Genomic DNA, 86,423 nt, shown 5'->3' on the forward strand with positions numbered 1-86,423 from the left:
GGTAGCTGGGGGAGGGTGGGCACACCCACGACGGCGGGTGCCCCTGCGTCGGGGGTGCCCGGGGGTAGCACGGCGAACCCCCGCCAGAGGGGGTGCCGCTGTGCCCACCCGTTCCGCCCCAGCGGAACGACTGCCCACAGCGGCGGCGGCGCGGCTGCCCACAGCGGCGGCGGCCAGCTGGCGACGGCCGACCGGGTGAGGCGGCGCGGCGGCGGCCCAGCCGGGGCGGCCGCCGGCGGGGCGCCGTCTCAGACCCGCATCGGCTGCGGCGACTCCCGTCGCAGCGGGTCAGGGCCGTCGTACTCGCGAATGATCTCGTACCGCGTGTTCCGCTCCACCGGGCGGAACCCGGCGTCGCGGATCAGGTCGAGCAGATCCTCACGGGTCAGCTTGTTCGGCGTGCCGTAGTTGTCCGCGTCATGCGTGATCTTGTACTCGACGACCGACCCGTCCATGTCGTCGGCGCCGTGCTGGAGCGCGAGCTGCGCGGTCTGGATGCCGTGCATGACCCAGAAGACCTTGACGTGCGGGACGTTGTCGAAGAGCAGGCGCGAGACCGCGAAGGTCTTCAGGGCCTCGGCGCCGGTCGCCATCGTCGTCCGCGCCTGAAGGCGGTTGCGGATCTTGCCGTCCTTCATGTCGACGAAGTCGTGCTGGTAGCGCAGCGGGATGAAGACCTGGAAGCCGCCGGTCTCGTCCTGCAGCTCACGCAGCCGCAGGACATGGTCGACCCGGTGGCGCGGCTCCTCGATGTGCCCGTACAACATCGTGGACGGGGTCTTCAGACCCTTCTCGTGCGCGAGCCGGTGGATGCGCGACCAGTCCTCCCAGTGGGTCCGGTGGTCCACGATGTGCTGCCGGACCTCCCAGTCGAAGATCTCCGCGCCACCGCCGGTCAGAGACTCCAGGCCCGCGTCGATCAGCTCGTCGAGGATCTCGGACGCCGACAGACCGCTGATCGTCTCGAAGTGGTGGATCTCCGTGGCCGTGAAGGCCTTCAGCGAGACGTTCGGCAGGGCGGCCTTCAGCTCCCGCAGCGAGCGCGGGTAGTAGCGCCACGGCAGGTTCGGGTGCAGGCCGTTGACGATGTGCAGTTCGGTGAGGTTCTCCGACTCCATCGCCTTGGCGAGCTTGACCGCCTCCTCGATGCGCATCGTGTACGCGTCCTTCTCGCCCGGCTTGCGCTGGAACGAGCAGTAGGCGCACGACGCGGTGCACACGTTCGTCATGTTGAGGTGGCGGTTGACGTTGAAGTGCACGACGTCGCCGTTCTTGCGGGTGCGCACCTCGTGGGCGAGACCGCCGAGCCAGGCCAGGTCGTCCGACTCGTACAGCGCGATGCCGTCCTCGCGGGTCAGGCGCTCACCGGCCCGGACCTTCTCCTCCAGCTCGCGCTTCTGCCCCACGTCCATCCGGGCGCCTCCCATTGCCTGTGCTGATCGAGCACTCAACCGTACTCCCCCGTCCTCCGGGCGGCGGCACCCCCATGGCCGCTTCGTGTCACACCTGTTCGGGCAGCTCCCCGACCCGGTTCTCCCACTTCGTGGAGAGCACGATCGTCGTACGCGTACGGGAGACGCCCTTGGTGCCGCTGAGCCGGCGGATGGTCTTCTCGAGGCCGTCCACGTCGGTGGCCCGGACCTTGAGCATGAACGAGTCGTCGCCGGCGATGAACCAGCAGTCCTCGATCTCGGGGAGGTCCTTCAGGCGCTGCGCCACGTCCTCGTGGTCGGCGGCATCGGAGAGCGAGATACCGATGAGGGCCGTCACGCCGAGGCCGAGGGATGCGGCGTCGACGGTCGCACGGTAGCCGGTGATGACGCCCGCGGCTTCGAGGCGGTTGATGCGGTCGGTGACGCTGGGGCCGGAGAGCCCGACGAGCCGTCCCAGCTCGGCGTAGGAAGCCCTGCCGTTCTCCCGCAGAGCTTGGATGAGCTGCCTATCCACGGCGTCCATAGGTCCGAAGCCTTTCATTATTCAGCAGTCCCGCAAGTTTATGTGCAAAATCCAAGGCGCGCAGGGAGGACAGCCCCTGAACCTTCTCTACATCTCCTTGAGATGTCGGTACGTGGCCCTGTCGACCAAAGGTGATCTTGCAGGAGGCGCCGGGGCCCCTCAAGGCACCGGACAGGAAACGACTGCCCGGCAGCAGGTCCCCGACCTGCCGGGACAGTCCAGAAGGCGCCCCCGCTAGGACCCCGTTTCCCGGGCACCTCCCCCGAGCTCGCCCTCCCAGCGGCGGTACAGCCGGTGCGGCACCCCCGCCGCGTCCAGCACCCGCCCGGCGACGAAGTCCACCAGGTCCTGGATGTGCGTCGCCCCGGCGTAGAACGCCGGCGAGGCGGGCAGCACGATCGCGCCCGCGTCGTCGAGCGTCACCAGATGGCGCAGCGTCTGACCGTTCAGCGGTGTCTCCCGCACCGCGACGACCAGCCTGCGCCCCTCCTTGAGCGTCACGCTCGCCGCGCGCTGCAGCAGGTCCTTCGACAGACCGAGCGCCACTCCGGCCACACACGCGGTGGAGGCGGGCACGATGATCATGCCCTTCGCTGGATACGACCCGGAGGACGGGCCGGCCGCGAGATCCCCGGCGGCCCAGTACCGCACATCGCCGAGGCCGCGCGGGACGGGATACGGCTTCCCGTCGGCCCCCCGCGCCAGCCATTCCCGCAGGTCGTCCTGCCAGTGCGCATCCCGGAACGCGATGCCGGTCTCGTCGAGGAGCGTCAGCCGCGACGCCCGCGACACCACGAGGTCCACGCTCTCGCCCGCCGCGAGCAGCGCACGAAGCACGGCTGCGGCGTACGGCGTGCCGGATGCGCCGGACACCCCGACGATCCAGGGCCGACGCTGCGCGCCCCCAGCGCTCTGCCCCTGTTCGTATCCTTGGCGTCCTTGGCGACCATCCTGACGGGAACTCACGCACCGAGCCTATCCGCGCCCGGAACGCCGGGACGGCGGTGGGGTGGGCCGGAACCGGGACGGCCCCGGAACCCCGACGGCAGTGCCGTGCGTTGTGCAGGGCAGAGGAGGGGGATGCCGATGTCGTACGGATACACACAGCCGGCCCGGGTGCCGGAGCCTTCCCGGCGCGTGCGCGCCAAAGCGGCCGGAGCCCTGATGCTGGGCTGGGTGGCGCTGCTGTGGCTGCTGGAGATCGTCGACACGGCGAGCGGCCACGCCCTGGACACCTTCGGCATCACCCCGCGGCACATCGGCGAGCTGCGCGACATCGTGCCCGCCGCGTTTCTGCACTTCGGCTTCGACCACCTCGCGGCCAACAGCGTGCCGCTGCTGGTGCTGGGCTTCCTCGCCGCACTGTCGGGCATAGGCCGCTTCGTCGGCGTCGCCGCCCTGATCATCGTGGCCAGCGGTCTGGGCGTCTGGCTGACGGCGCCGCCGTACTCGACGACCGCGGGCGCCTCGGGCGTCGTGTTCGGCCTCTTCGGCTATCTGCTGGTCCGGGGCTTCGTGGACCGCCGCATCCGCGACATCCTCATAGGCCTGCTGGTCGCCGCGGTCTACGGCTCGATCCTCTGGGGCGTACTGCCCACGGCGACGGGCGTGAGCTGGCAGGGCCACTTCTTCGGGCTGCTGGGCGGTGTGCTCGCGGCGTTCGTGTTCCGCCGCCCGCGTGCGGTGCAGCGCGCGGAGCCGCGCGGCGTCAACGGCCTCATACCGTGAGACCGCGTACCAGCAGGTCGAGCAGCGCGCACACGAACAGGGCGATCGCGATGAACCCGTTGACGCTGAAGAACGCCCGGTTCAGCCGGGACAGGTCGTGCGGGCGCACGATGGAGTGCTCGTAGAGGAAGGCACCCGCGACGATCAGCAGACCGAGCCAGAGGAACACGCCGCCGTCCGTGGCCAGGGCGTACCAGACGAACAGCGCCGTGGTGATCACATGGCAGGCACGCGCGCCCCATATGGCGGCCGGGATGCCGAAGCGGGCCGGGACGGACTTCACGCCGATCTCGCGGTCCGTCTCGACGTCCTGGCAGGCGTAGATCAGGTCGAAGCCGCCGATCCAGATGCCCACCGCGAGGCCGAGGATGACCGCCTCCCAGGACCACGCGCCGGTGACCGCGATCCAGGCGCCGACCGGGCCCATGGCCTGGGCGAGGCCGAGGATGGCCTGCGGGAAGTTGGTGAACCGCTTGCCGTACGGATAGACGACCATCGGGATCACGGCGATCGGCGCGAGCGCGAGGCACAGCGGGTTCAGCAGGGCGGCCGCGCCCAGGAAGACGACGAGCGCGATCAGTGCGCCCGTCCAAGCCGACCGCACCGACATCGCGCCGGTGACGAGTTCGCGGTGCGCCGTGCGCGGGTTACGGGCGTCGATCTCGCGGTCGATGATGCGGTTGGCGGCCATCGCGAAGGTGCGCAGGCCGACCATGGCGACGGTGACCAGGAGCAGCCGCCCCCAGTGGATGTTGCCGTCCAGCATGAACATCGCGGTGAGGGACGCGATGTACGCGTAGGGCAGCGCGAAGACCGAGTGCTCGATCATCACCAGGCGCAGGAACGCCTTGGTGCGCCCCGGCTGTGGGATCGCGGCGGACGCGCTGCTCACAGTCCGTACTCCTTCCACCGGCGGTCGACCTTCGCCGCCGTCTCCGGGTCGGACTCCACCATGTCCGGCCAGCCGCCGTCCCGTGTGTAGCCCTCCTCGGGCCATTTCTTCGTCGCGTCGATGCCCGCCTTGCCGCCCCAGAACTGCTGGTACGAGGCGTGGTCGAGGTGGTCGACCGGGCCTTCGACGACGGTGAGGTCGCGGGCGTAGTCGGTGTTGCCGAGCGCGCGCCACGCCACCTCGTGCAGGTCGTGGACGTCGCAGTCGGAGTCGACGACCACGATCAGCTTGGTCAGCGACATCATGTGCGCGCCCCAGATCGCGTGCATCACCTTCTGGGCGTGCTTGGGGTACTTCTTGTCGATCGCGACGATCGCGCAGTTGTGGAAGCCGCCCGCCTCGGGCAGGTGGTAGTCCACGATGTCCGGGATGATGATCTTCAGCAGGGGCAGGAAGAACCGCTCCGTGGCGCGGCCCAGCGGGCCGTCCTCCGTCGGCGGCCGGCCGACCACGATCGACTGGAGCAGCGGCCGCTTCCGCATCGTGATGCAGTCGATCGTCAGCGCGGGGAACGGCTCCTGCGGCGTGTAGAACCCGGTGTGGTCGCCGAAGGGCCCTTCCGGGAGCATCTCGCCCGGCTCCAGCCAGCCCTCCAGGACGACTTCGGCCTGCGCCGGGACCTGCAGCGGCACCGTCTTGCAGTCGACCATCTCGATCCGCTTGCCCTGGACGAAACCGGCGAACAGGTACTCGTCGATGTCGCCGGGCAGCGGCGCCGTGGCGGCATAGGTGACCGCGGGCGGGCAGCCGAACGCGATGGCGACCGGCAGGCGTTCACCGCGGCGGGCGGCCACCTGATAGTGGTTCCGGCTGTCCTTGTGGATCTGCCAGTGCATGCCGATGGTGCGCTTGTCGTGACGCTGCAGCCGGTAGAGCCCGAGGTTCCGGATGCCCGACTCGGGGTGCTTGGTGTGCGTCAGGCCCAGGTTGAAGAAGGAGCCGCCGTCCTTGGGCCAGGTGAAGAGAGCCGGAAGCTGGTTCAGGTCCACGTCGTCGCCGCGCAGGACGACCTCCTGGACCGGGGCGTCCTTGACCTTCTTCGGCGGTACGTGAGTCATGGCGCCGAGCTTCCCGAAGGCCTCGCGCACACCCACGAACCCGTGCGGCAGCTCCGGCTTGAGCAGCCCGCCGATCTTCTCCGAGATCTCCTGGTACGACTTCAGGCCGAGGGCCTTCAGCAACCGCCGGTCCGTACCGAAGACGTTCATCGCCAGCGGCATCGCCGAACCGCGCACGTTCTCGAAGAGGAGCGCGGGGCCGCCGGACTTCTGCACCCGGTCGACGATCTCCCCGACCTCCAGATACGGATCGACCTCGGCCTTGATGCGCTTGAGGTCGCCCTCGCGCTCCAGCGCCCGGAGCAGGGAGCGAAGATCGTCGTAAGCCATGCCGTCCAGTATCGGTCACGGGCTACCCTGGCCCCGTCACCGGGGCCGTGCTCCCCGCTGCCGCACTCACGTCCGACGTCTGCTGGGGGATCGCACGACCATGCTCAGGTATCTGCCCTTCCTGCTGGTACTGGCGTTGTGGATCTACGCCTTCATCGACTGCCTGAACACCCCTGAGGAAGAGGTGCGGCGCCTGCCCAAGGTGGTCTGGGTCATCATCATCCTGCTCTTCGGCGAGGTCCTGATCGGCCCCATCGCCTGGCTCGTCGCGGGCAAGCCCCGCAAGGCACCCGCGGGCGGCTCCACACCAACTGCTTCATCAACGGGCTACCGCAACCACCGCACCGAATGGGTCGCGCCGGACGACAACCCGGAGTTCCTCAAGTCCATCAAGGAAGAGAACAAGAAGGACGAGGCGCTCCTGAAGGACTGGGAGGCCGACCTGCGCCGCCGTGAGGAGGAGCTCAAGCGGCGCGAGCAGCAGAACGGGTCCGAGGACGAGTCGTGACATGGAGCTGCGGCTGCTCGTGACCTTCGAGAAGGTCGCCACGGTGCTGAGCTTCACGCAGGCCGCGGCGGAACTGAAGTACGCGCAGTCCAGCGTCACCGGCCAGATCCGGTCCCTGGAGTCCTCCCTCGGCACCGAGCTGTTCGACCGGCTGGGCAGCCGCATCCGGCTCACCGAGGCGGGCGAGCGGCTGCTGCCCTACGCCCGGCAGATGATCGAGCTGGCCGAGGAGGCGCGGGCGGCGGTCCTCGGTGCGGAGGAGCCCGCGGGGCCGCTGACCGTGGGGACGATGGAGTCGCTGACGTCGTACCGGCTGCCGCCCCTTCTCGAGTTGTTCCACCACCGCTATCCGGGTGTCCGCCTGTCGCTGCGCACGACGATCGGCGACGAGACGCGGCAGGCGCTGCGACAGGGCGCGTACGACGTGGGCTTTCTGATGGAGCGCGAGACCGAGCACGCGGGGCTGGAGACGGCGGTCCTCGCCGACGAGCCGCTGGCGCTGGTCGCGGCGCCCGGGCATCCGCTGGCGGCCTCGGCCGCGCTGTCCACGGCTGATCTGACGGACCAGGTCCTGCTGGCGACCGAACCGGGGTGCGCCTACCGGGATCTGTTCGAGCTGGACTTGGAGTCCGTCGCAGAGCATCCGGTCTCCTTCATGGAGTTCGGGACGATCGAGGCGACCAAGCGGGCGGCGGCGGCCGAGCTCGGCATCTCGCTGCTGCCCGAGGTGACCGTGGCCGGCGAGCTGGCCGACGGGGTGCTCGTACGGCTGCCGTGGGAGCCGCCGTTCACGCTTCGCACTCAACTGGCGTGGCGGGCCGGGAAGCGGCTGCCGGCGCACGCCCGGCTGTTCGTGGAGCAGGCCGTGCGGCTCGTGCGGGAGCAGCAGCGGGCTTCGCGAGGGTGACCTTCAGGCTGGCCAGCACGATCAGCGGTACGCCCAGCGCCTGGACGAGCCCGATGTGGTGCCCGTACACCGCCCAGTCCGCGACCATCGCGACCGCCGGGTAGCTGAAGGCGAGCACGGCGATCTTCGCGGTCGGCAGCTTCGCGTACGCCGAGTACATGAGGACGTACATCAGGCCCGTGTGGATGAGCCCGAGGCCGACGAGCCAGCCCCAGTCCGCGCCGGTCCCCTGCATCGCGCCGAAGTCGGCGAAGGGCAGCAGCAGGGGGATGCCGACGAGGACCTGGACGAGGGCGATCAGGTGCGGGCGTACACCGGTGATGCGCTTGGTGACGAGGGTGGAGAGTCCGTAGAGGAGCGCCGCGAGAAGGGCCTGGCCGACGCCGAGGAGATAGGTGCTGTCGCCGCCGGTCACGTCGCCCGGGCGGATGCCGGAGACCAGGACCAGACCGGCGAAGGCGAGGAGGATCCAGCCCGCTTTGGCCTTCGTCAGGCGCTCGCGGAAGAGCAGCGCGCCGAGCAGGACCACGTAGAACGGCTGTGTGTGGTAGACGACGGTCGCGACGGAGATCGACGTGTTCTCGTACGACTGGAAGAGGAACACCCAGTTGAAGACGATGAACAGCCCGCCCAGCGCCGCGAGGCCGAGGGTGCGGGGGGTGAAGCCGTGGCCGCGGAGCCAGCCGCGGACGAGGATGTAGCCGCCGAGGGCGAGTGCGCCGAACAGGACGCGGAAGAAGACGACGTTGAAGGGCGAGGCGCCGGACTCGACGACGAAGATGCCGAGGGTGCCCGACAGCACCATTGCGGCGGTCAGTTCGGCGGTTCCCTTGTTCTCTGGTGTCATGTCTGTGACGCTACGGACGGCCCGCCGGACCGGTCCACGCGCCAGTGGGGCGACCTGCCGATGGGGCCATCGGCCACGCCGATGGCGCTGCTGACAAGCGCGGCCGTAGTACAAGGTGTACGCCCGCGCGTGCCGAAATGCGGACAGTGCGCCTCTGGGCCGGGGCGCGAACGGCCCCCACACTTCGGTCATGACAACCGCGCCCACCAGTACGCCCGTGGATCTCGCCCCCGAGTACGGCGACAAGGTCATCGCCGTCGAGACGGCGGGTTCCGAGCCGATTCCGCTCGCTGAACGGCATGGCGCCCCGCGGGGGTTGCTGTGGACGTGGGCGTCGCCGAACATCGAGTTCGCGACCGTGTACATCGGCGTCATCTCGGTGCTCTTCTTCGGCCTGAACTTCTGGCAGGCGTCGGCGGCACTGCTGCTCGGAACGGCGCTCGGTGCGCTCACGCACGGGGTGCTGAGCCTGGACGGGCCCCGGTTCGGGGTTCCGCAGATGGCGATCGGCCGGTTCTCGTTCGGGTACAGGGGAAATGCCTTCCCGTCCGGCGTCAACGCCCTTGTCGCGGGCGTCGGATGGTTCGCGGTCAACAGCGTCAGCGCGGCCTTCGCGCTCAACACCCTGACGGGCCTGCGTCCGCTGCCGTCGCTGCTGCTCGTGGTGGTCGCCGAGATCGTGATCGGTTTCATCGGGCACAACTTCGTGCACGCTTTTGAGCGTTACGCACTGCCCGTGCTGGCGGTCATCTTCCTGCTGGCTGGTGTCTGGACGTTCCAGGAGGCCGACCTGGGCGCGCCCGGCGCGGGCGGCGGGATCGGCGGGTTCCTGCTGGCGTTCAGCGCGGCGTGGGGGTACGCGGCGGGCTGGAACCCGGGCGCGAGCGACTACTCGCGCTATCTGCCGCCGGCCGCGACCCGCTGGAAGGTGGCGCTGTACCCGGCGCTGGGCCTGTTCGTCTCCATCTCCGTCGTCGCCCTGATCGGCGCGGCGTCGGCGACGATCGCGGCGCCCGAGGGCGCCACGCCGACCGCTGCCTTCACCGGCCATCTCCCGTCGTGGCTCGCCAACCTGGTGCTGCTCGCCATCATCCTGGGCGCTGTCTCCGCGAACGCGCTCAACGTCTACTCCTCCGCCATGTCCGTGACCGCACTCGGCCTGCGGCTGCCCGCCTGGCTGGGCCGGAGCGCCATCGTGGTCCTCTGCGGCGTCGCCGGCACGGCGGCGGCCTGGGCGTCCCTGGCCGACGCGGGCCATGCCTACGAGGCGTTCCTGCTAGTCATCGCGTACTGGGTGGGCCCCTGGCTGGGCGTCGTGCTGGTGGAGCGGTGGCTGCAGTCCCGCACCGCCACGGACGAGCAACTGTCGGCCCGCCTCACCGACCGCACCTACACCAACTGGCCGGGTATCGCCTCGCTGTTCGCGGGCGTCATCGTCTCCGTCCCGCTCTTCTCGAACCAGGAGAAATACGTGGGGTGGGTGCCGGAGCAGTGGCCGTCCGTGGGAGACGTGACGTGTCTGGTGGGGTTCGCGGTGAGTGCGGGGTTGTACGCGGTGCTGCGGGGCCGGGCGGCGCGCTGAGGCCAGGCGCTGTAGGGGCTATACCTTCGTCCAGCGCTGCGACGCCTTCCCGGACTCGCACGACGGCGTGTGCACACCGGCGCCGCCGCCGGAGCCCACGTCGAGGCAGCCACCGTTGGACACGCTCCTGAGGGTGCTGCCTGAGCCCGTCCGCCAGAGCCGTGGGGAGGCCTGGTCGCAGTCGCCCACGAAGGTCGCCTGGCCCAGCATGTTCGCGCTCAGGCACTGACCGGTCTGCTGGTTGACGAGCTCGAATCCGCCGGCCGATGAGCTCTTGACGGTCCAGTAGGCGGTCGAGTCCGCGCAGTCCCCGGTACCCGCGGCGCCGTAGACCTGGGTGAGGCACTTGCCGGTGTCGCCGTTCTTGAAGCGGTAGGTGCCCGACGCAGGGTTCGTGACCGCACCCGTCGATGTGCCGCCGGACCCGTCGGAACTCCCCGAACCACTGCTTCCGCCCGAGCCGCCCGAACCGCCTGAACCTGTGCTTCCGTCCGAGCCGTCCTGGGCATCCCCGGCTGCTGCGGGGGATGCTCCTGCCCCCTTCCCCTTGTCCGGCGGCGAGGAGGAGGACTTCGCGGGCTTCGCCGTCTTCGAGGCACTCGCGCCGGTCGTGGACGGCATGGGGAGGGATGACGCCGAGACGGAGGCGGTCGGGGTGGACCCGGCACGGTCCCCCGACGAGAACGTGTACGGCAGGAGCTGGATGGCGAGGGTCGTGCCCGTCACCACGACGACGGGGATGACGGCGAACAGGATGCGGGTACGGAGACGCTCGCCTCGGTCGGGCCGGGGCGCCGGCTCGGCCTTGGCAGGCTTCCCGTCCCCGGGCTCGTCGGGCTTCGCGGCGACATCGCGTTCCGCGGCGGCATCGGGTTCGGCGGTGGCATCGGCCTCGCCCTCGGCTCCCGGTTCCTCCAGGGTGTCCGCCGGCTCCGGGATGCCCAATCGGTCCGCCGACGGCACCGTCGTGGCGAAGGCGGCGCGCTCGTCGAGCCGTTCCGTGACGGCCGGCGGCCACAGAGGCGGCGCGAACGGCCCGTGCCGCTCGGCGCGTTCGACGAGCTCGGCCGCAGTGGGGCGGCTTTCGGGGTCCTTGTCGAGGCAGGCCGCGACGACCTCGGCAAGTTCCGGATCGCGGGCGCGTACCGGCTCGAGGTCGGGCTCCTCGTGCACGATGCGGTACAGCACGCCGTTTCTGGACTCGTCCCCGAAGGGCGGCCGCCCGCTCGCCGCGTAGGCGACCAGCGAACCGAGGGCGAACACGTCCGTGGCACCGGTCAACGGCCGTGCGCCCGAGGCCTGTTCGGGCGACATGTAGGCGGGCGTTCCCACCATCATGCCGGTCAGGGTCAGCGTGGTCTGCTCGTCGGCACGGGCGATGCCGAAGTCGATGAGGGTGAGGCCGTCCAGGGTCAGCATGACGTTGGACGGCTTGAGGTCCCGGTGCACCATTTTCCGCGCGTGCACCGCCGCCAGCCCCGAGGCCGCCTCCCGCAGCAACAACCACAGCGAGTCGGCGGGCAGCGGCCCCCCGTGCACGTCGAGGGCCTCGCGCAGGGTGAGCCCGGGAACGTACGCGGTGGCGAACCACGGCGGCCGCGCCGTGCGGTCACTGGCCAGCAGCGGTGCGGTGGCCTCCACGGGCAGCCGGGAGAGATTGTCCAGCTCGTGCCCGAAGCGGCGCAGGAAGTCCGCGTCCTCACTGATGACGGAGGGCAGCACCTGCTTGACGGCGGCATACCGCCCTTCGTGGACGCCGAGGAACACCTGCCCCATGCCGCCCGAGCCCAGCCTGCCCACCAGCGGGATCGGACCGATCCGCCGCGGATCATCCGCCTCCAGCGGCCGGGCACCACTGCCGCTCAGGTCGAACCCGTCTTCCCCGCTCAACGTCTCCCCGTTCACGTCCGACCCGGCCCGCCCCCCGAAGTGGAAGCCCCTTCTAGAAAATCGCTCTAGAGGGTGTTCTACGCTGTCCGCCACGGGGACCATGAGGAAACCGACAAGGCACGACATGTAAGGACGGTTGCCGGATGAGCCCCAAGCAACAACGCGGCGAGGCCACCGTCGAACTGCTTCTGGACGCCGCACTGCGCGTGTACGCCGCCTCGGGCGAGCAGGGCCTCACCGTCAGCGCCGTCACCAAGGCCAGCGGCGTCAGCCTCGGCAGCCTCTATCACCACTTCGGCAGCCTAGACGGCCTGTTCGTCGCGCTCGCACAACGCTGGCTGACCCGGCTGCTGGGCGAACTGGCCACGGCCCTGCAGGGCGCCCGAACCGCCCGCTCGGGCATCCGCGCCCTCGTACGGGCGTACTTCGCCTTCATCCAGGAGCACCGGGACGCCGCCCTGCTCCTGCACTCCTCCAGGGCCGACCAGTACGGCATGACCCAGGGCAAGGAGCTCCGCGACTCCCAGGAGGCCAGGCTGTCGGCGTTCGCCCTCTGGGTCCAGCCCCGCATCGAGTCCGGCGAGCTGGCCCCGCTCCCTCTGCCCCTGATCGAGTCCCTGGTCCTGGGCCCTGTCGTCGGCGTCGCCCGCCGCTGGCTCTCCGGCATCGACGACGTCGACCTCGCCGAGGCCGCACGCATCCTCCCGGAGAGAATCTGGCGATCGCTGAGCCCGTGACGCACCCCGGACGGCTCGCGGTGCTGGTCGGTGGCCCCATATACGACAGGTCGCGCCTGCGCTCCCCCGCTGCCGCGTTCAGCCGAGGTCCGCGCGCAGCACCAGCTCCAGCAGCCCCGGAAAACGTGCGTCGAACTCTTCGCGGCGCAAGCGGTTGACGCGCTTCGGGCCCTCGTCGCGCTGTTCCACGAGGCCGGCGGCGCGCAGGACGCCGAAGTGGTGGCTGAGGGCGGCCTTGCCGACGGGTACGTCGAAGCTGCCGCAGGTTCGTGTCCATTCCGGGGAGCCCGCCAGCTCCCTTACCAGCTGGATCCGTACCGGGTCGGCGAGGGCGGCGAGGGCCGTCAGGATCGGGACCTCGTCGGGGTGGGAGTGGACGGGGGCGGGTCGGTGGCTGGTGCGTTCTTCTGCCATGGCCATGCCTGATTCTCTCCTCCCCCCTCCGCCTTCGGCCTCGGCGCAGTGCGCCGGTGCGCTTGTGGAGTGTTCGATGAAGACCATACACTCCCGAGTGTTCGCTTTCCGTTGAACACTTATCGAGGGGTGCTGTGCCATGCGCGCTGTCCGGATCCAGGAGTACGGCGTTCCCGAGGTCCTGCAGGTGGTGGAGGCGGAGGCGCCCGAGCCGGGGCCCGGGCAGGTGAGCATCGACGTGGCGTACGCGGGTGTGAACTTCGCCGACCTCAAGGCGCGTGCCGAGGGGTACCGGGTGGCGTCGCTTCCGTTTGTGCCCGGCCTGGAGGTGTCCGGGCGGATTCGCGCCCTGGGCGCGGATGTCACCGGCCTCGCGGTCGGCCAGGAAGTGGCCGCGCTGACGGACGGCGGCGCCTACGCGGACGTGGCCGTCGCCGAGGCCGCCACCGTCTTCGCCCTGCCGGACGGCGTGGACCTGCGTACGGGCGCCACCCTCCCCACCGTGCTGCCTACCGCGCACGCCCTGCTCCACGAGGTGGGCCGGCTGCGGGCGGGTGAGACCGTTCTCGTGCAGGGCGCGGCGGGCGGGATCGGCACCGTGGCCGGGCAGTTGGCGAAGGCGGCCGGTGCGGGGGCCGTGTACGGCGTGGTGTCGGGCGCTGCGAAGGCCGAGCACGCCCTCAAGTACGGGTACGACGGGGTGTTCGTCGGGGACGGATGGGCGGACCAGGTGCGATCCGCGACCGGTGGGCGCGGGGTCGACCTCGCGCTCGACCCCGTCGGCGGTGACACCTTCCGCCGGAGCCTGGAGGCGCTGGCGGTCTTCGGGCGCCTGGTGTCCTTCGGCAACGCGAGCTCGGCGGAGCCCTGGCGGGTGGGCCAGCCGGAGCTCTATCCCGGCGGGCGCTCGGTCGCCGGGTTCTCGATCCTCATGCTGGCCGGGAGCGCACCCGGCGTACTGCGCGAGATCGCGGAACGCGCCTTCGGCACGGTGGTCGACGGGACGGTCGACATCCCCGTCACCGCGGAGTTCCCCCTGGCCGAGGCCGCGGAGGCGCACCGCCTGATGGGCTCCCGCACCAGCACGGGGAAGCTGCTGCTCCGGGTGGCGGACGCCGTCGGCCGGTAGCCGGTACCAGGAGCCAATACGCGTAGGCCCTACGCCCGACGCCTAGGCCCTACGCCCGACGCGTAGGGCCTACCGCCCGACGCGCAGGCAGGACCTACGCCCGGACGGCGTCCGCCGGACGTTCCGTGGCGGGGTCTGTCGCGGCATGCGTGATGCGGATCTTCGACTGGGGGTGCCAGGTCTGCTCCCAGTCGTCCATGAAGCGGGCGACGAGCCCGTGCTTCTCGGCCAGCCGGATCAGCGTCTCCGTGCGGTAGTAGAAGTCCTCACGAAGCACCTGGTGTTCGCTGCCCTCGGTGCGGTCGAAGGTGAAGTCGAAGAAGCCGCCGGGGGCCAGCACCCGTCCGACGTTCGACAGGCACTCGTCGATGACCTCCAGCGGCGAGTGCGAGAACACGCTGTGCGCGTGCACGACCGTGAAGTACGCGTCGGGGAGGAAGTCCAGCTTCAGGTTGTCGACGGGCGTGAGGTGCGGCACCTTCTCCTGGAGGCCGTAGCGGACCAGCGTCTTCTTGGCCTCGATGAGGATGTCGGGCGAGATGTCGATGCCGTAGTAGTGGCCGGGGTCCAGGTACTGGATGAACCGCCAGCCGGCGCGCAGATTGCCGCAGCCGATCTCCAGCATCCGGTTCTCGGGCTTCAGCCCGTGCTGCTGGAGGTAGTCGAACTGCAGCTGCCCGATGGCCAGCCAGCGTTCGTGGGACGGCCGGCCGCCGACCGCCGCCTCGGGACTCCTCGCGGTGTCCGACGCCATCACGGCCCGGTAGTACGCGACGTGGCTTCCGCGGTACCGCAGCCGCAGCCAGCCGTCCCGGCCCGCCCGTCGCAGATACGGCAGCACGCGCTCCGGATGCTGCAGCGCGTAACGCGCCTTGTGTCCGAGTCGTGCACGATTCGTCCGCAGGCGCAAAGCGGATGTTTTCTGCATGACGGCCTCCGTGCCATTCGTGGGCTGCCCCTGCGCGGATGCTAGCGACGTACCCTGCGCCCGTCCCATTTCCGCGTCACCCGTTCGGCCGTGCCGCATCGCGCGGCACCGCTCGGTACCGGCTCGGCCTGCCGGTCAGCGCCATGGAGGACATGGAGAGGACGTGGGACGGACGTGGGCTCGGCCGTTCGGGAGAGTCGTTCGGCCGAGTGGCGCGTCGTCGTGGTGGACAGGGGCGGCCACGCGCAGCGTGGAGGGGGCACGACGGGAGCCCGGCCGGACCACCGGCACGACCGGCACCCTCCGCACTGTTCGAGCGAGGCCAGGCCATGCAGCAATCACGCTTGATCTCCGGCGCGTGGACCGGTGTCCGGGACGACGTCCGGGACGGGGCGCGAGGACGTGGGACACGAGGTCGTGGGGCGCGCCGATGGGTTCCGCGCGCCGGGGTGGCCGCGGGCGCGCTCCCCTGGCTCGCGTCCGTCGCCGCCGCCTTCACGCTCGCCCAGCTCCTCCTGGTGGTCCCCGGTCTCGGGCTCGGCTGGGACGAGACGGTGTACGTCAGCCAGGTCAGCCCCCAGGCCCCGGCGGCGTTCTTCAGCGCGCCCCGCGCCCGCGGCATCACCTTGATCGTCGCTCCCGTCGCCGCGCTGACCACCTCCACCGGTGCGCTCCGCGTGTACCTGGCCCTGCTGTCCGGCGCCGGGCTGTTCCTGGCGCTGTGGGTGTGGCGGCGGCTGCTGCCCGCACCCGTGCTCGCCGCCGCCGGGGCCCTGTTCGCGAGCCTGTGGGTCACGCTGTTCTACGGTCCGTCGGCGATGCCGAACCTCTGGGTCGCGTACGGAGCCCTCGCCGCGACCGGCTGCCTCCTGCGCACGGCACGGGACCCCGGCGACCGCCGCGCCCTGGCCGGCCTGGGCGCCGCCGTGGCGCTGGCCGCGCTGATGCGCCCGCTGGACGCCGTGTGGCTGGCCCTGCCGCTGGCCGGGGCCGCCCTGCTGGTGCGCAGGCACCGTATCCGTCCGCGGCGCCGGCTGCTGCTGCTCGTCGTGCTCGCCGCCGGCCTGGCGCTGGGCAGCGCGGAGTGGGTCGTCGAGGCGTACGTCCGCTACGGCGGCCTGTTCGCGCGGCTGCACCGCGCCAGCGAGATCCAGGGCAGCCTGGGCTGGTACTTCGCAATCGACGACCACGTGCGCGCGCTGAGCGGGCGCACCCTGTGCCGTCCCTGCGACGTGCCGTGGCGGCACCCTGCCACCGCCCTGTGGTTCTTCGCGCTGCCGCTGCTGGTCGCGGCCGGCGTCTGGGCGGCGGCCCGGAGCCGCCATCGCACCGCGGTCGTCCTGGCCACCGTGGTCGGGCTGGCGCTGGCCGCGCCCTATCTGTTCACCGTCGGCTATGCGGCCCCGCGCTTCCTGCTTCCGGCGTACGCGCTGCTGGCCCTGCCGGTGGCGTACGGCCTGGTACGCCTCTGCGTCGCGTGCGGCCTCGTCCGCGTGAGTCGTGTCCGGCGGGGGTGGCGCCCGGCTGCCCTGGTGCTCGTCGTGGTGGTCGTCGTCGGGCATCTGGCCGTCCAGTACCGCGTACTCGAGGGGGTGACGGGCCGCGTACGTGCCGACACCGTCGACTACGGGCGGGTCGCCGCCGCGCTGCGGGCGCAGGGGGTGCGGCCGCCCTGTGTGGTCACCGGGACGGAGGCGATTCGTGTCGCCTTCCGCACCGGGTGTGCGTCGCGTCAGCCGAGTGGGCATGACGCGAGCATCACGCGGGCCGAACTCGCAGCCATGGGCCTCCGGCGGCCTGTCGCGGTTCTCGTCGCCGGGGGCCGGCAGCCCCCGGCTTACGCCCGCGGGTGGCGTCCGCACCGGCTGCCGGAGCTTGGTCGGGTGACCGATTACCGGGCCTACTTGTCGCCTGCGGCGACTCCCTGACACTGGGGCGTTGCCCTAGACCCCGGGGCGCCCTTCGTCGTGGGTTGTGCCCACCCTCCCCCAGCTACCGCCGGGAGGTGCCCCCAGCCCTGCGGAACGCCTGCCCACAACGGGGATTGGATCACGCCACCGTCCGCAGTCGGCCTCCCGCAGCCGCCGCCGGGATCCCCCTCACCACCCGATGCGCGCACGTCGCCGCCAGAAGTTCGCCCAGCAGGTCCGGGTCGTCGACCTTCAGGCCGAGTAGGGACTCGATGCGTTCGAGGCGCTGGTAGAGGGACTGGCGGCCGATGTGCAGGAGGGCGGCCGTGCGGGTCGGGGAGCAGCCGTGGCGGAGGTGGACCTCCAGGGTGCGGACCAGGTCGCTGGGGTGGGCGGCCTCCCAGTCGAGGAGGGGGCCGAGGGTGTGCTGGACGAGGCGGGCGAGGCGGTCGCGGTTGGCGTCGACGCCGCCGCGGGTGAGCTCCCGTTCGAGGGCGAGCGCGCGGGACGACGTCACCAAGGGACCCTGCCCGTCGTCGGGTTCGGCGGCGGGCACGGTGAGGGCCAGCTCCAGTGCCGTACGGGCGGCCCGGAGCGTCTCGCTCCAGCGCAGCCATCCGGCGCCCGCCACCACGGCGTGCCCGACCGCGACGGTCACCCCGGGCTCGGCGGCCGCGTGGAACGCGTCCTGGACGGCCCGTACCGGATCCCGCGAGGTCCCCGGGCGCGCGCCCGGGGCACCGGCCGCCGCGGGCAACGAAAGCAGCGCCAGTACGTCGCCAGGGAACGCGGCGCGCAGCGCACCGGCCCCGCCGAGGGCGCGGGCCGCGCGGTCGACGGCGGCCAGGCCCACGTGCCCCGGCCCGTGCACGGAGACGCCGACGAGCCGGGCGCCGGGCGCGGGATGGAAGTCCGCGAGGGCCGCCCGCGCCTCGACCTCCGGCTGGTTGAGTGCCTGCCCGTCCGCGAGATCGGCGAGCAGGGCCGCCGTGTGGTCGGCACCCCAGGGGCGTACGGAACGGCCCGAGAGGCCCCGCGTGACGATCGCGCGGTTCGCGGCCTCCGTGATCCGTACGAACGGGACGACGCGCCGCAGCGCGAGCAGCGGCAGACCCACCGAGCGGGCCTCGTCGGCGACCTCGTCCGGCATCCGCGGCAGCGACCGGCCGATCTCCACGGCGAGGCCCGCGGCGCCGCGGGCGGCGAGCTCCCGGACGTAGCGGCGCCGGGTCGCCTCGTCGGCGTCGGTCAGTCCGAAGCCGTTGGTGAGCAGCAGCTCCCCGCCGTCGAGGAAGTTCGCGCCCTCGTACACCTCGCTGGAGTGCACCCAGCGCACCGGCCGGTCGAGCGCCTCCTCGCCCGCGATCAGCTGGGGTTCGGTGTCGCAGACGGCGTCGAGGGCGAGGATCTCGCGGAGGGTGAGCGCGGGCACGGGAACCTCCTGGGGCGGGCTCGCTGACAGTTCGTCCGGCTGCGGGCTGCCCGGAGAGTACTTTCCGCACGTTGCCCTGGTGTTTCGACCACAGGAGAGTGGAGGGCAAGAGGCATGGAGCTACGCGGAGGGTCCATGGACGATCAGCAGCAGGCCGCTCAGGAGCAGGCGCGGCAGTGGCTCGCGACGGCCGTCGCCGAAGCGCGGGCCGGGCTCGCGGAGGGCGGCATCCCCATCGGCGCGGCGCTGTACGGGCCCGACGGGCGGCTGCTGGGCCGCGGCCACAACCGCCGCGTGCAGGACGGCGACCCGTCGATGCACGCGGAGACGGCTGCGTTCCGCAACGCCGGGCGGCAGCGGAGCTACCGCGGCACGACGATGGTGACGACCCTGTCCCCCTGCTGGTACTGCAGCGGTCTAGTACGGCAGTTCGGGATCTCCCGGGTCGTCATCGGCGAGTCCGAGACCTTCCAGGGCGGCCACGACTGGCTGGCCGGGCACGGCGTCGAGATCGTGCAGCTCGACGACTCCGAGTGCATCGCCCTGATGCGCGACTTCATCAAGAACAACCCCGCTCTGTGGAACGAGGACATCGGCGATGACTGAGGCGACTACTGCGCAGTCCGTTGGGCAGCAGCCCCGTATCCCCACCATCGATCTGCGGCCCTGGCTCACCGGCGGGCCCGAGGCGCGCGCGGAGATCGCCCGCACCGTCGACGAGGCCCTGCAGACGGCAGGGTTCCTGCTGGTGACCGGGCACGGTGTGGACCCGTCGCTGCGGGAGCGGATCCGGGCGGCCGCCCGGGAGTTCTTCACGCTGCCGGCAACGGTCAAGGAGCCGTACGCGGCGAAGGTCGGCGGCCGCGGCTGGCTCGGCCCCGGCGCGGAGGCCAACGGCTACTCGGAGGGCACTCAGACCCCGCCGGACCTCAAGGAATCGCTGACCTTCGCGACGCACGAGCCCTTCGAGGACCCCGAGATCAACGCCGAGTGGTACGCACCCAACGTGTGGCCGGCGGAGGTGCCGGAACTCCAGGCGCTGTGCGAGGAGTACCTGGCGCGGATGGGCGAGCTGGAGAACCAGCTCCTCTCCCTGCTCGGCGAGGCCCTCGGCCTCGAAGCCGACTTCTTCACGCGGCACATGTCGCACCCGACGTACGGCTTCAACATCAACTGGTATCCGGGCACGGAGGTCGTCGGCGAGCCGGAGCCCGGCCAGTTCCGCATCGGCCCGCACACCGACTTCGGCACGGTCACGATCCTCGACCGGCAGGCGGGCAAGGGCGGCCTGCAGGTGTACACGGACGAGGGCGGCTGGGAGGACGCGCCGTACGACCCCGATGCCTTCACCATCAACATCGGCGACCTGATGGCCCGTTGGACCGGCGACCGCTGGCGCTCGGGCCGCCACCGCGTCCTGCCGCCGCCCGCGGACGCGCCCGCCGAGGAGCTGATGTCCCTCGTCTACTTCGGCGAGTGCACGCCGGGCACGCTGGTGGAGTCCGTTCCGGCGCCCGTCGGCCGGGTCGCGTACGAGCCCGTGGACTCGCACGTGTATCTGCGTGCGCAGCTGGACGCGATCACGGTCGCCTGACCGGCGCATCCGTGCGGCTACCTCCCGGCGTACACCTCCCGCAGCTCCCGCCACCGGTCCGGCGTCCAGGCCGACCAGTACACGGGCCGGCCGTCGAGGGCGTCGAGGAGGTACTCGAGGTGGTTGTGCCAGGCGGCCAGGCAGTCGAGGCGCAGGTCGTCGTCGCCCCGGAACTCGTTGGTGAAGCGGAGGGTTGTGCCGCCGGTGAGGGCCGGTGACAGGTGGAAACGGATACGGCCGTGGAACGACGCCAGCGTGTACTCGGCGATCCGTTCCACGTCCCAGGCGGTGACCCAGCCGGTGGCGACGGTCGCCTCGCCCTCGCCCGTGGTGAGCCAGCGCAGTGTGATCGCGCCGCCGAGCCGGGGTTCGAGCACATCGGCGGCGGCGAGCCACCCGCGCAGCCCGTCGGCTGTGGCGACCGCCGCCCAGACCTCCTCCACAGGCTGGGGAAGGTGCAGCAGGAAACGGAGCGTGTGGGTGTCGCCCACGGTCCGGCTGGTGCCGTGCTCGATCGACTCGCTCATGGCACCAGCCTGGCCCGCTTCCCCGCTCCATGCACCCCTAGGGCCGCTGACCTGCTTTGTTGACGACTTCCCGGTCCAGGACGGCCACGGAGCTGAGGAGATCGCCCGCCTGGAGGACGTCGCATTCGCGCTGGGGGCCGGCGAGCCTGACCGTGCTCAGGCCCGTGAACTGCAGGGTCTTCTCGTCGAAGAGCAGCTCGTGGCGGGTGGGGCCGTGCCCGCGGTCGCCCGGCCACGTCCCCTCCATGGCCACGGCGATCCCGGTGCGGCCCGCCGCGTCCCTGGCGTTCTCGTAGACGGTCAGTCCCGGGATACGCGCGACGGCATGGTAGAGCGCGGCCTCGACCTTCGGCGGCAGGAGCTGCGCGCTGAGCAGGCCTCCAGCCTTGGTGAAGGCGCCCTGGTCGGCGGAGCGCTTGCCGGACGGCTGCTCGCCGGACTGCAGTCCGTAGAGCCAGCGGTACATCGCTTCCGGGTCGGTGGGCAGCTGCTCCGCCTGCCGGTAGTAGTTGGGCGTCTTCTTGCCGGGCAGTTGCTTGGCGATCGGCCGCTCCACCACCCTGCCGCTGTCCCTGTGCTCCCGGGACAGGCCGATGTGCTGCCCGTCGACCGACTCCCAGGTCTCGCGTACGCCGTACGCGTATCCCTCGGAGGTCGTGAGACAGCCGTCGGGCAGCGGCTTGGCCGGGTCCATCTTCCAGTGGTAGTCGTCCCGCTTCGTGTAGACGAACTGGTCGTCCCTGATGTCCGTGGACAGCTGCTTCCCGGCCGCGCTCGCGATGCGCTCCAGCAGCCGGGCCGCGCTCTGCGTACTCGGCGTCTGCGTCATCGCCGTTCCCGGCCGCGGCGGCACCGCGGCGTCTCGTGTCACCGTGACGCCGACGACGACGGCGGCCGTCAGGGCCGCGGCCACCGCGGGCGCCACGACGGCCGGGCGGCGCCACGCTTTCCGTGCTCCGGCCGGCTCGGACCTGATCTCACGCATCAGCTGCTCCCTCAGGACGCGGTGACGGCCCGGCGGGAGGTCCCTGTCGCGGGAAGGCGGGATGGCGTTCACTGCTTCCCCTTCCTGGGCGTTCACTGGTTGCCCTCCTGGATGGGCCCGGCCACGGATGTGCGGCCGTCTCTCGTCTGTCCGCGCCCGGCGGCGAGTTCCGCCGCGAGCTTTGCGCGGGCGCGGGAGAGCCGGGACCGCACCGTGCCGACCGGGATGCCAAGCACCCGGGCCGCCGTCGCATAGTCGAGCTCGCCCCAGACGCACAGGGCGAGCACCTCGCGTTCCGGGCGGCGCAGCCGGTCGACCGCGGCGCGTACGGCCCGCAGATACGCGGCGTCGTCGAGCTGTTCGGCGACGCCGTCGGCGATGTCGCGCACGGGCTCGGGCCGCGGAAGCCGGGCCACGGCCGCCGTATGGCGCCGGGCGGCACGGCGCGTGTTGCGGGCCACGTTCGTGGCGATGCCGAGCAGCCACGGCCGCAGCGAACCTCCGTCCGCGTCGACCCGGCCGCGCAGCCGCCAGGCCTCCAGGAAGGTCAGCGACACGACGTCCTCGGCCGCCGACCAGTCCCCCGTCAGCCGGAAGGCGTGGTTGTAGACGGAGCGTGCGTACGCGTCGAACAGCTCACCGACGGCGTCCGCGTCGCCGTCCCTGATGCGGGCGCGCAGCTCGCGCCGGTCCCGCGGTTCCCCCTGATTCGTCTCCACGTCCCCCACCTGTCCGTACGACGAAGGCCGGTTCCCGTGACGGATGCCACAGGAACCGGCCCGGTCGTACGACGGTGTCAGACGCCCGCGTACGAGTGCTTGCCGGTGACGAAAATGTTCACGCCGTAGTAGTTGAACAGCCAGCAGCCGAAGGCGATCAGCGCCAGGTAGGCGGCCTTGCGGCCCTTCCAGCCGGCGGTGGCGCGTGCGTGCAGGTAGCAGGCGTACGCGACCCAGGTGATGAACGACCAGGTCTCCTTCGGGTCCCAGCCCCAGTAGCGGCCCCAGGCGTCGCCCGCCCAGATGGCGCCCGCGATGATCGTGAACGTCCACAGCGGGAAGACGGCGGCGTTGACGCGGTAGGAGAACTTGTCGAGCGTCGCGGCGGCCGGGAGGCGCTCCAGGACGGAGGTCGCGAAGCGGCCGGGCTGCCCGCCGTTCGCCAGCTTGTTCTCGTACGAGTCCCGGAACAGGTACAGCAGCGTGCCGACCGCACCCACGTAGAAGACCGCGCCGCAGAGGATCGCGGTGGAGACGTGGATCCACAGCCAGTACGAGTGCAGGGCCGGGACCAGCTGGTCGCTGGCGGTGTAGAGGACCGTGACGGCGAGGCCGAGGTCGAGCAGGACCGTGGTGACCAGCGGCAGGCCCATCCAGCGGGCGTTCTTCTTCAGGGCGAGCAGCGTGAGGTACACGCCGACGGCGACCGTGGAGAAGGTGATGTTGAACTCGTACATGTTGCCCCACGGCGCGCGCTGCACCGACAGGGCGCGGGTGAGCACACCGCCCGCCTCGACGAGGAACGCGAGCACCGTGAGGGACACGGCGATCCGGCCGTAGAGGTCGCCCTGCTCGTCGCCGCCGTGCGCACCGGGGCCGTCCGGCACGTCGCGGGTGCCGGACGCGGAGCGGGTGACGACCTTGGGGCGCTCGAGGACGGCGGTGCCGCCCTTGGACTGGACCGTGACCGCGGGCGCCTGCCGCGCTGCGGCTGCGCCCTTGTGGGTCAGCGCGGCGGCCGTGCGGCTGACCTTGCTGCGGCTGCCGAAGATCCACTCGGCGATGTACGCGAAGAACGCCAGGGTGTAGACGGCCATCGCGGAGTAGATCAGCACGTTGCTGATGCTCGCGAGGTGTTCGTTGGTGGCGGCGGCGAGTGTCACCTCAGCACTCCTTCGGGTGAATGTCCCGGCGACTTACGGTCGGGCGGTGAGGTCTGCGGGAAGCTTGCGGTCGTGTTACCGGGCTGGTTTCAACCCGGCTGGCGTTGATCGTGGAAGACCTGGCGGGCCGCTGGTCCGCCGGGCGGCGTGAGCCAGGAATCTCCCTGGAACCGCGAGGGAGAGGATTCAATTCTCAGCCCCTTCGGCAGCTGCGGCGTCGGAGTCGGACACACCGTCCGGCTCCGCCTCCGCGTCATCGGGCGCCCCCGGCGCATGGTCGTACAGGACCGCGGCGAGGTCGCCCAGTTCCTCGGGGACCTTCGCGGACTCGCTGCGGCCGAGGCCCGCCATCTCGACGACGGTCACTCCGTCGTCACCGGTGGTGGCGCGGACCCACACCCGGCGGCGCTGGATGAACAGCGAGGCGGCCAGGCCCGCGATCGCGGCGATGGCTCCGGCGAGCGCCCAGCCGTCGCCGGGCTGCTGCGAGATCTGGAAGCTGGCCCACTCCTTGACGTCCTTCTCGAAGGTGATCGAGCCGGCGCCGTTCGGCAGCGTCATGGTCTCGCCGGGCAGCAGCCGCTTCTTCAGCAGCTCACCGTTGGAGTCCTTGAACTCCTTCATCTTGGAGGTGTCCAGCTGGTACACGTTCTGCGGGATGCCCGAGTCGACGCCGAGGCTGCCGTGGTACGCGGACAGCGCGAGCACGGGGAAGTCCAGCGCCGGGAACTGCGAGAACATCTCGCCCTTGCCGGCGCCCGCGAAGGTCGGCACGAAGAAGGCGTTGAAGCCGAGCTGCTCCTTCTTGCCGTTCTTGTCGGTGTAGCCGTCGAGGACCTTGATGGCGCCAGTCGAGGTGATGTTCGCGTCGATCGGCAGCAGCGGCACGGCCTGCTGGAAGACGACCTTGCCGCGGCCGTCGCGGACGGTGACGACGGGCGCGTAGCCGTGGCCGATGAGGTAGACCTTCGAACCGTCTATCTCGAGGGGCTTGTTGACCTCGATCGAGGTCTTCTTCTCCCTGCCGTCGACGCCCTCGCTGTACGTGACCTCCGCGCGGAACGTGCGGGGGGTGCCCTTGTTCGGCCCGGTGCGCTCGTACGTCCCCACGAACCTGTCGAGCTGGAAGCTGAACGGCGCGAGGTCGTCGGTGCTGAAGAGGCTGCCGGACTTGAAGTCGTCGTACTGGGTCAGCGTGTTCGAGAAGCCGTCGCCCTCGAGGATCAGCTTGCCGCCCTCGGACTTGAACAACTGCCCGGTGGCGAAGGCGATCAGCATCACGATCAGGGCGATGTGGAAGACCAGGTTGCCGGCCTCGCGCAGATAGCCCTTCTCGGCGGCGACCGCGTCGCCCGCCGTGTGGGCGCGGAAGCGGCGCTTTTTGAGCAGGGCGAGCGCTGCCGCGCGGACCTGCTCGGGTTCGGCTTCCGTGCGCCAGGTCGTGTAGGCGGGCAGCCGGGTCAGGCGCCGGGGCGCGCCCGGCGGGCGGCCGCGCAGCTGGCCGACGAACTGCCAGGTGCGCGGCACGATGCAGCCGATGAGCGAGATGAACAGCAGGATGTAGATCGCGGAGAACCACACCGAGCTGTAGACGTGGAAGAGGCCGAGCTTGTCGTAGATCGGCCCGAGTGTGGTGTGCGCGTCCTTGAAGTCCTGGACCTTGAGCTCGTCGCTGCCCGTCTGCGGGATCAGCGAGCCCGGGATCGCGGCGAGGGACAGCAGGAAGAGCAGGATCAGCGCGACCCGCATGGAGGTCAGCTGCCGCCAGAACCAGCGGGCCCAGCCGACCGTCTCGCGGGCGGTCCAGGCGAGCCATCCGGCGAAACCGGGCGCGCGCGGCCCGCCGAACGAGCCGGGCACGGCGGTCTCGACGGGCGCGGTGGACAGCTGCGATCCGGCTTCGCGGAGGTCGCCGTCGTTCTGAACGGCGCCTTCGGCGGCGTCCTCGCGGGACGTTTCCTCGTGGGCCGTTTCCTCGTGGGCCGTTTCCTCGTGGGTCTGCACGTCAGCCCTCTGTGTCTGGCTGGTCTTGCTCATGGAATCAGATCCCCACCGTGAAGCCGTCGGACCAGACCTGCATCTCCTGCACGAGGCTGTCCCACGCGCCCGTGAGCAGGAGCAGGCCGGTCGCCACCATCATGCCGCCGCCGATCCGCATCACCCACGCGTAGTGGCGCTTGACCCAGCCGAAGGCCCCGAGTGCCTTGCGGAAGGCGACGGCGGCGAGCACGAACGGCACGCCGAGGCCGAGGCAGTACGCGATGGTCAGGACGGCCCCGCGGCCCGCGTTCGCCTGGTCGAGGGCGAGGGCGTTCACGGAGGCGAGCGTCGGGCCGATGCAGGGCGTCCAGCCGATCCCGAAGAGCGCGCCCAGGAAGGGCGCGCCCACGAGCCCGGTGGTCGGCTTGGTGTGAAACCGGAACTCGCGCTGGGTGAGCCAGGGCATCAGCCCCATGAAGAACACACCCATGAGGATCATGAGCACACCGAGCGCCTTGGACAGAACGTCCTTGTGCTCCTGGAGCGTCGAGCCGAAGTACCCGAAGAGGGCACCGCTGGAGACGAACACCGCGGTGAACCCGAGGACGAAGAGGCTCGCCCCCGCGACCATCCGGCCCCGCCGGGCCTCCGCCAGATCCGTACCGCTCACGCCGGTGACGTACGACAGATAGCCGGGCACCAGCGGCAGCACGCACGGGGAGAAGAAGGAGACGAGTCCGCCGAGTACGGCGAGCGGCAGTGCCAGCAGCAAGGCGCCGTTGAGGACCGTCTGGTTCGGTTCGGTGACGGCCGCGAGAGTCGTGCCGGCCGCGAGAGTCGTGACGCCCATCACTTCTCCGCGATCAGCGGATCGAGCATCTTGCGGAGCTTCTCCTCGCTGAGCGGCGACAGCGAGCGGGCCGCGATGTTCCCCTCCCGGTCGATGACGACCGTGGACGGAATGGCCTGCGGGTTGAGCGCGCCCTTGGGGAAGCGCAGCATCAGCTTGCCCGTCGGGTCGTACAGGCTCGGGTACGGCACGTCGTAGCTCTTCTCGAACTCCAGCGCAGGACCTGTGCTGGTGTCACGCGTGTTGATGCCGACGAACTGCACGCCCTGCGCCTCGGTGTCCTTGGCGACCTTGACGAAGCCGGGCGCCTCGGCGCGGCACGGCGGGCACCAGGAGCCCCAGACGTTGAGGACGACGACCTTGCCCTTGTAGTCGGCGACGTCGAGCTTCTTCCCTTCGAGGGTCTCGCCGTCGAGCTTGGGCGCGGGGGTGCGTTCGCCCTTCTCGACGGTGGCGATGCCGTCGGTGCCGGTGACGAAGTTGGTGTTGCCGGAGCCGCCCTGGGTGCCGCCCGACCCGCCGCACGCGGACAGGGTCAGCGCGGCGACCGCGACCCCGGCGGTCAGCAGGGCGGCGCGGCTGCGGTGACGGGTGCGGTTCGAGCGCGGGTGTGGGGCTCGGCTGGCGGCACTCATGTGAAAAGTTTCGCATGCCAGAATCGGGGATCTTCCGCACCCCCCTCGAGGGCGAAGAACCCCATTTCAGGCAGCGCTTCCGGCGCCCCGGCCCAGCTTCCCCAGCTTTTTCCAGCCACCGGCGGGCGCTTCCCCCACCTCCAGGCTCTGCAGCTCGGCGAGGATCGCCGGATCCTGGACGTCGAGCCAGTCCACGAACTGCCGGAAAGAGACGCACCGCACATCCTTCTGGCCCGCGATGCGCTTGAGCACCTCCTCTACGGCGTCCATGTAGATGCCGCCGTTCCACTCCTCGAAGTGGTTGCCGATGAAGAACGGTGCCCGATTTGTCTCGTATGCCCGGTGAAAGCCCGCGAGATAGGACTCGGTCGCCTGGGTGCGCCAGCCCGGGTAGTTGTAGGCGGGCGCCCTGGTCGAGTTCAGGGACTGGTTGGCGAGCATGTTGTAGTCCATCGACAGGACCTCGAAGGAGTGCCCCGGGAACGGCACGCCCTGCAGGGGCAGATCCCACACGCCCAGCCTCTTGCGCGGCCACTGCTGAAGGCCGCCGGGCGAGGACGCGTCGTAGCGCCAGCCGAGCTCGCGGGCGGCGGGCAGCAGGTTGTCCTGGCCGAGCAGGCACGGCGTGCGGCCGCCGATCAGCTCCTTGTCGTAGTCGAAGGGCAGCGGGGGCAGATCACTCCAGCCCGTGTTCGTACGCCACTCCTGGACGAAGGACTTGGCCTGGTCGATCTCGCTGCGCCACTGCCCGGGCGTCCAGTTGGCGACGCTGCCCGCCCCGTCGCAGAAGTGCCCGTTGAAGTGCGTGCCGATCTCGTGCCCGGCGAGCCAGGCCCGGCGGACGTTCTTCAGCGTCTCCTTGACGTGCTCGTCGGTGAGGTAGCCGATGGCGGAGGCGCCGACCGGATTGTTCGGCGGGCGGTAGAGCCGCTTCTTGGACTCGGGCAGCAGATACAGCCCGGACAGGAAGAAGGTCATGTGCACGCCGTGGTCCTCGGCGGCCTTCAGAAAGCGCGGGAACAGCCCGTTGCCGACCTCGCCCGCGCCGTCCCACGAGAAGACGACGAACTGCGGCGGCTTCTCACCGGGTTCGAGCGGCACCGGCTCGGCGGGCTGGTTCGGCTGCTTTCCGGTGTACGCGGTGGAGCCGTCGCCGATCAGGCGCACCGGGTTCTTCGGGCGCCCCGGCCTGCCGTCCCCGTGCCGGCCGCCGGGCGCTCCCGGAGCGCCCGCGCCACCGCCGCGGCCGCCTCCGATGCCGCCGTGGGCACCTTCGGCCCCGCAGGCCGCCAGCCCGAGGGAGGCGGCCGCACCGACTCCCAGCCCGATCAGTCCCCTTCGGGTGATATGCCGCATCCCATCCCCGTCCGTCGCACCGGATATCCATAAAAGATGGACATCCCGTTAGAGGTGGCAACGAACACGAAGGTTCCGCCCAATCACCTGCTTTCCGGGGCCTTATACGGCCGAGTGGCTCAAGACGGGGGTGCGAGGCCGCGCCCCATAAGGGGCGCGGGGAACTGCGCGACCAGCCCCCACCGACCCGCAGGTTAAAACCGCTCTCCCAGCGGAGCGCTAGGCTCCGAAGGCCTTGCCCTTCCCCTTCGCCGGCTTCGCACCGGCGAGCAGATGGGGCGGCACAAGGTCGCGGGCCGGCTCCGTGTAGCCGACGGAGACGATCTTGTCGTCCTTGAACGTGAAGCTCGTCAGCGACGCGAGCGTGCACTGCCGTTTGCGCGGGTCATGCCACAGCCGCCGCCGCTCCACGAAGCTGCGCACGATCCAGATCGGCAACTGATGGCTGACGCACACGGCTTCATGCCCGCGGGCCGCGTCGCGCGCCGCCTCCAGCGCGCTCATCATCCGCACGACCTGCTCGATGTACGGCTCGCCCCAGGACGGCTTGAACGGGTTGACCAGGTGCCTCCAGTTCTCCGGCCGGCGCAGCGCACCGTCGCCGACGCCGAAGCTCTTGCCCTGGAAGACGTTGTCCGCCTCGATGAGCCGACGGTCCGTCGCGATGTCCAGACCGTGCGCCTTCGCGATCGGGGTCGCGGTCTCCTGCGCCCGCTCCAACGGCGAGGAGACGACGTACGTGATGTCGCGCGCCGACAGGTGCTCGGCGACCCGCTCGGCCATCTGCCGCCCGAGCTCGGAGAGGTGGTAGCCGGGCAACCGCCCGTAGAGCAGCCCGTCCGGGTTGTGCACCTCGCCGTGGCGCATCAGGTGCACGACGGTGATGTCGTCGCGCCCCGCGGGAGACTTCGGGGTCCCGGCGGCCCCGAAGGTCTCGACCGGCTCGCTGTTCTCGGCGGTCCCGGCGGTCTCGCGGTCGTCAGGCAGGGCGCTCATGCGGTGGCCTCCGCGGCGGCACGGGCGGCGGCGGGCAGGGCGGCGGCGATGCGCTCGATCGCCCGCTCGTCGTGGGCGGTCGACACGAACCAGGCCTCGAACGCCGACGGCGGCAGATAGACGCCCTGGGCCAGCATCGAGTGGAAGAAGGCGTTGAAGCGGAACGCCTCCTGCGCCTTGGCGTCCTCGTAGGTGCGTACGTCTCCATCGGTGAAGAAGACGGAGAACATGTTCGACGCGTTCTGCAGGCGGTGGGCGACGCCCTCCTTGGTGAGCGCGTCGGTCACCAGACCGCGGATCTCACGCGACACGGCATCGAGCTTCTCGTACGCGGCATCGTCGAGGAGCCGCAGCTGGGCCAGGCCCGCGGCGGTCGCGACGGGGTTCCCGGAGAGCGTGCCCGCCTGGTAGACGGGCCCGGCCGGGGCGAGATGCGCCATGACGTCCGCGCGACCGCCGAACGCCGCCGCGGGGAAGCCGCCGCCCATGACCTTGCCGAAGGTCATGAGGTCGGGCCGCACGCCGTCGACGCCGTACCAGCCGGCCTTCGACGTACGGAAGCCGGTCATGACCTCGTCGGAGATGTACAGGGCACCGTTCTCCGCACAGGCCGCCTTCAGGCCCGCGTTGAAACCGGGCAGCGGCGGCACGACGCCCATGTTGCCGGGCGACGCCTCGGTGATCACACAGGCGATCTCACCGGGGTGCGCGGCGAAGGCCGCGTGCACCGCGTCCAGGTCGTTGTACGGCAGGACGATCGTGTCGCCGGCCTGGGCACCGGTGACGCCCGGGGTGTCGGGCAGCGCGAAGGTCGCGACTCCGGATCCGGCGGCGGCCAGCAGGGCATCGACGTGACCGTGGTAACACCCGGCGAACTTGATCACCTTGGCGCGTCCGGTGAATCCGCGCGCGAGACGGATCGCGGACATCGTGGCCTCGGTGCCGGACGAGACGAGCCGCACCTGCTCGACGGGCTCGACGCGCGCGACGATCTCCTCGGCCAGCGCGACCTCGCCCTCACCCGGCGTACCGAAGGACGTGCCGCGGGCGACGGCCTCCTGCACGGCGGCGATGACCTCGGGGTGCGAGTGCCCGAGGATCATCGGGCCCCACGAGCACACGAGATCGACGTACTCACGGCCGTCGGCATCCGTCAGGTACGGGCCCGTGCCGGACACCATGAACCGGGGCGTACCGCCCACGGCGCGGAACGCGCGTACGGGAGAGTTCACGCCGCCGGGCGTGACGCGGCCCGCACGGTCGAAGAGCCCCTGCGAGACGGGTGCCTCATAGGGGTACGGCGCGGTCGCCGCCGGGGACGACGCGCTGCCGGGGATGTTGTTCGCCTCTGCCATACCCCTCAGCGTACGGCCCGGCTCCAGACCGCCCGTGAGGGTCTCCCGCCTCCGCACGACGCGCGTCTGCTCTCTGTCGTACGGCGCCCGTCCCCTCACTCCGCACCGTTCCCGATCTCCTGGAGAAGGGGTACCGTGTCGCAACGCGTGCGGAACCGGCCCTCCCCACTGCTCTTCGCAACTGATCACTGCTCATCGCAACTGATCACTACTGATCCCCTTTTGCAGTGGTCATGACGGGAGGGCGCTGCCTACACTCCCCGCAGGATCCGCACTCAGGGAGAGTCACCGCCCTCAGCGACCGGCCGTCGGCACCCCCCGGGTGCCCGAAGCCGGCCCGTGGTACAGGACAGGTGTTTCACCGCACGTTTCGGCGAGCGGCCGTGGGGGAGGTCACTGTCACGATGATCGGGTTGCGCCGCGGGGGATGTGCGGCCTAGAAAAGCAGTCGGGTGGAGATATGCATCGCGGTGGCGGACTGGGCGAGGGCACCGGTGACCTCGGTCCTCGGCGTGCTGAAACCCCCCCTGCCGCAGGTCAGGGGAGGGGACGACACCGGCGGGATGCTCAGCGCCGCCCGGAGGCCGGGCCGGCGGAGACGGCCGGGGCCGCCGGGACACCCGGAATACAGGCATCCCGGGCAGGAGCTCGGGGCAAGACGGAGCGAGTGCCGGGGGGAAGCAGGAGTGGCCGGGTGGGGGTGACCTACAAGTACTTCGGCGCGCCGGACGGCGCGACGGCGGCCCGCGTGCCGATCTCGATGCGCCCCGAGGAACTCGGCGGCGACGAGCTCGGCATGGGCGGCATGTTCACCAAGATCAAGCCGGAGACGATGGCCGCGATGGTCCTCACCGGCATCGAGGGCATACCCCTGCACAAGGTCCCCCCGCTCGAACTGGTCGTCCTCCACCCGGACTACGCGGTCGTGAAGCTGCCGATGACGGTCGTCGACCCCCTGCGGGGCATCGGCGAGGAGGCGGTCGGCGCGGCGGCCTTCATCTGGTCGACGGTCCCAGACCGCGGCGGCCCACGGGACGCGTTCAACGTGTACCAACTGCTGCACGAGTGGCAGGACTTCAGCCATCGGCTGCATGAGGCGGGGCATCAGCCTTATTGCCTGGTGTGGCCCTGAGCTGGGTTTCTTGGGGAACGGGCGGGGCTTTCGGGTCCCGCCCTCGTCATGTGCCGGGAGGGGCCGTCAGGCGGCCAGGGCATTGAGGGCACATGGGTTTGGGTGAGGGCACTGTTGCGCCCTGGGCGGCCGGCGGCTCGCCGTCGTCCTTCGCCTCGGCTTCCGTGAAGGCGTCGTCGATCGCCTTGCGGGTGCGGGTCTCGCTGGACGGCAGCAGATGCGTGTATGTCCGCAGCGTGAAGCCGGGGTCCGAGTGGCCGAGGTACTCGGAGAGCGCCTTGATGCTCCCCGCGTCCAGGAGCACGGAGGCGTAGGCGTCGCCTTCCGCGTCAAGAGCGCCGAGGCCAGACTCGGCCGAGCCACCGACGCCGACGATCCTCGCGTGGCGACGAGTCAGGATGCGGGTGGAAGCCTGCGGGGCTTATGCGTTCGCTGGACCAATGAGCGGTCAAGGCCGGGGGGGACGTGGAGGCGTCCCACCCCGGCCTGGTGTCATCGGATGTACTTCGCCGGCTTGGTGGCGGCGTTGAGTAGGTACTCCAGGGGGCCGCGGCGGAAGAAGCGGGACCAGATCGCGGCGAACACGATCGCCCCGAGGACGAACATGAGCAGGGGCACCCATGACTGCTGGGTGCTGGTCCCGGCGGGCACGGACAGCACGGACTGTGCGACGAAGTGGCCGACGTAGGCGGTCAGGGACATGGTGCCCACGGCGATCACCGGTTTCGCCAGGCGGCGCAGCCGCGGCAGGCGGTCCATCAGCACCGTTGCGCCCACGATCACGAGGATCGCGACTCCGACGCTGCCGATGATGTCGAATGTGGTGCCGCTGTGCGGCCCGGCCGTCAGGAGCGACGACGCCGGCATATCGGGGAACGACCCGCCGTCGAGGGATGCCGACCCGCTGGCGGGGGGCATCGCCCCGGAGCCCCCGGACGACGGCCCGTCTTCCGCGAGGCTCCGCAACGCGCCCTTGCCGGCGAGCAGCAGGGACATGCCGTACGCGGTCACGGTGAGGGCGGCACCGAACGCGGCCAGGCGCCGCTGGACAGCGCCGGAGGACAGGTCGAGGCGGCCCAGCGCCATACCCGCGATCACGAACGACATCCACGTGAGCGCCGGGTAGAAGCCGGTGAGCAGCAGATCGAGCACTCCCACCTCGCTGAGGCGGCGGAGCGGGTCGTAGGCGTTGATGGTCTGCTGGACCGACGGAGTCAGCAGCGCGGTCAGGGCGAACGCCAGCTGCGGTGTGACGAGGGCGAACGCGGCCGCGGTGATCGCGAGCGTCCTGGCGCGCAACCGCACCAGGGGCAGGGCCAGCAGGAAGTAGACACCGTAGAAGCCGAGGATGATCACTCCCCCGTACTCCATCGCCATCACGGTGCCCAGCGCCAGCAGGACCACGGCGCGGATCGCGATCCGCGCCTTCGCCTGCCGGCCCGCCAGGCCGGTCTTCGGCTCCCGGCGGCCGGCGAGCAGCATCAGTGAGAACCCGGCGAGGGTGGCGAACAGGACCGATGAGTGACCGTCCGATATGTACCGGATCCAGCTGGCGACGCCGCTCGTGGCCGACAGCGGGGGGCCGATGTGCACGACGTACATGCCGAACACCGCCAGCGCGCGGGCCAGATCCACCCCGACGAGGCGTCCCATCGAGGGTCCGGGCGAGGCCGGCACGGCGGACTCGGGGGAGGTTCGGGGCTGCGGAGGCGAGTTCTCCTGCGGAGCTGACATCTCCTGCGGCGGCTGTGTCTGTGTCATGTGGAGAATCTCGCGTGGACGTCAGAGGGCGGGCCATCCGGCAGTCTTCGGTAACGCCCCGCCGGTCGGCGGGTACCGCCCTGCCGACCGGCGGAGTCTCGTCCCGACCGGTCCGGCGGGACCGGAGAGCGGTCTTCGTCAGCCACTCGGCGGGGGTGCACCCGACAGTTGCCGGATGGGCGTGGGGCACCGGGGCTTCGAGGCTTGAGGCATGACACACCAGAATTGATATGCGATCACGTCCTGGTATCCGGACCGCTGATGCGGTGCTCGGCACACTGCAGAAGAAAGGAACGTCGTGAACACCGCATCCGCCCCGGCGACGGATGAAGCTTCCCTGTCCGCCAGAGAGACGATCAAGGCACTGTTCGCCTATGTCCGCCCGCACCGGTGGGCCGTCGCCCTCGGCCTGCTGTGCGCCCTGGTCGGGGCCGCCGGGGGGCTGCTGCAGCCGCTGGCCACGAAGGCACTGGTGGACCGGCTCGCCTCCGGTGAGACCATCGCCGGGATCCTGATCGCGCTCACCGTCCTGGTGCTGCTGGGCACTGCGGTCGAGGCGTTCGGCGCGTACGTGCTGGAGCGGACGGCGGAGTCGGTGGTCCTGGCCGCGCGGCGCACCCTGGTGGGGCGGCTGTTGCGGCTGCGGATCGCGGAGTGGGAGCGGATCCCGCCGGGTGATCTGATGTCCCGGGTCACCTCGGACACGACGCTGCTGCGGGCGGTCAGCACCCAGGCGGTCGTCTCCGCGGCCACCGGCACGGTGGCCTTCGTGGCGGCGATCGTGATGATGGCGTACCTGGACGTCGTGCTGCTGGGTGTGACGCTCGGTGTGGTCGTGCTGGTCGGCGGGGCCGTCGCCCTGGTGATGCCGAAGATCGCCCGCGCCACCGAGCGGTCGCAGGAGGCGGTCGGGGAGATCTCCGTCGCGCTGGAGCGGTCTCTCGGAGCGTTCCGTACGGTCAAGGCGTCCGGCGCCGAGGGTCGGGAGACCGCCCGGGTGGAGGCGGCGGCACGGCGGGCGTGGCGGCACGGCGTGAAGAGCGCGAAGTGGGAGTCCGTGGCGGGCTCGGCCGACGAACTCGCCGTACAGCTGGCCTTCCTCGTCGTGCTCGCGGTCGGCGGGGCGCGCGTGGCGTCCGGGGAGATCCCCGTGTCCACCCTTATCGCCTTCCTGCTGTACCTCTTCTACCTGATCGAGCCGGTGTCCAGGCTGGTCGACGCCGTCTCCCAGTACCAGGAGGGGGCAGCCGCGATCTCCCGGATCGCGCACGTGGAACGCCTGTCGACGGAGCCGACCGACCGGCACAAGGGCGTCCTGCCCAGGCAGGGGACAGCGGTGCCGCGTCCGGCGTCGGTCCGCTTCGAGGACGTGTCATTCCGTTATCGTGCGGGCCTGCCGTACACCCATCAGCAGGTGAGTTTCGAGGTTCCGGGCACCGGGATGACCGCCTTCGTCGGTCCTTCCGGTGCGGGCAAGTCGACGGTGTTCGCGCTCATCGAGCGGTTCTACGAGGCCACCGGCGGCCGGGTCCTGGTCGACGGCAAGGACGTACAGGACTGGTCCCTGCCCGCGCTGCGGTCTGCCATCGGGTACGTGGAGCAGGACGCTCCGGTGCTGGCGGGCACGCTCCGGGAGAACCTGGTCTTCGCGGCGCCCGGCGCGACGGACGACGACATCCGCGACGTCCTGACCCGGACGAAGCTCGACACCCTCGTCGAGCGCCTGCCCCACGGCCTGGACACACCGGTCGGACACCGCGGCTCGAAGCTGTCGGGCGGCGAGCGGCAGCGCGTCGCCATCGCCCGCGCCCTGCTGCGCAAGCCCCGGCTGCTGCTCCTTGACGAGGCGACTTCGCAACTCGACGCCGTCAACGAGCTGGCGCTGCGGGACGTCATCGCGGACGTGGCCCGTGAGACCACCGTGCTCGTGGTGGCCCACCGCCTGTCGACGGTGACAGGCGCCGACCGGATCGTCGTGATGGACACCGGCCGGGTCCGGGCGGTGGGCAGCCATGAGGAACTGGTGGCCCAGGACCCGCTGTACGCGCGGCTGGCGGCCACCCAGCTCCTGACCCCCACGCGATGACCCACCACACGCCAGGTTGTCCGGTCGTCCACTGCAGACCCGGCCGGACAACCACACGCTTCGGCACCAGCGGAGACCAAGACGGCGAAATGTACAGGCACTGAGTCCGCCATCCGCTGCACAACGCGCGGTGTGGAGCCGGCTGACGCAAACCGACTGTGCTGTCCGGCGGCGTGTACGGCCTTTGGGTGTCGAGTCCAGGGCCATCCCGGCGTACGGGTGGGTGGCGCAACAGCCCTGGTCGGTCAGTCCGCACCGAGCGGGATCCGCAGCCGCACCCGGTAGCCGCCCTCGGCCGTCGGGCCCGACTCCAGGGTCCCGTGCAGGATGTCGGCCCGTTCCCGCAGGCCGATCAAGCCCTGCTGCGAACCGGGCAGGGACAGGGAGGGACGCGTGGGCGCGGCGTTGGTGACAGTCACTCCGACGTCGTCGCCGTCCTGCCACAGTTCGACGCAGGCCACGGCGCCGGGGGCGTGCTTGCGTACGTTGGTCAGCGCCTCCTGAACCGTGCGGTAGATGGCCCGTTGGGCGGGGGTGCCCACAGCGGCTGGAAGCTCGCCGGTCAGCTCCGCGTGAGTGCCGCTTGATTCCACTAGTTTGTGCAGGTCGGCCAGAGTGGGCTGAGGTGTCAATTCGGTGGCGCGGCCGCCGGAGGCGCGCAACAACGTGACCATGGTGCGCAGTTCGTCGAGCGTGGTGACGCTCAGCGAACGGATCGTGCGAGCGGCCTCTTTGGTGTTTGCGTCCCTGGTGGCGACCTGCAGGGCTCCGGCCCGTACGGCTATCAGGCTGACCTGGTGGGAGACCACGTCATGCATTTCGCGGGCCAGTTGGGCGCGTTCGCGGGCGAGGACGGCCTGGGCGTGCAGGGCCCGCTCGTGCTCCCTGGCCTCCTCGATCTCGTCCAGCCGCCGCGCCAGGTCCCGTTGTGCCTGGAGGAACTGACCGAAGAGGACCGGTGCGGCGGCGGTCGCCAGGCTGTAGACGAAGATGACCAGCGTCATGGTCCGGTCGGCCTCAGCCAGGGGCCACGGGGTACTGCCCGCGACGGCGGACAGGGCGACGCACACCGCGAGGAGACGGCGGTTGCGGGAGCGTTCGGCCAGCGTGAACAGCGCCACGAGTACAGCGAGGGCGACATCCTGCATCAGCGCGATAGGCAGGGTGAGCAGGAACACGCCGAGCGGGAACCGGCGCCGGAAAGCCAGCGCGATGCAGCCGACTGCGGCCAGCGCGACACCGAGGCGCGTGTGCTCCCACATGTTCAGCCATACGTCCACGGCCGCCACCGCCACCATAAGGACGTCGACGACCGGAGTGGGAACCCGCTTCCACGGAGCTGCGGCGCGGCTCATCGTCCGACCTGCGGCTGCGGGCGCTCGTCGAGCAGTCCGGCCCGCTGCGCCAGCAGCGCGGCCTGCACCCGGCTCGTCACCCGTAGCTTCGTGAGGATGGCACTCACGTGGTCCTTGACCGTGCCGGCGCTCAAGTGGATGCGCCCCCCGATGTCCGCGTTCGACAGGCCCTCCGCCACCAGGACGAGGACATCGCGCTCCCGGGCGGTGAGCAGCCGGACGCGGGCCGCCTCCCCGTCGACGGCCGCCCCGCTGCCGGGGTGATTGCGCAGCAGTGTCCGCGACGCCTTGGGGGACAGCACGACGCCGCCCGCAGCCAGGGTGCGCACCAGGTGGGCGAGCTGCTCCGGCTCGGTGTCCTTGAGGAGGAAACCGGCAGCGCCGGAGTGCAGCGCGGTCAGGATGTACTCATCGGCGTCGAACGTGGTCAGCATCGCCACCACCGGCGGATCCGGCATCGCACGCAGCTCGCGCAGGACGGCGAGCCCGTCGACGTCCGGCATCCGGATGTCCAGCAGGACCACGTCGGGCCACTCCCGGCGCACGGTCTCCACGGCACTGCCCCCGCTGGCGGTCGCGACGACCTCGACGTCCTCGGCCGCACCCAGAATGAGTTCGAAGCCCGAGCGGACCAGTGCCTCGTCGTCCACCACCACTACCCGTATCACGCGCGCTCCGCCTCAACTTCGTTCATGCCGTCCGGCCCATGCCGACTCGACCCTAAAGCCCCCCACAGACCCGGCAGCCAGTCAGACGGCAGCTCCAGCCACACGGCGGGGCAGCTCCCTCCGATCGGCGGGGACATCACAGCCTCCTGCCGGATACTCCCCGCAGGTCAACGTGCGTTTCAGGGAGAAACCCCAGGTCAGTGCCCCGTGACTCCCATTGGCTGCACGAGTGGCAGGACTTCAGCCATCGGCTGCATGAGGCGGGGCATCAGCCGTATTGCCTGGTTTGGCCCTGAGCTGGGGTGGGGTTTCTGGGGACTGGGCGGGACTTCGGGTCCCGCCCTCGACATTTCTATGTAGAGCTGTCTGGCAGCTCGGCGGCGAAGAGATCTGACGCTTCGGTCGCGTGCACCGCCCGCTCTGCCCAGATCAGGGGTTGATCGAGATCGGCGCAGGTACCCACCCGCTCACGGACTCCCGTCAGGCTCCTTCGCCATCGAACAGATCGGACGCGTCGGTCGCATGCACCGCACGCTCCGACCAGACCTTGAGCTGCTCCCTGTCGGAGCAGGAGCTCACCCGCTTGCGGACAGACTCTGGCACCGGGATGCCGCGCCACTCGAGGATTTGCAGAACCACCTCCGCGCGCTCCTCGACCCGCCCCTCGACCCGTCCTTCATCCCGCACCTTCTCGGCAACGGGGTGCCGGAAAAAGTAGTTCACTGGCGCCATCAGGTCCCTCCAGATCTTCCTGGCCTGGGGATCCACCAGGCCCGACTCGACGAGTTGCGCGAACAGCGCCGCGCTTTCGGGGTCAACGGTCTCCAGAGCCGCCGCAAGCGGTCCCAGTATCGCAGCGGCATGCGGCCCTTTCCCATGTGTAATGGCCGAGAACACCGCGAGCGAGACATCCTGCGCTGCCTGTTTCTCGTCCACGATCACTGGAACGTTGTCCGGGCCGAGGACCAGTGGCCGCACCGTGAGGGAGGACCAGCCCGGCAGGCCGAGCCGGATGGGCTGAGCGGCCCAACGAGCGGTGGAGCTGCTCTGGGACATCACGATCAACACCGGCTCACAGCGGTACTTCGCGTACAGGTAGGAGAGGTAGTAGGCCCAGCTCCCGCGCTTGGCCTCGTCCTTCTTGCCCTGCGCCTCCAACACCAGCAGGAAGTTCCCCTCGTCGGTGTCCACCCGCACCAGGCTGTCCACGCGGCGCTCGATCGGCTCGATCTCGGTCAGGTCCGTGTTGAGGACCGCAATGTCGCGCGGCTCCGGGAACGGAACGTGGAAGAGTCTTGGGAAGTTGCGGAGCAGCGCCGCGGTGTCCTTCTGAAAGCATCGATGCAGCGATTCGTGCGACGAGCTGACCATCGGCTCCCCTTTCAATCCGACATGATCAACGTTCTACGCCGCACCGAGGTCACACCACACGTACTTGCCCCCGTCGCCACCCGGGGCGAGCGGATGCCAGCCCCAGTCGTCGGCGCAGGCGCGGACGATTTCGAGGCCGCGCCCGGCCTCCGCGTCCGCGCTGTGCGCCGACTCCGGTGCGGGAGGCGGGGGTTTGGAGTCGGCATCCCAGGCGCCGACGCGGAGGACTCCGTCCCGCCAGTGCAGGCGGAGGGCCGCGGGGCCCTTCGTGTGCCGTACGGCGTTGGAGACCAGCTCCGTCGCCAGCAATTCCGCCACGTCGGTGAGCCGGATCAGCCCGTGGGCGGTGAGGATCAGGCGCAGCGTACGGCGGCAGACGGCGACGGCGCGGAGGTCGTGGGGGATGTAGAGCGTGTACTCCCAGGGTTCGTCTTCAGGCATGCGTGCCCTCCAGGTGAGTGGTTGGGAGAGTTGGAGAGGCGCGGCGGGGGCGGGCGGTGGCAATGCCGCAGCCGTCATGGCATGACGGTGTGGTGCGCTTCCGGGGAGTCCCGGCGTTCCGCAGCGTGTGCGATGCGTCACCGACGGTAGAACAAAAATTTTTCCTCGTGCAACCCGCTGGCGTAGTCTGACACCCGAACGAGGCATGGTGGCAGGCCAGTTGAGGCCAGGAGAGTTGCATGGCACCGAGGAGTCAGCCCACCGCACGACAGGTGCGACTGGGCACCGAACTGCGCAGGCTACGCGAGGCAGCCGGCCTCAAGGCCCGCGAAGTTGCGGGGCTGCTGAGCTCGACCTCGGCCCAGATAAGCCAGGTGGAAGCGGGCCTCGCAGGCGTGAGCGAGGAGCGTGTGCGGCGGCTCGCCGCACATTACGCCTGTGCCGACGAGGCGTTGGTCGAAGCCCTGGTCGCTATGGCCACGGACCGCGTACGTGGCTGGTGGGAGGAGTACCGGGGCGTCCTTCCACCGGTGTTCCTGGATGTCGCCGAGCTGGAGCACCACGCGTCGTTCCTGCGTGAGGTCGTCATCACACACGTGCCGGGACTGTTCCAAACCCCCGACTACGCCCGAGCCGTCTTCGGCTACATGGTGCCCGAGCTCCCGCCAAGCGAACTGGAGCCCCGAGTCGAGCACAGGTTGAGGCGGAGAGCCGCCATCGAAGGGGACGACGCCGCCGAGTACGAGGCGATCGTCCACGAGATCGCTCTGCGCATCCTCGTGGCAGATCGCAAGACCGCCCGAGCTCAACTTCTTGAGATCCTGCAGCAGATCGAGCGAGGCCACACCGTACGAGTCATCCCCATCGACGTACCCGGATTCGCCGGGGCCAGCAGCGCGATGATGTACGTGGGCGGACCGCTCCCCCGGCTTGACACCGTCCTTCGTGACTCTCCACACGGCACCGCGTTCCTCGACGCCGAGTCCCAACTAGACCGGTTTCGAAAGCTCTTCCGTAAGGTGGAGAAAGCAGCTCTCGACCCCGTGTCGTCACGAGACTTCATCCACCACGTCGCCAAGGAACTGTGAGGCACAAGGCATGAACCCCGCCCTCCACTGGCAGAAGTCCTCCTTCTCCGAGGGAGGCGACGGGAATACCTGCGTGGAACTCGCTGCCATCGAAGCCGAGTTGATCCACCTCCGCGAAAGCGACACCCCCGCCACCCGCCTCACCACAACCCCAACCCCCCTCACCCAGCTCATCCTGGGCATAAAGTCCGGCAGGCTCAGCTCGCCCCCGGCCTGATCACCGCAGTCGCTCACTGCGGGCCGTCGGCGAGAGCCGCGAGAACCTGTCTCAAGGCGCCACCTTCTGCGGCTGGGCGGGGGTCGCCGCGGCCGTAGGTGTGCGGTCGCTGCGGCGAATCCACAGGCAGGCTCCGCCCAGCAGTGCGGCACTTCCCACCAGCCAGGGCAGCGGGCCCGGCGGCAGAATGCCGACGATCAAGCCGGTGAGGGCGCACGCCAGTTGGAGGGCGAGGGACTGGACAGACAGCGCGGTGGCCCGGCCGGAGCCTGTGACCCGGCGGTGCAGGAGGTCGTTCTCGCTCGGGCTCGCCACGCCGAGCCCGACATAGACCAGGCCATATCCGGTGGCCGCCAAGGCCATGGAGGCCCCGCTCTCGAACCCTGCGGTGATGCCGAGCAGGAGCAGGCCGCTCGCGCTGACGCCCAGGCCCAAGAGGACCGCGCGCTCTCCGCTGCCTGCGAGCCGAGCGGTGAGCGGCGCGAAGTGGCTGCCTATACCCGAGCAGATGAAGCCCGCGCAGGCGAGTGAGGCGAACAGCACCGCACCCGACTCCGACGCGCCCGTGAGGGCTGCGGCACGCCCTGGCGTGAGCAGTTCGATCGTGGCGAACGCGCTACCGGCCGCCCCTGCACTGAGCAGCACCCTGCGAACGACCGTGTCGCGTCCGCCCAGCCGCAGGCCATCCGCAACAGTGGCCGGAACGCCGCGGAACACGTCGCGCAGGGACGCCGACGGCCGGGGAGGCTTGCGCAGGGCTGTCAGGACGTACAGCACGAAGGCGATCTCGACTCCTGCGCCCAGCAGAAGCGGGACGGACAGGGGCAGCACCAGCCCGGAGGTCGCTTCACTCAGCCACGCGCCGACGTCGGGGCCGAGTCCGAGCAGCCAGGGCAGCGCGCCGCCGAGCAGGGTGCCGGTCGCGAGCGCGGCGGACGTCGCGGAGCTGCCGCGGGCGAGTCCGGTACGCAGTTCGGCGTCGGGGCCGGAGTGCGCCTGGACGGTGTCCACGTACCAGGCTTCGGCGGGCCCGCTGGAGAGCGCACGGCCTGCGCCCATGAGGCTCATGCCGAGGGCGAGTACCCAGGCCGTCGTGCCCAGGGCCTGGAGAGTGAGGGCGATCAGGTTCAGCAGGCCGGCGGCAGCCAGGACGGTTCGGCGGCCGAGGACGTCGGACAGTCCGCCGGTAGGCAGTTCCAGCGCTGCGGCGGTGAGCGAGTGGGCGGCGACGAACCCGGCGACGGCAGCGAGGGACATTCCGCGCTCGCGCAACAGCAGGACGTGGGGGGCCACACCCAGACCCACTGGAAGCCAGAAGAGCACACAGACCGTCACGTAACGACGGCGTGTGAGGCCAGGATCTCCGCCAGCGCCCGTGATGCCTGGCGGATCATCCCGGGGTTCGTGTCCCAGTAGTACGGCAGGGCGAGCACGGCCTGGTAGAGCGCCCAGCCCCGGCCGCGCAGCCATGAGGCGTCGTCGGCCTCGAGTTCGGCGCGGAAGCGGTGGCGGCTGTCGGCGGTGAAGAGGTTCCACGCGGGCAGCAGGTCGCACGCCGGGTCGCCGACGGCGAGAGTGCCGAAGTCGATCACTGCGGACAGGCGGCCGTCGACGACGAGCAGGTTGCCCGGGAGCAAGTCGCCGTGTAGCCAGACGTCTTCGCCGTCCCAGGGAGCGGCGCTCAGCGACTCCTGCCATGAGCGGAGGGCGGCGGCGCCGTCGATCCGGTCGCCGAGCTCTGCGATCGAGCGGCGGACCGACTCGTCGTGTTCCGCGAGCGGTCCGCCTCGGCCGCCGGGGGAACGCGGACGGGCTCCCGTCGTGTCGACCCGGCGCAACGCCCTGACGAACGCGGCGAGATCGACCGCCGCCTGGTTCATGTCGTCGATCGTGCCGTTCGCGTTCTCTCCGGGCAGCCACTCGTACACCGACCAGTCGAAGGGATAGCCCTCCGCCGGATGTCCCATCGCCAGCTGCACCGGCAGGGCGAGCGGCACGTGCGGCGCGAGCCTGGGCAGCCACTCCGCCTCTTTCGCCGCCTGTTCGGTGGCCCAGCCGATGCGTGGCAGCCGAACGGCCAGCTGGTCGCCGAGCCGGTAGACGTCGTGATCAGTCCCGTACGAGGGGACCAGCTCGACCGGTAGACCGGCCCACTGCGGGAACTGGCCGCCGAGCAGGCGCCGTACGAGCGCCACGTCGGTCCCGACCTCGTCGGCGTGCATCTTCGTTTCGCTCATCGGCCGCATGGTCGGCGAATCGCGCCCGCCACAGCAACCCGTTTTCGGCGGCGGGGCGCAGGTACGCTCGGAGCACGGGCAGTGAGGGAGAGGCGGGGGTGGCCGTGACCAGTCGTTTGCTGATGCCGTGTCGACGCGCCGGCGTGCGGACAGCGGGAGAAGCCAGTCTTGGTGCGGGTGTGGGCGGTTCGGTGGCGCCCACCGCGATCCTGGACTGGGGGCATCCGCTCGTCGCGGCGCTGGTGGCCCGGGTGCGCCGCGATGCGGCGGCGCGGGGCGCAGGGAGCCCGCGCGAGGCGCTGCAGGTGGCGCACGGGATCATCGCCCGCGGTGTGCGGCCTGTGTACTCGGTCGAGGACCGGCGTCGGACCTCGCGGACCATGCGGCTCGGCCGTGGCTCGTGCAGCCAGCGGATGGCCGCCCTGGAGTCGGTCGCCCGGGCGATGGACGTGCCTACGCGGGTGCGCGGGCTGCTCGTCGACGGAGTCTTCTGGTATCCGCGCTTTCCCCGGTTCAGGCCGCTTGTGCCGGAGCAGGTGCTGCTGGCGTGGCCCGAATTCCTGCTGCAGAAGGAGCAGGAACCGGCGCAGGAGCAGGGGCAGGAGCAGAGTCACGCTCAAGGGCTGGAATGGGTTCCGATCGGCGAGCTGTTCCGGAGCCCGGCAGAGCGCGGCGGCGGCTCCGGGGGCGGTGCGTTCACCAATCGGGGCGGTGAGACCCTCTTCGACGCCGTGGCCCGCACGGCGGTGGACTGGGACGGGACGCAGAGCTGCGGGATGCCGGGCGGCGCCGGGTGCGATCTGTCGGCGCACGTTCTCGTCGATCTCGGATACTTCGGCTCCCGCGACGCACTCTTCGCGCGCCACGGCCAGACCCTGTGCTGGCCGGCCCGCAGGCTCAGCGAGCCGGTGCTCGGCCGCTGGAGCGCGGGCGCGGGCGCCGACGCCGGGCCCACCTCGCCCTGAGCTCGCCTTGATCACGGTTCACGGGCGAACGCGACCAGCCCCATGCCCACCCCGGGTCGCCAGCAGATCCAGCGCCCGCTCCCAGCCGAACCCGTCCGCGCCGCCTTCGTGACGGTCACCGAACAGCACACCCATCCGGCTCAGCCTCGCCACGCTCTCCTCGTACGCGGGATGCGCGGCCAGCCCGTCGCTCACGCGCGGCAGCACCGCGATCGGGACGCCGAGGCCGGACGCCTCACAGAGGGTGCCCAGCGCCAGCGTGTCGGCTATCCCGGCAGCCCACTTGTTGATCGTGTTGAAGGTGGCCGGCGCGACCGCGACGGCGTCCGGGTCGGGGAACGGCCGCGGATCACCCGGGGAACGCCAGGCCGAGCGGATCGGGTAGCCCGTCTGCGCCTCGATGGCCACCGCGTCGATGAAGCCCAGGCCGAGCGGCGTGGCGATGACTCCGACGTCCCAGTTCCGCTCCTGGGCCGCGGTGATCAGTTTGCTGACCTCCTCGGCGACTCCGGCGGCGCATACGACGACGTAGAGGAAGGGCTTGTCGGCCTGTCGGGTCACGTGCGGGCTCCGGATGGAAGGAGAAAGGGACGAGACGGTTCCCACCACCCTGCCGCATGAAGGCGTCGGACGGCGGGACGGAGCCGGCTTACACCGCCCGCCGGCCCCGCTTCCCCACCGTGAACCCGATCACCGCCCCGCCCCCCGGCCGCCGCCGGGCGAACGGAGTTCCGCCGTGGGACGCGGCCACCTCGCGGACGATGGAGAGGCCGAGTCCGGAGCCGGGCAGGCCCCGGGCGTCGGGGGCGCGGTAGAAGCGGTCGAAGACGCGCGGCAGGTGCTCCTCGGCGATACCGGGGCCGCGGTCGCGTACCTCGACGCGGGCGGTGCCCTCCGCGTCCGCCGCTGCGGTGACGACGATCTCGATGGGGGCCGTGCCTCCGGGGTCGAACTTGGCGGCGTTCTCCACGAGGTTGGAGACCGCGCGCTGGAGGGCGGCGGGCCGGCCCTCGACGACCGTGCCCGCCATGTCGCCTGCGGCCACCTGCACGGTGACGACCCGGCCGGTACGGCGTCGGGCCGCCCCCGCCACGTCCTCCGCGACCTCGCCGAGCGCCACCTCCACCACCGGCTCGTCGTCCTGCTGGCCGGCGGCGAGGTCCACCAACTCGTTGACCAGGTCGGTCAGTTCGCGGGACTCCTCCGCCAGGTCCGCGACGAGTTCTTCGCGGGCTGCGGGCGGCAGCTCGTCGATGCGGCGCAGGAGCGAGATGTTCGTACGCAGGGATGTGAGCGGCGTACGGAGTTCGTGGCCCGCGTCCTGGACGAGACGCCGCTGGTCGTCGACGGACTGCGCGAGCCGCCCCAGCATGCGGTCGAAGGCGCGGCCGAGCCGGCCCACCTCGTCCCGTCCGGCGACCGGCACCTGGGTGTCGAGGCGCCCGGTGCGCGCGACGCCCTCGGCGACGTCGGTCAGCCGTACGAGGCGGCCGGTGATGCGCCGGGCCAGCCACCAGCCGAACAGACCGGCGGCCACGACGATCGCGGCGACCAGCGCGACCGTACGTTTCTGCAGCTCCCTCAGCAGGTCCTCCGTGTCGCTGAACTCCTGGGCGACCTGCACCGCGCCCCGGCCGCCGCCGAGCGCCACGGTCGCGACCCGGTACTGGTGCTCGCCGACCTCGACCTCGTCGTGCACCGCCTTCGTGCCCGCCGTCCGGGCGTCGGTGGTGCTCCGGTCGTCCGCCCCGACGGGCAGGGGCGGGTTTCCCCTGTCCACGATCCGGCCGCCGGGCCCGAGCACCTGGACGTTGGTGCGGGTGGACCTGATCAGGTTGTCGCGCGGGCCGTCGTGGTCCGCGTCCGTGGACGTGAAGTCGTCGGGCGCGAGCGCCCGGTGCTGCCTCACCTCCTCCTGCAGACCGTGGACGACCTCGTCGAACACCGCCCGCTGATCGACCCGGACCAACCGTGCCGCCGCGTCATAGCTGAGGAAGCCGATGAGCACGGTCACGGCCGCCGCCACCGCCGCGAACGACACAGCGAACGTGGTGCGCAGGGAGGACGGCGGCCGAACCCCGGGGCGGCGCATGTCAGTCCTCTCTGAGGACGTAGCCGACGCCTCGCACGGTGTGGATGAGCGGGGGCAGCCCCGGTTCGTCCATCTTGCGGCGCAGGTATCCGACGTACACGGCGAGGTTCTTGGAGCCGGGGCCGAAGTCGTAGCCCCAGATACGGTCGTAGATCGTCGAGTGGTCGAGGACGATGCCCGTGTTGCGGGCGAGCAGTTCCAGCAGGTCGAACTCCGTCCTCGTCAGTTCGAGCTCGCGCGTGCCGCGCCAGGCGCGCCGGGCCGGCGGGTCGATGCGCAGGTCCCCCACCGTCACGACCTGGCCGTCATGGACGGCGCGGGCGGGAGCCTCGGGCACGGGCCGGCCATCGGGTGCGAGGGGCTGGGGCTGCTGCCCGGGCTGGGGCGTGCCGGTTCCGGTGCGCCGCAGCAGGGCCCGGAGCCGTGCGAAGACCTCGTCCACGTCGAAGGGCTTGACCACGTAGTCGTCGGCGCCCGCGTCCAGCCCTGCGATGCGGTCCGCCGTCTCCACGCGCGCGGTGAGCATCAGGATCGGCGTACGGTCGCCCTCCGCGCGCAGCACGCGGCACACCTGCAGGCCGTCGATGCCCGGCATCATCACGTCCAGTACGAGGACGTCCGGCCTGCCGCGATGCGCCTGGGCGAGCGCCTCGACGCCGTCGGCGACGGCGGTGACGTCGTACCCCTCCAGCGTCAGCGCCCGCTCCAGGGCGTGCCGGATGGCGCGGTCGTCCTCGGCCAGGAGCACGGTGTGGCGGGCGGACTCGGGCGCCCGCTCGGGCCCGGGCGCCGACCCGGACACGGGTTCTGGCCCGTGCGCCGACTCGGGCACAGGTTCGGGCGCCGGCTCGGACGCGGGTTCGGTCGCAGTGTGGGGCACGGGCCCAGTGTGCCAAGACCACCGGCCGATATGCCCTGACGAGAGCCCCTGCGGTGCTCTTCTTACCGGCCTCTCACCGCGGGTCTTACCTGCCTCTCACCGCGGCCGGTGGGCCGGCTTACCTCCGGCGGTCAGGGTGTGACGCGCCGGGTGCGGCCGTCGCTGCGCGGAGGCCTGTATGAAGCGGGCCTGCAGGAAGCGGAGGCCTGCATGAAGCGGGCCTGTATGAAGCTACGGGGAGGGGCGGTATGAAAACGGAGCACGTCAGGACGAGCCACCCGACGCAAGCCGGAGGCAACGCGACCGCAGGCCCGGCCACGAGCGTGCCCGTCGACCGCGTACAGCCAACCGGCCGGACCACGACCATCACCGCTCCCGCAGGTCGCAGCGGCAGAGCCGCCGACCCGACGGGACAAGCCGGCGGGCCGCGCCGTCAGCGGTTTCCCCCAGCGCTCCGGCGCCGGCCCGCCCCTTGGCTCGCTCTCGTCGCCCTTGCGTACGCCACCGTCCAGCTCGCCGCCGTCGTCCCGCACATCGGGCACGTTCTCGGCTGGGACGAGACCGTCTACGTGTCGCAGGTCGACCCGCGCACCCCCGCCGCGTACTTCAGCGCCCCGCGCTCGCGCGGCATCAGCATGCTGGTGGCGCCCGTGCTCGCCGTGACGTCGGACCCCTTCGTCCTGCGGATCGTGCTCGCGCTGCTGTCGGCGGCCGCGCTGTATGCCGCGTTCCGGGTCTGGCGGCCCCTGGTGGGGCGTGGCACGACGGCGCTCGCCGCGCTGCTGTTCGCGGGCCTGTGGACGACCATCCTGTACGGTCCGCAGGCCATGCCCAACCTGTGGGTGGCGCTCGGTGCGGTCGCCACAGCAGGCTGGTTCCTCAGGACGGGGAGGGGCGCGCGGCGGTCTGCGCCCTGGTGGATGGCCGCCTGCCTCGCCGCCACCGCCCTCCTGCGCCTGCCGGACGCGGGCTGGCTCGCCCTCCCCCTCATCGGCACGGCCGCCCTCATACGCGAACGGCGCCGCGCCCTCCCCTGGCTGCTCGGCGGGCTCGCCGCGGGCGGTGCCCAGTGGGTGGTCGAGGCGTACCGCCGGTTCGGCGGAATCCCGCAGCGGCTGCGGGTGTCCGGCGCCACCGAGGGCGGGATGAGCCCGCACCTCAACCTTGGCAACGCATGGCGTGCCCTCAATGGTCCCGATCTGTGCCGCCCCTGCACCGTCCCGCTCCGCCATCCCGAACTGACCGTCTGGTGGCTGGCGCTGCCGCTGCTCACGGCGGCGGCCCTCGTCCTCGCGTTCGCGGACCACCGTCGTGGCAGGGTCGGCGCCGACGCGCGCACCCCCGCCGGCACGGCCCGTCCCTTCGCGGTCACCGCCGTCCCCGTGGCCTGCGCCGCGTCACTCGCCGTGCCCTATCTCCTGCTGCTCGGCTACTTCGCCCCGCGCTTCCTGCTGCCGACGTACGCGCTGCTCGCCCTCCCCATCGCGGCGCTGCTCATCCGGGCCGCGCGCGCCCGGGCCCTGCTCGCTGCCGCCGTCGCCCTGGCCGTCGCGGGGCAACTCGGCTCCCAGTACGCGGTGCTCGAGCGCCTGACAGCGGAGGCGGCCGCCGTCGACCACCGGTACCAGACGGCCGCCGACGACCTGCACGCCCTCGGATTGCGCGCCCCGTGCCTGGTCACAGGTCCGCGGGCACTCCCGGTGGCGTACGACGCGGGCTGCGCGTCCGCCGAGACGAGCGGCAACAACCGCTCCGTCACCACCAGGGAGCTCCTGCACCGGGCGGGCCGGCAGCCGACCGTCGCCCTGACCGCCGGCGGCCGCCGTCCTCCGCGGTACGCCCTCGGCTGGACCGCGCACGTGCTGCCGGGCACGGGCGGCTGGACGGCGTGGCGCGCTCCGTCGCAGCGGTGAACGGCACGCCCTGCGTCGCAGGGCTCGGCGACCCGCGCGCCAGCGAACCGCGCCCGGTCAGCCGACCCGGAGCGCCGCCAGCTGCTGCTCGAAGGGGATCACTTCCAGCGGCTTGCCGTCGGTCTCGCCCGCGGGCCTGCGAGCCGCAGGTACCGACTCCGCCGACCCCGCCGAACCCATCTGCGCCAACGACTCCGCCGACCCCACCTGCGCCACCTGCGCCAACGGCTCCACAGGCCGGCCCACCGCCCCCATCAGCGCCGCGAGCTCCCCGCCCGCCCGTTCGATACGGGCCGCGAGGCCGTCCGCGCCCCAGTCCTCGGACGCGGCGTACACCGCCGTCGGCACGACGACGGCCCGCAGGTACGCGAACAGCGGGCGCAACGCGTGCTCCAAGACGAGCGAGTGGCGGGCCGTGCCGCCGGTCGCCGCGATCAGGACCGGCTTTCCGGCGAGGGCGTCCTTGTCGATCACATCGAAGAACGACTTGAACAGGCCGCTGTAGGAGGCGGTGAAGACCGGCGTGACGACGATCAGTCCGTCCGCGCCCGTCACGGCGTCGATGGCGCGGCTCAGCGCCGGGCCGGGGAAGCCGGTGACGAAGTTGTTGGCGATCTCCACGGCCAGGTCGCGCAGTTCGACCACCTGCGGTTCCGTGTCCGCCGGGAGCCGCTCCACGGTCGCGGCCGCCAGCCGGTCGGCCAGCAGCCGGGTGGACGACGGGACGCTCAGCCCGGCCGATACGACGACGAGCTTCATGCCTGCGTCCTTCATGCCTGCGAGCTTCATGCCTGCGTCCTTCATGCCTGCGTCACCTCCTGGTTCTCCTCAGCGGCCTGGGCCTGGGCGGCGGCGACGCGCGCCGCATGCGTCGGCGCGTCCGGCACATCGGCGGGGCGGCCCTTGGCGAACTCCTCGCGCAGCACCGGCACGACCTCCTCGCCGAGCATGTCGAGCTGCTCGAGGACGGTCTTGAGCGGCAGACCCGCGTGGTCCATCAGGAACAGCTGGCGCTGGTAGTCGCCGACGTAGTCGCGGAAGGACAGCGTCCGTTCGATGACCTGCTGCGGGGAACCGACGGTCAGCGGGGTCTGCTCGCTGAAGTCCTCCAGCGAGGGGCCGTGCCCGTAGACCGGGGCGTTGTCGAAGTACGGCCGGAACTCGCGCACCGCGTCCTGCGAGTTCTTCCGCATGAAGACCTGGCCGCCGAGGCCGACGATGGCCTGCTCGGGGGTGCCGTGGCCGTAGTGCGCGTACCGCGTGCGGTAGAGCTCGACCATCTTCTGGGTGTGCTCCTTCGGCCAGAAGATGTTGTTGTGGAAGAAGCCGTCGCCGTAGTACGCGGCCTGCTCGGCGATCTCCGGGGAGCGGATGGAGCCGTGCCAGACGAAGGGCGGTACGCCGTCGAGCGGCCGCGGCGTCGAGGTGAAGGACTGCAGCGGCGTACGGAACCGGCCCTCCCATGTCACGACGTCCTCGCGCCACAGGCGGTGCAGCAGCGCGTAGTTTTCGATGGCGAGCGGTATGCCCTGGCGGATGTCCTGTCCGAACCACGGGTAGACCGGGCCGGTGTTGCCGCGGCCCATCATCAGGTCCATGCGGCCCTCCGCCAGATGCTGGAGCATCGCGAAGTCCTCGGCGATCTTCACCGGGTCGTTGGTGGTGATCAGGGTCGTCGAGGTGGAGAGGATCAGCCGTTCCGTACGGGCGGCGATGTAGCCGAGCATCGTCGTCGGGGAGGACGGGACGAACGGCGGGTTGTGGTGCTCACCGGTCGCGAAGACGTCGAGCCCGACCTCCTCGGCCTTCAGCGCGATCGCGACCATCGCCTTGATGCGCTCGTGCTCGGTCGGTGTCCGGCCGGTGGTCGGGTCGGGCGTGACATCGCCGACGCTGAAGATGCCGAACTGCATGGCTGATCATCCTTCGCAGGGGTGGTTGACGATTCAACTACGCCTGCGAAACGGTGAGCGGGCCGGGGCTATTCCCGGCCCGGCGTACGGACGTCTTCCCTGGCCCGCGTACGGACGTCTTCCCGGCCCGGAGTACGGACGTCGAGCGCGGACATCGAGGCGGCCTACGGACGGATCCACCCCGGATCGCGCCCGGTCTCCCCCAGCAGCCGCTCGAAGTCGGAGGCCCCGTCCGGCACCGGGACGGGATCGGCGAAGAGGCCCATCTTCCGGGCAGTGGGCGCCATCTCGGCGACGGCGTCGCCCAGCGTCTGCAGGACGCCGGTGGCCGCCGGGTCCGGGCGGTACTCCTGGCCGGTGGCGCGCGCCAGGTCCCAGACGTGCACCGTCAGGTCGAGCAGGACCATGCAGCCGACGGTGCGCGCCGGAAGGCTCATCGCTCCCGTGGTGCCCTCCTCGGCACCGGGCGCGGACCACGCGGCCACCAGCCGCTCCGTCTCCTCGGCGAACCGCTCGCGCCAGTCGCCACCGGCGCCCACGTGGTCCGGCGTGCTGCCGAAGTCCGCGGGCTTCTTGGCCGCCAGCTCCTGGAACTGCACGACCACATGGAAGAGGTGGTTGAGCAGCTCACGGACGTCGTAGTCGGCGCAGGGGGTGGGGGCCGTGAGCTGGTCGTCGGCGATGGCCCGGACGACCGGGACGGCCCGTGCGGCGGCCACGGCGAGGAGCTCGCCGACGGCGTGCGCGCCAGGCACTGTGGGCGCGGGGATGTCGATGTCGCTCATGCCCCGACGGTACGAGCGGCGGACCGGAGGCGGCTTGAAAAAATGCGACAGCGCCCGGCCGGGCCGCACGCCACGTACGATCCGGCCATGGCCGCCACGCCGCGCCGCGACACCCGCGGCATCGTCGACGCCTCCGGCCTGATGTCCCGCGTGCGCTTCCGGCGCCACCTGCCCGCCGAGCCGCTGCGCCCCTACCTGGAGCACTACTGGCTGATCGACTGGGACCTCCCCGAGCCGTACGCCACGCACGTGGTGCCGCATCCGTCCGTGAACGTCGTCTTCCAGCGGCACGCGGACCGGGAACCGTTCGGCGAGGTCGCGGGCATCGGACTCGAACTGTTCAGCCAGAAGCTCGAGGGGCGCGGGCGGGTGTGCGGGGTGCAGTTCCGGCCCGGCGGCTTCCGGCCCTTCGCACCGGGGCGGCCGGTGGCGGAGTGGACGGGGCGGCGGCTGCCCCTCGAAGAGGTGTTCACGGACGCCAAGTCGCTGGTGGGGGCCCTGGACGCGGGTGCCTCGGACACGGACGCACTGGACGCCGCCGTGGAAACCGTCCTCGCGCCGGACGACGAGCACGCGCGCGTGGCCGCTCTCGACGCGTTCCTGCTGCGGCTCGGTCCGCGGCCCGACCCCCAGGCCGACCTCGCGATGGCTCTCGTCGACCGCATCCGCGGCGACCGCACGATCCGGCGTGTCTCCGCCTTCGCGCGGGCGGAGGGCCTGTCGGTACGGGCGCTGCAGCGGCTCTTCGCGGCGTACGTCGGCGTGGGACCGAAGTGGATCATCCTGCGGTACCGGATCCACGAGGCCCTGGAACGGGCCGAGTCCCAGCAGGCCGGGCAGACCGGGCAGGCCGTGGACTGGGCCGCCCTGGCGGCGGACCTCGGCTACGCCGACCAGGCCCACCTCGTCCGCGACTTCACGGCGACCGTGGGGGTGCCGCCCACGGCGTACGCGCGAAGGTGACCGGTTGATCTGACCGGCCGCGGCCAGAAGCAGGCGGGCAGAAGGAGCAGCGGTCAGAAGTAGTAGGAGTCCCCGGTGTCGAGCGCCAGCACCTTGTGCCGGTCGTTCTGCGGGTTCTTGTCCCGCGCTCCGCCGTTCCACACGGTGTCGATCTGGAGGGTCACCTCGGAGGGCGCGCCCGCGAGCCGTACCGCGATCACCATCCGCCGGCCCCAGCTGCCGGCCGCCAGCGCGCCGGTGCGGCACAGCACCGTACTGGTCCCGGCGCGGGCGCACTGCTCCGGCAGCTGCTGGATGGCCGCGAGGGGCGAGGACCAGCGCAGGCGGACGGTGGCGTCGGCCACGTTCGCCGGGCCGTGGTTCTGCGGAGTCAGCCAGAGTCCCACCTGGCCGTGCACCATGGCGACGTATCCGTGGTAGGCCATGTCGGCCTCGGGGCCGCCGGTCGCGGCGGGGGAGCCGGTCGCCGAGGGGGCGGCTGCTCCCATGACCATCACCGCGCTGGCGCTTGCCGCGCACAGTGCCCGCAAGATCCGCATTGCAGCTCCTCCGCGTCGCTCGCCCCCGGGGCCCTTAGGCCATCCCGATATATGCCACGTGACGCCCCGGCCAGCTCCGTCCAACCAGGTGACGACGCCCTGGCGCATCCAACCCGTTGACTCACCCGCCGTCGTGGTGTTGTGCCCACCCCTTCCGCCCAGCGGAACGACTGCCCACAACGGTCACGGAACCACCCGCATGACCCCGCCGGCAGCCCGCCTATCCTTGCTGCCGGACCGAGATGGCCCAGGTAGCCGAGGTACCCGACGCCGAGGAGCAGCCCCATGACCGCCGCGCACGCCGCCGCCCCCACCGCCGTCGTCACCGGTGCCAGCAGCGGCATCGGCGCCGCGACCGCCCGTCAGCTGGCCGCGGCGGGCTTCCACGTCGTCCTCACCGCGCGCCGCAAGGACCGCATCGAGGCGCTGGCGGCGGAGCTCACCGAGGCCGGCCACCAGGCGACGGCGTATGCGCTGGACATCACGGACCGCGCGGCCGTGGACGACTTCGCCGCGTCGCTCGACCACGTCGAGGTGCTGGTCAACAACGCGGGCGGCGCGCTCGGCGCCGACCCCGTCGCCACCGGCGACCCGGCCGAGTGGCGCCAGATGTACGAGACGAACGTCATCGGCACCCTCCACGTCACCCAGGCCCTCCTGCCCGCCCTCGTCGCCAGCGGTGACGGCACGGTCGTCGTGCTCTCCTCCACCGCGGGCCACGGGACGTACGAGGGCGGCGCCGGCTACGTGGCCGCCAAGCACGCCGAACATGTGCTCGCCGAGACGCTCCGCCTTGAGATCGTCGGCCAGCCCGTCCGCGTCATAGAGATCGCGCCCGGCATGGTCAAGACCGACGAGTTCGCGGTGACCCGCTACCGCGGCGACGCCGACCAGGCCGCCAAGGTCTACGCGGGCGTGACCGAGCCGCTCACCGCCGACGACGTCGCCGACACCATCACCTGGGCGGTCACCCGCCCCAGCCACGTCAACGTCGACCTCCTGATCCTCCGCCCCCGCGCCCAGGCCTCCAACACCAAGGTCCACCGGGAGCTGTGAGCCGGTAGCCGGTAGAGGGACCAGTCCGGCCCCGGTCCGGCTCCCGGGCCCCCGGTCCCGCTACTCCCACCGGGCTACCCCCACCGGGTCAATCAGGCCGCCCGGAGGTGTCCCGGGCCAGGGCAGCGCGTACAAGGCATATGCGGGGAAACGGCGAAGGCGGCTGTCTTCCGCCCGTCCATATGCGCGTCAGCCGCGCTCGTCGTCCTGGAACGGGAGTAGTACGCGATGACCGAAACCGGCAAAGCAATCAAGTGTCCGTTCGACTTCAGCGAGGGCATGGAGTTCGATCCCTCCCTCGCCGCGCTCATGGAGCGCGACACCATCGCCCGTATCCGGCTGCCGTACGGCGAAGGCGACGCCTGGCTGGTCACCGGGTTCGACGACGTGCGGCAGGTGACCACCGATCACCGGTTCAGCCGGGCGGGGATCATGGGGCACGACTATCCGCGGCTGACACCGGAGCCGATCGTCTCGCCGGAGTCGATCAACGTGATCGACCCGCCGCGCTCCACCCGGCTGCGGCATCTGGCCTCGCAGGCCTTCACCAACCGGCACGTGGAACGGATGCGCCAGTCGATCGTGGGGCTCACCGACGCCCTGCTCGACGAGATGGCCCAGCAGGGACCGCCGGCGGATCTCGTCCGCCATCTGTCGGACCGGCTCCCCCAGCACACCATCTGCGAGGTGCTCGGGATCGCGCCGGAGGACCGGCCCCGGATGCAGGAGTACGCGCATCAGCTGCTCTCCACCGGCCCGGACAGCCGTGAGACCGCGGCGACCGCCAAGGCGGAGCTGCGGGAGTACTTCGGCGGGCTGGTCGCCGAGCGGCGCAGGAACCCGGGCGAGGACCTGATCAGTGCGCTGGCCGCCGCCAAGGACGGCGATGACGCACTCGACGACCAGGAACTGGCCGTCATGTGCCTGACGCTGATGCTCAGCGGGCACGACACGGCCACCTGCGAGATCAGCGACATCTCCTACCTCCTCCTGACCCGGCCCGAACTGATGGAGCAGCTCAGGACACGGCCGGAGACCCTGACCGCCGTCCTCGACGAGCTGCTGCGCTACATCCCGTTCCGCAAGGGGGTCGGCATCCCCCGAGTGGCGCTGGAGGACGTGGAGATGGGCGGGGTGAAGATCCGGAAGGGCGACTTCGTCCATGTCTCGTATCTGACGGCGAACCGCGATCCCAAGCGGTTCCCGGACCCCGACACCATCGACCCGAACCGGCCCCCCACACCACACATGACCTTCGGCTGGGGCGGCCACCGGTGCATCGCCGCGCCGCTGGCGATGGCGGAGCTGGAGGTGGCCATCGGGCGGCTGGTGGAGAGGTTCCCGGGGCTGCGGCTTGCGGTGCCCGCGGAGGAGGTGCGCTGGGACACGGAGACGATCCGGCGCTTCCCGCTCGAACTGCCGGTCGCCTGGTAGGGCACCGGCCTGTGGCCAGGTAGAGCAGCTGCCCGAGGGCCTCGGCCCTCGGGCAGCTCAAGGCTCCACTCAACCCTTGACGCAGACCACCTGCTTCAGCTTCGCGACCACCTGCACCAGGTCCCGCTGCTGGTCGATGACCTGCTCGATCGGCTTGTACGCACCCGGGATCTCGTCCACGACGCCCGAGTCCTTGCGGCACTCGACACCCCGCGTCTGCTCCTCCAGGTCCTTCGTCGAGAACCGCCGCTTGGCCGCGTTGCGGCTCATCCGCCGCCCTGCGCCGTGCGACGCCGAGTTGAAGGACTTCTCGTTGCCGAGGCCCTTCACGATGTACGAACCGGTGCCCATCGAGCCCGGGATGATGCCGTAGTCGCCGGAGCCCGCACGGATCGCGCCCTTACGGGTCACCAGCAGGTCCATGCCGTCGTACCGCTCCTCCGCCACGTAGTTGTGGTGGCAGGAGATCTCCGGCTCGAAGGTGACCTTCGCCTTCTTGAACTCCTTGCGGACGACGTCCTTCAGCAGCGCCATCATGATCGTGCGGTTGTACTTGGCGTACTCCTGCGCCCAGAACAGGTCGTTGCGGTACGCCGCCATCTGCGGGGTGTCCGCGACGAAGACGGCGAGGTCGCGGTCGACCAGACCCTGGTTGTGCGGCAGCTTCTGGGCCACGCCGATGTGGTGCTCGGCGAGCTCCTTGCCGATGTTCCGGGAGCCGGAGTGCAGCATCAGCCAGACAGAACCGTCCGTATCTGTGCAGACCTCCACAAAGTGGTTGCCGCTTCCCAGCGTTCCCATCTGCTTGGTGGCCCGGTCCTGGCGGAACTGAACCGCTTCCGCGACCCCGCCGAACCGCGCCCAGAAGTCGTCCCACCCCGCGGTCGCGAACCCGTGCAGCCGGCCCGGATCCACCGGATCGTCATGCATGCCCCGCCCGACCGGAATCGCCTGCTCGATCTTCGACCGCAGCCGCGACAGGTCGCCCGGCAGGTCGTTGGCGGTCAGCGAGGTGCGGACCGCCGACATCCCGCAGCCGATGTCCACGCCGACCGCCGCCGGGCAGACCGCGTCGCGCATCGCGATGACCGAGCCGACCGTCGCGCCCTTGCCGTAGTGGACGTCCGGCATGACGGCGAGACCCTTGATCCACGGAAGCGTGGCCACGTTCTGGAGCTGCTGGAGTGCGGCCCCCTCGACCGATGCCGGGTCCGTCCACATCCGGATGGGTACCTTCGCCCCCGGAACCTCTACATACGACATATCGTCCCCATTCCCCCGTAGTTGAAAAAAGCGAAAGAAGTCCGTAATCGCAAATACCGGAGCCAAGGTCGACAAAAGGGATAGCGGACCGGCGTCCACGGCAGTGCGTGCGATAGACATTGTGTTCACCGGCCGCCCGGAGGCGGCAACCGAATAACCGCGTCACAGCCGCCTCGAGAGGAGCCATCACGTGCAGCAGAAGGCGTACGCAGCGGGCGTCGCCGCGCTCCTCGCGGCACTGCTCGCCGGCTGCACCGGCAGCTCCAGCGCCGACGACGAGGCCGCCGACGCCAAGTCGGGCGAGACGGGCGCCTCGGCCTCGGCCGCCCAGCCCGGCAAGTACCGCACGCTGCCCGAGGCGTGCGGCGCCATCGACCACAGCACGCTGGACTCGCTGCTGCCCGGCATCAAGGAGATGGCGGACGAGGAGCAGCGGGAGAAGGCGTACGCGGGCACGGCCACGGTGACGTACGACACGGACCGGCGCGTGGGCTGCCGCTGGAAGGTGGAGTCGACGGACGCCACCCGGCATCTCCACGTCGACTTCGAGCGCGTGGTGTCGTACGACGCGACGGTCAGCGACGACAGTCGCGCCGAGGTGGTGTTCGCCACGAAGGAGGACGCCGCGGACCTTCCGGAGCCCGCCGACACCGGCGAGGAGGAGGCGAGTTCCTCGCCCTCGCCGTCGGCCTCCGCAGCGGACGCCGGATCCACCTCGTCCGGCTCGGAGTCCGACTCGGTGTCCGGCTCGGAGTCCGACTCCGCATCGGGCTCCGCATCCGCGTCCTCGTCCGGTGCGCTCGAGCCGCGGGTCCTCGACGATCTGGGGGACCAGGCGTTCATCGACGACGTACTCACCACGTCCGCATCGACGGCCCGGCACCGCACCGTGACTGTGGCGTTCCGCACGTCGAACGTGATCGTGACGATCGAGTACGACGAGCAGCCGGCCACCGCGACGGATGTCCCGGACAGCGCGGAAATGCAGGACAGAGCGCAGAAACTGGCGCAGAAGCTCGCCGATCGGCTCGCCGGCTGACGGCCACTCGGGGCGTATCGGGCAGGTGCCGGGGCCCTCGCCAAGAGAAGCCACCCCCGCCGCGTTCGGCGTACCGTGGCCCACCGGGCCCGGCCTGCCACCGATCCAGAGTGAAGGAACCATGCACCGACCAGCACAGCGACTCATCCGCATACTTGCCTGCGCAGCCGCCGCACCGGTGATCCTCGCCGTCTCCGGCTGCTCCTCCGACTCCGGCTCCGGGGACGACGGGGCGAAGGAGTCGGGAGCGAAGGCCTCGGCGTCGGCATCGGCGGGCGGCGCGAGCGCGAGCGTGAAGGAGGCGGCGTACGCCTCGCTTCCGGAGCCCTGCGAGGTGCTGACGAAGAAGACGCTCGACGAGCTCGTTCCGAAGCGTGAGGACAAGTCCGGCAAGGAAGGCAAGTCGGACGACACGTCCCTGCGCTCCACCTGCTCCTGGACCAGCCTCGACAACAACGGCGTCAAGGGCTCGCAGTTCCGCTGGCTCAACGTGTCGCTGCTGCGCTTCGAGTCGGACGCGGCCCGCGGCAGCGGCGACAAGCTCGCGCAGGAGTACTTCACCAAGCAGGTGAAGGACGCGCAGGACACGCAGGACGCGAAGAACGTCAAGTCGGAGCCGGTGAAGGGCATGGGCGACGAGGCGACAGCCGTGGCCTACGACCTGAAGAAGAAGGAGGGCTCCTTCAAGCAGCAGACCGTGGTGGCCCGCGTCGAGAACGTCGTCGTGACGCTGGACTACAACGGTGCGGGCCTCGCGGGCGAGAAGACGCCGAGCGCCACCGAGCTGATGAAGGACGCTCAGAAGGCCGCGAAGCAGGCCGTGGAGGCCGTCGTCGAGGCGAACGGCACGTCCTCGGACGGAAGCGGCACCTCGTCGGCGAAGCCGAGTGACGGGTCGTCCGGCAAGGCCTCGTCGAAGGAGTCGGCGTCGCCCAAGGCGTCCGAGAGCAGCACCAAGAGCAGTAGCTGACGACACCTGAAAACAGCCCGAAAACACTTGCTCATCGAGAGCGTTCGGCGGAGCCCGGTACCGTGCGGTGACCGGGCTCCTGCCGTACCGGAAACCCGCCGTTCGCATCCATGTGCCAGGCTGTTCCGCGCAACAGGCCGAACAGTCTTCCGCACAACAGGCCGAAGAGTGGAGCAGGGAGGGGAGTGCGGGTGGCCGCGCCCATTCAGCTGACGCGAACGCACCGGATTCTGATCGCAGTCGTGGTCACCGGTGCCGTCATCATCGCCGGTATCGGTTTCGCCGGCTCGTACGCGGCCGTGCGCGAGCTCGCGATGCAGAAGGGCTTCGGGAAGTTCAGCTACGTCTTCCCGATCGGCATCGACGCGGGCATCTGCGTCCTGCTCGCCCTGGACCTGCTGCTGACGTGGATACGCATCCCGTTCCCCATGCTGCGCCAGACGGCCTGGCTGCTGACGGCGGCGACGATCGCGTTCAACGGCGCCGCCGCCTGGCCCGACCCGCTCGGTGTCGGCATGCACGGCGTCATCCCGATCCTCTTCGTCGTCGCGGTCGAGGCGGCCCGGCACGCGATCGGCCGGATCGCCGACATCACGGCCGACAAGCACATGGAGGGCGTCCGCCTCACCCGCTGGCTGCTCTCCCCCATCCCCACCTTCCTGCTCTGGCGCCGCATGAAGCTGTGGGAGCTGCGTTCCTACGAGCAGGTGATCAAGCTGGAGCAGGAGCGGCTGGTCTACCAGGCCCGGCTCCGCTCCCGCTACGGCCGCGCCTGGCGCCGCAAGGCACCGGTGGAGTCCCTGATGCCCCTGCGCCTGGCCCGCTACGGCATCCCGCTCGCAGAAACGGCCCCGGCGGGCCTGGCAGCGGCAGGCATCGAACCTGCGCTGATCCCGCCGCCACCGCAGCCGGAGCTGCCGGCCGTAGCTGTGGGCAATCGTGCCGCTGGGGCGGCACGGGTGGGCACAGCGGCACCCGACGACGTCGGCCTCCCCGTCGAACACCCGGGCACCCACGGCGCAGAGCACTTCGACCAGGGGGCGCCCCAGGAAGCGTCCAGCCCCTGGTTCGAACCCCCACTACACCCCGCCGCATACCAGGGCGGCTACGACCCGACGTACGACCCCTCCTACGACGTCCCGGAGGAGCAGTACGAGGACTGGTACGAGGACCAGCAGCAGCCCGCCGCCGAGGCGCTCCCGCAGGAGTCCGGCATCCGCATCCCCGCAGGCCCGAACCGCACCCGCCCGCTGGGCGGCGCGGCGCCGGGCCCGGTCGGCGGCCACGAGGTAGCGATCCCGTCCCCACGCGCCGAGCAGCAGCCGCTGGCGGCGGAGGACGCCTCCGCGGACCCGGATACGGAGGCGGACGCGGACGCGGACGCGGCCGCCCAGGGCCCGGCCCTCCCGGACGACGTGTCCCGCGAGGAGGCGTACTTCGCCGCGTTCCGGAAGTACGTCAACGAGCACATGGATTTCCCCAACGCCCGCCAGTTCGGCCTCTACCTGATGGACCTGTACGGCGTGACGGGCCAGTCGGGCGGCCCGCTCACGGAGAGCACGCTGCGCCCGTACGTCCGCGACTTCCGCACCCGCTACCAGCAGGAACTGGACGCGGAACACATCGCTTAACGGTGAACGCGACGAAGGGGGTGCCCCGGAGAACCGGGGCACCCCCTTCCGCGTACGACCCTTACGCGCCGAGCAGCTTCCGCACCCGGTCCGCCCCCACCGCAAGCAGCAGCGTCGGCAGCCGCGGCCCCGTGTCCCGCCCGACGAGCAGGTGGTACAGGAGGGCGAAGAACGTCCGCTGAGCGGTCTTGATCTCCGGCGGCAGCTCCTTGGGCGTGGCGTCGGCGGAGAAGCCGGCCTGGACCTTGGGCACGCCGTAGACGAGGTGGGTGAGGCCGTCCAGCGACCAGTGCGAGTCGAGGCCCTCCAGGAGCAGCCGCAGCGACTCACGGCCCTGCTCGTCGAGCGAGGCGAGCAGCTCCTTGTCCGGCTCGTCGCGCACGACCGTGCGCTGCTCGGCCGGGACCTGGGTGTTGATCCACGTCTCGGCCTTGTCGTAGCGCGGGCGCGCCTCGTCGAGGGACGTCAGCGGGTTCTCCGGGTCCAGGTCGGACAGGATGCGCAGCGCCTGGTCCTGGTGGCCCGCGGTGATGTCGGCGACGGACGCGAGGGTCCGGTACGGCAGCGGACGCGCCGTACGCGGCAGCTCACCGGCCGCCGTGCCGACCGCTCGCGCGTACGCCGCGGCGTCGGCGGGCAGCACCGAGCCGTCCGCGACCTTGGCGGCGAGCTTGTCCCACTCGTCGTACAGCCGCTGGATCTCCTGGTCGAAGGCGATCTTGAACGACTGGTTGGGACGACGACGCGCGTACAGCCAGCGCAGCAGCTGCGGCTCCATGATCTGCAGGGCGTCGGCCGGGGTCGGCACGCCGCCCTTGCTGGACGACATCTTCGCCATGCCGCTGATGCCCACGAACGCGTACATCGGGCCGATCGGCTGCTTGCCGCCGAAGATCCCGACGATCTGCCCGCCGACCTGGAACGACGAGCCCGGCGACGAGTGGTCGACACCGGACGGCTCGAAGATCACCCCTTCGTACGCCCAGCGCATCGGCCAGTCGACCTTCCAGACCAGCTTGCCGCGGTTGAACTCCGACAGCAGAACCGTCTCCGAGTGACCGCACTGGCAGACGTACGTCAGCTCGGTGGTCTCGTCGTCGTACGCCGTGACCGTGGTGAGGTCCTTCTCGCACGCGCCGCAGTACGGCTTGTACGGGAAGTAGCCGGCGGAGCCGCTGCTGCCGTCGTCCTCGGCCGCGGCGCCCGAGCCCTCGGCGGCCTCGAGCTCGGCCTCGTCGACCGGCTTCTGGGACTTCTTCGCGGGGGCCTTCTTGGTCCGGTACTGCGCGAGCACCGCGTCGATGTCGGCCCGGTGCTTCATCGCGAACAGGATCTGATCCCGGTAGACACCAGACGTGTACTGCTCCGTCTGGCTGATCCCGTCGTACTCCACGCCCAGCTCGGCCAGCGACGCGACCATGGCGGCCTTGAAGTGCTCGGCCCAGTTCGCGTACGCGGAGCCCTTGGGTGCCGGGACCGACGTCAGCGGCTTGCCGATGTGCTCGGCCCAGGACTCGTCGACGCCGGGGACGCCGAACGGCACCTTGCGGTAGCGGTCGTAGTCGTCCCAGGAGAGCAGGTGGCGCACGGTGTACCCGCGACGGCGGATCTCGTCGGCGACCAGGTGCGGGGTCATGACCTCGCGGAGGTTGCCCAGGTGGATCGGGCCGGAGGGGGAGAGGCCGGACGCGACGACGACCGGTTTGCCAGGCGCGCGACTCTCCGACTCGGCGATGACCTCATCCGCGAAACGGGAAACCCAGTCGGTGGTCTCTGTGCTCTGAGCCACGATCGGCACGTCCTTCTTTCTCGTAAGCCCTGATACGCCAGTACAGCTGACCGCTCCATTCTCCCAGCTCGGCCCGCCGGAGCGAAAACCGCTTTTCAACCGCTTTTCCGCGCGTGGGATACTGGCCGGGTCTATCTGAACCTCGAGGAGAACGGCTCCCACTCCATGGCCTCGGTCACGTCCCTCACCGCTTCCGTCCACCAGCGCCTCGCGGACGCCCTCTCGGCAGCCCTGCCGGAGGCGGGTACCGCGGACCCGCTGCTGCGACGCAGCGACCGGGCCGATTTCCAGGCCAACGGCATCCTGGCGCTCGCGAAGAAGGCGAAGGCCAACCCGCGGGAGCTGGCGACGCAGGTGGTCTCCCAGGTCGCCACGGGTGACGTGATCAAGGACATCGAGGTCTCGGGACCGGGCTTCCTGAACATCACGATCACGGACAAGGCGATCACCGAGAACCTGGCGGCGCGCGCCGCGGACGCTGAGGGCCGCCTGGGCGTGCCGCTCGCGGACGAGCCGGGCACGACGGTGATCGACTACGCCCAGCCGAACGTGGCCAAGGAGATGCACGTCGGCCACCTGCGGTCCGCGGTGATCGGCGACGCGGTGGTCCAGATCCTGGAGTTCACCGGCGAGAACGTGATCCGGCGCCACCACATCGGCGACTGGGGCACCCAGTTCGGCATGCTCATCCAGTACCTGATCGAGCACCCGCACGAGCTGGACCACAAGGCCGCCGCCGAGGACACCGAGGCGTCCGGCGAAGAGGCGATGTCGAACCTCAACCGGCTGTACAAGGCCTCGCGCGCCCTCTTCGACTCCGACGAGGAGTTCAAGGACCGGGCGCGGCGCCGGGTGGTCGACCTGCAGGCGGGCGACCCGGAGACCCTCGCGCTCTGGCAGCGGTTCGTCGACGAGTCGAAGATCTACTTCTACTCGGTCTTCCACAAGCTGGACATGGAGATCCGCGACCCGGACGTGGTCGGCGAGTCCGGCTACAACGACATGCTGGACGAGACGTGCCGGCTGCTCGAGGAGTCGGGCGTCGCGGTCCGCTCCGAAGGGGCGCTCTGCGTCTTCTTCGACGACATCAAGGGCCCGGACGGCAAACCGGTGCCGCTGATCGTCCGGAAGTCCGACGGCGGGTACGGCTACGCGGCCACGGACCTCTCCGCGATCCGCGACCGGGTCTTCAACCTCAAGGCGAACTCCCTGGTGTACGTGGTGGACGCCCGGCAGTCGCTGCACTTCAAGATGGTCTTCGAGACGGCGCGCCGGGCCGGCTGGCTGGGCGACGGCGTGAAGGCGTTCCAGCTGGCGTTCGGCACGGTGCTCGGCAAGGACGGCAAGCCGTTCAAGACCCGTGAGGGCGAGACCGTGCGCCTCGTGGACCTGCTGGACGAGGCGATCGACCGCGCCTCGGCCGTGGTCCGCGAGAAGGCGCAGGACCTGTCCGAGGAGGAGATCGCCGAGCGGGGCGCGCAGGTCGGCATCGGCGCGGTGAAGTACGCGGACCTGTCGACGTCCGCCAACCGCGACTACAAGTTCGACCTGGACCAGATGGTGTCCCTGAACGGCGACACCAGCGTCTACCTCCAGTACGCGTACGCCCGTATCCGCTCGATCATCCGCAAGGCCGGCGACGCCCGCCCGACGGCCCACCCGGAGCTGGAGCTGACCGAAGCGGAGCGGGCCCTCGGCCTGCACGTGGACCAGTTCGCGGAGACGGTCGCGGAGACCGCCGCGGAGTACGCCCCGCACAAGCTGGCCGCGTACCTGTACCAGCTGGCGTCGCTGTACACGTCGTTCTACGACAAGTGCCCGGTCCTCAAGGCGGACACCTCGGAACAGGTCGAAAACCGCCTGTTCCTGTGCGACATCACGGCGCGGACGCTGCACCAGGGCATGGCGCTGCTGGGCATCAGGACGCCTGAGCGGCTCTGACGCGGACGGTACGCGAGAGGGGCTTCGCCTGACGATCAGGGGAAACCCCTCTTCCGTGCTCTCAGGGAATGGCTCTCGGAGCTCTCAGAGGCTGAGGACCGCTCGTAGGGCGATATCGACCCGTTCCATCTGCTCATCCGGCACGTCCCCGTGATACTTGCCCTGCTCGAACCTCGAGTGCCGGAAGTTGTAGAGATCCGGGGCGAGAACGACGCCCCGCAGCGGCACCGTGACACGCACCGTGACGAGCGACTCGCGCCGATCCCCCGTCGTATCGATCAGCGCACAGAGGACCGCACCGGGGTGGAGCTCAGCGACATGGTCGTTCTGGACGATGACCACGGTGCGGTCCCGGCCCACCGTGGGCACGGTCCACACCTGCCCCCGCTTCAGCTGTCGCACAGGTCGTCCTCCGCGGCGCTGTAGAGGTCGTCCAGGTCGTCTCCCAGCCGCGCGGAGTCCTCGGCATACATGGTCATGGCGTCGCGCACGAGCTGGTCTCTTATCGCTCTGGCGACGTAGGCGGAAAGGTTGCCATCAGCCGCCTCTCGCGCAGCTCGCAACAGGTCGTCGGGCACGGTCACGGTGAGCTTACTTGTCGCCATACCATTTGTTGTACCAGCTATCGGGCCCCTCTGGCACCGGATACGGACGCAGGCCACACGAACGTGTCGCGGTCCGCACCAGCACTGCCCCGAACTCACACCACACCACCTTGCCGGGGTCCCACTCGCCCACGCCCCACCTGTCGCTGAGCGCTTCGACGAGCACCAGCCCGCGCCCGCCCTCATCCGCCCCGCCAGCCCCGTCCGCGATGCGCGGCACGCCGCCGCCGCTGTCGTGCACCTCCACGCGCAGTATGTCGCCGTCGTACCGCAGGAAGAGCCGGAAACCCCGGCCGGGCGGCACGCCGTGCACCAGCGCGTTGGTGGCGAGCTCGCTCACGCACAGCAACATGTCCTCGGCGCGGCCGCTCTCACCTAGCCCCCAGTCGGTGAGCGCCCAGCGGGTGAACTGCCTGGCGGCGGGAACGGAGCGGCGCTCGCGACGGAAGAACTTCTCCCGGAGCAGCGGGAGTTGGATTGCGTCGTTCATGAGACGAGCGTCGCGGAGAGTCACTAGCGTGGATCAGTGAGTGAACCCGTACCGGTCCGTTGTACGGGTTGATACGGGGTCGGGTGCGGGCAGGCGTGGGGAGTGGGACGAGCATGAGCCCCAGAAAGCTCCAATGGAAGAAGAACACCTCGGCGATGAGGATGCTGGGCGCCCAACTGGCGGCATTCCGCCAGGCGTCGGGCTACACGCAGCGCGCCCTAGGGGAGCGCGTCATCGCCGGCGAGGAGACCATCGCCTCGATCGAGCAGGGCAGACGCCCGCTGCTGCCGGACCTCGCAGAGACGCTGGACAAACTCCTCGACACGAAGGGCGCGTTGTCGGTGGCGGTGGAGAACATGCCGGAGATCGACCTGTTCCCGCTGTACGCGGAGCAGTACATGGAGCACGAACGCGAGGCCATCGCTCTGTCCTGGTACGACGCCCTGGTCGTCCCCGGCCTGCTCCAGACCGAGGCGTACGCCCGCGCGGTCCTCCGCCAGCGCGTACCGGCGTACGACGAGGACGAGATCGAGGCCAAGACGGCGGCCCGCATCGGCCGCCAGGAGATCCTGCACCGCAAGTGCCCGCCGACGCTCAGCTTCGTCGTGTGGGAGCCGGTGCTCCACGTCGGTGTCGGCGGCCCGCAGACCCGCCGCGACCAGCTGCGCCACCTGCGCGAGTGTGCCGAACTCCCGGGCCTCACACTCCAGTTCCTGCCAATGAGCGCCCCCTCGCACGCCGGGCTGAACGGCCCCTTCACCCTCCTGGAGACACCCGACCACCAGCACCTCGCCTACACCGAGGGCCAGCGCGGAAGCCAGTGGGTTTCCGACCTGGACGAGGTGTCCACCCTGGCGCACAAGTATGCGATGCTGCGGTCACAGGCCCTCACCCCCGAGGAGTCCAAGAGCCTGCTCGACCGCCTGCTAGGAGAGCAATGAACACCGCACTGCAGTGGTTCAAGTCGACCTACAGCGGCGACGAGGGCGGCCAGTGCCTCGAAGTCGCCTACACCTGGCGCAAGTCCAGCTACAGCGGCAGCGAGGGCGGCGAGTGCGTCGAGGTCGCCACCTGCCCCCACACCGTCCACGTCCGCGACTCCAAGAACCCCACCGGCCCCACCTTCGAGGTCACACCCACCGCCTGGGCCGCCTTCACGGCGCACGTCTCCCGCTGACTCCGGGGCTGCCCGACAGCGGATTGCCGTGCCGCGAAAAGGCGGTGCGCTGTTCGCCGTGGGTGCGCCAGACTCGTCGGCATGAGTGCGAAGATCACCCGCATCAACCCCGACCAATTGCACGAAACTCCCGGCTACCACCACATCACCGTGGTCGCGGCCGGCCGGACCGCGTACCTGGCAGGACAGTGTCCGCTCGACCGCGACGGGCGCCTCGTCGGCCCCGGATCCCTGGACGCGCAGGTCGACCAGGTTGCCGAAAACGCGCTGACCGCGCTGGCCGCCGTAGGCGCCGAACCGCGGCATGTCGTGCGCTCGGTGATCTACGTGCGCAGTGACGAAACCGACGTCCTGGCAGCTGTATGGCGGCGGCTCACCGAATCGGTCATCGGGCCGGCGTTCACCACCGCCAGCACGCTCTTGGGTGTCTCGCAGCTTGGCTTCAGCGGGCAGCTCGTCGAGGTGGACCTCACGGCAGCTCTGCCTGACTGAGCCCGTCAGGGCGTCCGAGGCGGCACGGTAATACCCGCAGCCCTGTCATGCTGCGGTCATGACGGCTCGCGTGCCACGGAAAAGCGCTCGCCGCGCGGGTCTGCTCTGGGGTGGGATGCCGGACGGCGATCGAAGGAACGGAGACCCGCCGTGCGCGACCATGCCTTCCGCGCCGCCGAAGGCAGCCTCAACCCCCGAACGACCCGGGCACCTAGAGGCGGATACCTCGGCCCACTGCCTGGCCGATGTCGATCACGAGTTTCCGGTGTGTGCGCGCCATGTCTGTCATATCGTTGCGCAGCTCGGTCAGCCATTCTGGTTCCGCCTGGTCAGGTTCGCCCAGCGCGCGGGTGATGCGCACGAGAGAAGTCGCGGCATGCAGTCCGGCGAACAGCGGCAGGCGCCCCACGTCCTCGTCGCCGAACGGGCGCACGCTGCGGTATCCGGCGAGAAAGGCGTCGAACCTCGCCCGGTGCTCGGTTGTGGGCTGGCCGGTGTGGTCGGTCAGGTCGCGCACGGCATAGGCGATATCGGCGGCGTACCAGGACAGGGCGGCCTCGTCGAAGTCGTAGGCGACCGGCCGGCCGTCTTCCCAGGCCATGTTGTCCAACTCGAAGTCGCCGTGCACTACTCCCCAGCGGTCCTGGCCACGTGGTAGGTCGCTCATCAAGTCGGCGAGCCTCGCCGTAGCCTCGACCAACGCGGTGTCGTGGGCGAACAGTTCGCCGATAGCGGGCAGTTCGCCGAAGGATTCGGGCAGTCCGGCATCGAGCCCGGCGGCATCGCGGTGCACATGCGCCAGTGCCTGTCCCCAGTGCCACGCCTGCGATTCGCTGAGTTCGGTGATGTCGACTTCCTCGCCGGGCGCCGGTTCGACCACCATGGCGTGCATGGCACCGAGCCCGGTTGCCACGGTCACGGTCAGGGCCCCGGACTCGGCGGCGACCGGCCGCACCACCGGCGACCCGCCGTCGCTGAGCCGTGCCATCAGCTCAGCCACCGCAGTCACGGGCCTCGGCCCGCGATACGAGCCGGGCACGAACCGTAGATAGCGCCGCCGGCCGTTGTCGGGGAGCACGAACACATGGGAGGCGCTGGAACGCCACCACCTGGCGGTGCCGGCGGGGTAACCCCACTCGGCGGCGACCTGGTCGGCGACCGGGCTGTCCCACGCTTCGGACACGGTCTGCTTCAGTCGGTCGATCTCAGTCAAAGGCATCATCGCGAGTCAGCCTTGATCATGCAGCTGACAGCCACAAGCCGATTTCCACACCGGCCAGCCCAGGTGCCACCTGTCCGCGCCATCAGGACCCCGACGCCATGTGCCCCTGCACGCCGGCCTCATCGACGGCTACATCGCCAAGACCGGACTCAAGCGCAGACTTCGCAACCCCCGCCCGAACGAACTGCAAACCCCCGTGGAGCCTGCTGATCCACGCGCACACCGAAGTTGCCGCCGTTGTGGCTGGGACAGTCGGCGCGGCTAGAGCTTCCGCGCGACCTCCGTCGCCCAGTACGTGAGGATGTTCTGCGCGCCCGCCCGCTTGATCCCGGTCAGGGTCTCCAGGATCGCCCGGTCCCGGTCGATCCAGCCCTTCTCCGCCGCGGCCTCGATCATCGAGTACTCACCGGAGATCTGGTAGGCGGCCACCGGCACGTCCACGGCGTCGGCGACGCGCGCGAGGATGTCCAGGTACGGTCCCGCCGGCTTCACCATCACCATGTCGGCCCCCTCCTCCAGATCGAGGGCCAGCTCCCTCAGGGACTCCCGGACATTCGCCGGGTCCTGCTGGTACGTCTTCCGGTCGCCCTGCAGGGAGGAGGCGACGGCCTCCCGGAACGGTCCGTAGAACGCGGACGCGTACTTGACGGTGTACGCCAGGATCGCCACGTCCTCGCGGCCGATCTGGTCCAGCGCGTCGCGGACGACGCCGATCTGACCGTCCATCATGCCGCTGGGGCCGACCACGTGGGCGCCCGCGTCGGCCTGGACCTGGGCCATCTCGGCGTACCGCTCCAGGGTCGCGTCGTTGTCCACACGCCCCTGCTCGTCCAGCACACCGCAGTGCCCGTGATCCGTCGTCTCGTCGAGGCACAGGTCGGACATCACGAGCAGGTCGTCCCCGACCTCGGCCCGCACGTCCCGGATCGCGACCTGCAGGATCCCGTCGGGGTCCGTCCCCGGCGTCCCGACGGCGTCCTTCTTCGACTCCTCTGGCACCCCGAACAGCATGATCCCGGAGATCCCGGCCTCCACCGCCTCCACGGCCGCCTTCTTCAGGCTGTCGCGCGTGTGCTGCACCACCCCGGGCATCGCCGCGATCGGCACCGGCTCGCTCACGCCCTCCCGCACGAACGCGGGCAGGATGAAGTCGGCCGGGTGCAGCCGGGTCTCGGCGACCATGCGCCGCATGGCGGGGGTGGTGCGCAGCCGACGGGGACGCGTACCAGGAAAGGAACCGTACTTCGTCATGCGTCTACGCTACGCCCGGCACGGGGGCGCCTTTGCCGACGCCCTGTCGACGCTGACACCGGCTTACGGCCCGTCCGATGGCGTCTTGGTGGGGTGGCCGCCCACGGACGGCCACCCACCCACCGCGCTCAGGTCGTACGACGCCGCCGTGCCCCCGGACGGCGCTCGCTCGGCCGCGTCACCGGATCCCCCGCGTCCAGCGCCGCCGCCCGCCGCGCCGCGCCGAAGTCGGCCAGTGCCTCGGCCAGCTTGTGGACCGACGGCTCCGGAGCCATCACGTCCACCCGCAGCCCGTGCTCCTCGGCGGTCTTCGCCGTGGCCGGGCCGATGCACGCGATCACCGTCACGTTGTGCGGCTTGCCCGCGATGCCCACCAGGTTCCGCACAGTGCTCGACGACGTGAACAGCACCGCGTCGAAGCCGCCGCCCTTGATCGCCTCGCGGGTCTCGGCCGGCGGAGGCGAGGCGCGCACGGTCCGGTAGGCCGTGACGTCGTCGACCTCCCAGCCCAGCTCGATCAGGCCCGCGACCAGCGTCTCCGTGGCGATGTCGGCGCGCGGCAGGAACACCCGGTCGATCGGGTCGAAGACCGGGTCGTACGGCGGCCAGTCCTCCAGGAGACCCACGGCCGACTGCTCGCCGCTCGGCACCAGGTCCGGCTTCACGCCGAAGGCGACGAGCGCCTTCGCGGTCTGCTCGCCGACCGCCGCGACCTTGATCCCGGCGAACGCGCGCGCGTCGAGCCCGTACTCCTCGAACTTCTCCCGGACGGCCTTGACCGCGTTGACCGAGGTGAAGGCGATCCACTCGTACCGCCCGGTGACCAGGCCCTTGACCGCGCGCTCCATCTGCTGGGGCGTACGCGGCGGCTCGACCGCGATGGTCGGCACCTCGGACGGCACGGCGCCGTACGACCGCAGCTGGTCGGAGAGCGAGGCCGCCTGCTCCTTCGTGCGCGGCACGAGCACCTTCCAGCCGAACAGCGGCTTGGACTCGAACCACGAGAGCTGGTCGCGCTGCGCGGCCGCGGACCGCTCGCCGACCACGGCTATGACCGGGCGGTGACCCTCCGGCGACGGCAGCACCTTCGCCTGCTTCAGGGTCTGCGCGATACTGCCGAGCGTCGCCGACCAGGTGCGCTGCCGCGTCGTCGTACCGGCGACGGTGACCGACATCGGAGTGTCCGGCTTACGTCCGGCGGACACCAGTTCAGCCGCGGCCGCGGCCACCGAGTCGAGCGTCGTGGAGACGACGACGGTGCCGTCAGACGTGCCGACCTCGGTCCAGCAGCGGTCCGACGCGGTACGGGCGTCGACGAACCGCACGTCCGTGCCCTCCGCATCCCGCAGCGGCACACCCGCGTACGCGGGCACGCCCACGCCCGCGGCAATGCCCGGCACCACCTCGAAGGTGATGCCTTCGGAGGCGCACTTCAGCATCTCCCCCGCGGCGTACGCATCGAGCCCCGGATCGCCCGAGACGGCACGGACGACCCGCTTGCCGCCCCGCACAGCCTCCATGACAAGATTGGCCGCATCCCTCGGCTCCGGGGGTACGACGGTGGCTGACGCGTCGTCAACTACCGTCAGCTGGGGCGTGCCTGTGTCCACGACGGCCACGCCCGCGGGGGCGTGGACGCGGACCACGTCGAGCACTTCCGGCTCGGCGATCAGGACGTCCGCTCCTGCCAGCGCTTCGACGGCGCGGAGTGTCAGCAGCCCGGGATCCCCGGGTCCGGCACCGAGGAAGGTGACGTGCCCGTGCGCGGGAACGGCTGGGTGGTTCGAGGTGGTGGGGCTCAAAGTGCTCGCTCCCCCATCAGACCGGCCGCGCCCTTGGCAAGCATCTCGGTGGCGAGTTCGCGACCGAGCGCCACTGCCTGGTCGTGTGTCTCGGGCACGGGACCGGTGGTGGACAGCTGCACCAGCGTCGAGCCGTCGGTGGTCCCGACGACGCCGCGCAGGCGCATTTCCTTGACAATCTGCCCGTCGGCCAGAAGGTCGGCGAGTGCACCCACGGGTGCGCTGCAGCCGGCCTCCAGGGCGGCGAGCAGGGACCGCTCGGCGGTCACGGCGGCCCGGGTGAACGGGTCGTCGAGTTCGGCGAGCGCGGCAGCGAGCGCAGCGTTGTCCGCGGCGCACTCGACTGCCAGGGCCCCCTGGCCGGGGGCGGGCAAAACGGTGTCGACCGACAGGAAGTCGGTCACCTCATCGATCCTGCCGATGCGCTTGAGTCCGGCGGCGGCCAGCACGACGGCGTCGAGCTCCCCGCTGCGCACGTATCCGATGCGGGTGTCGACGTTGCCGCGGATCGGGACGGTCTCGATCTCCATGCCGTGCGCGCGGGCGTACGCGTTGAGCTGCGCCATGCGCCGCGGCGAACCGGTGCCGATGCGCGGGACCCCCGCAGGGGACTGTGCAGCCAGCTGCGTGAAGGTGAGCCCGTCGCGGGCGACCAGCACGTCGCGCGGGTCCTCGCGCGGCGGTACGGCCGCGAGGACGAGGTCGTCGGGCTGCGCCGTCGGCAGGTCCTTGAGGGAGTGCACGGCGAAGTCGATCTCGCCGCGCAGCAGGGCGTCGCGCAGCGCGGTGACGAACACGCCGGTGCCGCCGATCTGCGCCAGGTGCTCGCGCGAGGTGTCGCCGTACGTGGTGATCTCGACGAGCTCGACGTCCCGTCCGGTCACCCGGCGCACGTCCTGCGCCACATGCCCGGACTGGGCCATGGCGAGCTTGCTGCGCCTGGTCCCGAGTCGTAGTGCCTTCTCGGTCATGACAGCCCTCGGTTCTTGACGTTCTGGACGCTGTTGACGCTCGTGACGTCGGCGTCGTTCAGGTCGGCCCGGGAGACGGAGGCGACCGCCTCCGGGTCGAGGTCGAAGAGGGTCCGCAGCGCGTCCGCGTACCCGGCGCCGCCGGGCTCCGCCGCGAGCTGCTTGACCCGTACGGTCGGCGCGTGCAGCAGCTTGTCGACGACGCGCCGTACGGTCTGCGTGATCTCACCGCGCTGCTTGTCGTCGAGGCCGGGCAGGCGCCCTTCGAGGCGCGCGATCTCGCTCGCCACCACATCGGCGGCCATGGTGCGCAGGGCGACCACGGTCGGCGTGATGTGCGCGGCCCGCTGGGCGGCGCCGAACGCGGCCACCTCGGCGGACACGATCCCGCGGACCATGTCCACGTCGGCCGCCATCGGCGCGTCCGCCGAGGCCTCCGCGAGCGACTCGATGTCGACCAGCCTCACCCCGGCGATCCGGTGCACGGCGGCGTCGATGTCGCGGGGCATGGCGAGGTCGAGGAGGGACAGGACGGCGGGGTGTGCGGGCGCGTTGACGGCGGCGGGTCCCCGGCCCTCGGGCACCCGGCCCGTGGCGGCCGCGGCGGCGACCAGGGCGGCGATCGCATCCGCCTCCGACGCCGGGTCCGGCGCCGCGGGGCGGCTCTCGCGCCGGTCGGAGGTGGCGTTGTCGACCCAGGCGGCGTGCTGCTCCAGCGTCGCCGCGTCCATCCCGGCCACGGCCGCCTCACCCATGACCGAGAAGCCCGTGGCGCCCTGCATGGCGGACAGGTCCACCGGGCACACGTCGTCGCCGGCGCCCCCGCGGCGCGCCGCTGCCGAGCGGTCGGCACGGTCCGCCGCCACCGGCCCGCCAGCGTCCGTACGAGAGCCCGCCGGGGCGGACGTACGGCCCGATACGGCCTCCGCCACCGCGTCCGCGGTCAGGACCAGACCGGTCGCGCCGGTACAGGACACCACCACGTCGGCATGTGTCAGCTCCCGGGCCATCGCGTCGACCGGGACCGCGCGGGCGGCCACCGCCGTGCCGTCCTGCTCCGTCAGGATCTCGGCGAGGCGCTCGGCGCGCTCCAGCGTGCGGTTGACGATGACCACCTCGGCGACGCCGGCCCGCGCGAGCGTCGCAGCGGCCAGTGAGGACATCGAACCGGCGCCGATGACCAGCGCCCGCTTGCCCTGGGCCCACTCCCCGACCGGCGCCCCGACCGCGAGCTGCTCCAGGCCGAACGTGACCAGGGACTGCCCGGCCCGGTCGATGCCCGTCTCCGAGTGCGCGCGCTTGCCGACCCGCAGCGCCTGCTGGAACAGGTCGTTCATCAGCCGGCCCGCGGTGTGCAGCTCCTGCGCCCTGGCGAGGGAGTCCTTGATCTGGCCGAGGATCTGGCCCTCGCCGACCACCATGGACTCCAGGCCGCAGGCCACGGAGAACAGGTGGTGGACGGCCCGGTCCTCGTAGTGCACGTACAGGTACGGCGTGAGCTCCTCGAGCCCGACCCCGCTGTGCTGGGCGAGCAGCGTGGAGAGCTCGGCGACGCCCGCGTGGAACTTGTCCACGTCGGCGTACAGCTCGATCCGGTTGCAGGTGGCGAGCACCGCGGCCTCGGCGGCCGGTTCCGCGGCCAGCGTGTCCTGGAGCAGCTTGGCCTGCGCGTCCACGGACAGCGCGGCGCGCTCCAGCACGCTCACGGGAGCGGTGCGGTGGCTCAGCCCGACGACGAGGAGGCTCATGCCGGCATCACGACGGGTACGTCCCCGTCGGGTCCCTTCGGCGTCTCCTTGGGCACGGAGGCGGCGACAGCGTCCTCGCCGGCGGTCTCCTCGCCCGCCTTCCGCTGCTCGTGGAAGGCAAGGATCTGCAGTTCGATGGAGAGGTCCACCTTGCGTACGTCGACGCCGTCCGGCACGGAGAGGACCGTCGGCGCGAAGTTCAGGATGGAGGTGACCCCGGCGGCCACGAGCCGGTCGCAGACCTGCTGGGCGACACCCGGCGGGGTGGTGATGACGCCGATGGAGACTCCGTTGTCGGAGATGATCTTCTCCAGCTCGTCGCTGTGCTGCACGGCGATCCCGGCGACCTGGCGCCCGGCCATCGCCGGATCGGCGTCGATGAGCGCCGCAACCCGGAAACCCCTCGAGGCGAACCCGCCGTAGTTGGCGAGGGCGGCGCCGAGGTTACCGATACCGACGATGACGACCGGCCAGTCCTGGGTGAGGCCGAGCTCGCGGGAGATCTGGTAGACGAGGTACTCGACGTCGTAGCCGACGCCGCGCGTCCCGTAGGAACCGAGGTACGAGAAGTCCTTGCGGAGCTTCGCGGAGTTGACCCCCGCCGCCGCGGCGAGCTCCTCCGAGGAGACCGTGGGTACCGAGCGCTCCGACAGCGCGGTGAGTGCTCGGAGGTACAGCGGAAGCCGGGCGACGGTGGCCTCGGGAATCCCTCGGCTGCGGGTCGCCGGTCGGTGAGTTCGGCCAGTTGCCACGGTGCTCCTGCGGGTAGAGCGGGGCTGCGGGCGGTCGTACGTCCCAGGACCGCCCCGTCGGAAGCAGGCTATGTCTTTGTGAACGCGTGCACAAAGATGGTGTCCGATTTGCCCGGCCAAAGTGACCGGGGTCACGCGGCTCCGGCAGGCATTCCGGGAACCGACCGCGAAGCGCATTCGTCCCTGGCCGGAGCGTGTCGGTGTAGTGATCATGGAGTTCCGCCCGGCCGCCGGCGTCAGTCGGTAAGGGCCCGGCGGAGACGGTCTTCGGCCACACGCCAGAAGTCGTGCTGGGCGCCGTCCACCAGCACCACGGGAATCTGCTCCCAGTACTTGCGGTACAGCTCCTCGTCCTGCGTGATGTCCTTCTCTTCCCACGTGGCCCCCAGCTCACCGCAGACCCTCTCGATCACCGCACGGGCGTCGTCGCACAGGTGACAGCCCGGCTTGCCGATCAGCGTGACGAGGCGGTCCTGCGGCGCCTTCTTCTCCGTACGGCGGTCGGTGCGCCGAAAAATGGGACTCATACGCGCCATTCTCGCCCGGCCGCCGCACAAGGGAACCCAACTGCACCAGACCTCCGCAGCGCCCACCGGCCACCACGACGCGCGGACGGCACGCGGACGGGATCACTCCTTTAACTGCGCGGTCGCAGAGAGTTCACAACGCCGAATCCTCCCGACTCCGGAACCGCCGGACGAACTGGCTATGCTCGCGACATGGCCGCTCTCGGATGGCTCACCCCACGTAGGCGCTCCGCCACGGCCCGCAGCGTGCTCGCGGGCGAGGCCTCGGCGGAGGCAGCGCGCAAGACCTCCCAGGAGCTGGAGGAACTCGCCCCGGCCCCCGCGCCCGGGAAGGCGGCGGAGGAGCCGGAGTTCCCGGTCGCCGGCGACCACAAGGCCGCCGCGTTCTTCGACCTCGACAACACCGTGATGCAGGGCGCCGCGATCTTCCACTTCGGCCGGGGCCTGTACAAACGGAAGTTCTTCCAGCGTCGCGAACTGGCCAAGTTCGCCTGGCAGCAGACGTGGTTCCGGGTCGCCGGCGTCGAGGACCCCGACCACATGCAGGACGTACGCGAGTCCGCCCTGTCCATCGTCAAGGGCCACCGCGTCGCCGAGCTCATGTCGATCGGCGAGGAGATCTACGACGAGTACATGGCCGAGCGCATCTGGCCGGGCACGCGCGCGTTGGCGCAGGCCCATCTGGACGCCGGCCAGAAGGTGTGGCTGGTGACGGCCGCGCCGGTGGAGACCGCGACGATCATCGCCCGCCGCCTCGGCCTGACCGGCGCGCTCGGCACGGTCGCCGAGTCCGTCGACGGCGTGTACACCGGCAAGCTCGTCGGCGAACCGCTGCACGGCCCCGCGAAGGCCGAGGCGGTACGCGCGCTGGCGGCGGCCGAGGGCCTGGACCTCTCCCGCTGCGCGGCGTACAGCGACTCGCACAACGACATCCCGATGCTCTCGCTGGTCGGCCACCCGTACGCCATCAACCCCGACACGAAGCTGCGCAAGCACGCACGCGAGCGGGACTGGCGCCTGCGGGACTACCGCACCGGGCGCAAGGCCGCGAAGGTCGGCATCCCGGCCGCGGCGGGCGTCGGCGCCGTCGCCGGCGGCACGGCAGCCGCGATCGCCATCCACCGCCGCCGCCGCTGACGCACCAGCCGCGGCAGGCAGACGTGCCGCGGCGACTGCGGGCACCGCATCACGTCACGCACGGCCACGGCACCGCCCGTACCGCCGCAGGCACCCGCGCCTCCCACCGCCGCGCGCAACCGCACCGCCGCATCGCCGCATCGCCGCATCGCCGCATCGCCGCATCGCCGCATCGCCGCATCGCCGCGGGCAATCGTGCCGCCCGCCGCTGTGGGCAATCGTGCCGCTGGGGCGATGGGGGTACCTCCCATGCCCTTAAGGCAATGGGGGAGGGTGGGCACAGCGGCACCCCTCTGCGTAGGGCAACGCCCCTACCCCCCGGGCGACCACGACGCAGGGCAACCCTCTGCAGTGCCGAGCACCCCCACGGGCAGGGCACCGCCCGACGTGGGTTGTGCCCACCCGTTCCGCCCGCGGAACGCCTGCCCACAACAGTCGGCCACGACTCACGTACACAACACGCCCCCCTCCCGGACCGAACGCGAACTAATCCGATCAACAACCGTTCACTTCCCGGCACTTGATAGGCCGTCGATCAGTAACAGAAGCGACGGAATCGATGATTTGAGCAACTGGGTGTAGCGCTGCCTGTACGAAGCGTTATTCTCCTCAGACGCAAATCGGTACCCACGCGTCGCCACGACGAGTGAACGGTCCCGTACTGCACGTGATGGAAGCTCTGCCTCTGGGAGTCCCGTGTACCCATACGTCGGGGTTGACGCCTCGGGCCTGGCTACGCTGCGCACAGCGGTCGTCGACCACTTGCGCGGCTTCGTCCCCACCGCGTATCCCGCCCCCGCTCTCGCCGCGCCGCGCATCGCCAGCGGCCCCGCGGGCCCCTGCTATGCCCTCACGGACGGCATCGACAAGGGTTCGGCGCGGCGCTCCGTCCTCGAGGGGCGGCGATCGGGCGACGGACGGGAGACCCCCAGAGGGGGTCGCGCGGGGACAGCCACGCCCACCGCACGGCGCCCCGCGGCGGACAGCGACAGCGCCCGGATGATGGACCTGGTGGAGCGGGCCCAGGCCGGCGAGGCCGAGGCGTTCGGCCGGCTCTACGACCAGTACAGCGACACCGTGTACCGGTACATCTACTACCGCGTGGGCGGCAAGGCGACCGCCGAGGACCTCACGAGCGAGACCTTTCTGCGCGCCCTGCGCCGTATCGGCACGTTCACCTGGCAGGGCCGCGACTTCGGCGCCTGGCTGGTCACGATCGCCCGCAACCTGGTCGCCGACCACTTCAAGTCGAGCCGTTTCCGCCTCGAAGTGACCACAGGCGAAATGCTCGACGCCAACGAGGTCGAGCGCAGCCCCGAGGACTCCGTCCTGGAGTCCCTGTCGAACGCCGCGCTCCTCGACGCCGTACGCCGCCTCAACCCCCAGCAGCAGGAGTGCGTGACCCTGCGCTTCCTCCAGGGCCTCTCGGTCGCCGAGACCGCCCGTGTGATGGACAAGAACGAAGGCGCGATCAAGACCCTCCAGTACCGGGCCGTGCGCACCCTGGCCCGTCTCCTCCCGGACGACGCCCGCTGAGCGCACACAGACCCGAACAGCACACTGAGCGACCTCCAACTCACGTTCGGTGAAAGCTCGTTGGCTTCAGAGCCCGCTCATGCTCCGTCCGTAACCCAAGTGCCGAGCCGCTCGTTGTGCGGGATACAGGCTCCCTGTGGTCGCACCATGACCGTCACCGATCACTCGATCGTGTGGATGTGCTCAAGGTGTGCAACCCTCAGGACCCCCTGGGGAGTCGACCGTCATGACGAGAGGAGGTGCCGCCAGTGATCGCGAATGTATCGGCACACCGGCGGGCGAACGCCTTCGCCCAGGCCCTGGAGGATCATTCCGACGGGGGCACGGCGGCCGAGCAGCCCGGCGATTCGTCCGAACAGGCCGAGAAACAGAGGATGGTGGCCCTGGCGACCGGTCTCGGCAGGCTGCCGAAGCCGGAGCTGGACGCCGGAGTCAAGGTCGTCCACCGGGCGCGGCTCGTGGCAGCCATGGAAGCCATGCTGCTCGAAGGCACGGAGGCGGGGGGCGAGGGCGCAGGTCGCCCGGTGCCCGAACAGCGGTCCCGCCGGGGCGCGCACCGAGCGAGTCCGCTGCGCAAGCTGCGGTCGCGCTCGCGCCTCTCCAAGAGCATCGCCGCCGGCGGGCTGACCGTCGGCGTGGCAGCCGGGGCCTTCGGCGGCGTCGCCGCCGCCAGCTCCGACGCCCTGCCCGGCGATTCGCTGTACGGACTCAAGCGCGGCATGGAGGATCTCAAGCTCGGCATGGCCGACAGCGACTCCGACCGCGGCCGGATCTACCTGGACCAGGCGGCGACCCGGCTGAACGAGGCCCGCCGGCTCATGGAGCGGGGCCGCTCCGGCGACCTCGACCACGAATCGGTGTCCGCGGTCAGGCGCGCACTCTCCGGCGTGCAGCACGACGCCAGCGAGGGCCACCGCCTGCTCCATTCGGCATACGAGCGGGAGGGCTCGCTCGGCCCGATCCAGGCGCTGTCGTCGTTCTCCCAGTCGCACCGGGACACCTGGACGACCCTGCGCGGCAGCCTGCCCGTCCAGCTCGGCGATGTGAGCCGCGAGGTCAGCTCGGTCTTCGACGCCATAGACCAAGACGTCGCACCGCTGCAGTCGCTGCTGCCGGGATCCCCCTCCTCGGGGACCGGCACCGGCCAGCCAGGCGCCGGGCAGGACTCCACCGGCACGTCCGGTACCGACAGCCCGTCGCCCACATCGTCCGGCTCGTCGGCGGGCAGCACGGACGGCGAGGGCACGCCCGAGCCGTCCACCTCCGGCGCCAGCGAGGATGAGGGCCTGCTCGGCGGCAACACGGGCGGCCTCTTCGACCCGCCCGTCGAGACCAGCCCGAGCCCGTCCGGCGAGGACAGCACAGCGCCGGAGGCGGACATCACGCTCCCGCCGCTGCTGCCGTTCCTGCCCGGCCTGGGCATCGACAGCGACGACACTCAGTAATCCGTCCGGTCCTCCGCTTACGTCGATGGGGCGCCCTCCGCTCGGGGGGCGCCCCATCGGCGTAATCAGAAGAAAACCGACCGCCGCTGCACCAACAGCTTGTACAGCGTGTGCTGGATCTGTTCGCGTACCTGGTCCGTCAGGTTGAACATCAGCATCGGGTCCTCGGCCGCCTCCGGCGGATAGCCGTCCGTCGGGATCGGCTCACCGAACTGGATCGTCCACTTCGTGGGCAGGGGCACCGCACCCAGCGGGCCGAGCCACGGGAACGTCGGCGTGATCGGAAAGTACGGGAACCCCAGCAGCCGCGCGAGGGTCTTCGCGTTGCCGATCATCGGGTAGATCTCCTCGGCCCCGACGATCGAGCACGGCACGATCGGCGTCCCGGTCCGCAGCGCGGTCGAGACGAAGCCGCCGCGCCCGAAGCGCTGCAGCTTGTAGCGCTCGCTGAACGGCTTTCCGATGCCCTTGAAGCCCTCCGGCATCACCCCGACCAGCTCACCGCCCTGCAGCAGCCGCTCCGCGTCCTCCGCGCACGCCAGGGTGTGCCCGGCCTTGCGCGCCAGCTCGTTCACGACCGGCAGCACGAACACCAGATCCGCAGCGAGCAGCCGCAGATGCCGGCCCGTCGGATGGTTGTCGTGTACGGCGACCTGCATCATCAGGCCGTCCAGCGGCAGCGTCCCCGAGTGGTTGGCGACGATCAGCGCCCCGCCGTCCGACGGGACGTTCTCGATGCCCTTCACCTCGACCCGGAAGTACTTCTCGTACAGGGGCCTCAGCAGCGACATCAGGACCTGGTCGGTGAGCTCCTTGTCGTACCCGAAGTCGTCGATCTCGTAGTCGCCGGTCAGCCGTCGCCGCAGGAAGGCCAGGCCGCCCGCGACCCGCCGGTCCCAGCCTGCTGCCGGTGCCTCGCGGCGGGGCACCGGCGGTTCCTTCGGCTCACGGGTCATCTGTGCACCGCCCTGCTCCTGTTCCTGCGCTCCCGGCAGGACCTGGACCTCGCGGGTGCCCACGGGCTCCGGCTTGCGCCGGACCGGGGGCCGGCGGCGCGGCGGGCGCAGCGCACCCCCGCGCGAGCGATCGTCGTCGAACGGAATGACCTTGGCGTCCGCCATCGTTGATGCGCTCCTCATGTGGCGCTCTGCGTCGGGGGGTGGCTGCTGCCCAGGACGGGCGGCAGCGCGGCGATCCGGTCGACGGCCCCCGCAAGGGCCTCCGGCGGCAGCAGTCCCGGTCCGCGGCTGCGTACGAAGTCCGCGAACGTTTCCGCAGTCGTGTACTTCGCCCGGAACCCCAGTGTCTCGCGCATCTGATGGGTCGACACGACCCGGCCGTGCGTGAGCAGCCTGAGCTGCTCGGGCGAGAAGTCCGTCATGCCCAGCGTGCGCAGCGCCGTGCCGACCCAGCTGACGGCGGGCAGCAGGACGGGCACGGTCGGGCGCCCCAGGCGGCGCGCACACTGCGAGAGCAGCAGCACGCCGTCACCGGCGATGTTGAACGTGCCGCTGTTGAGTGTGCCGCGCGCCGGCTCGTGCGAGGCGATCCGCAGCACGTCGATCACGTCATCCTCGTGCACGAACTGCAGCCGGGGGTCGTAACCGAACACGGTCGGCAGCACGGGCAGCGAGAAGTAGTCGGCGAGCGGCGAGTCGGCGGTCGGGCCGAGGATGTTGGCGAACCGCAGCACGCACACGGCCACGTCGGGCCGGCGCCGCGCGAAACCGCGCACATACCCCTCGACCTCGACGGTGTCCTTGGCGAAGCCACCGCTGGGCAGCGACTTGGGCGGCGTCGTCTCGGTGAAGACGGCGGGATCACGCGGCGCCGACCCGTACACGTTCGTACTGGACTTCACGACCAGGCGCTTGACGCTGGGCGACTTCTGGCAGGCACCGAGCAGCTGCATGGTGCCGATGACGTTGGTCTCCTTGACCGAGGTCCGGCTGCCGCCGCCCAGCGGATAGCCCGTGACGTCCAGGTGGACGACGGTGTCGACGGCGTGCTCGGCGAGCACGCGGGCGATCGCCGGCTGCCGGATGTCGGCGCGCACGAAGTCGGCGCCCCCCAGTTGGTGCTCGGGCGGCACGGCGTCCACGGCGACCACCCGCTCCACTTCGGGATCGCGCTGGATGCGTCGTACGAACCGGCCCCCCAGCTGCCGGGCCACCCCGGTGACGAGCACGACCTTGCCCAAGATCAGCGCCTACCTTCCCAGCCCATGTCGCGCCCTGTCTGCCGCTCCTGCGCGCCACGTTAGCGGCTGGATGTTGCGCTGTGATGACCACTCGATGCAGGAAGTGACGACAGCCACAGAGTACGTACAGACGATGTGCACAGCTTGCACAGACCCCGCACGGAGCAGACCTACGTACGGATCCGCGCGGGGATCGAGCTCTTCGGGCCCCAGCGTACGACCACGCATACGACAGGGGAAAAGACCTGCGCCCTGCATGCCCTGAAAAGGCGACTGATTTCCGGTGAACGGGCTGTGGCCCTCCCACCGTGCGGTGGAAGGGCCACAGAGCGCGCTTGGTGCAGCGGTCGCCTTACTTCTTGTTGCGACGCTGAACGCGGGTGCGCTTGAGCAGCTTGCGGTGCTTCTTCTTGGCCATCCGCTTACGCCGCTTCTTGATAACAGAGCCCACGACTACCCTCGCTCACTTCTCGGACAACCCCCGCGGGGGCGGGGACAATCACTCGGTGCGGGGCTGACTTGGGCCCACACGACCTACGAGGGGCTAGCCTACCCCGCCCGAGCTCCGCATCTGTAATCGAGGGTCCCGAAGGACGCCGTCAGGCCGATTCCACCCCCACATACGACTCGCGAAGGTACTCGTGAACCGCTTGCTCCGGGACTCGGAAGGACCTCCCCACCCGGATCGCGGGCAGATGACCGCTGTGCACCAGCCGGTACACGGTCATCTTGGACACTCGCATCACCGAGGCGACTTCCGCCACGGTCAGGAACTGAACCTCGTTCAGAGGCCTTTCGCCAGCAGCAGCCATGACACACCTGAACCTTCCACACATGACGGGCACCGGCTTCCCCTCCGGTGACTCCTCGTCGCTGTGCGCTCACTCCCCAGACTAGGGGCGGGTGATGCGAGTGGGGAAGAGGAGCAGCCATCGGCTGCTTACTGTGACAGACACGCTCGATTGAGTACATAGCGAGTAAGCGGTCGGTAGTAATCAGACCGCACAGCGTCATCAAGCGGAACGACGACGGACACCCGCCCCTCGGCCTCCCCCACGAACAGCGCCGGATCGTCCGTGTCGGCGAGGCCGATGGTGTCAATACCGAGCTGACCTGCCCCGCAGGCCCATCCATGGTCTCCGACAACGAGCGTCGGCAGGGGCCCGCCGGCCTCGGCGGCTGCGGCCAGCGCGGTACGAACCGGGAGCGGCGAGTGGGTGTGTGCGCCGGTGTCACAACCGGCGCCCTGGGCGCCCGCTTCCCGCACCAACGCGACTCCTCGTACGTAGTCGAGGTTGTACGTGCGTAGACCGAACCGGGTCGTTATGTCGACACGACGACCCTGCGCCGGGGTGAGAACGGGGCAGCCGACCGCTGACAGCGCACCGGCCAAAGCGGCGTAGAAGCCGAGGAGCCGATGCGGATGACCCGTCCCGAGGAGGACCGGTTCGCACCGCCGCGCCGCCTGACCCAGCCGCTCCGCGAAGGCGTCGAGCCCCGCCAGAGTCCGCTCGGGGTCGATCACGTCGTGCCCCGTCGTGTGCTGGGGATCGGCCGACACACCGCACTTGTGGGCCATGAGCGCGATCACGTCCCGCGGGCCCCAGGTCGACTCGGGATCGAGTCCGAGCAGCACCCGCGGATCCCGGGCCGCGAAGAGCCGGTAGCTCCGCAGGCTCTCCTCACGCGAGGTGGCCACGGGCCCGGCCAGTCTGGCCGCCAGGAGATGCGCACGCAACGCTCCGGTGCTCAACACGCCCCGATGCTGGCGCACCGGCGCCTGGCGAACCCCGGAAACCGGGAAACTCCGCACAGTTGGCGTAACGCCACTTGTCCGAGGCCGGTGAGCTGTTCTTTCCGCGCTACGGCAGGAGGCCGCGCAGCGGGAACACGGCGCGGCGCGTGGCGAGGACCGCCTGGTCCAGGCGGTCGGCCGGGTCGTACCCGTCCTCCCATCCCTTCCAGGAGGCGGGCCACCGCCCGTCCGTCATACGCACCGGCGCCAACTGCCGCGTCCGCGCATAGACTTCCTGCCGCCACTCCTCGGGGACCAGGGTCTCCGGCTCGATGGGCCGTCCCGCCGCGATCGCCACCAGATGCGTCCACGAGCGGGGCACCACGTCAACCACCGCGTAGCCGCCGCCGCCGAGCGCGACCCACCGGCCGTCGGCGTACTCATGGGCCAGGTCATGGCACGCCACCTGTACCGCCCGCTGTGCGTCCAGCGACACCGCGAGATGCGCCAGCGGGTCCTCGAAGTGCGTGTCCGCGCCGTGCTGGGTCACCAGCACCTGCGGCCGGAAGTCGGCGAGCAGCTCCGGTACGACGGAGTGGAACGCCCGCAGCCAGGCCGCGTCCCCGGTTCCGGGCGGCAGCGCCACATTGGCCGCCGAACCCTCCGCCGAGTCCGGGCCCGTCTCCTCCGGCCACCCCGTCCCCGGAAACAGCGTCCGCGGGTGTTCGTGCAGCGAGACCGTGAGAACCCGGGGGTCCTCCCAGAACGCCGCCTGGACGCCATCGCCGTGGTGCACGTCCACGTCCACGTACGCGACCCGTTCCGCGCCCAGCTCGAGCAGGCGCGCGATGGCCAGCGACGCGTCGTTGTAGATACAGAATCCCGCGGCGCCGCCGGGCATGGCATGGTGCAGCCCGCCCGCGAAGTTCACCGCGTGCAGCGCGTCGCCGCCCCACACCGCCTCGGCCGCGCCCACCGACTGCCCGGCGATCAGCGCCGACACCTCGTGCATGCCGGCGAACGCCGGGTCGTCCATCGTTCCGAGCCCGTACGTGCCGTCCGCGGACGCCGGATCGGCGGAGGCCGCCTTGACCGCCAGGATGTAGTCCTCGCGGTGGACCAGTCGCAGCGTGGAGCCCCCCGCCCGCTTGGCCGCCACCACGTCCATCGCGCTGTCCAGCCCGAACGCGGCGACAAGCCGCCTGGTCAGCGCCAGTCGGACCGGATCCATGGGGTGATCCGGACCGAAGTCATAGCCCGTTACTGCTTCGTCCCACATCAGCTGTGCGCGGCCGCTCATGACCGTCACCGTATCGGTGTGGTCCAGCGGTGAACGACTTGGCATACAGCAGCGTCACAAGCACGAGCACCATGGGGACGAGCATCGCCCCCCGGTAGCTCCACGCGTCGCCGAGGGCGCCCACGAGCGGGGAGCCGACGAGGAAGCCCACGTAGTTGAAGACGTTGAGGCGCGCGATCGCCGCGTCGGAGGCCCCGGGGCCGTGATGTTCGAAAGCGTGCCGCCCCGCTGCCGCGAAGGTCTGCGGCACGATCACGCACAGCCCGAGCCCGAGCAGCGTGAAGCCGAGCATGCCGACCCACGCCCCGGGCGCGGCAGCCACGACCGCGAATCCGGCCGCGCCCACCAGCGCCCCACCGCGCACGACGGCGGCGGCACCGAAGCGCCGCACCCCGAGATCCCCCAGCGACCGCCCGATCAGCGTGGTCACCATGTAGACGTTGTACGGAACGGTCGCCAGCTGCTCCGAACTGCCGAGCACGTCCTGCAGATACTTCGCGCTCCAGTTGGAGACGGTCGAGTCCCCGATGTACGCGAAGGTCATCACCAGGCAGAAGGGCAGCAGCAGGCGGAAACCGACAGTGCTTCGTTCCACGGTGCTTCGTTCCGCGCTGGGTCCGGGCCCCGTGTCCTGGGAGGCGTCCGCATCGACGTACCACCGGCTGCCGACGAACACCGCCGGCAGCAGCACCACGACCACCGGCAGATACGAGATGAAGAGCGAGAGCTCCCAGTGCGCCCCCGCCCAGGCGAGCGACGCTCCGGCGATCCCGCCGAGGCTGTACGCGGCGTGGAAGCCGAGCATGATGCTGCGCCCGTAGGCCTGCTGCAGGCTGACGCCCAGCATGTTCATGGTGGCGTCGAGGGCCCCGACGGCGAGTCCGAACACCGCAAGCGACAGGGCCAGTTCCCATACGCCGTCGCCCGCGCCGACGCCGAGCAGCGCAAGCAGTACGACCGGCTGCGACCAGCGCAGGACGCTGCTCGGCCGCACCCGCCGCACCAGCTGCTCGGTGGTCACACTGCCGACACCGGCGAGGATCGGCACGGCGGCCAGGAAGGCGGGGAGCAGCCCGTCGGATATCCCGTAACGGTCCTGGATCGCGGGAATGCGCGTCACGAGAAGGGCGAACGCGACGCCCTGCGCAAGGAAGCTGAAGGCCAAAGAGGCCCTACCGCGCCGCAGCACTTCTGTCATGGCGGGAGCGTAGGGCTCCGGGGTACCCGTGGGTAGCGGATCAGAAGATGAATCTTGCTCAGCTCTTGAGGAGGTCAAGCAACCCGGCCATGTCCGGGAAGAGTTGTGTGGCACCGGAGAGCCGATGGGCGGGCGTCATGGCGGTGTAGCCGTACACGTCCATGCCGGCCGTCAGAGCCGCCTGGACGCCGAGTGGGCTGTCCTCGACGACGACACAGCGCTCAGGGGCTGTCCTCATGGAGACGGCGGCATGAAGGAAGAGGTCGGGTGCGGGCTTGCCCTGTCCGACGTCCTCGGCGCTGAAGAGCCGCGTCTCGTCGATCCAGCGGTCAAGTCCGGTCGTGCGGTGGGAGAACCGGATCCTTGCATGCCGCCCGGAGGAAGCGACGCAGTAGGGCACACCGTCGGCCTGGAGCCGTTCGAGTACGTCGACGACGCCGGCCACGGGCAGAAGGTCCCGCTCGAAGGCGGCGAGGGTCCGTGCCAGGACCTCCTGGTCGAACTCAGGGGGCAGTTCCTTGCCGTAGCGCTCACGGATGGTGTCGTGGACGCGGTGGATGGAGCCGCCCATGTAGTCGCGTATGGAGTCCTCGTAGGTGGTGGGGTGCCCCAGCTCGGTGAGATAGGCGGCAAGGACGGTGTTGGACAGTCGCTCGCTGTCGACGAGGACGCCGTCGTTGTCAAAGATGACCAGGTCGTATCTCATGCCTCGACCCTAGACGCAGAAAGTCTGCGAAAATGCAGAAAACCCCCGCACCGAATGGTGCGGGGGTTTTCTCAAGAATTGTTCGGCGGCGTCCTACTCTCCCACAGGGTCCCCCCTGCAGTACCATCGGCG

General features: G+C 70.7%; 82 protein-coding genes and 1 pseudogene. 28 read left to right on the forward strand and 55 right to left on the reverse strand.

Annotated elements, in window-relative coordinates:
* Window positions 1-248 precede the first annotated feature (248 nt).
* The 3 genes from mqnE to STSP_RS36000 all read right to left on the reverse strand — a co-directional run bounded on the left by mqnE (window position 249) and on the right by STSP_RS36000 (window position 2,838).
* On the reverse strand, window positions 249-1,412 hold the full coding sequence (gene mqnE, locus STSP_RS35990) for an aminofutalosine synthase MqnE (RefSeq protein ID WP_067285465.1): 1,164 nt from the start codon (window positions 1,410-1,412) through the stop codon (window positions 249-251).
* Window positions 1,413-1,500: 88 nt separating this feature from the next.
* The gene (locus STSP_RS35995; RefSeq protein ID WP_067285467.1) at window positions 1,501-1,956 is read right to left on the reverse strand and encodes an Lrp/AsnC family transcriptional regulator; all 456 of its coding nucleotides are present in this window, start codon (window positions 1,954-1,956) and stop codon (window positions 1,501-1,503) included.
* Window positions 1,957-2,190: 234 nt separating this feature from the next.
* Window positions 2,191-2,838 (reverse strand): UbiX family flavin prenyltransferase, encoded by a 648-nt coding sequence (locus tag STSP_RS36000; RefSeq protein ID WP_078067801.1) that lies wholly within the window; start codon window positions 2,836-2,838, stop codon window positions 2,191-2,193.
* 204 nt (window positions 2,839-3,042) lie between these two features.
* On the opposite strand from STSP_RS36000, the gene STSP_RS36005 reads away from it, so the two are divergent.
* Window positions 3,043-3,684 carry a rhomboid family intramembrane serine protease gene (locus STSP_RS36005; protein ID WP_067285585.1) on the forward strand — a complete coding sequence of 214 codons (642 nt, stop codon included), beginning with the start codon at window positions 3,043-3,045 and terminating at the stop codon, window positions 3,682-3,684.
* On the opposite strand, the gene mqnP is transcribed toward STSP_RS36005, so the two are convergent.
* Together mqnP and STSP_RS36015 are read right to left on the reverse strand one after the other, a co-directional pair.
* The gene (mqnP, locus tag STSP_RS36010; RefSeq protein ID WP_067285470.1) at window positions 3,674-4,576 is read right to left on the reverse strand and encodes a menaquinone biosynthesis prenyltransferase MqnP; all 903 of its coding nucleotides are present in this window, start codon (window positions 4,574-4,576) and stop codon (window positions 3,674-3,676) included. The two genes, STSP_RS36005 and mqnP, sit on opposite strands and share 11 nt — an antisense overlap.
* On the reverse strand, window positions 4,573-6,024 hold the full coding sequence (locus STSP_RS36015; protein WP_067285472.1) for a menaquinone biosynthesis decarboxylase: 1,452 nt from the start codon (window positions 6,022-6,024) through the stop codon (window positions 4,573-4,575). Before STSP_RS36015 ends, mqnP begins: the two co-directional genes overlap by 4 nt.
* Window positions 6,025-6,124: 100 nt before the next feature.
* On the opposite strand from STSP_RS36015, the gene STSP_RS36020 reads away from it, so the two are divergent.
* Window positions 6,125-6,532 (forward strand): PLD nuclease N-terminal domain-containing protein, encoded by a 408-nt coding sequence (locus STSP_RS36020; RefSeq protein ID WP_067285473.1) that lies wholly within the window; start codon window positions 6,125-6,127, stop codon window positions 6,530-6,532.
* 1 nt (window position 6,533) lies between these two features.
* Window positions 6,534-7,439, forward strand: a complete 906-nt coding sequence (locus STSP_RS38020; protein ID WP_157902988.1) for a LysR family transcriptional regulator — start codon at window positions 6,534-6,536, stop codon at window positions 7,437-7,439.
* Here STSP_RS38020 and STSP_RS36025 read toward each other — a convergent pair.
* Complete coding sequence (locus tag STSP_RS36025; protein WP_067285475.1) at window positions 7,321-8,286, reverse strand: DMT family transporter; 966 nt, start codon at window positions 8,284-8,286, stop codon at window positions 7,321-7,323. The genes STSP_RS38020 and STSP_RS36025 overlap by 119 nt on opposite strands.
* Before the next feature lie 190 nt (window positions 8,287-8,476).
* On the opposite strand from STSP_RS36025, the gene STSP_RS36030 reads away from it, so the two are divergent.
* Window positions 8,477-9,868, forward strand: coding sequence for a purine-cytosine permease family protein (locus tag STSP_RS36030; protein ID WP_067285477.1), 1,392 nt, complete (start codon window positions 8,477-8,479; stop codon window positions 9,866-9,868).
* Window positions 9,869-9,886: 18 nt separating this feature from the next.
* Here the strand turns inward: STSP_RS36030 and STSP_RS36035 are convergent, their stop codons facing one another.
* Window positions 9,887-11,758 carry a serine/threonine-protein kinase gene (locus tag STSP_RS36035; protein WP_067285479.1) on the reverse strand — a complete coding sequence of 624 codons (1,872 nt, stop codon included), beginning with the start codon at window positions 11,756-11,758 and terminating at the stop codon, window positions 9,887-9,889.
* A 143-nt stretch (window positions 11,759-11,901) separates the two neighbouring features.
* On the opposite strand from STSP_RS36035, the gene STSP_RS36040 reads away from it, so the two are divergent.
* A complete protein-coding gene (locus STSP_RS36040) occupies window positions 11,902-12,495 on the forward strand; it encodes a TetR/AcrR family transcriptional regulator (protein WP_067285480.1) in 594 nt (197 codons plus the stop codon).
* 78 nt (window positions 12,496-12,573) lie between these two features.
* On the opposite strand, the gene STSP_RS36045 is transcribed toward STSP_RS36040, so the two are convergent.
* The gene (locus tag STSP_RS36045; RefSeq protein WP_408646406.1) at window positions 12,574-12,915 is read right to left on the reverse strand and encodes an ArsR/SmtB family transcription factor; all 342 of its coding nucleotides are present in this window, start codon (window positions 12,913-12,915) and stop codon (window positions 12,574-12,576) included.
* A gap of 133 nt (window positions 12,916-13,048) precedes the next feature.
* On the opposite strand from STSP_RS36045, the gene STSP_RS36050 reads away from it, so the two are divergent.
* A complete protein-coding gene (locus STSP_RS36050; RefSeq protein WP_067285482.1) occupies window positions 13,049-14,038 on the forward strand; it encodes a quinone oxidoreductase family protein in 990 nt (329 codons plus the stop codon).
* A gap of 94 nt (window positions 14,039-14,132) precedes the next feature.
* Here the strand turns inward: STSP_RS36050 and STSP_RS36055 are convergent, their stop codons facing one another.
* Window positions 14,133-14,966, reverse strand: a complete 834-nt coding sequence (locus STSP_RS36055; RefSeq protein ID WP_067285483.1) for a class I SAM-dependent methyltransferase — start codon at window positions 14,964-14,966, stop codon at window positions 14,133-14,135.
* Window positions 14,967-15,295: 329 nt separating this feature from the next.
* Here STSP_RS36055 and STSP_RS36060 point away from each other — a divergent pair, with 329 nt between their 5' ends.
* Window positions 15,296-16,894 carry a hypothetical protein gene (locus STSP_RS36060; RefSeq protein WP_067285485.1) on the forward strand — a complete coding sequence of 533 codons (1,599 nt, stop codon included), beginning with the start codon at window positions 15,296-15,298 and terminating at the stop codon, window positions 16,892-16,894.
* Between the two features lie 121 nt (window positions 16,895-17,015).
* Here STSP_RS36060 and STSP_RS36065 read toward each other — a convergent pair whose 3' ends face one another.
* Window positions 17,016-18,308 carry a PucR family transcriptional regulator gene (locus tag STSP_RS36065; protein ID WP_067285487.1) on the reverse strand — a complete coding sequence of 431 codons (1,293 nt, stop codon included), beginning with the start codon at window positions 18,306-18,308 and terminating at the stop codon, window positions 17,016-17,018.
* A gap of 135 nt (window positions 18,309-18,443) precedes the next feature.
* Between STSP_RS36065 and STSP_RS36070 the strand changes: the two genes are divergently transcribed.
* Together STSP_RS36070 and STSP_RS36075 are read left to right on the forward strand one after the other, a co-directional pair.
* Complete coding sequence (locus tag STSP_RS36070; RefSeq protein WP_067285488.1) at window positions 18,444-18,914, forward strand: nucleoside deaminase; 471 nt, start codon at window positions 18,444-18,446, stop codon at window positions 18,912-18,914.
* Window positions 18,907-19,902 (forward strand): isopenicillin N synthase family dioxygenase, encoded by a 996-nt coding sequence (locus STSP_RS36075; RefSeq protein ID WP_067285490.1) that lies wholly within the window; start codon window positions 18,907-18,909, stop codon window positions 19,900-19,902. Before STSP_RS36070 ends, STSP_RS36075 begins: the two co-directional genes overlap by 8 nt.
* Window positions 19,903-19,919: 17 nt before the next feature.
* Here STSP_RS36075 and STSP_RS36080 read toward each other — a convergent pair whose 3' ends face one another.
* The 10 genes from STSP_RS36080 to hemL all read right to left on the reverse strand — a co-directional run bounded on the left by STSP_RS36080 (window position 19,920) and on the right by hemL (window position 30,468).
* Window positions 19,920-20,429, reverse strand: coding sequence for an SRPBCC domain-containing protein (locus STSP_RS36080; RefSeq protein ID WP_067285494.1), 510 nt, complete (start codon window positions 20,427-20,429; stop codon window positions 19,920-19,922).
* Window positions 20,430-20,466: 37 nt separating this feature from the next.
* Window positions 20,467-21,510 (reverse strand): CU044_5270 family protein, encoded by a 1,044-nt coding sequence (locus tag STSP_RS36085; RefSeq protein ID WP_067285495.1) that lies wholly within the window; start codon window positions 21,508-21,510, stop codon window positions 20,467-20,469.
* Entirely contained in the window at window positions 21,507-22,133 is a 627-nt protein-coding gene (locus STSP_RS36090) for an RNA polymerase sigma factor (RefSeq protein WP_408646407.1), read from the reverse strand. Before STSP_RS36090 ends, STSP_RS36085 begins: the two co-directional genes overlap by 4 nt.
* A 77-nt stretch (window positions 22,134-22,210) precedes the next feature.
* On the reverse strand, window positions 22,211-23,296 hold the full coding sequence (gene ccsB, locus STSP_RS36095) for a c-type cytochrome biogenesis protein CcsB (protein WP_067285497.1): 1,086 nt from the start codon (window positions 23,294-23,296) through the stop codon (window positions 22,211-22,213).
* Between the two features lie 186 nt (window positions 23,297-23,482).
* Entirely contained in the window at window positions 23,483-25,333 is a 1,851-nt protein-coding gene (gene resB / locus STSP_RS36100; protein WP_078067793.1) for a cytochrome c biogenesis protein ResB, read from the reverse strand.
* Between the two features lie 4 nt (window positions 25,334-25,337).
* Window positions 25,338-26,126, reverse strand: coding sequence for a cytochrome c biogenesis CcdA family protein (locus STSP_RS36105; protein ID WP_067285501.1), 789 nt, complete (start codon window positions 26,124-26,126; stop codon window positions 25,338-25,340).
* A complete protein-coding gene (locus tag STSP_RS36110) occupies window positions 26,126-26,761 on the reverse strand; it encodes a TlpA family protein disulfide reductase (protein WP_067285502.1) in 636 nt (211 codons plus the stop codon). Before STSP_RS36110 ends, STSP_RS36105 begins: the two co-directional genes overlap by 1 nt.
* 66 nt (window positions 26,762-26,827) lie before the next feature.
* The gene (locus STSP_RS36115) at window positions 26,828-28,117 is read right to left on the reverse strand and encodes a polysaccharide deacetylase family protein (protein ID WP_067285504.1); all 1,290 of its coding nucleotides are present in this window, start codon (window positions 28,115-28,117) and stop codon (window positions 26,828-26,830) included.
* Between the two features lie 219 nt (window positions 28,118-28,336).
* Window positions 28,337-28,984 carry a histidine phosphatase family protein gene (locus STSP_RS36120; RefSeq protein ID WP_067285589.1) on the reverse strand — a complete coding sequence of 216 codons (648 nt, stop codon included), beginning with the start codon at window positions 28,982-28,984 and terminating at the stop codon, window positions 28,337-28,339.
* Between the two features lie 125 nt (window positions 28,985-29,109).
* Complete coding sequence (gene hemL / locus STSP_RS36125) at window positions 29,110-30,468, reverse strand: glutamate-1-semialdehyde 2,1-aminomutase (RefSeq protein WP_067285506.1); 1,359 nt, start codon at window positions 30,466-30,468, stop codon at window positions 29,110-29,112.
* 460 nt (window positions 30,469-30,928) lie between these two features.
* Here hemL and STSP_RS36130 point away from each other — a divergent pair, with 460 nt between their 5' ends.
* Window positions 30,929-31,600: a hypothetical protein gene (locus STSP_RS36130; RefSeq protein WP_078067795.1), complete on the forward strand. Its 672-nt coding sequence runs from the start codon at window positions 30,929-30,931 to the stop codon at window positions 31,598-31,600.
* A 46-nt stretch (window positions 31,601-31,646) separates the two neighbouring features.
* Here STSP_RS36130 and STSP_RS38025 read toward each other — a convergent pair.
* Both STSP_RS38025 and STSP_RS36140 read right to left on the reverse strand, forming a co-directional pair.
* A pseudogene (locus tag STSP_RS38025) lies at window positions 31,647-31,952 on the reverse strand (hypothetical protein); the annotation flags it as partial.
* Between the two features lie 140 nt (window positions 31,953-32,092).
* Complete coding sequence (locus STSP_RS36140) at window positions 32,093-33,361, reverse strand: DUF418 domain-containing protein (RefSeq protein ID WP_232789937.1); 1,269 nt, start codon at window positions 33,359-33,361, stop codon at window positions 32,093-32,095.
* Window positions 33,362-33,659: 298 nt separating this feature from the next.
* Here STSP_RS36140 and STSP_RS36145 point away from each other — a divergent pair, with 298 nt between their 5' ends.
* A complete protein-coding gene (locus STSP_RS36145) occupies window positions 33,660-35,447 on the forward strand; it encodes an ABC transporter ATP-binding protein (protein WP_067285510.1) in 1,788 nt (595 codons plus the stop codon).
* Between the two features lie 245 nt (window positions 35,448-35,692).
* On the opposite strand, the gene STSP_RS36150 is transcribed toward STSP_RS36145, so the two are convergent.
* The 4 genes from STSP_RS36150 to STSP_RS36165 all read right to left on the reverse strand — a co-directional run bounded on the left by STSP_RS36150 (window position 35,693) and on the right by STSP_RS36165 (window position 39,282).
* Window positions 35,693-36,802 carry a sensor histidine kinase gene (locus STSP_RS36150; protein WP_067285512.1) on the reverse strand — a complete coding sequence of 370 codons (1,110 nt, stop codon included), beginning with the start codon at window positions 36,800-36,802 and terminating at the stop codon, window positions 35,693-35,695.
* A complete protein-coding gene (locus tag STSP_RS36155) occupies window positions 36,799-37,470 on the reverse strand; it encodes a response regulator (RefSeq protein WP_198547522.1) in 672 nt (223 codons plus the stop codon). The genes STSP_RS36150 and STSP_RS36155 overlap by 4 nt, the downstream gene beginning before the upstream one ends.
* A 480-nt stretch (window positions 37,471-37,950) precedes the next feature.
* A complete protein-coding gene (locus STSP_RS36160) occupies window positions 37,951-38,841 on the reverse strand; it encodes an RpnC/YadD family protein (RefSeq protein ID WP_067285515.1) in 891 nt (296 codons plus the stop codon).
* A gap of 33 nt (window positions 38,842-38,874) precedes the next feature.
* On the reverse strand, window positions 38,875-39,282 hold the full coding sequence (locus tag STSP_RS36165; RefSeq protein ID WP_067285516.1) for an ATP-binding protein: 408 nt from the start codon (window positions 39,280-39,282) through the stop codon (window positions 38,875-38,877).
* A 239-nt stretch (window positions 39,283-39,521) separates the two neighbouring features.
* Between STSP_RS36165 and STSP_RS36170 the strand changes: the two genes are divergently transcribed.
* Entirely contained in the window at window positions 39,522-40,370 is an 849-nt protein-coding gene (locus STSP_RS36170; protein ID WP_067285518.1) for a helix-turn-helix domain-containing protein, read from the forward strand.
* 10 nt (window positions 40,371-40,380) lie between these two features.
* Window positions 40,381-40,587: a DUF397 domain-containing protein gene (locus tag STSP_RS36175; RefSeq protein ID WP_067285520.1), complete on the forward strand. Its 207-nt coding sequence runs from the start codon at window positions 40,381-40,383 to the stop codon at window positions 40,585-40,587.
* A 51-nt stretch (window positions 40,588-40,638) separates the two neighbouring features.
* Here the strand turns inward: STSP_RS36175 and STSP_RS36180 are convergent, their stop codons facing one another.
* Both STSP_RS36180 and STSP_RS36185 read right to left on the reverse strand, forming a co-directional pair.
* Window positions 40,639-41,880, reverse strand: coding sequence for an MFS transporter (locus STSP_RS36180; protein ID WP_198547523.1), 1,242 nt, complete (start codon window positions 41,878-41,880; stop codon window positions 40,639-40,641).
* 38 nt (window positions 41,881-41,918) lie between these two features.
* Complete coding sequence (locus STSP_RS36185; RefSeq protein WP_067285591.1) at window positions 41,919-42,824, reverse strand: aminoglycoside phosphotransferase family protein; 906 nt, start codon at window positions 42,822-42,824, stop codon at window positions 41,919-41,921.
* A 104-nt stretch (window positions 42,825-42,928) separates the two neighbouring features.
* Here STSP_RS36185 and STSP_RS36190 point away from each other — a divergent pair, with 104 nt between their 5' ends.
* Window positions 42,929-43,789: a hypothetical protein gene (locus STSP_RS36190; RefSeq protein WP_067285594.1), complete on the forward strand. Its 861-nt coding sequence runs from the start codon at window positions 42,929-42,931 to the stop codon at window positions 43,787-43,789.
* 18 nt (window positions 43,790-43,807) lie between these two features.
* Here the strand turns inward: STSP_RS36190 and STSP_RS36195 are convergent, their stop codons facing one another.
* From STSP_RS36195 to STSP_RS36205, 3 genes are all read right to left on the reverse strand, one after another.
* Window positions 43,808-44,350: a flavoprotein gene (locus STSP_RS36195; protein WP_067285522.1), complete on the reverse strand. Its 543-nt coding sequence runs from the start codon at window positions 44,348-44,350 to the stop codon at window positions 43,808-43,810.
* A gap of 88 nt (window positions 44,351-44,438) precedes the next feature.
* Window positions 44,439-45,881, reverse strand: a complete 1,443-nt coding sequence (locus tag STSP_RS36200) for a HAMP domain-containing sensor histidine kinase (RefSeq protein ID WP_067285525.1) — start codon at window positions 45,879-45,881, stop codon at window positions 44,439-44,441.
* Between the two features lies 1 nt (window position 45,882).
* Window positions 45,883-46,683, reverse strand: coding sequence for a response regulator transcription factor (locus tag STSP_RS36205; protein ID WP_269801074.1), 801 nt, complete (start codon window positions 46,681-46,683; stop codon window positions 45,883-45,885).
* 326 nt (window positions 46,684-47,009) lie between these two features.
* On the opposite strand from STSP_RS36205, the gene STSP_RS36210 reads away from it, so the two are divergent.
* Complete coding sequence (locus STSP_RS36210; protein ID WP_232789938.1) at window positions 47,010-48,674, forward strand: hypothetical protein; 1,665 nt, start codon at window positions 47,010-47,012, stop codon at window positions 48,672-48,674.
* Window positions 48,675-48,731: 57 nt separating this feature from the next.
* Here STSP_RS36210 and STSP_RS36215 read toward each other — a convergent pair whose 3' ends face one another.
* The 3 genes from STSP_RS36215 to STSP_RS36225 all read right to left on the reverse strand — a co-directional run bounded on the left by STSP_RS36215 (window position 48,732) and on the right by STSP_RS36225 (window position 51,372).
* Window positions 48,732-49,433 (reverse strand): FMN reductase, encoded by a 702-nt coding sequence (locus tag STSP_RS36215; RefSeq protein ID WP_067285599.1) that lies wholly within the window; start codon window positions 49,431-49,433, stop codon window positions 48,732-48,734.
* A gap of 41 nt (window positions 49,434-49,474) precedes the next feature.
* Window positions 49,475-50,587, reverse strand: coding sequence for an LLM class flavin-dependent oxidoreductase (locus STSP_RS36220; protein WP_067285527.1), 1,113 nt, complete (start codon window positions 50,585-50,587; stop codon window positions 49,475-49,477).
* A gap of 164 nt (window positions 50,588-50,751) precedes the next feature.
* Window positions 50,752-51,372 (reverse strand): TIGR03086 family metal-binding protein, encoded by a 621-nt coding sequence (locus STSP_RS36225; protein ID WP_067285528.1) that lies wholly within the window; start codon window positions 51,370-51,372, stop codon window positions 50,752-50,754.
* A gap of 87 nt (window positions 51,373-51,459) precedes the next feature.
* Between STSP_RS36225 and STSP_RS36230 the strand changes: the two genes are divergently transcribed.
* Complete coding sequence (locus STSP_RS36230; RefSeq protein ID WP_067285600.1) at window positions 51,460-52,335, forward strand: helix-turn-helix domain-containing protein; 876 nt, start codon at window positions 51,460-51,462, stop codon at window positions 52,333-52,335.
* 53 nt (window positions 52,336-52,388) lie between these two features.
* Here the strand turns inward: STSP_RS36230 and STSP_RS36235 are convergent, their stop codons facing one another.
* The gene (locus STSP_RS36235; protein ID WP_067285530.1) at window positions 52,389-52,874 is read right to left on the reverse strand and encodes a hypothetical protein; all 486 of its coding nucleotides are present in this window, start codon (window positions 52,872-52,874) and stop codon (window positions 52,389-52,391) included.
* A 285-nt stretch (window positions 52,875-53,159) separates the two neighbouring features.
* Between STSP_RS36235 and STSP_RS36240 the strand changes: the two genes are divergently transcribed.
* The gene (locus STSP_RS36240; protein WP_067285531.1) at window positions 53,160-53,930 is read left to right on the forward strand and encodes an SDR family NAD(P)-dependent oxidoreductase; all 771 of its coding nucleotides are present in this window, start codon (window positions 53,160-53,162) and stop codon (window positions 53,928-53,930) included.
* Between the two features lie 228 nt (window positions 53,931-54,158).
* On the forward strand, window positions 54,159-55,364 hold the full coding sequence (locus STSP_RS36245) for a cytochrome P450 (RefSeq protein WP_067285533.1): 1,206 nt from the start codon (window positions 54,159-54,161) through the stop codon (window positions 55,362-55,364).
* Between the two features lie 69 nt (window positions 55,365-55,433).
* On the opposite strand, the gene STSP_RS36250 is transcribed toward STSP_RS36245, so the two are convergent.
* Window positions 55,434-56,627: an RtcB family protein gene (locus tag STSP_RS36250; RefSeq protein WP_067285535.1), complete on the reverse strand. Its 1,194-nt coding sequence runs from the start codon at window positions 56,625-56,627 to the stop codon at window positions 55,434-55,436.
* A 190-nt stretch (window positions 56,628-56,817) separates the two neighbouring features.
* Between STSP_RS36250 and STSP_RS36255 the strand changes: the two genes are divergently transcribed.
* The 3 genes from STSP_RS36255 (at window position 56,818) to STSP_RS36265 (ending at window position 60,267) form a co-directional block, all read left to right on the forward strand.
* The gene (locus tag STSP_RS36255; RefSeq protein ID WP_067285536.1) at window positions 56,818-57,666 is read left to right on the forward strand and encodes a hypothetical protein; all 849 of its coding nucleotides are present in this window, start codon (window positions 56,818-56,820) and stop codon (window positions 57,664-57,666) included.
* A gap of 121 nt (window positions 57,667-57,787) precedes the next feature.
* The gene (locus STSP_RS36260) at window positions 57,788-58,636 is read left to right on the forward strand and encodes a DUF3558 family protein (RefSeq protein ID WP_067285537.1); all 849 of its coding nucleotides are present in this window, start codon (window positions 57,788-57,790) and stop codon (window positions 58,634-58,636) included.
* 191 nt (window positions 58,637-58,827) lie between these two features.
* Window positions 58,828-60,267, forward strand: coding sequence for a DUF2637 domain-containing protein (locus STSP_RS36265; protein ID WP_067285539.1), 1,440 nt, complete (start codon window positions 58,828-58,830; stop codon window positions 60,265-60,267).
* Window positions 60,268-60,328: 61 nt separating this feature from the next.
* Here STSP_RS36265 and lysS read toward each other — a convergent pair whose 3' ends face one another.
* Entirely contained in the window at window positions 60,329-62,065 is a 1,737-nt protein-coding gene (lysS, locus tag STSP_RS36270) for a lysine--tRNA ligase (RefSeq protein WP_067285541.1), read from the reverse strand.
* 156 nt (window positions 62,066-62,221) lie between these two features.
* On the opposite strand from lysS, the gene argS reads away from it, so the two are divergent.
* Window positions 62,222-63,997 carry an arginine--tRNA ligase gene (argS, locus tag STSP_RS36275; RefSeq protein ID WP_067285543.1) on the forward strand — a complete coding sequence of 592 codons (1,776 nt, stop codon included), beginning with the start codon at window positions 62,222-62,224 and terminating at the stop codon, window positions 63,995-63,997.
* 84 nt (window positions 63,998-64,081) lie between these two features.
* Here the strand turns inward: argS and STSP_RS36280 are convergent, their stop codons facing one another.
* The 3 genes from STSP_RS36280 to STSP_RS36290 are packed head-to-tail and all read right to left on the reverse strand — an operon-like array spanning window position 64,082 to window position 65,092.
* Window positions 64,082-64,399, reverse strand: coding sequence for a type II toxin-antitoxin system PemK/MazF family toxin (locus tag STSP_RS36280; RefSeq protein ID WP_067285545.1), 318 nt, complete (start codon window positions 64,397-64,399; stop codon window positions 64,082-64,084).
* Complete coding sequence (locus STSP_RS36285; RefSeq protein ID WP_067285547.1) at window positions 64,387-64,602, reverse strand: hypothetical protein; 216 nt, start codon at window positions 64,600-64,602, stop codon at window positions 64,387-64,389. Before STSP_RS36285 ends, STSP_RS36280 begins: the two co-directional genes overlap by 13 nt.
* A complete protein-coding gene (locus STSP_RS36290) occupies window positions 64,589-65,092 on the reverse strand; it encodes an ATP-binding protein (protein WP_078067802.1) in 504 nt (167 codons plus the stop codon). Before STSP_RS36290 ends, STSP_RS36285 begins: the two co-directional genes overlap by 14 nt.
* Window positions 65,093-65,205: 113 nt before the next feature.
* Between STSP_RS36290 and STSP_RS36295 the strand changes: the two genes are divergently transcribed.
* The 3 genes from STSP_RS36295 (at window position 65,206) to STSP_RS36305 (ending at window position 66,761) form a co-directional block, all read left to right on the forward strand.
* Window positions 65,206-66,033, forward strand: a complete 828-nt coding sequence (locus STSP_RS36295; RefSeq protein ID WP_067285550.1) for a helix-turn-helix domain-containing protein — start codon at window positions 65,206-65,208, stop codon at window positions 66,031-66,033.
* A complete protein-coding gene (locus STSP_RS36300; RefSeq protein ID WP_067285552.1) occupies window positions 66,030-66,269 on the forward strand; it encodes a DUF397 domain-containing protein in 240 nt (79 codons plus the stop codon). Before STSP_RS36295 ends, STSP_RS36300 begins: the two co-directional genes overlap by 4 nt.
* Window positions 66,270-66,350: 81 nt before the next feature.
* Window positions 66,351-66,761: a RidA family protein gene (locus tag STSP_RS36305; protein WP_067285554.1), complete on the forward strand. Its 411-nt coding sequence runs from the start codon at window positions 66,351-66,353 to the stop codon at window positions 66,759-66,761.
* A gap of 211 nt (window positions 66,762-66,972) precedes the next feature.
* Here STSP_RS36305 and STSP_RS36310 read toward each other — a convergent pair whose 3' ends face one another.
* The 7 genes from STSP_RS36310 to STSP_RS36340 all read right to left on the reverse strand — a co-directional run bounded on the left by STSP_RS36310 (window position 66,973) and on the right by STSP_RS36340 (window position 75,043).
* Window positions 66,973-67,980: a phosphotransferase enzyme family protein gene (locus tag STSP_RS36310; protein WP_232789941.1), complete on the reverse strand. Its 1,008-nt coding sequence runs from the start codon at window positions 67,978-67,980 to the stop codon at window positions 66,973-66,975.
* Between the two features lie 264 nt (window positions 67,981-68,244).
* The gene (gene hemB / locus STSP_RS36315; protein ID WP_067285557.1) at window positions 68,245-69,234 is read right to left on the reverse strand and encodes a porphobilinogen synthase; all 990 of its coding nucleotides are present in this window, start codon (window positions 69,232-69,234) and stop codon (window positions 68,245-68,247) included.
* A 128-nt stretch (window positions 69,235-69,362) separates the two neighbouring features.
* Complete coding sequence (locus STSP_RS36320) at window positions 69,363-71,036, reverse strand: bifunctional uroporphyrinogen-III C-methyltransferase/uroporphyrinogen-III synthase (RefSeq protein ID WP_067285559.1); 1,674 nt, start codon at window positions 71,034-71,036, stop codon at window positions 69,363-69,365.
* A complete protein-coding gene (hemC, locus tag STSP_RS36325) occupies window positions 71,033-72,007 on the reverse strand; it encodes a hydroxymethylbilane synthase (protein WP_067285561.1) in 975 nt (324 codons plus the stop codon). Before hemC ends, STSP_RS36320 begins: the two co-directional genes overlap by 4 nt.
* Window positions 72,004-73,755 (reverse strand): glutamyl-tRNA reductase, encoded by a 1,752-nt coding sequence (locus STSP_RS36330; protein WP_067285562.1) that lies wholly within the window; start codon window positions 73,753-73,755, stop codon window positions 72,004-72,006. The genes hemC and STSP_RS36330 overlap by 4 nt, the downstream gene beginning before the upstream one ends.
* A complete protein-coding gene (locus STSP_RS36335; RefSeq protein WP_067285566.1) occupies window positions 73,752-74,507 on the reverse strand; it encodes a redox-sensing transcriptional repressor Rex in 756 nt (251 codons plus the stop codon). The genes STSP_RS36330 and STSP_RS36335 overlap by 4 nt, the downstream gene beginning before the upstream one ends.
* A gap of 236 nt (window positions 74,508-74,743) precedes the next feature.
* Window positions 74,744-75,043: a glutaredoxin family protein gene (locus STSP_RS36340; RefSeq protein WP_078067798.1), complete on the reverse strand. Its 300-nt coding sequence runs from the start codon at window positions 75,041-75,043 to the stop codon at window positions 74,744-74,746.
* Window positions 75,044-75,226: 183 nt separating this feature from the next.
* Between STSP_RS36340 and STSP_RS36345 the strand changes: the two genes are divergently transcribed.
* The 3 genes from STSP_RS36345 to STSP_RS36355 all read left to right on the forward strand — a co-directional run bounded on the left by STSP_RS36345 (window position 75,227) and on the right by STSP_RS36355 (window position 79,152).
* Window positions 75,227-76,171: an HAD family hydrolase gene (locus STSP_RS36345; protein ID WP_067285570.1), complete on the forward strand. Its 945-nt coding sequence runs from the start codon at window positions 75,227-75,229 to the stop codon at window positions 76,169-76,171.
* Between the two features lie 696 nt (window positions 76,172-76,867).
* Window positions 76,868-77,707 (forward strand): ECF subfamily RNA polymerase sigma factor, BldN family, encoded by an 840-nt coding sequence (locus STSP_RS36350; RefSeq protein ID WP_067285572.1) that lies wholly within the window; start codon window positions 76,868-76,870, stop codon window positions 77,705-77,707.
* 248 nt (window positions 77,708-77,955) lie between these two features.
* Window positions 77,956-79,152 carry a DUF5667 domain-containing protein gene (locus tag STSP_RS36355; RefSeq protein WP_067285573.1) on the forward strand — a complete coding sequence of 399 codons (1,197 nt, stop codon included), beginning with the start codon at window positions 77,956-77,958 and terminating at the stop codon, window positions 79,150-79,152.
* A gap of 65 nt (window positions 79,153-79,217) precedes the next feature.
* Here STSP_RS36355 and STSP_RS36360 read toward each other — a convergent pair whose 3' ends face one another.
* The 8 genes from STSP_RS36360 to STSP_RS36390 all read right to left on the reverse strand — a co-directional run bounded on the left by STSP_RS36360 (window position 79,218) and on the right by STSP_RS36390 (window position 86,291).
* Window positions 79,218-80,273, reverse strand: a complete 1,056-nt coding sequence (locus tag STSP_RS36360) for a lysophospholipid acyltransferase family protein (RefSeq protein ID WP_067285575.1) — start codon at window positions 80,271-80,273, stop codon at window positions 79,218-79,220.
* 14 nt (window positions 80,274-80,287) lie between these two features.
* Window positions 80,288-81,352, reverse strand: a complete 1,065-nt coding sequence (locus STSP_RS36365; protein ID WP_067285577.1) for an NAD-dependent epimerase/dehydratase family protein — start codon at window positions 81,350-81,352, stop codon at window positions 80,288-80,290.
* 352 nt (window positions 81,353-81,704) lie between these two features.
* Window positions 81,705-81,803, reverse strand: a complete 99-nt coding sequence (locus tag STSP_RS38030; RefSeq protein ID WP_003948845.1) for a 30S ribosomal protein bS22 — start codon at window positions 81,801-81,803, stop codon at window positions 81,705-81,707.
* Between the two features lie 148 nt (window positions 81,804-81,951).
* Window positions 81,952-82,164: a helix-turn-helix domain-containing protein gene (locus STSP_RS36370; RefSeq protein WP_067285578.1), complete on the reverse strand. Its 213-nt coding sequence runs from the start codon at window positions 82,162-82,164 to the stop codon at window positions 81,952-81,954.
* A 128-nt stretch (window positions 82,165-82,292) separates the two neighbouring features.
* On the reverse strand, window positions 82,293-83,108 hold the full coding sequence (locus tag STSP_RS36375) for a phosphatase (protein WP_067285602.1): 816 nt from the start codon (window positions 83,106-83,108) through the stop codon (window positions 82,293-82,295).
* A 106-nt stretch (window positions 83,109-83,214) separates the two neighbouring features.
* The gene (locus STSP_RS36380) at window positions 83,215-84,387 is read right to left on the reverse strand and encodes an acetoin utilization protein AcuC (RefSeq protein ID WP_067285580.1); all 1,173 of its coding nucleotides are present in this window, start codon (window positions 84,385-84,387) and stop codon (window positions 83,215-83,217) included.
* On the reverse strand, window positions 84,338-85,585 hold the full coding sequence (locus STSP_RS36385) for an MFS transporter (RefSeq protein ID WP_078067800.1): 1,248 nt from the start codon (window positions 85,583-85,585) through the stop codon (window positions 84,338-84,340). Before STSP_RS36385 ends, STSP_RS36380 begins: the two co-directional genes overlap by 50 nt.
* Window positions 85,586-85,643: 58 nt before the next feature.
* On the reverse strand, window positions 85,644-86,291 hold the full coding sequence (locus STSP_RS36390) for an HAD family hydrolase (RefSeq protein WP_067285583.1): 648 nt from the start codon (window positions 86,289-86,291) through the stop codon (window positions 85,644-85,646).
* Window positions 86,292-86,423 lie beyond the last annotated feature (132 nt).

Source organism: Streptomyces jeddahensis (assembly GCF_001642995.1).
Classification (GTDB): Bacteria; Actinomycetota; Actinomycetes; order Streptomycetales; family Streptomycetaceae; genus Streptomyces; species Streptomyces jeddahensis.

Excerpts from the sequence above, each read along its gene's own strand:
- mqnE (WP_067285465.1), bottom strand. The coding sequence starts at position 1,412 with ATGGACGTGGGGCAGAAGCGCGAGCTGGAGGAGAAGGTCCGGGCCGGT.
- STSP_RS35995 (WP_067285467.1), bottom strand. The coding sequence starts at position 1,956 with ATGGACGCCGTGGATAGGCAGCTCATCCAAGCTCTGCGGGAGAACGGC.
- STSP_RS36005 (WP_067285585.1), top strand. The coding sequence starts at position 3,043 with ATGTCGTACGGATACACACAGCCGGCCCGGGTGCCGGAGCCTTCCCGG.
- STSP_RS36015 (WP_067285472.1), bottom strand. The coding sequence starts at position 6,024 with ATGGCTTACGACGATCTTCGCTCCCTGCTCCGGGCGCTGGAGCGCGAG.
- STSP_RS36020 (WP_067285473.1), top strand. The coding sequence starts at position 6,125 with ATGCTCAGGTATCTGCCCTTCCTGCTGGTACTGGCGTTGTGGATCTAC.
- STSP_RS38020 (WP_157902988.1), top strand. The coding sequence starts at position 6,534 with ATGGAGCTGCGGCTGCTCGTGACCTTCGAGAAGGTCGCCACGGTGCTG.
- STSP_RS36025 (WP_067285475.1), bottom strand. The coding sequence starts at position 8,286 with ATGACACCAGAGAACAAGGGAACCGCCGAACTGACCGCCGCAATGGTG.
- STSP_RS36030 (WP_067285477.1), top strand. The coding sequence starts at position 8,477 with ATGACAACCGCGCCCACCAGTACGCCCGTGGATCTCGCCCCCGAGTAC.
- STSP_RS36040 (WP_067285480.1), top strand. The coding sequence starts at position 11,902 with ATGAGCCCCAAGCAACAACGCGGCGAGGCCACCGTCGAACTGCTTCTG.
- STSP_RS36045 (WP_408646406.1), bottom strand. The coding sequence starts at position 12,915 with ATGGCCATGGCAGAAGAACGCACCAGCCACCGACCCGCCCCCGTCCAC.
- STSP_RS36050 (WP_067285482.1), top strand. The coding sequence starts at position 13,049 with ATGCGCGCTGTCCGGATCCAGGAGTACGGCGTTCCCGAGGTCCTGCAG.
- STSP_RS36055 (WP_067285483.1), bottom strand. The coding sequence starts at position 14,966 with ATGCAGAAAACATCCGCTTTGCGCCTGCGGACGAATCGTGCACGACTC.
- STSP_RS36060 (WP_067285485.1), top strand. The coding sequence starts at position 15,296 with ATGCAGCAATCACGCTTGATCTCCGGCGCGTGGACCGGTGTCCGGGAC.
- STSP_RS36070 (WP_067285488.1), top strand. The coding sequence starts at position 18,444 with ATGGACGATCAGCAGCAGGCCGCTCAGGAGCAGGCGCGGCAGTGGCTC.
- STSP_RS36075 (WP_067285490.1), top strand. The coding sequence starts at position 18,907 with ATGACTGAGGCGACTACTGCGCAGTCCGTTGGGCAGCAGCCCCGTATC.
- STSP_RS36080 (WP_067285494.1), bottom strand. The coding sequence starts at position 20,429 with ATGAGCGAGTCGATCGAGCACGGCACCAGCCGGACCGTGGGCGACACC.
- resB (WP_078067793.1), bottom strand. The coding sequence starts at position 25,333 with ATGAGCAAGACCAGCCAGACACAGAGGGCTGACGTGCAGACCCACGAG.
- STSP_RS36105 (WP_067285501.1), bottom strand. The coding sequence starts at position 26,126 with ATGGGCGTCACGACTCTCGCGGCCGGCACGACTCTCGCGGCCGTCACC.
- STSP_RS36110 (WP_067285502.1), bottom strand. The coding sequence starts at position 26,761 with ATGAGTGCCGCCAGCCGAGCCCCACACCCGCGCTCGAACCGCACCCGT.
- STSP_RS36115 (WP_067285504.1), bottom strand. The coding sequence starts at position 28,117 with ATGCGGCATATCACCCGAAGGGGACTGATCGGGCTGGGAGTCGGTGCG.
- STSP_RS36120 (WP_067285589.1), bottom strand. The coding sequence starts at position 28,984 with ATGCGCCACGGCGAGGTGCACAACCCGGACGGGCTGCTCTACGGGCGG.
- hemL (WP_067285506.1), bottom strand. The coding sequence starts at position 30,468 with ATGGCAGAGGCGAACAACATCCCCGGCAGCGCGTCGTCCCCGGCGGCG.
- STSP_RS36130 (WP_078067795.1), top strand. The coding sequence starts at position 30,929 with ATGCATCGCGGTGGCGGACTGGGCGAGGGCACCGGTGACCTCGGTCCT.
- STSP_RS36140 (WP_232789937.1), bottom strand. The coding sequence starts at position 33,361 with ATGACACAGACACAGCCGCCGCAGGAGATGTCAGCTCCGCAGGAGAAC.
- STSP_RS36150 (WP_067285512.1), bottom strand. The coding sequence starts at position 36,802 with ATGAGCCGCGCCGCAGCTCCGTGGAAGCGGGTTCCCACTCCGGTCGTC.
- STSP_RS36160 (WP_067285515.1), bottom strand. The coding sequence starts at position 38,841 with ATGGTCAGCTCGTCGCACGAATCGCTGCATCGATGCTTTCAGAAGGAC.
- STSP_RS36165 (WP_067285516.1), bottom strand. The coding sequence starts at position 39,282 with ATGCCTGAAGACGAACCCTGGGAGTACACGCTCTACATCCCCCACGAC.
- STSP_RS36170 (WP_067285518.1), top strand. The coding sequence starts at position 39,522 with ATGGCACCGAGGAGTCAGCCCACCGCACGACAGGTGCGACTGGGCACC.
- STSP_RS36175 (WP_067285520.1), top strand. The coding sequence starts at position 40,381 with ATGAACCCCGCCCTCCACTGGCAGAAGTCCTCCTTCTCCGAGGGAGGC.
- STSP_RS36185 (WP_067285591.1), bottom strand. The coding sequence starts at position 42,824 with ATGAGCGAAACGAAGATGCACGCCGACGAGGTCGGGACCGACGTGGCG.
- STSP_RS36200 (WP_067285525.1), bottom strand. The coding sequence starts at position 45,881 with ATGCGCCGCCCCGGGGTTCGGCCGCCGTCCTCCCTGCGCACCACGTTC.
- STSP_RS36210 (WP_232789938.1), top strand. The coding sequence starts at position 47,010 with ATGAAAACGGAGCACGTCAGGACGAGCCACCCGACGCAAGCCGGAGGC.
- STSP_RS36215 (WP_067285599.1), bottom strand. The coding sequence starts at position 49,433 with ATGAAGCTCGTCGTCGTATCGGCCGGGCTGAGCGTCCCGTCGTCCACC.
- STSP_RS36220 (WP_067285527.1), bottom strand. The coding sequence starts at position 50,587 with ATGCAGTTCGGCATCTTCAGCGTCGGCGATGTCACGCCCGACCCGACC.
- STSP_RS36225 (WP_067285528.1), bottom strand. The coding sequence starts at position 51,372 with ATGAGCGACATCGACATCCCCGCGCCCACAGTGCCTGGCGCGCACGCC.
- STSP_RS36230 (WP_067285600.1), top strand. The coding sequence starts at position 51,460 with ATGGCCGCCACGCCGCGCCGCGACACCCGCGGCATCGTCGACGCCTCC.
- STSP_RS36235 (WP_067285530.1), bottom strand. The coding sequence starts at position 52,874 with ATGCGGATCTTGCGGGCACTGTGCGCGGCAAGCGCCAGCGCGGTGATG.
- STSP_RS36240 (WP_067285531.1), top strand. The coding sequence starts at position 53,160 with ATGACCGCCGCGCACGCCGCCGCCCCCACCGCCGTCGTCACCGGTGCC.
- STSP_RS36245 (WP_067285533.1), top strand. The coding sequence starts at position 54,159 with ATGACCGAAACCGGCAAAGCAATCAAGTGTCCGTTCGACTTCAGCGAG.
- STSP_RS36250 (WP_067285535.1), bottom strand. The coding sequence starts at position 56,627 with ATGTCGTATGTAGAGGTTCCGGGGGCGAAGGTACCCATCCGGATGTGG.
- STSP_RS36260 (WP_067285537.1), top strand. The coding sequence starts at position 57,788 with ATGCACCGACCAGCACAGCGACTCATCCGCATACTTGCCTGCGCAGCC.
- argS (WP_067285543.1), top strand. The coding sequence starts at position 62,222 with ATGGCCTCGGTCACGTCCCTCACCGCTTCCGTCCACCAGCGCCTCGCG.
- STSP_RS36285 (WP_067285547.1), bottom strand. The coding sequence starts at position 64,602 with ATGGCGACAAGTAAGCTCACCGTGACCGTGCCCGACGACCTGTTGCGA.
- STSP_RS36290 (WP_078067802.1), bottom strand. The coding sequence starts at position 65,092 with ATGAACGACGCAATCCAACTCCCGCTGCTCCGGGAGAAGTTCTTCCGT.
- STSP_RS36295 (WP_067285550.1), top strand. The coding sequence starts at position 65,206 with ATGAGCCCCAGAAAGCTCCAATGGAAGAAGAACACCTCGGCGATGAGG.
- STSP_RS36300 (WP_067285552.1), top strand. The coding sequence starts at position 66,030 with ATGAACACCGCACTGCAGTGGTTCAAGTCGACCTACAGCGGCGACGAG.
- STSP_RS36305 (WP_067285554.1), top strand. The coding sequence starts at position 66,351 with ATGAGTGCGAAGATCACCCGCATCAACCCCGACCAATTGCACGAAACT.
- STSP_RS36310 (WP_232789941.1), bottom strand. The coding sequence starts at position 67,980 with ATGCCTTTGACTGAGATCGACCGACTGAAGCAGACCGTGTCCGAAGCG.
- hemB (WP_067285557.1), bottom strand. The coding sequence starts at position 69,234 with ATGACGAAGTACGGTTCCTTTCCTGGTACGCGTCCCCGTCGGCTGCGC.
- hemC (WP_067285561.1), bottom strand. The coding sequence starts at position 72,007 with ATGACCGAGAAGGCACTACGACTCGGGACCAGGCGCAGCAAGCTCGCC.
- STSP_RS36330 (WP_067285562.1), bottom strand. The coding sequence starts at position 73,755 with ATGAGCCTCCTCGTCGTCGGGCTGAGCCACCGCACCGCTCCCGTGAGC.
- STSP_RS36340 (WP_078067798.1), bottom strand. The coding sequence starts at position 75,043 with ATGGCGCGTATGAGTCCCATTTTTCGGCGCACCGACCGCCGTACGGAG.
- STSP_RS36345 (WP_067285570.1), top strand. The coding sequence starts at position 75,227 with ATGGCCGCTCTCGGATGGCTCACCCCACGTAGGCGCTCCGCCACGGCC.
- STSP_RS36360 (WP_067285575.1), bottom strand. The coding sequence starts at position 80,273 with ATGGCGGACGCCAAGGTCATTCCGTTCGACGACGATCGCTCGCGCGGG.
- STSP_RS36370 (WP_067285578.1), bottom strand. The coding sequence starts at position 82,164 with ATGGCTGCTGCTGGCGAAAGGCCTCTGAACGAGGTTCAGTTCCTGACC.
- STSP_RS36380 (WP_067285580.1), bottom strand. The coding sequence starts at position 84,387 with ATGAGCGGCCGCGCACAGCTGATGTGGGACGAAGCAGTAACGGGCTAT.
- STSP_RS36385 (WP_078067800.1), bottom strand. The coding sequence starts at position 85,585 with ATGACAGAAGTGCTGCGGCGCGGTAGGGCCTCTTTGGCCTTCAGCTTC.
- STSP_RS36390 (WP_067285583.1), bottom strand. The coding sequence starts at position 86,291 with ATGAGATACGACCTGGTCATCTTTGACAACGACGGCGTCCTCGTCGAC.